The following is a 112,144-nucleotide window of genomic DNA, read 5'->3' on the forward strand; positions in this document are numbered from 1 at the left end:
CCCCCTGTGCCCCCCCCCCCCCCCCCACAACACACCGTTCCCGGGGGGCGTGGCCCCGCGAAAGGGCTGCATACCCATCAATGGTAGCCACGCTCCAGCTCGTCCAGCTGATGGTCAAAGCTGCGCAGGCGCGCCGACCAGGTGTACACCAGCACTTCCAAGTCGCGGTTGAGCACGGCCGTGTTGCCCCCCTCGCGCCCTTGCGAGTCACACAAGTCCAGCTGATAACGCTCGCGGGCCATGGCCGTGGCCACGCTGGAGAGGTCACGGGCGTTGGCCAGCCAGCGGTGCTGGTGGTCGTGGACTTCCCGGTCCAGCTCCCGGCATTGGCGCTTGAGCGCATCCAGGCTTTGCTCCAGCGGCGTGCCCTTGAGCTCGCCCATGACCTCCTCGAAGGTCCGCCCGGAATGCCAGTAGCTGCCCCAGAAATAGCGATCGAACACGGTTTCGACCCGCCGCAGGGCGACCTTGGTGTTCCAGATAGTCAACAGCGTATGCCCCTGGCTCACCTCGCGCTTGTTCAAGCGCAACTGTTGCCAGGCGATCCAGGCCAGCACGCAAAGCACCGCTGCCGCCGTGACCGCGGCAGCGGCATACATGAACTGTAGCGCGTGGCCCATGGAGTGGACATGGCGAATACCGTAGAAGTAACCGGCCGTCAGGATGCCCAGGATCGTCACGGAGCACCAGAAACCTGATGCGTAGGGATCTTTCATCACGCTATCCCCTGTTGTTTTACCTGAGCATAGCAACGGCCCTCTCACCCATCAGGTGCCACTCGGCGTTTTATTTCCTGGGTCGGCGCAAGGCCTCGTTGAGTTGATCGAACGGCACCGCCCAATCGGCGTCGTCTATCACGCTCTCTTTGAGAAAGGCCCGCTGGGCCTCGGTCCAGAACGGCGCATCCACCAGCTTGATCTCGTTCTTGAGCGGTGAATGGGTGGTGATGAACTTGTCGATGCTCTCGGCATCGTCCGCCAGCCCCAGTTGCTTGAACAGTTCGGCGAACGGATGGATCGGTGCTTCCATGATTCCTCCTGCGGCCGGGCGGGTCGTCCACGACGCCAGCCCGGCAATGGGTTGAGGGACATCAGCACAGTTCGCGCACTTCGGCATGCGGAACCAGCTTCAGGTACTGTTCCATGCTCATGTGGATCAAGTGATCGTGGTCACCCGCCTCCAGGTAGACATCGCCCTGGCGGGTAAGGCTCGGGTCGAGCAGCATTTTTATGTCATAGGCATCGCCAAGCGCTGGCACGGCGCCACGCTCGCAGTCGCCGAACAGGGTCGGCAGGCCGCTTTCGCGGGTCAGTTGCCAGGCGCCGGACATGCGGATCTTGCTCATGTCCAGATGCCGGTTGGCCGGTAGCACGGCCATGATGTAGTTGCCATGGCGGTCGTCGAGCATCACCGACTTGGCGACCCGCTCTGCGGGAACGCCGGCCGTGCGTGCCGACTCCAGGCTCGTGGCCGAGTGAGGATGGGGAATGATGTCGTAATCGCAGTTGGCCTTGTCCAGGCGCTGCTGCAGGGTCTTGGCCATACGCATGATGCACCTCCGGTTTACCCCCATCTGCAAGTTTAGGCCGTGGTCCGGCAGGCACGACTAAACTTCGGTAACAGGTCCGGACAAGGTGACGACAGGTGATCGCTCGCTGCTGGCGCTGGCTGCTGCTCGTGCTGTTGCTCGGCATCGTCCCGGGCGGCCAGGCGGTGCCCGGCGCCAGCGTCTGGGTGCTGAGCGTGGACGACGCCATCGGCCCGGCCAGTGCCGATTACCTGGTGCGCGGCCTGGAGCAGGCCCAGGAGCAAGGTGCGCAGCTGGTGGTGATCCGCCTGGACACGCCCGGCGGGCTGGACACCGCCATGCGCCAGATCATCAAGGCCATTCTCGCCAGCCCCGTGCCGGTGGCCAGCTTCGTCGCCCCCGGCGGCGCCCGCGCAGCCAGCGCCGGGACGTACATCCTGTACGCCAGCCACGTAGCGGCCATGGCCCCGGGCACCAACCTGGGCGCAGCCACGCCGGTGCAGGTAGGCGCGCCGTCGCCTGGCAAACCGGCGCCCGACGAGTCCCGTGAGGACGATGCCCTGGCCCGCAAGCAGGTCAACGACGCCGCGGCCTATATCCGCGGCCTGGCTCAACTGCGCGGGCGCAATGCCGACTGGGCGGAACAGGCGGTGCGCGAGGCGGTGAGCCTGTCGGCCAGCGAGGCGCTGCGCATCAAGGTCATCGACCAGGTGGCCCGCGACCTGCCCGAGCTGCTCGCACAACTGGACGGCAGGACCCTGGTCGCCGCCGACCAGCCCCGCCAGTTGCACACCGCAGGCGCGGCCATCGTCGAACACCTGCCCGACTGGCGCACTCGCCTGCTGGCGGTGATCACCAACCCGAGCGTGGCGCTGATCCTGATCATGATCGGCATCTACGGCCTGCTGTTCGAATTCATCAACCCAGGCTCCGGTGTCGGCGGCGTGGTAGGTGGGATCTGCCTGCTGCTGGCCTTGTACGCCCTGCAATTGTTGCCGGTGAGCTACGCCGGGGTGGCATTGGTGCTGCTCGGCGTGGCGTTCATGGTCGCCGAGGCGTTTTTGCCCAGCTTCGGCGTGGTCGGCTTCGGCGGCGTGGTCGCCTTCGTGGTGGGCGCGGTGATCCTGATCGACACCGACGCCCCTGGCTTCGGCATCCCGCTGGCGTTGATCGTCGCCCTGGCGGCGGTCTCGGCCCTGCTGCTCGGCGGTGTGCTGGGCATGGCCATCAAGGCACGGCAACGCGCCCTGGTCAGCGGCGATGCCGGCCTGGTCGGTAGCCTGGTCACGGTGACCCAGGTGATGGCGGACAACCCGTTCTGCGGCTCGGTGCAGGCCCAGGGCGAACAATGGCAAGCCCGGTGCGCGACCCCGTTGCAAGCTGGGCAACACGTGCGCGTGACAGCCCGCCGGGGCGTGATGCTGGAGGTCAGCGCCACCGCGCCCAGCGCGCAAGGAGAGTGACGATGTTCGTTCAATTCGGTTTCGGTGCGGTACTAGCGGTCCTGGGCCTGCTGTTGCTGTCGGCCCTGCGCATCCTGCGCGAGTACGAGCGAGGCGTAGTGTTCCAGCTGGGGCGCTTCTGGCAGGTCAAGGGGCCTGGCCTGATCCTGCTGATCCCGGGTATCCAGCAGATGGTGCGGGTCGACCTGCGTACGGTGGTGCTCGACGTGCCGACCCAGGACGTGATCACCCGCGACAACGTCTCGGTCAAGGTCAATGCCGTGGTGTATTTCCGTGTGCTCGACCCACAGAAGGCAATCATCCAGGTGGAGGATTTCTTCAGCGCCACCAGCCAGCTGGCCCAGACCACCCTGCGTGCGGTACTGGGCAAGCATGAGCTCGACGAGTTGTTGGCCGAGCGCGAGCAACTGAACTCAGACATCCGCCAGGTGCTGGACGCCCAGACCGACGCCTGGGGCATCAAGGTGGCCAATGTCGAGATCAAGCACGTCGACCTCAACGAGTCGATGGTGCGCGCCATCGCCCGCCAGGCTGAAGCCGAACGCGAGCGACGGGCCAAGGTGATCCACGCCGAAGGGGAATTGCAGGCCTCGGAGAAATTGATGCAGGCCGCGCAGATGCTCGGCAAGGAACCTGGGGCGATGCAGCTGCGCTACATGCAAACCCTGGGAACGATTGCCGGAGACAAGAGCTCGACCATCGTCTTTCCGCTGCCGGTGGACCTGCTCAAGGGGTTGGTCGACAAACAGCCGTGACATCGGGCCCGGCCCAATCGCGGGACAAGCCCGCTCCCACAGAGAGACCAGCGCTAGCCACCTGTTCTTTGGGCGACAGCCCAGCGGGTGATCTCCTAAGCAAGGCCGGTCAGACCGGTGCGCGACGCAAGGTGGCCAGGAAGGTCGCTGCACCGATGAACAGCCCGGCGAAGGTGCGGTTCAAGCGCTTCTGCTGCTTGGGCGTGCGCAGCAGCCGCAGCACGCGTGCGGCCAGCCCCGTATAGCCTGCCATCACCAGCATGTCGACGGTGATCATGGTCGCGGTGATGGCCAGGTACTGTGGCAGCAGCGGCTCATGGGGGTTGATGAACTGCGGCAGCACGGCCAGCATGAACACCAGGGCCTTGGGGTTGCTGACGTTGACCAGGAAACCTCGGAACACCAGGCTCAATGGCTTGCCGATCGGCCGCACGGCGGACGAATCGCTCATGTCCATGGGCAAGGCACGCCATTGCTTGTAGGCCAGGTACACCAGGTAGCCGACGCCGAACCATTTGATGAGCTGGAAGGCAGTCGCCGACGCCGCGAGGATGGCACCCACACCGGCGGCGATGACGGCGATCTGCACGATCAGGCCCAGTTGCAGGCCCAGGGCGTTCCAGTATCCACGCCAAAAGCCGTACTGCAGCCCGCTGGACATCGAGGCAATGGCCCCGGCACCCGGCGACAGGCTGATCACCCAGCATGCGGCAAAAAAGGCCAACCAGGTTTCCATCGACATCGCACACCTCGCTCGAACAAATGTTGCAAAACGTTAAGCTAAGGTTTTGGCGAAAAAATGACCAGAAGAATTTATAGCGTCGATGCAGATTGGGGGCGCTGCGAGCCCTTTTCCCGGGCACAAGGCCGCTTCTGTAGGCGCGGCCTTGTGCCGCGAGAGGGCTGCAAAGCAGCCCCAACACGTGAGCGCACCGCCGATACCAACAGGTAGCGCCTCAGTCGGCTCCCGTGGACTCCGGCTTGACGACGACCGGCACCTCGGTCCCACGCCAGCGGCGCACGGCCTTCTGGAAGAACTGGCTGTTCGGCACCTGCACCAGCGCCCCGCCCGCCTCGGGCGTTTCCATCAACGTGGTGTACAACAGGTTGATGGCGATCACCCGGCCCTTGACCCCGGGCTTGTCCAGGGTGTCGACCAGTTCCACCACATCGCCGATACGAAACGGGCCAACCGTGAAGATCAGCACCGCGCAGAGCAGGTTGGACAACACGCTCCAGATAGCGAAGAACGCCACCGCCGCCACGGCCACGAAGCCCGACAGCGCCGTCCACAGTACCGTTGCCGAAACGCCTAGGCGCTCCAGCACGAACAACAGCGCACTGCCCATGATCAGCCAGCGCAGGCCACCACGCACCGGCACCAGCAGTTCCGGCGGCAGCGGGTAGCGCTCGCCCAGGCTCTTCAGGCCCCGGGCGACCACCCGCTGCAGGATGAACGCGGCGATCAGGATCAGCAGGATCTGCAACCCCAGCCAGAACGCATCCATCCATTGCCCCGGCAGCAGCGAACGCAGTTCCTCCATCAGGACAGCGCCTCGAGTTCGGCCTGCATGCTCTCGAGCGTCTCCAGGGCTTCCATCCAGGCTTCCTCAAGCTCGCCTTCGCGCTGCTTGAGCTGGGTCTGGCGGGCCAGCAGGTCACGCAGTTCATCCTTGCGGGCCGCTTCGTAGAGGCTGGCCTCGCCCAGGGCGGCTTCGATCTCGGCCAGTTGCCCATGCACCTGGTTCAGCTCGGTTTCCAGCTTCTCGGCAGCGCGCTTGTGCGGCGCCAATTGCTGACGCAAGGCGGCGGCGGCCTGGCGCTGGGCCTTCTTGTCGGTCTTGTCCGGGTTGGCCGGGGCATTGCTGGCAGGGGCGCTGCGCTGGCGGTAGTCGATCAGCCAGCGGCTGTAGTCGTCCAGGTCGCCATCGAAGGCTTCGACCTTGCCATCGGCCACCAGCAGGAAGTCGTTGGTGGTGCTCTTGAGCAGGTGGCGGTCGTGGGAAACCACCACCACCGCGCCGCTGAATTCCTGCAGGGCCATGGTCAAGGCCAGGCGCATTTCCAGGTCCAGGTGGTTGGTCGGTTCGTCGAGCAGCAGCAGGTTGGGCCGCTCCCAGGCGATCAAGGCCAGGGCCAGGCGCGCCTTCTCGCCACCGGAGAAATTCACCACCGGCTCGTCGACCCGGTCACCGTGGAAGTCGAAGCCACCGAGGAAGTCACGCAGGGTCTGCTCGCGCTCGGCAGGCGCGATGCGTTGCAGGTGCAGCAACGGGCTGGCCTTGTCGTCCAGCGAGTCGAGCTGGTGCTGGGCGAAGTAGCCCACAGCCAGGTTCTCGCCACGCACCAGGCGCCCGGCGAGCGGTTGCAGTTCACCGGCCAGATTCTTGATCAGGGTCGACTTGCCGGCGCCGTTGGGGCCGAGCAGGCCAATGCGGGCCCCGGGCGCCAGCTGCAGCTTGACCTTCTCCAGGACGGCCTTGTCGCCATAGCCGAGCCGACCTTCGGAGAGGTCGAGCAAGGGGTTGGAGATCTTCTCCGACTCGCGGAACACGAAATCGAACGGCGAATCCACGTGGGCCGCCGACAGCTCTTCCATCCGCTCCAGCGCCTTGATCCGGCTCTGCGCCTGGCGGGCCTTGGTGGCCTGGGCGCGGAAGCGGGCGATGTACTTCTCCATGTGCGCACGGCGGGCCTGCTGCTTCTCGTAGGCCTGTTGCTGCTGCGCCAGGCGCTCGGCCCGGGTGCGCTCGAAGGCGGTGTAGCCACCCTTGTACAGGTTGAGCTTGCGCTGTTCGACATGCACCACATGGTCGACCACCGCATCGAGGAAGTCACGGTCGTGGGAGATCAGCAACAACGTGCCGGGGTAGCCCTTGAGCCAGTCTTCCAGCCAGAGGATGGCGTCCAGGTCCAGGTGGTTGGTGGGTTCGTCGAGCAGCAGCAGGTCGGACGGGCACATCAATGCCTGGGCCAGGTTCAGACGCATCCGCCAGCCACCGGAGAAGTCGCCGACGCGACGATCCATCTGTTCGGCAGTGAACCCGAGGCCCGCCAACAGCTTGCGCGCGCGAGCGTCGGCGGTATAGCCGTCGGCGCTGTCCAGCTCACTGTGCAGGCGTGCCAGGGCGGTGCCGTCATGGGCAGCCTCGGCGACGACCAGGTCGGCCTGGACCTTGCGCAGGCGCACGTCACCGTCGAGCACATAGTCCACCGCCAGGCGGTCGAGGGTATCGACTTCCTGGCGCATGTGGGCGATGCGCCAGTCGGCCGGCAAGTGGCAGTCGCCGCCATCGGGCGACAGCTCGCCGCGCAGCAAGGCGAACAGGCTGGATTTTCCGGCGCCGTTGGCGCCGATCAGGCCGGCCTTGTGACCGGCGTGCAGGGTCATCTCGGCGCCTTCTAGCAAGCGCTGTGGACCACGCTGTAAAGTGAGGTTGGATAGTCTGATCATGATGGTCGCGGAGTCTATCAGCTTCCCACTGGAGCACACAGGCCACCTTGACCACTGGCGAGCCCGAACATGCACAACGATTTGTGGAACCACGCTCTGGCCCTGTACGCCCGGCCAGGAGTTGAAAGCGCCTGCCTGACCTTGCAGGCACTGGGCGCTGATGTCTGCCTGCTGCTGTGCGGCACCTGGCTGCGAGCGCGCGGTGTGGCACCTGAGGCCGAGCGGGTGCGGGCATTGCAGAACCTTGCCGCGCCCTGGCAACGACAGGTCGTGGCGCCATTACGCGAGCTACGCCAACAGTGGCGTGCCGGCGCGCAGGACGACCCACAGTTGGCAATGCTGCGTGAACAGGTAAAAGGGCTGGAACTGGAAGCCGAGCGCACCTTGCTGGCACGCCTGGAGCAGCGGGCACAGGCGTGGCCCACGACGCAGGGCCACCCTGTAGAAGACTGGTTGCCCTGGCTCGCGCCGGAGCAAGCCCGCGACCACGACGCGCTGCATCAGCTGCGCGTCATGGCCGAAGGGCGTCAGGACGCCGACGAAGGCGACTGAACCGGGCTGCTGGCCGGTGCTGGCGAAGCGGCGGCCGGCGCTGCCGAGTTGGTCGCAGGCGCTGGGCTGCTGGCCGCCGGTACGGCTGGCTTGGCTTCGGCGGGCTTGCTGGCGGCCGGCTTGGCTGCAGCTGGCTTGGCCGGGGCTTTTGCCGCAGCGGGTTTGGCTGCTGGCTTGCTCGCAGTGGCCTTGGCGGCAGCAGGTTTGGCAGCCGGCTTGGCTGCGACCTTCTTGGCCGCGGTCGGTTTGGCGGCAGGCTTGGCAGCAGCAGCCTTGGTGGCGGCCGATTTGGCTGCAGGCTTCGCGGCGGCGGCCTTGGCGGCAGCTGGCTTGGCGGCCGTGGCTTTGGCAGCAGGTTTGGCAGCGGCAGCTTTAGCCGCAACTGGCTTGGCAGCAGCGGTACGCGCGGCAGGCTTGGCGGCAGCGGCCTTCGCAGCAGCAGGTTTGGCTGCAGGCTTCGCGGCGGCGCGGGTAGCCGGCTTGGCGGTAGCGGCTTTGGCGGCGGCCGGTTTTGCAGCAGGCTTGGCAGCGGCAGCGCGAGCGGTAGCCGGTTTAGCGGAAGCCTTGGCTGGGGCCTTGGCTGCAGCCGCTTTGGCGGCCGGCTTGGCCGCGGCTTTCACCGGAGTCTTGGCTGCAGGTTTGGCGACCACCCGGGCCGGGGCCTTGGCCGCGGCAGCACGTTGGTCAAGCGCCTTGCCGGCGGCTTCGCGTACTTTGCCGACACCCTGCGCCAGCTTCAGGCTTTCCTGGGCATCACGCTTGAGCTGTTGAATATAAGTGCGAGTTTGTGCCTGACGCTCTTTGAGCGAATCGAGCAACGCTTCAAGTTCGCCGGCTGCTTTCTGGGCCTTGCCCTGGGCCTTGGCTTTGCCGGCCTTGGCAGCGTCCTGCAACTTCAGGCGCGCATTGTGGAGTTTCTCCTGCGCCTTGCCACGTTGCTTTTCCAACTTGGCCAGCAGTTTCTCGGCGTCAGCCAGCGCTTGCGAGCAGGCATCTTCCAAATGTTCGAGCAGGCTGCCCGAAAGTTGTTGGAGCAGGTGCAACGGCGTACTGACTGGCTTCTTCTTGGCCGACATGGCTTACCTCCTGGCTGACGAGAGTGCGGCTCATACTATGCTTCTGCTGCTTACGCCGCTAGGGCATGTTGACAGTAATATTGATGCCGCGTTGCATGCCTGGGCTAAGTTGTTATCTTGCAGCTCGGTGCAAGTGTAGTTGGTCAATAAAGTGTTGCTGATATTTACATCTCTTTTGGCAACAAGGCTGGCATACTTTTCCTTCCTCCCAGCCGGAGTTGAACGTGCCTCGTTATCTTGTTCTGTGCCTGTGCCTGGCGGCACCTTTTGCCCTGGCCAATCCTGATACCCCTGCCAATGACCATGATCTGGCCTACAGCCTGGGCGCGAGCCTCGGTGAACGGTTGCGCGCCGAAGTCCCTGGCCTGCAGCTCGATGCGCTGGTCGAAGGGTTGCGCCAGGCCTATCAAGGCCAGCCATTGAAACTGGAAAAGCCGCGCATGCAGGCCATCCTCCAGCAACACGAAGAGCAGGCCAACACAGCGGCAGCGCAGGCGGAGGTCGAGCGGCTAGAGGCGGCCGAGAAACGCTTCATGGCCAGCGAGAGGGCCCGCGCCGGCGTGCATGAGCTGGCCGGGGGCATCCTCTATACCGAACTGGCGCGTGGCAATGGCAACACCCCCAGGGCCGGGGGCAAGGTGCAGGTACGCTACGTAGGGAAACTGCCGGATGGCTCGGTATTCGACCAGAACCTGCAACCGCAGTGGTTCAGCCTGGATTCGGTGATCGCGGGGTGGCAAGCAGCCTTGCCGCACATGAAAGCAGGGGCGAAATGGCGCCTGGTGATCCCATCGGCGCAGGCCTATGGCGCCGAAGGCGCGGGCGACCTGATCGCGCCCTACACGCCCCTGGTATTCGAGATCGAATTGCTGGCGGTCGCCGACTGACGCAGGCCGTCAGGCCTGCACCGCGCCCTCTTCCTTGTGCGCGTTGTGCAACACTTCGATCAGGCAGTCTTCCAATTCGAAACGCTCATGCAGCAAGCTGCCGAGCTTGCCCAGTTTTTCGGCGAAGCGCTCGGTGTCCTTGCACTCCCCCTTTTCGCAGTGGTCGTTGAAGGCCAGGGCGATCTGGGTGATGTCGTTGATTCGCGGGTTGATCTCTTCCGCCAGTTTCAGGGCCTTGTCGTCACCGAACGCCTTGGCTTCCGTGACCAGTTGTTCGCTGACTTCGAAATGCCAGGCCGACACGTAGTCGACCAGCACCGCACAGAAGTCGCGGTTCTTGTCCTTGTCGGCGAAGGCTGGCTTGGCATCGCGCAAGGTGCGGAAAGCCTGGACCAGCTCCTCCCGTTCCTTGAGCCAACGATCGATCAGCTTGTGAACCCCACCCCAGCGTTCCTGAGCGTTCTGACAACTATCGAGCATGGCTATCTCATCCCTTCTGGGTTGATGCCGCTGCACCTCGCGCATAAACACCGCAGCACAAAGGTGACATCAGCAGGACGGCATCGAGCAGTTGTGTTTTCGGTATGCGTGCTGGGAGATTATTCCCGCGCGTGCTGGCCTTCAAGGTACGCAGCGGACAAAGTTCATACAAGCGTTTAATCCCCTTCGAAGGCACCGCTGGTCGAACAATCCCGCCGCGCTTGCCCTGGGTCAACCTTTGCCGAGCACGTGCAACCGATACGCTACCAGCCACCCCAGGGGCAGCGCCGATAACAGCAGGAAAGCCAGCAGGCTCCATTCGGGCAGGGTCAGGTCGATGAAGCTCCAGGTCAGCGACGTGCAGTCCGGGCCGCCGAACACAAGCTGCCTGAAAGCCTCACGCCAGGACTGCTCCAACACCCGTCCAAACGGCATCTGGCAGGTCTCGACCACCACCCCCGCCCCCTGCAACCAGACATGCCGCGCCGCCAGCAGCGCGCCACCCAGCGAACTGGCCAATGCCAGCCCGGCATAGTTGCGCCTGCCACGCAGCTGAGGCCTGTGGATGATGGCGCACAGGCATACCAACGAATACACCCCCAACAACAGTCGCTGGCTGAAACACAGCGGACATGGCATCAAGTTCAACACATGCTCGAGATGGAAAGAGGCGATCAGGACCGCCATCGAGGCGAGCCAGCCTGGTAGGAAGAAAATGCGCAAACGGGCCGGCAGCATGGGCGAAGAAAGTCCCGGGTTGGATGAAGTACCCCGGAACGGTAGAGGAAAGACACGCTTTGTTTCAAGGCACTACTGGGGAGACAAGTCCCTGATTGGAAAAGGAAAGTATTCAATTTTCCGTAGGAAGTTTCTGAAGCAGGTTGTCGCAAACCCTGTCACTGGTACCGGAGAAGTTACTGGCATAAGTGCCCACGGGGTAGCGTGGGCACTTGGGTCAGGTCAGGCGCGCACGCCTTCGGGCAGAGGCAGGGCCAGCAGGCGTTCGTCCAGCAGGCCCAAGCCTTCCTGGAACAACTGGTTGCTGCGCTCGGTTTCTCCGAGCCCGGCCAGCAGGCGGGCCAATTCGGCACAGGTTTCCGGGTTGCGCTCCATGCGCAAGCTGCTCTCCAGGTAGTCGCGGGCCTTGCCCCACAGGCGGTTCTGCAGGCTCAGGCGCCCCAGGGTCAACAGCAGGCTCGGGTCTTGTGGATGCTCCTTGAGCCAGCCCTCGGCGGTTTGCAGCTGGCGTGCGGTATCGTCACCGCGCACCAGGCCATACAACCGCGCCAGGTGGCTTTCATATTGGCGCTTGAGCGCAGCCCGCAACACTTGCTCGGCCTCGCCCTGGGCACCGACGCGGCGCAATTGCTCGGCATAGGCCGACACCAGCTGCGGCTCCTGGCGCTGAGCGGCGGTAAGTTGCTGCCAGGCCCGTTCCAGCGCCTGACGGGCCGCCTGCGGGTCTTCGCCGCGGGTCGCGGCCAACCCCAGGTTCTGGCCCCAGGCACGCTGTTCCAATTCGGCCAGTTCCTTGGCTGGCAGCACCTTGCCCTTGCGCAACTCGGGCAGCAGGCGAATCAGGGCCGACCAGTCCCCGGTTTCCAGGTGCAGGCGATGCAGCAGGCGCAGCACCTGCGGGTTGTGCGGGTGGCGCTCCTGCATGGCCAGCAGGGTTTCGTGGGCACCGCCGATATCGCCACGGTCCATCTGCAATTGCGCGTGAGTCAGGGCAATGGCCAATTCGGCCTGTGGCTGGCGTTCGAGGGCACGCTCGAGCAGGTTGTCGCTTTCCTCGGCCCGGCCCAGCTCGTTGGCGGCACGCGCCGCACCAAGGTAATAGAGCAACGGCTGGCGCTCGGCCTCGGCCGCCCGGTGCAGATGGCGCTGGGCACTGGCCCAGCGGCCTTCGGCCAGATCCAGCTGGCCTTGCTCGATGGCGATACGGGTGCGCCGGCTGCGGTTGCGGCGCGACCAGGGGTTGACCACACCGGTAGAGGTCAGCACCAGGCCCACCAGGTAACGCACCAGCCAGAGCGCCACGACGATGGCAACCAGCGCCGCCAAGGCCGCCCACAGCCCGGATTGGTAACGGAACCCGCCATAGGCGATCAATACGTAGCCACTGTGCTTGGCGACCGCGATGCCCAATGCCGCGGCCAGCACGATCGCCAGCACCGCCAGCAGGTAGACACGCTTCATGGCTTGCCCCCTTCGGCTTCGGCCGGCAGGTGGCTGCGCTGGATATAGGCCTGCACCGCCGCCAGGCTCTCGCTCAGGTCAGGGGTGACCACCGAGACCGGTTGCTCGGCCAGCTCGTTGAGGCTGGCAAGCATGGCCTTGCTCTGCGGGTTGTCGGCGTTGAAGTTGGCCAGCAGCACGCTGCGCGCATCATCCAGAGCCTGCGTATAGACCTTGGCGTCGCCATTGAGCGCGGCCCACTGGGCCTGCTCGATGGTCAGGCTCAGGGCCAGGCGCAACTGGTTCAGCGACTGCCCGGACAGCAGCGGCCGCACGTTCTCCTCGGCATTGAACTCAATCTGGAAATACTTGGAGATCTCGGCCCACCACTGGGACAGGCGGCTGGCACCGTCGCCGTCGGCGGTCAGCGCACCCAGGGCGTCGGCCTTGGTATCGAATTCCGGCGACTGGGCGCTGAGCTGCTGAACCTGCTCGCGCTGGGCGGCAAGTTTGAGGAACAGCCCAGTGCGGTCCGGCTGCTCGGTGCTGTTGAGGGTCGCCAGGCTGCGGGCCAGTTGCTCGCGGGCAGCGAAGGCACCCGGGTCGCTCTGCTCGCGCAGGATCTCGTCGGCGCCTTCGACCAGTGCCTTGGCGCTGGTGATGTCCTGTAGGGCCGACAGGCGCAGGGTCGCCAGGCGCAGCAGGTGCTCGGCCTCGGCCAGGCGCCATTCCTTGCGGCTTTCACCGAGCACCGTTTCCAGGCGCTGGCTCAGGCGTTGCTGGTCGCCTTGCAACTGGGCCACCAGGCGCCGGCGATCTTCCAGCTCACTGGCCGCCGGCAGGCTGGCCAGCTGGGCGCTGATCTGCTGCTCGCGCTGCTGCAAGGAGGCCGTGCGCTCGTTGAGGGTTTGCAGGTGCTGGCCCTGGCCCTGCTCGCTGCCTTGCAGTTGGCGGACTTGCCAGACACCCCAGCCACCGACCGCGACCCCGGCTGCACCCAGCAGCAGGGCCAACAGGGCCAGGCCATTGCCAGAGCGCTTGGCAGGCGTGGCGGAGGTGGGTTCCGGCGCCTCGGACGCCGCAGGTTGTTCGTTGTTGGACAAGACAGTTTCGCTCACGTATCCATCCTTTGCATGGGGGCGCGTCGCATACAGCTTAGCGCCTTAGTCGGCAGGTGCAGCACTTCGCTGCACCGCAGCAATCAAGGCCGTGGCACTGGCGCCACGGCAATCCACAATCTGTTGGGCGCCCGCCGCCCTGGCCTGCTCGGCGACCCTGGGGCTCGGCACGAACAACGGCAGGGGCGCAAGACGCGGCCAATCGGCACCCGCCAGTTGCACCAGGTGCTCGAGCCCCTGCCCACTGCTGACCACCAGGCCATTGAGGCGTTCCGTCTCGACGCGGCGCAGCAGGGTACCGGCCGGGTACTCCGGCAGGTTGCGGCGATACAGTTCCAGATAATCGACACTAGCACCTTGCTCTCCAAGACGCCCGGCCAACAGTTCGCGACCTCCCACGCCACGGACGATCAAAACCCGCGGCCTGGCGACGTCGGCGATAGCCTCGCGCAGCTGGGGCAGCGCGAGCAAGGCCTCGCTGTCGTCGCCTTGTGCAGGGAAGCTGACATGCAGGCCATGGCCCTTGAGCACCTCGGCCGTGGCCGCGCCCACCGTGAACCAGCCCCGGCCTGGCGGCTGCAGGCCTGCCTTGGCCAGGTGTTCGAGCAGCAGGCGTGCCGCCGGCTTGCTGACCACGATGATCGCCTGGTACGCCTGCAGTTGCGCAAGCACCAAGGCCTGCGCCGTCTCGAGCACCACGGGTGCGATGGCCATCAAGGGCAGGCTGCTGCTGGCGATACCCACCTGCACGAGGCTTTGCGCCAGTGCCTGGCACTCCTCTTCAGGGCGGGTCAGCAACAGGCGCCAGGGGCTCACGGGTGGCCGGCCTCGCCATAGACTTCCTTGAGGATCGCTTCGGCGCCTTGTGCCAGCAGGTCTTCGGCAACCTGCACGCCTAGCGCCTCGGCCTCACCGCGCGGCGCCCGGGCATCGGCCACCAGCAAGGTGCCGCCGCTGGGCTGGCCGACCAGGCCACGCAGCCACAGCTGTTCGCCCTCGAGCACCGCATAGCAGGCGATCGGCACCTGGCAGCCGCCGTTCAGGCGCTTGTTCAGGGCCCGCTCGGCCACCACCCGGGCGGCCGTGTCGGCGTGGTGCAAGGGTGCCAGCAAGGCATGGATCGCCTGATCGGCGCTGCGGCACTCGATCCCCACCGCACCCTGCCCGCCCGCCGGCAGGCTGTCGTCGACACTGATGCTGGAGCGGATGCGGTCTTCGAAGCCCAGGCGGATCAGGCCGGCCGCGGCGAGGATGATGGCGTCGTATTCACCGGCATCGAGCTTGGCCAGGCGGGTGTTGACGTTGCCGCGCAGGAAGCGGATCTGCAGGTCTGGGCGGCGTGCCAGCAACTGTGCCTGGCGGCGCAGGCTGGACGTGCCGACGATGCTGCCGGCCGGCAATTCGTCGAGGCTGGCGAAACGGTTGGAAACGAAGGCATCGCGGGGGTCTTCACGCTCGCAGATGCAATAAAGGCCCAGGCCCTCGGGGAAGTCCATGGGCACGTCCTTCATCGAGTGCACGGCGATGTCGGCTTCATTGTCCAGCAGGGCAGTTTCCAGCTCCTTGACGAACAGGCCCTTGCCGCCGATCTTCGCCAGCGGCGCGTCGAGCAGCTTGTCGCCGCGGCTGACCATGGGCACCAAGGTCACGACCAGGCCGGGATGGGCCTGTTCCAGACGCGCCTTGACATATTCGGCCTGCCACAAGGCCAAGGCACTTTTACGGGTGGCAATGCGGATTTCGCGAGTGGACATGGAGCGCCCCGATCCAGAGAAATGCTGTCGATGATAACAGCATCGTCGGGGTCGCTTGCAGATAGTAGGGCTGGGTGCGCTGTTGCCTGCACCGAGCCAATCGCCGGCAAGCCGGCTCCCACAGGGATGGAGCAATAGTCGAGCCTGGCGGTAGCCTGTGGGAGCCGGCAAGCCGGCGATGGAGCCGCAACAGCCTCAGAGGGACTGCATCATCTTGCGCACGCCGGCCACATGGCGGCGGCTGACGGTCAGGGCATCGCCGTCCAGGCCTTTGAGGTACAGCTGGAAATGCCCCAGCGGCGTACGCTGCAGGCGTTCGATACGTTCACGGGCGACCAGCGCGTTGCGGTGGATGCGCACGAAGCGCTCGCCGAATTCGTCTTCCAGGGCCTTGAGCGGCTCGTCCAGCAGAACTTCGCCGGCTTCGTGGCGCAAAGTCACGTACTTGTGGTCGGCAATGAAATAGATGACCTGGGGCAACGGGATCAGCTCGATGCCTTTGCGCGTTCTTGCACTGATATGGCTGCGCGGCCCGCCGCCTTCATTGGCAGGCCGGGTGAGGGCGGCGAGCTGGGCACGGTTGGGTTTGTCGGCCTTGCGCAGGGCATCGCGCAGTGCCTGGGGCTGGATGGGTTTGGTCACATGGCTGAGGGTGCTGTCCTTGAAGGCCTGGCTCCCGTACTCATCATCACCGGTACAGAACACCACCGCTGGCGGGGCCTCGCGTTCGCACAGGCGGGCGGCGACCTGCAGGCCATCCACGCCGGGCATGCCGATGTCCAACAGGACCACATCGGGCTTGAGGCTTTCGATCAAGGCCAGGGCCTCCTCGCCGTTGGTGGCGCTGGGCTCCAGCACGGTGTAGCCCTCCAGCTCGCCAAGCAGTCTGCCAAGGCGTTCGCGGGCCAGAGGTTCGTCATCAACGATCAGGACATTCATGATTACGCTGGATTCCTGAGTGAGTCTCGCATGGGTATAGCGTAGACAGATGTAGGGTGACCGACAGCGCGGTCACGCTCTAGACCGATGCGATGGCCAAAGATTCACTGACCTGACAGATTCGCTGCCAGTCCTTTGTCCAACTGTAGACGTTCCGTGGAACACTGCCGTTCAATCGGTGAATATCCCTACCGCCCGCCCTGGCTCGTGTTTTCGGCGGATTCTCTCGACCAGCGCCCTGCGGCACACGTCCCAACCCTGCTATGATCGGCGCCACTTTTTTCGTTCACGCCTCCAACGAGTGAATCCATGAGCACCGACAAGACCAATCAGTCCTGGGGCGGCCGCTTCAGTGAGCCCGTCGACGCCTTCGTCGCCCGTTTCACCGCCTCGGTCGATTTCGACAAGCGCCTGTACCGTCACGACATCATGGGTTCGATCGCCCACGCCACGATGTTGGCGCAGGTCGGCGTGCTCACCGATGCCGAACGCGATGCCATCATCGATGGCCTGAAGACCATCCAGGGCGAGATCGAGGCCGGCAGCTTCGACTGGCGCGTGGACCTCGAAGACGTGCACATGAACATCGAGGCACGCCTGACCGACCGCATCGGCATCACCGGCAAGAAGCTGCACACCGGCCGCAGCCGCAACGACCAGGTGGCCACCGACATCCGCCTGTGGCTGCGCGACGAAATCGACCTGATCCTGGCCGAGATCACCCGCCTGCAGCAGGGCCTGCTGGAGCAGGCCGAGCGCGAAGCCGAAACCATCATGCCTGGCTTCACCCACCTGCAAACCGCCCAGCCGGTCACCTTCGGCCACCACCTGCTGGCCTGGTTCGAAATGCTCAGCCGTGACTACGAGCGCCTGGTCGACTGCCGCAAGCGCACCAACCGCATGCCCCTGGGCAGCGCCGCGCTGGCGGGCACCACCTACCCGATCGACCGCGAGCTGACCTGCAAGCTGCTGGGCTTCGAGGCCGTGGCCGGCAACTCGCTGGACGGCGTTTCGGACCGCGACTTCGCCATCGAATTCTGCGCCGCGGCAAGCCTGGCGATGATGCACCTGTCGCGCTTCTCCGAAGAGCTGGTGCTGTGGACCAGCGCCCAGTTCCAGTTCATCGACCTGCCCGACCGCTTCTGCACCGGCAGCTCGATCATGCCGCAGAAGAAGAACCCGGACGTTCCAGAACTGGTGCGCGGCAAGAGCGGCCGCGTGTTCGGCGCCCTGACCGGCCTGCTGACCCTGATGAAAGGCCAGCCGCTGGCCTACAACAAGGACAACCAGGAAGACAAGGAGCCGCTGTTCGACGCCGCCGACACTCTGCGTGATTCGCTGCGCGCCTTCGCCGACATGATCCCGGCGATCAAGCCCAAGCACGCAATCATGCGTGAAGCGGCCCTGCGCGGCTTCTCCACCGCCACCGACCTGGCCGACTACCTGGTACGCCGTGGCCTGCCGTTCCGCGATTGCCACGAGATCGTCGGCCATGCGGTTAAATACGGCGTGGATACCGGCAAGGACCTGGCCGAGATGAGCCTGGACGAGCTGCGCCAGTTCAGCGACCAGATCGAGCAGGATGTGTTCGCCGTGCTGACGCTGGAAGGCTCGGTCAATGCGCGCAACCATATCGGCGGCACCGCGCCGGCCCAGGTACGTGCAGCCGTGGCGCGCGGCAAGGCGCTGCTGGCCTCGCGCTAAGTCACCCTATGGGGCCGCCTGGCGGCCCAATCGCCGGCAAGCCGGCTCCCACAGGCCTCGCGCTGTTTTCAGAGACACCGCCATACCTGTGGGAGATCACCCATCCCTCCCGGGCTGCGCTGTCGCACAAAGAACAAGCGGCTAGCGCAGCCTACCCCTGTGGGAGCCGGCTTGCCGGCGATTGGGCTGCACAGCAGCCCCTTTCTCATCTCAACGCTTGCCGCGCACCATCTCCAGGAACGCCGGCATCGCCGCGTCCTTGTCCGCCACGATCCCCGCCATGTGCGGGTTCTGCGCCAATCTCTCCAACAACGCCTTGGCCTCGGGGAACTCCGCCAGGAAATCGATGTTCAGCACCTTCTTGCCCACCACGCAGGCCAGGTCCACCGAGAAGCAGAACATCAAATCGGCCAAAGTCATCTGCTCGCCTGCCACGTAGGGGGCGAAACGGCCATTGCGCTTGAGCGTGGCGAACCCTGCCAGCAGCTCGGTGCGGGCACGCTCCTTGACCACCGGTTCCACCGCCATGCCGAAGAAAGCTTCCGGGTAGCAGGTTCGCGCCGGCAGCTCGATGTACAACTCGATTTCCTTGACCAGCTCACGCACCTTGGCCTGGGCGAAGGCGTCTGCCGGCAGCAGCGGCTTGCCGCCTTGGGTCTGCTCGATGTAGTCGAGGATCACGCTGGTTTCGCTGAGAAAGCCATGCTCGGTCTCCAGCACCGGGATCTTGCCGCGCGGGCTGATGGCCAGGGACTGCGGGGTCTGGCCGGGGAAGAACAGGATTTCTTCGAAGGGCAGGCCTTTTTCCAGCAGCGCCAGCTTGACCATGTTGTAGTAGTTGCTGACCGCGAATCCATGAAGCTTGAGCATTGATTACAGCCTCCAGGCCGTGTGGGGTTGGCCCGGCTGTTATAGCCCCATCGTCTGCGCCTGACCAGCATCATCCGCCGGGTCGATGACCAGGCATCGCCAGCGCGGGCATGGCACACTAGGCGTCCCACTCTAGGAGAACAGCCATGAGCGAGCCCAGCGACATCGACAACAATGAAGAGGAAGCCTTCGTCGAGGCGACCCTGACCCAGGCCATCGAGAACCAGATCGAAAGCGGCGAGCCACCTGCAGCCAAGGCCACGTTCAACAAGCTGACCCTGGTTGGCTACGAGCGCGAAGATATCCTCAATCTGATGGCCCACGTGCTGGCCATCGAGATCGATGCCATGCTCGACGAAGACCGGCCGTTCAACGGCGAATGGTACGAGAACGCTCTACGCGCCCTGCCCGAGCTGCCACCTGAAGCAGATCAAGGCGACAACGACGAAGCCTGACTACACTCCAGGATCAGGCACCGAGCGCGGTGCCTCCGTCCTCGTCTGGAAGTCAGGAGTCGCCATGTCCTTCACCCCCGAACTGATCGCCGAACTGGAAGTCCTCGCCCTGTTCAACCTGGATTCGCACCAGGAAGGCATCAAGGTCCATAGCAATGCCTCCCCTGCCCTGGTGGCTGCCGCCCGGCGCCTGTACGAAAAGCAACTCACCGACCAGCCCGACGGCGGCTACCTGACCAGCCTGGGGCTCGATGCAGCCCAGAGCGTCCAGCAGGTGCTGACCATCCTCAAGGCAGCACAACCGGCCTGAGCCAGACCCGCTCCTCAGGAATACCGACACCCCCTGTAGGAGCGGGCTTGCCCCGCGATCAAGGGCGCAGCCCTTGCCACGCACAAGAAAATGACGTCAAAAAGCCACTTATCGCTTATCCGACTGCAATGCTCAGGCTAAACTCGGCGCAGCGCCTGGAAGCCCTGAGTACGCAATGAACCACCTCCACGAAATCCGCCCCGACCTCGACCAAGGCATCGACCGCAAGGAACTGGCGAAACTGCGTGCGCGCTTCCTGCAGGTCAATCAGGGGCGCCTGGAACGGGCGCGGGAAGGTCTTTCCACACGCCAGCAGTACGTATTGACCCTGCTGCCGTTGTTGTTCCACGTCAATCACCCGCTGCTGCCAGGCTACGTCTCGGGCAATACCCCCGCCGGCCTTTCTGGTTTCGAGCCCGACCCGCAGTTGCTGGCCGAGGCCCAGCGCATGGCACGTTCCTTCACCCACAAGGCCCGCCGGGGCAATACCGCGCAGCCCATCCACGGCCTGTTCCTGATGGGCAGCCTCGGCACCCTGGCCCAGGCCGAGCAAAGCGACATGGACGTATGGGTATGCCATGCCCCCGGGCTCGGCGAAGCTGAGCTGGCCGAGCTGCGGCGCAAATGCCAGCTGCTCGTGGCCTGGGCGGCCAGCCAGGGTGCCGAGGCGCACTTCTTTCTCATAGAGCCCAAGGGGTTCGTCGAAGGCGAGCGCAATGGCCAGCTCAGCTCAGACGACTGCGGCACCACCCAGCACTATCTGCTGCTGGACGAGTTCTACCGCACCGCCATCTGGCTGGGCGGGCGTACCCCGCTATGGTGGCTGGTGCCGGTGTATGAAGAACACAATTACCTGGCCTACACCCAGACGCTGCTGTCAAAGCGCTTCATCCGCGCGGAAGATGACGTTGACCTCGGCCACTTGGCGCACATACCGCCTGGCGAATTCGTCGGGGCCGGCCTATGGCAGCTGTTCAAGGGCATCGACTCACCCTACAAATCGTTGCTCAAGCTGTTGTTGACCGAAGCCTACGCCAACGAACACCCTGGCGTGCGCTGCCTGAGCCTGGACTACAAGCAGGCGGTATTCGCCAATCACCTGGACCTAGACGCCCTGGATCCGTACGTGATGGTCTACCGGCGCATCGAACAATATCTGCAGAGCCGCGGCGAAACCGCACGCCTCGAACTGGTGCGGCGCAGCCTGTATCTGAAGGTCAACAAGAAGCTCAGCGAACTCGGCCGCGCCCGTGCCGGTGGCTGGCAACGCCGCTTGCTGCAACGCCTGACAGAGGAGTGGGGCTGGGGCGAACGCCAACTGGCGATGCTCGACAGCCGCGCCCAGTGGAAGGTACGCCAGGTTGCCGCCGAACGCCGCGAGCTGGTGGCCGAGCTGAACCACAGCTACCGCTTCCTCACCCAGTTCGCCCGCGCCCAGAATGCCAGTTCCCGGGCTGACCAGCGCGACCTCAATGTCCTGGGTCGGCGCCTGTATGCGGCCTTCGAGCGCCGCGCGGGCAAGATCGAAGTGATCAACCCAGGCATCGCGCCGGACCTGGCCGAGGACACCCTGACCCTGGTGCAATCGCCCAATCGCAAGGAGCCCGGCACCTATCACTGGGGCTTGTACAACGGCAACCTGGGTGTGCACGAATGGGAGCATTTCAGCCCGATCAAGCGCTGCCGCGAGCTGCTCGAACTGCTCACCTGGGCCCATCGCAACGGCGTGATCGACAGCAGCACGCGCCTGGCGCTGCACCCAGGGAGCAGCGACCTGACCGAGTTCGAGCTGTTCAACCTGCTGGGCAGCCTGCAGCAGACGATCACACTGCCGCTGGAGACGGTCAGCGAGATCCGCCTGCTGCAACCGAGCGTGGCCGAAGAGATCCTGCTGCTGGTCAACGTCGGCATCGACCCATTGCGCCAGCATCGTGACCTGAACATCCTGATGACCACCGAGCGCACCGATTCACTGAGCTACGCAGGCGTGCGCGAGAACCTGGTGCTGACCCTGGACCAAGTCACCCTCAACAGCTGGAACGAAGTGCTGGTGCACCGCTACGACGGCGAACACGCCCTGGTGCGCTGCCTGCGCGACTACCTCAATAGCCTCGGCCAGCACCGCCATCGCCCACGCCTGCGAGTGCGCTGCTTCTGCCACAGCCGCGCCCAGGCCATCACCCAGCGGGTCGAGGAGGTCTTCGCGACCGTACAACAGCTTCTCGACCAGGGCCTGAACCACCGCTACCTGTTGCAGGTGGCGCAGCATACCCATGTGCTGGAACTCGAACCCGGCCAGGTCACCCTCGCCACGCTCCCCGACCACGACGCAGTGCTGGCGTGCCTGAGCGAAGAGCGTGGCGCGTACAGCCCCCTGCACCTGGACGCCAACGCGCTGCAGGACCATGACCTGCCACTGGTCCTGGAACAGGGGCGGCCCCATTGCATCCAGGTGTTCTACCGCCTGTTCGAGGGCTGGGCCGAGCTGTATGTGCTGGATGAATACAACGCCCTGTGGCAACAGCGCCTGCCCTTGCAGGACGAAACGCACCTGCTGCTGCCGTTGCAACGCTTCCTGCGCTCGGTAGTGGTGCGCCGCGATGCTCAGCTGCCGTTGGACAGCCTGCAGCAGGCATCGCTGGAGACCCTCTACTACCAGCTGCTGCCGTCGGGCAACGGCAAGGCGCGCAGCCTGGAGCCCCGGCCAGTACCGAGCGAAGGGGCCGACCGGGGTGGTTATGATGTGCAGGCGATCCTGCAGGCAGGCGCAGGAGGTGAGGTGCACGTCACGCTCTACTGCGACCAGCTGGAGTTCTCCGAGCTGGAACATGGAGACCAGCTCTATGCCGTGGTCGCTCGCCAGATCCTCGGCCGGCGCCGCAGTGCAGGCAGCTACAGGTGCTACATCACCGACCTGGATCTGTCCGAGCTGCTGGGTGAAGAATCGGGCTCGACCGCGCTGTACCTGCGCTACAAGACCGAGCTGGAGAAGGCGTTGAATGAAGGGCTGGAGCAGTTGCAGGCGATGCGGGAGCCTTGAGATCGGGCCGCAAAGCGGCCCCTACCCGAATGCCTGTCAGTTAAGCCTTATCGGCTGCATTTGGGGCTGCTTCGCAGCCCATCGCCGGCAGGCCGGCGCCCACAGGTTCCGCGGTGTCTACAACAGCAGCGCAAGATAGGTGAGAGCCGGCTTGCCGGCGATGGGGCCTTAACTGACAGGCATTACCCCATTCCCAGCGTTTTCAGAGATCGAAATCACCCGCCGCTTCCGGCTGGTACTCGACCTCCAGCAACGTCAGCTTGAGGGTCTTGCCGCCTGGGGCCGGCCAGTCGATCTGCTCGCCTACCGACAACCCCAGCAGCGCACAGCCGATCGGCGCGAGGATCGAAACCTTGCCTTCGCCGCCGGCATCCTTCGGGTATACCAGGGTCAGGTGGTAGTCCTTGCCGCTGGCTTCCTCGCGGCAGTGCACGCGCGAGTTCATGGTCACCACGCCGGCCGGGACCTCCTCGTGACCCACCACCTGTTCGGCGCGGTCCAGCTCGTCCTGCAGGGCGAGCACACCCGGCGTACTTTCGTCGAGGCTGTCGATCAGACGCTCCAGACGTTGTACGTCCAATCGGGTGAGGATGAGGGAAGGCTTGGTGCTCATGATCCAGTCAGACTCCTTTTTAACAGGCAGATAAAGCAAAACCCCGCCCAAGGGCGGGGTTTGTGAATGCTTTTGGCGTCATCGACGCAAACCCGACACTACCACAGCCGGGTAAATACTCAAGCCCAAGGCATCGCTAGGCGCTGTGCTGTTCCCGCAACGCCTGGGCTTCGCGGCAGATCTGGCGGCGCCGTTCGTCGTCGGCCGACCGCCACTCGCGGATATGCTCCACATGACGGAAACAGCCGGTGCAGACCCTACGCTCGTCGAGCCGGCAAACGCTGACACACGGCGAAGGTACCGCCGGGCTTACGTTGCTGTACAGCGGCTTGGGCGGTCGGGGTTGCTCGCTCATCTCAGATCTCGTCGAAGTCCAGCTTCTCGCCGGCCCGCTCCCAGACGATGCGCTCGAGCATCTCGCCCAGCAGCTCCTCGCTCTTCTCGCACACCCACTTGCCGCTCTCTTCGTCGTAGTCGAAGTGGAAGCCCCCCGAGCGGTCGGCCAGCCACAGCTGGCGCAGCGGCTCCTGGCGGCTAAAGATCAGCTGGCTGCCGCTGTCGAACTTGATGGTGAGCACCCCGGCGGAGTTCTCCATGTCCACATCCAGCCCGCTCTCATCGAACAGGTCTTCCAGGGCCTGTTGGGTCGCGTCGACCAGGTCGTGGAAACGCGCTTCGCTCAAACTCATTGCAGGAACCTCGAAATTGGCTGCTTACGGCAAGCCGGGCAAGATACGGGCGCTTGCCGGCGAATGCAAAGGTTAGCATCTGTGTCGGCGGCGCTCTGTTGCCGGGTAGCCCCGCCAACAGCATGCACGCTGTACGTCCGCCAGGCGGACCGGTCCTTGCATAGGCAAGCCCGCAGGCGCTCGGTATACTCGGGCGTAATACTGCATATTTCAAAGGATTCGCCAATGAAGCGCCTGATTTCCTCCCTCGCGGCGCTGGTCGCGGTTGCCTGCCTCGTTTCGGCCTGCGGTCAGAAGGGCCCTCTGTACCTGCCTGAAGAAGGCAAGGACGGCAAGGACAGCCACAAGTCGCACCAGCATCAAGCTGCCGAGCCGGCTGCGCCGGTCGATGCCGCCGAACCCGCCCAGCAAGAGCCGCAGCCCGCGCAGTAAGGAAATCCAATGGACGCTTTCAACTACCGCGACGGCGAGCTGTTCGCGGAAGGCGTGGCCCTGTCGGCCATTGCCGAACGTTTCGGTACCCCCACCTACGTCTACTCGCGCGCTCACATCGAAGCCCAGTACCGCAGCTACGCCGACGCCCTGCACGGCGTCGAGCACCTGGTGTGCTTCGCGGTCAAGGCCAACTCCAACCTGGGCGTGCTGAACGTCCTGGCACGCCTGGGCGCGGGCTTCGACATCGTCTCCGGCGGTGAGCTGGAGCGTGTACTGGCCGCTGGCGGGCGCGCCGATCGCGTGGTGTTCTCCGGCGTCGGCAAGACCCGCGATGACATGCGCCGTGCCCTGGAAGTGGGCGTGCACTGCTTCAACGTCGAATCCACCGACGAGCTCGAGCGCCTGCAGGTCGTGGCGGCCGAGATGGGCAAGGTCGCACCGGTGTCGCTGCGCGTGAACCCGGACGTCGATGCAGGTACCCACCCGTACATCTCCACCGGCCTCAAGGAAAACAAGTTCGGCATCGCCATCGCCGATGCCGAGGCCATCTACGTGCGCGCCGCGCAGTTGCCCAACCTGGAGGTGGTCGGTGTCGACTGCCATATCGGTTCGCAGCTGACCACCGTCGAACCCTTCCTCGATGCCCTCGACCGCCTGCTGGTGCTGGTCGACCGCCTGGCCGAATGCGGTATCCACCTGCGCCACCTGGATCTGGGTGGCGGCGTCGGCGTGCGCTACCGCGACGAACAGCCGCCGCAGGTGGCCGACTACATCAAGGCGATCCGCGAGCGCGTAGGCGAACGCGACCTGGCCCTGGTGTTCGAGCCTGGCCGCTACATCGTGGCCAATGCCGGCGTACTGCTGACCCAGGTCGAGTACCTCAAGCACACCGAGCACAAGGACTTCGCCATCATCGATGCGGCGATGAACGACCTGATCCGCCCGGCCCTTTACCAGGCCTGGATGGGCGTCAGCGCGGTCAAGCCACGCCAGGGCGAAGGCCGCAGCTACGACCTGGTCGGCCCGATCTGCGAGACCGGTGACTTCCTGGCCAAGGAGCGTGTGCTGGACCTGGCCGAAGGTGATTTGCTGGCCGTGCAGTCCGCGGGCGCCTATGGTTTTGTCATGAGCTCGAATTACAACACCCGTGGCCGCTGTGCCGAAGTGCTGGTCGACGGCGACCAGGCCTTCGAGGTCCGTCGCCGGGAAACCATCGCCGAACTGTTCGCCGGCGAAAGCCTGCTCCCGGAGTGACCCCATGCTGCTGCGTTTCACCAAGATGCATGGGCTGGGCAATGACTTCATGGTCCTGGACCTGGTCAGCCAGCACGCGCACATCCAGCCCAAGCACGCCAAGCAATGGGGCGACCGCCACACCGGCGTGGGCTTCGACCAGCTGCTGATCGTCGAGGCTCCCAGCAACCCGGACGTGGATTTCCGCTACCGGATCTTCAACGCCGATGGCTCCGAGGTCGAACAGTGCGGCAACGGCGCGCGCTGCTTCGCCCGTTTCGTGCTGGACAAGCGCCTGACCGCCAAGAAGCGCATCCGCGTGGAAACCAAGGGCGGCATCATCGAGCTGGACGTGCGCAACGATGGCCAGGTGTGCGTCGACATGGGCCCACCGCGCTTCGCCCCGGCCGAAATCCCCTTCGTCGCCGATGCACAGGCCCTGAGCTACCCCCTGGAAGTCGACGGCCAGGTCCATTCGATCGCCGCCGTTTCCATGGGCAACCCGCATTCGGTGTTACGCGTCGACGACGTGCGCACCGCGCCGGTGCATGAACTGGGGCCGAAGATCGAACACCACCCGCGCTTCCCGCAGCGGGTCAATGCCGGCTTCATCCAGGTCATCGATCGCCATCGCGCCAACCTGCGTGTATGGGAGCGTGGTGCCGGCGAGACCCAGGCCTGCGGTACCGGCGCCTGCGCCGCTGCCGTGGCAGCCATCAGCCAAGGCTGGATGGATTCGCCGGTGACCATCGACCTGCCGGGCGGGCGTCTGAACATCGAATGGGCCGGCCCCGGCAAGCCCGTACTGATGACCGGCCCCGCCGTGCGTGTCTACGAAGGACAGGTTCGTCTTTAAGCGAGTAACCGCCATGACCGATCAGCCCCAGGCTGCACCCAAGCAGGCCCAGGACCTCGATGCCGAGGCCGTGGTCGCCTACCTGCGCGCCCACCCGACCTTCTTCGCCGAACACGACGAGTTGCTGGTCGAACAGCGCATTCCGCACCAACGCGGCGACAGCGTGTCGCTGGTGGAGCGCCAGCTCAAGCTGCTGCGTGATCGCAACATCGAGATGCGCCACCGCCTGTCGCAACTGATGGACGTGGCCCGGGACAACGACCGGCTGTTCGACAAGACCCGCCGGCTGATTCTCGACCTGCTCGACGCCGGCAGCCTGGAAGAAGTGGTGATGGCGGTCGAGGACAGCCTGCGCCAGGAATTCCAGGTGCCCTTCGTCAGCCTGATCCTGTTCGGCGAAACGGCCGCGCCGGTCGGTCGCTGGGCCAGCAATGGCGAGGCCCAGCAGGCCATCGGCGCACTCCTGGGCAGTGGCAAGACGGTCAGCGGCAACCTGCGCGAGCACGAGCTGGCCTTCCTGTTCGGCGAGGAGCAGCGCAAGGAAGTCGGCTCCAGTGCCGTGGCCGCCCTGGAATACCAGGGTCTGCATGGCGTGCTGGCGATTGGCAGCCGCGACCCGCAACACTACAAGAGCAGCGTCGGTACCCTGTTCCTCGGCTACATCGCCGAAGTGCTCGGCCGCGTCGTCCCACGCTTCACCCAGACCCTGCGACCGGTGCGCTGATGGAACGCCAGCTGGAGGCTTATTGCGCACACCTGCGCAACGAGCGCCAGGTGTCCGACCACACCCTGCTGGCCTACCGTCGCGACCTGCAGAAGGTCATCGAATACTGCAACAGCCAAGGCATCGCCGGCTGGGAGGCGCTGCAGGTCCAGCAACTGCGCCAGTTGGTGGCGCGCCAACACCACCACGGCCAGTCGTCCCGCAGCCTGGCGCGCATGCTCTCGGCGGTGCGCGGCCTGTACCGCTACCTCAACCGCGAAGGCCTGTGCCAGCACGACCCGGCCAACGGCTTGTCGCCGCCCAAAGGCGAGCGGCGCCTGCCCAAGACCCTCGATACCGACCGCGCCCTGCAATTGCTCGATGGCGGCGTCGATGACGACTTCATCGCCCAGCGCGACCAGGCCATCCTCGAACTGTTCTATTCGTCGGGGCTGCGTCTGTCGGAACTGACCAACCTCGACATGGACCACCTCGACCTGGCTGGCGGGTTGGTCCAGGTCCTGGGCAAGGGCGGCAAGGCCCGTGTCCTGCCGGTCGGCCGCAAGGCCCGCGAGGCGTTGCAGGCGTGGTTCAGGCTGCGGGGTATCAGCGCACCGCGCGACAATGCCGTGTTCGTCACCCGCCAGGGCAAGCGCCTTGGGCCACGCGCCATCCAAATGCGGGTCAAGACGGCGGGCGAGCGCGAACTCGGCCAGCACCTGCACCCACACATGCTTCGACATTCCTTCGCCAGCCATCTGCTCGAATCGTCCCAGGACCTGCGCGCCGTGCAGGAGATGCTCGGCCATGCCGACATCAGCACCACGCAGATCTATACCCACCTGGACTTCCAGCACCTGGCCGCGGTGTACGACAGCGCCCACCCTCGGGCCAAACGCAGCAAAGGCACAGACTCATGAGCATCAAGCTGATCACCTTCGACCTGGACGATACCCTGTGGGACACCGCACCGGTGATCGCCAGTGCCGAGATCGTCCTGCGCGACTGGCTCGAGGCCAACGCCCCGAGCCTGGGGCCGATTCCGGTCGAACACCTGTTCGCCATCCGCGAACGCCTGGTACAAGCCGAACCTGGCCTCAAACACCGGATCAGCGCCCTGCGCCGCCGGGTACTGTTCCATGCCCTGGAGGAAGTCGGCTACAGCGAAAAACACGCGCAGGAACTGGCCAACGAAGGGTTCGAGGTATTCCTCCACGCTCGCCACCAGGTCGAGGTGTTCCCCGAGGTGCAACCGGTGCTGGAGATCCTGCGCCACCAGTACATCCTTGGCGTGGTCACCAATGGCAACGCCGATGTGCGTCGCCTGGGGCTGGCGGACTATTTCCGCTTTGCGCTGTGCGCCGAAGACCTGGGCATCGGCAAGCCGGACCCGGCACCCTTCCTGGAGGCCCTGCGCCGGGGCGACGTGCAGGCTGATGCCGCCGTGCACATCGGCGACCACCCCGGCGACGACATCGCCGGCGCCCAACGCGCCGGGCTGCGGGCGGTGTGGTTCAACCCCCAGGGCAAGGCCTGGACGGGCGAGCAGGCGCCGGATGCCGAGATCCAGCGGCTTTCCCAGTTGCCGGACGTCCTGACCCGCTGGCGTTGACTGGGGGCGCGTTGCGCCCCAATCGCGGGGCAAGCCCGCTCTCTCATAGAACAACGCATAACTATTTGATTTTGCGGGCCTTGTGGGAGCGGGCTTGTCCCGTGATTGAGACTGAACCGACTTTGCAAAAACGCCGCCCACAAAAAAGCCCGCAGCGACGGCGGGCTTTTTTGTATTCAGCCACTCAGATAGGGCGGCTGCCGTACTTGTTGTCCGGCTTCTTGGGCGGATCGGCGACCACGTTGGCTTCGACCTCTTGAACCTTGCCACCACGAGCAAGGAACTCTTCCATAGCCTTGGCCAGCGCATCGCGCTCCTTCTGCTTGGCTTCCATGCTCGGCATCTCGTCTACCGAGACCGCTGCCTTGGCTTTACCCTTGGCAACCGGTGCTGGGCTGTCGTCATCGCCGGCGTCTTCCGCGCCGTCGTCGGCCGCAGCTTCAAGGCCCTCATCGGCCTCGTCTTCGTCGCCTACTTCGAGGTCGTCATTTTCCAGATCGTCGTCGCTCATGTTCTACCTCATGACTTGCGAAAAGCAGGTTAGTTATAGACCAGTGGAGCCGTAGACCGGCGTCCACTAGTGAAAATTCAACTGGCCGTGGGTTGGCCACTGCCCGGGCATCCATCTCCTGATGGGAAACTGCCGCCCTACAGGCCCTGCTCCTGGCAGCGCCTGAGAAATCATCGAGCCATCAGCCGGGAAAAAGCGCCGGCAATTACCTGCTGGCCATGCGCTATTGCAAGCCTAGCAAAGGGTTTGGAAGTGTGTGGACAGCTCATCGAACACCCTTCGGCGCGCATTCTAGCGCGCTCGTGGAAAAAGCAAAGCTCCCTGAACGCCTGGCAACCTGTAAGTTTTTTACGAATGTCACGAACGTGCCCGGTAAACCGTTTGCCCTACGCCAAACAGCGAATTCCAGGCAAAAAAAAGCCCGGCGAACCGGGCGATTTCTACTGCGTCGCAGCTAGAGGTTGTAGCCGCGTTCGTTGTGCTGGGCCAGGTCGAGGCCGACCGATTCTTCTTCGTCATTGACCCGCAGCCCCATCAGGCCATCGAGCACCTTGAGGATCACGTAGGTTGCGATAGCGGTGTAGACCACGGTGAACAGCACACCCTTGGTCTGTACCCAGACCTGCGCGCCGATGTCCTCGACCGCACCAAACCCGCCCAGGGCCGGCGCTGCGAATACACCGGTGAGAATGGCTCCGACGATACCGCCGACACCATGCACGCCGAAGGCATCCAGGGAGTCGTCGTAGCCGAGCTTGCGCTTGAGGCTGGTGGCGCAGAAATAGCAGATCACGCCCGAGGCCAGGCCGATCACCAGCGCGCCCATCGGGCCGACGGTACCGGCAGCCGGAGTGATGGCCACAAGGCCCGCGACCACACCCGAGGCGATGCCCAGGGCGCTCGGTTTGCCGTGGCCGATCCACTCGGCGAACATCCAACCCAGTGCGGCAGCGGCGGTGGCGATCTGGGTGACCAGCATGGCCATGCCGGCCGTGCCATTGGCGGCGGCGGCGGAACCTGCGTTGAAGCCGAACCAGCCGATCCACAGCATCGCTGCGCCCATCAAGGTATAGCCCAGGTTGTGCGGGGCCATCGGCGTGGTCGGGTAGCCCTTGCGCTTGCCCAGGACCAGGCAGCAGACCAGGCCCGCGATACCGGCGTTGATGTGCACCACGGTACCGCCAGCGAAGTCCAGCACGCCCCAGTCCCACATCAGTGCGCCGTCACCGCTCCAGACCATATGGGCGATTGGCGCATACACCAGGGTGAACCACACACCCATGAACACCAGCATGGCGGAGAACTTCATGCGCTCGGCGAAGGCACCGACGATCAGGGCCGGGGTGATGATGGCGAAGGTCATCTGGAAGGTGATGAACACCGCTTCGGGGAACAGCGCGGCGGCGGAGGTCAGGCTCTGGGGCGTGACACCGCTGAGGAATGCCTTGGAAAAGCCGCCGACGAAGGAATTGAGGTTGACCACGCCCTTTTCCATACCGGTGGTATCGAATGCCAGGCTGTAGCCATAGATGACCCAGAGAATGCTCATCAGGCCGGTGATGGCGAAGCATTGCATCATCACCGACAGCACGTTCTTCGAGCGCACCATGCCACCGTAGAACAATGCCAGGCCCGGAATGGTCATGAACAGCACCAGCGCCGTGGCGGTGAGCATCCAGGCGGTGTCACCGGAGTTCAGCGCCGGGGCAGCTTCCTCTGCCAGGGCCAGGCCTGGCATTACGAGGGACAATAGGGCTCCTAGCCCTGCGATCTTACGCAGAGTCATGTTGTTTTCTCCTGGGGCGTTGGGTTTGGTGAGGCGGTGTTGCTTAGATCGCGTCGGTATCGGTTTCGCCGGTACGGATGCGGATGGCCTGCTCCAGATTGACCACGAAGATCTTGCCGTCACCGATCTTGCCGGTGTTGGCCGCCTTGGTGATGGCTTCGATTACCCGGTCAAGGTCCTTGTCGTCGATGGCGACGTCGATCTTCACCTTGGGCAGGAAATCGACCACGTACTCGGCACCGCGGTACAGCTCGGTATGGCCTTTCTGCCGACCGAAGCCTTTGACTTCGGTCACGGTGATGCCCTGCACGCCGATTTCCGACAGCGACTCGCGCACGTCGTCCAGCTTGAACGGCTTGATGATGGCAGTGACTAGCTTCATGAAACTTCTCCCGATTTGGTGGACTTGCCCCAGGAAAACAAACCCGTCTCAAGTCTAAGCGCAGCGCCTGGCTTTGTAACGCGTCGTCGGCGGCATCCAGCTGCGCATGCGCGCTGTCTGGTTTCAGGTACAGCATCAGTGCATGGCTCGCAGAGGTCTTAGCAGAAACCTTGCCAGTTCGTATAAATTCAATAAAAACAATGAGTTGTGTTAATCGCAGAAACTTGGCCAGTCGCCATCAAAGCCAAGGCGCACAATTACGGTGCATTCGGACGGGCCACATTGCGCAAAAAATGGGCAGCACGAGCCCCACCGAGGCGCGTGTTACACTGCCTTCCTTTCAATGATTCAGCGGACAGCCCAACATGCTCGCGCCAAAAGCCTTTCTCGACGCCCTGAGCGACCAGGCCTCTCGCCTGTTCAGCGGCGATACCGCCCAACCTCGCGCCGAACTGGAAAGCCAGTTCAAGGTCCTCATGCAAGGCGCCTTCAGCAAGCTGGACCTGGTCAGCCGGGACGAATTCGACAGCCAGATGGTGGTCCTGGCCCGTACCCGCGCCCGTCTGGAAGCCCTTGAGAAACAGCTGGCCGAGCTGGAAGCCCGGATCGCGCCGCCAGCCCAGCAATGACGACCGCTATTGCCCTTCTTCGCGGGTAAACCCGCGAAGGGCCTTGGCCCGGTTCGCTGTAAAACCCCGACGCACTCTTTCGCAACCGCCCCTTCCCTGGCGCTCTATGCTTGCCCAACCGCAGGAAGCGGTTCCCACAAGCGATCACGGAGTGTCCATGTCCCTCGCCCTCGTCCATAGCCGCGCCCAGGTCGGTGTGCTGGCGCCTGCTGTCAGTGTCGAAACCCACCTGGCCAACGGCCTGCCTACCTTGACCCTGGTCGGGCTGCCCGAAGCCACGGTCAAGGAAAGCAAGGACCGGGTGCGCAGTGCCATCGTCAACTCCGGCCTGGACTACCCAGCCCGGCGCATCACCCAGAACCTCGCCCCCGCCGACCTGCCCAAGGATGGCGGCCGTTATGACCTGGCCATCGCCCTGGGCATCCTGGCGGCCAACGGCCAGGTTCCGGTGGCGACGCTGGGTGAAATCGAATGCATCGGTGAACTGGCGTTGTCGGGCGGCCTACGGCCAGTGCAAGGCGTACTGCCTGCCGCGCTTGCCGCCCGAGAGGCCGGGCGGGCATTGGTAGTGCCCAAGGAAAATGCCGAGGAGGCCAGCCTGGCGAGCGGCCTGGCGGTGTATGCCGTGGGCCATCTTCTGGAGCTGGTCGCCCATCTCAATGGCCAGGTGCCGCTGGCGCCCTATGCCGCCAATGGTTTGTTGCTGCGCAGCCGGCCCTACCCTGACCTGAGCGAAGTGCAAGGCCAGGCGGCAGCCAAGCGTGCCCTGCTGGTGGCTGCCGCAGGTGCGCACAATTTGCTGTTCACCGGCCCGCCAGGTACAGGCAAGACGCTGCTGGCCAGCCGTTTGCCGGGGCTGCTCCCCCCGCTGGATGAACGCGAAGCCCTGGAAGTGGCGGCAATCCAGTCGGTCAGCGGCCACAAGCCACTGGACTGCTGGCCGCAGCGCCCGTTTCGCCATCCGCACCACTCGGCGTCCGGGCCGGCATTGGTCGGCGGAGGCAGCAGGCCGCAACCGGGGGAGATCACCCTGGCGCACCATGGCGTGCTGTTTCTGGATGAGCTGCCGGAATTCGAGCGGCGCGTGCTGGAGGTGCTTCGCGAACCCTTGGAGTCTGGCGAGATCGTGGTGGCGCGGGCCAGAGATCGAGTGCGTTTCCCGGCGCGCTTTCAGTTGGTGGCGGCAATGAACCCTTGCCCGTGTGGCTACCTGGGCGACCCTACCGGGCGCTGTCGCTGCAGCACCGAGCAGATCCAGCGCTATCGCAACAAGCTTTCCGGCCCCCTGCTCGACCGTATCGACCTGCACCTGACCGTGGCGCGGGAAAGCACGGTGCTGACCAACGAGCCCAGCGGCGATTCAAGCGCCAGCGTCGCCCGCCTGGTGGCAGAGGCGCGCGAGCTGCAGCAGCGCCGCCAAGGGTGCGCCAATGCCTTTCTCGACCTCAATGGCCTGCGCCGCCACTGCGTGCTGGCACCTGCCGACCAGGCCTGGCTGGAAAATGCCTGCGAGCGTTTGACCTTGTCGCTGCGGGCGGCCCATCGATTGCTCAAGGTGGCCCGCACGCTGGCCGATCTCGAACAGGTGGCGGACATTGGCCGGGCGCACCTGGCTGAAGCGCTGCAGTATCGGCCTGGCTCTTGATCGGCACGGTTCTGCGGTCAAGGACAAGCCACACCGCCCCAGCCCACAGAAGATCAGCACTGGCCGTTTGTGCTTTGCGCGACAGTGCAGCCCAAAGGGCTGGGTGACCTCCCGCAACAAGCGTACACAGGGCCTGTGGGAGCGGGCTTGCCCCGCGATTGGGCCGGGCCCGCTATCACCGCCGCCAAGCAAGGGCTTCGCCCTTGATCGCGGGACAAGCCCGCTCCCACAGGGTGTGGTTGGCGAAGTACCGGTGGGAGCCGGCTTGCCCACAACCATAGAATCTCCCACAGAGGTACATTGTTCTCTGCGCGACAGCGCAACCCGGAAGGGCTGGGTGATCTCCCACAGGGGTCGCAAAGGTATCGCCAACAGAACGATTCTTCCCGAAACAACCGGATTGTCCTGCCCACTCACCAAGACGAAAATGCTCGCCTCTGCTAACCCTTGCGTAACCCTTACGCAGCTCAAGGAGCCCGAGCAATGCCCCACGAAGGCAGCCTTCTACAAACCGCGGTGATCTTCCTGCTTGCCGCCGTACTTGCCGTCCCCCTGGCCAAGCGTCTGCAACTGGGTGCAGTGATCGGCTACCTGCTCGCTGGCGTGGCCATCGGCCCCCAGGCTCTGGGCCTGATTCGCGATACCGAAAGCGTCGCGCACATTTCCGAGTTGGGCGTGGTATTGCTGCTGTTCATCATCGGCCTGGAGCTGTCGCCAAAACGCCTGTGGCTGATGCGCAAATCGGTGTTCGGTGTCGGCACCGCCCAGGTGTTGCTGACCGGCACCGCCATCGGCGCCATCGCCCTGTTCGGCTTCGGCCAGTCGCTGCCGGCAGCGGTCGTGCTCGGCCTGGGCCTGGCGTTGTCGTCCACCGCCCTGGGCTTGCAGAGCCTGGCTGAAACCAAGCAGCTCAATGCCCCGCACGGTCGTCTGGCGTTCGCCATCCTGCTGATGCAGGACATCGCGGCGATCCCGCTCATCGCCCTCGTCCCCCTGCTGGCCGCCAGCGGCCCGGACACCAGCCAGGGCGATAGCCTGGAGCATGGCCTGAAGGTGTTCGCCAGCATCGCCATCGTCATCGTCGGTGGCCGTTACCTGCTACGCCCGGTGTTCCGCACCGTAGCCCGCACAGGCATCCCTGAGGTTTCCACCGCCACCGCCCTGCTGGTAGTGATCGGCACCGCCTGGCTGATGGAGCAGGCGGGCATTTCCATGGCCCTGGGCGCCTTCCTTGCCGGCCTGCTGCTGGCGGACTCCGAATACCGCCACGAGCTGGAGTCGCAGATCGAGCCTTTCAAAGGGCTGCTGTTGGGGCTGTTCTTCATCAGCGTAGGCATGGGCGCCAACCTGAGCTTGCTGCTGGAGATGCCCTTCGTGCTGCTGGGCCTGACCCTGCTCCTGATCGCAGTGAAGTTGGCGCTGCTGATCGGCGTCGGCCGCGTCGCCGGCCTGAGCAGCACCAGCGCCCTGCGCCTGGGCATGGTGCTGGCAGCGGGGGGCGAGTTCGCCTTCGTGGTCTTCAAGCTAGGCAAGGACCAGGGCCTGTTCGACACCCAGACCTACGACCTGCTGCTGATGACCATCACCCTGTCGATGGCCATAACGCCCTTGCTGATGCTCGGTTGCGCCCGCGCCCTCAAGCGCCCGCACGCCACGCGTGAGGTGCCCGAGCAGTACAAGCAGATCCAGACCGACACGCCACGGGTGGTGATCGTCGGCATGGGCCGCATGGGTCAGATCGTTTCGCGCATCCTGCGTGCCCAGAAAATCCCTTTTATCGCCCTGGAAACGTCAGTGGACGCCATCGAGATGACCCGCATGTTCGAGCAGGCCCCGGTGTTCTACGGCGACCCGCTGCGCCCTGAAGTGCTGCATGCGGCCAAGGTCGGCGAGGCGGAGTATTTCGTCATCACCACCGACGACCCTGAGGTCACCACCCGCACGGCAGAACGGGTCAAGCGCTTGTACCCACACCTGAAAGTGCTGGCCCGCGCGCGTAACCGCCAGCATGTGCACAAGCTCGTGGACGCGGGTGCCGAGCCGATCCGCGAGACGTTCTACTCCAGCCTGGAGATGAGCCGTCGGGCATTAGTGGGGCTGGGCTTGAGCGACGAGCAGGCGGCCGACCGGATCGAACGGTTTACCCAGCACGACGAAGAAGTGCTAGTGGCCCAAGGGCAGGTACGCGATGACCGAGCCAAGGTGATGCAGACGGCCAAGGAGGCGCGGGTGGAGTTGGAGCGGTTGTTTGAGTCGGATGCCGATTGAGGCCTTGTAGCGTATGCCTTGAGAGTTGTAGCGATTTCGAGGTCGAGCGCCGTGCGGGCGGCGCTCGATCTTATAAGCGCTACCTCCTTCAAGGTGGTCACCTGATTGCTGAACAAGCATCGCCACGGGGCGCTGCTCTACAAGCGATACACTTTTCTGCCGAGCAAAGAAAAGGGCCACTGTCACCAGTAGCCCTGTGTTCGTGCTTGATATTTCATATACACACCCTCAAGCCGGGGTGTGGAGGTCTCACCCGACGCTGATGATTCAGCCATCGACGGGGTTCCTACGCCAGCTAAAGCCGCTGAATGGCAACTGGTTTCGCGCTCGTGTGAAACGCTAGCAGCTGCCCTGCTCAAGTCGTCCATCAAGGTTACTTGATATGACTTACCCTGCAGTCAACGCGTTATAGCCGACCGCTCTGTTTATGACGGATTGTTTTGTACTATCTGTGCCGACCCTTTCGCGACCGCGAAGGGGCCAACCCAGGCAGCCAAGCATCCGGAGACCGATCATTGGAAGACCTCAATTCCCTCTACTACTTCACCCAGGTAGTCGAGCACGGCGGCTTCGCCCCGGCGGGCCGGGCGCTGGACATTCCCAAGTCCAAGCTCAGCCGGCGCATCGCCGACCTGGAAGAGCGTCTGGGCGTGCGGCTGCTGCATCGCACCAGCCGCCACTGCTCGCTCACCGAGATCGGCCAGGCCTACTACAACCGTTGCCTGGCCATGCGCGTGGAGGCCGAAGGGGCGGCGGAGATCATCGAGCGCAACCGCAGCGAACCGCGCGGGCTGGTGCGCATCAGTTGCCCGACCACCCTGCTCAATTCCTGGGTCGGGCCGATGCTGACCCGCTACATGATCAAGTATCCGCAGGTGGAACTGTTCATCGAGAGCACCAATCGCCGTGTCGACCTATTGCACGAGGGCTTCGACATCGCCTTGCGGGTGCGCTTCCCGCCGCTGGAAAACACCGACATGGTGATGAAGGTGCTGAGCAACAGCACCCAGTGCCTGGTCGGCCAACCGCAGTTCCTGGACGGGCTGCCCAAAGGCTTCGACCCACTGATGCTCGGCCAGCTGCCGAGCCTGCATTGGGGCAGCGCCCAGCGTGAATACCGCTGGGAGCTGTTCCACGGCGAGGACACTAGTCGCAGCCTCGTCATCCCCCATACGCCCCGCGTGGTCACCGACGACCTGTTCGCCCTGCGCCATTTCGTGGTGGCCGGGGTAGGTATCGCGCACTTGCCCCGGGTGGCGGTGCGCGACGATCTGGCCGCGGGCCGGTTGGTGGAGTTGGTCCCAGGTTGGCACCCGCGTTGCGGTATCGTGCATGCGATCTTCCCTTCGCGACGGGGGTTGCTGCCGTCGGTACGGGCGTTGATCGATCATTTGGCCGAGGAGTTCGCCATCAGCGACATGGCTTGATAGCGAGAGAGCGAAGCCGCCTCGGCCGGTGTGCGGTGTCGTCCTGGGGCTGCGTTGCAGCCCCTTCGCGGCGCCGCTCCTACGGAGGAGTGTGCGCACTCAGAACGCGAAGCATGAGCAACCCAGTGCGCCCCAGAAGCCTTGGAAGTCGTTCACCGGTACATTCGAATGACGCGCCTTCTCATGGCTGTGTGCATGCACCCCGCAAGGGCCGACGCACTGGTGGGCCACCGCCGCCAACGATGGCGTACCGACTCGCCAATGCCCCGGCACCTTGGTCACCGGCGACCACTCCGGCAACACCGGCACTTGTGGCGGGCCGAGCCTGTCGAATTCCGCCGCGCCATACACCACCTTGCCATCGACGATGGTCAGCACCGACTCGATCCCCTTGATCGCTTCTTCCTCGACGCTGAAGAAGTCCAGCGACAGCGCCGCCAGGTCGGCCAGCTGGCCCACTTTGATCTGGCCTTTCTTGCCCTGCTCGCTGGAGAACCAGGCACTGCCCTGGGTGAACAGCTGCAGCGCGGTATCGCGGCTCAGGCCTTGCGGGTATAGCGCCATGCCGCCGACCGTCTTGCCGCTGACCAGCCAGTACAGCGAGGTCCACGGGTTGTAGCTTGACACGCGGGTGGCGTCGGTACCGGCGCCCACCGGTACGCCCATGTCGAGCATGCGCTTGATCGGCGGAGTCTGTTCGGCGGCCTTCGCACCGTAGCGGTCGACGAAATACTCACCCTGGAAGGCCATGCGGTCCTGGATGGCGATACCTCCGCCGAGTGCCCGCACACGCTCGATATTCTGTGGGGTGATGGTCTCGGCGTGGTCGAAGAACCACGGCAGCCCATTGAACGGAATGTCGCGGTTGACCTTCTCGAAGACGTCGAGCATGCGCGAGATCGACTCGTTGTAGGTGGCATGCAGGCGGAACGGCCAGCGCTGCTCCACCAGATGGCGCACCACCGGTTCGAGCTCTTGTTCCATGGTTTGCGGCAGGTCAGGACGCGGCTCGAGGAAGTCTTCGAAGTCAGCAGCCGAGAACACCAACATTTCGCCGGCGCCGTTGTGGCGTAGGAAGTCGTTGCCGCCATGGAGCTTGACGCTTGAGGTCCAGCTCTTGAAGTCGGCCAGTTCCTGCTTGGGCTTCTGGGTAAACAGGTTGTAGGCGATGCGCACGGTCAGCTGGTCGTTGTCGGCCAGCTCCTGGATCACCTGGTAGTCGTCCGGGTAGTTCTGGTAGCCGCCGCCGGCATCGATGGCGCTGGTCAAGCCCAGGCGGTTGAGCTCGCGCATGAATTGGCGGGTGGAGTTGACCTGGTATTCCAGCGGCAGCTTCGGCCCCTTGGCCAGGGTGGCGTAGAGAATCATGGCGTTCGGGCGGGCGATGAGCATGCCGGTCGGGTTGCCGAACTTGTCGCGCTGGATCTCGCCACCCGGCGGATTGGGGGTGTCCTTGGTGTAGCCCACAGCCTTGAGGGCGGCACGGTTGAGTAGCGCGCGGTCGTAGAGGTGCAGCAGGAACACCGGAGTGTCGGGCGCAGCCTGGTTGATTTCGTCCAGGGTCGGCATGCGTTTTTCGGCGAACTGGAATTCGTTCCAGCCACCGACCACACGCACCCATTGTGGAGTGGGTGTGCGCGCGGCCTGGTCCTTGAGCATGCGCAGGGCATCGGCTACCGACGGCACGCCTTCCCAGCGCAGCTCCAGGTTGTAGTTCAGGCCACCGCGGATCAGGTGCAGGTGCGAGTCGTTCAAGCCAGGGATCACCGTGCGCTGCCTGAGGTCGATAAGCTGGGTGGTGGCGCCCTTGTGGGCCATGGCCTCGGCGTCGCTGCCCACGGCGATGAAACGGCCGTCCTTGATGGCGACGGCGGTCGCGGTCGGCTTCTCGCGGTCAACGGTATGCAGTTTGCCGTTGAACAGAACCAGGTCGGCCGTCATGGCGCCTCCTTGGGTAGATGCGTGAGCGGAACCGGCGGCGCCGGTGAAGGGCAATGCGGACCAGAGCGCGCCCGCGGCACCGAGTACGGTGCTGGCGGCGATGAACTGGCGACGGGTCGTGTCGTTGCGGTCCTTGGACATGGGCTTCTCCGTCTGGGTGGCAGGCACAACTGGGGCGCATGCCGGTTGGGGCTGATCAGGGCCTGGGTAGACGTGCGGTGGGCTGTGAAAGGTTAGCCCTGTTGGAGGTTCGTGCTGCCTGCCATGGCCTTCGCCCTTGATCGCGGGGCAAGCCCGCTCCCACAGATACGGCGGTGGTCGAAGGCCATGGCGCCGGTATCCGGCGCCATGGCGAGGAGGTTTACTTACCGGCAGTCAGGGTGCTGTAGCTGGTCATCAGGTTGCGGTAGTCCGGGATGTGGTTGGAGAACAGGGTACCCAGGCCTTCGATGTCGTTGCGCCAGTCGCGGTGCAGCTCACAGGCCACGCCGAACCAGGTCATCAGCTGCGCACCGGCCGCTTCCATCCGGCGCCAGGCGGCGTCGCGGGTCATTTCGTTGAAGGTGCCGGAGGCATCGGTGACCACGAACACTTCGAACTCCTCCTCCAGGGCCGACAACGCTGGGAAGGCCACGCACACTTCGGTCACGACACCGGCGATGATCAGCTGCTTCTTGCCGGTGGCTTTCACCGCCTTGACGAAATCTTCGTTATCCCAGGCGTTGATCTGGCCTGGGCGGGCGATGTAAGGGGCATCGGGGAACTGCGCCTTGAGCTCGGGCACCAGCGGGCCGTTGGGGCCTTGCTCGAAGCTGGTGGTGAGGATGGTCGGCAGGTTGAAGTACTTGGCCAGGTCAGCCAGGGCGAGCACGTTGTTCTTGAAGCGGTCCGGCTCGATGTCACGTACCAGCGAGAGCAGGCCAGCCTGGTGGTCGACCAGCAGAACGGCGGCGTTGTTCTTGTCCAGACGGTTGTAGGTGAATTTGCTCATGGTCTGTGTTCCTTCAAGTAGTGAGTAGGGGTGTTGCCTTGACTGCATGGACACAGATTAAAAGCACCACCTTTGCAGCACTAGATGGCGAAAATTGGCTCATGCGTTCTATTTTTAGAACGCTATCTCGGGGCGAGCCCGCTCCCACGGAGCTACCGCCTCCTACCCTCTAGATCCTGGTTGCCGGCGCCAGCGCCCTGCTCTTTACTACCTTTCGATCCTTTTCCTCACCGAGACCAAAATGCTGGCCTTCATCCAGTCCTCACCGTTGCTGCTCGGCGCCTGTCTTGTCTTTCTGGACCTGCTGCTGTGGCAGTTGATCCCGACCGAGCGCCGGGTCGGTCGTATCACCGTCCGGCTGATGATCTTCCTGCTGTTCAGTTGGGTTCTGCTGACGGCAGGCTTGAGTCCCTTGCAACCGCCGCCCTGGGCAGAGGACGTGCCTCGCAACCTGATAGCCACCGCGCTGGAGATCGCCTGGTGGCTGTTCTTCGCGCGCACGGTGGCGGTGGTGTTCGGCCTGCTGTTGATCGCCCGCGGCGGCCACGGCGGGCGCTTGCTGCAGGACGTGCTTGGGGCGCTGATCTTCGTGGCAGCGGTGATCGCAGCGGCGGCCTATGTGTTGCAACTGCCGGTCAAAGGCCTGCTGGCGACGTCAGGGGTCATGGCCATCGTCATCGGCCTGGCGTTGCAGAGCACCTTGGCGGACGTGTTCTCCGGCATCGTGCTCAACACAACGCGGCCCTATCAGATCGGTGATGCGATCTCCATCGATGGCACCGAGGGCAAGGTGCTGGACATCGACTGGCGAGCCACACGCCTGCTCACCGGCAACGGCAGCCTGGCCGTGGTGCCGAACTCGGTGGTGGCCAAGGCCAAGCTGCTCAACTTCAGTCGTCCAGCGGACGTGCATGGGGTATCGATCAGTGTGGTGGTGCCGGCCAAAGTGCGTCCCAAGCGGGTATTCGATGCCCTGGAGAAGGCCCTGCAAGGCACCAGTGCGTTGCTCAGCAGCCCCTCGCCCAAGGTGACGGTCAAGACCTCGACCCTGGAATCGGTGGAATACGAAGCCAGCGGCTTCGTCGCCAGCATGGCGCGCAAGACCGAGGTGCGTAACCAGCTGTTCGACCTGGCCCACCGCCACCTGGAGGCCAGCGGCGTGATGTGGAACGTCGACCTTGCCCTGCCACCGCGTAGCCGCCAGCGCGACCTGCTGGACGAGGTGCGAGTGTTCCGCTCGTTGACCAGTGATGAGCGCGATGCCCTGAGCCAGCGCATGACCGCCGTGGAATACCTGGCTGACCAGGTGATCCTCGGCGTGGGCGAGCAGTCCGACCATTTACTGGTGATTGGCAGCGGCGTGGTCTCGGCGTCGATCCGCGATGGCGAACGGCTGGTCGAAGCCGGGCGCATGGGGCCAGGCGAGGTGCTGGGGATCGAGGGGCTTATCGACGATGAGGACTCCTTCGCCGAGTTCCGCACGCTCACCGGTTGCCTGCTCTATCGCATCGACAAGGAACAGGTACGCAGCTGCCTGGTCCAGCGTGGCGAGGTGCAATCGGCGCTGACCAAGCTGCAGCGGTTCCGCCGCCAGAGCCGAGAGTCTCTGTTGCTGCAGAAGCCGCCGCAGGTCAAGAAAGGCGGGTTCCTCAGCTGGTTGCACAAGTAAGCCTCGACGCGCCCGTTGTAGGAGCGGCCTGCCTGCATCGGTAGTTAGAGGACTACCCGCAAGCACTGGCCTGCGTGGTACAGCGAGAACCCGGACTCATAGAACGCGGTACGCAACGAAGGCGCTTTTACCGGCTTCATGGGCGAGAACGGGATCGGCAGGCTGTCCGGGTCGTCCTTGAGCAGGAATTCGGCGAAGGCCCGGCCGATCACCGTGCCGGTGGTGTTGCCGCGACCGTTGTAGCCGGTCACCGCCACCAGCCCAGGGGCCGGCTCGAACAGGCGCATCAAATGGTCGGGGGTGAAGTCGATGCAACCGGTCCAATGCATCTCCCATTCGACCTTGCCCAGCTCCGGGTAGTAATGGCTTTGGATGCGGTCGGCCCAACTGCGCACGAACCAGGTTGGCTTGTTGTCGACCCGCCCCAGGCTGCCCAGCAACAGGCGGCCCTGGTCGTCGCGACGGATGCTGCTGAGTACGGTGCGGGTATCCCAGGAGCCCTGGCCGTGAGGCAGGACCTTGTCCGCCGCAGCGCCTTGCAAGGGCTTGGACGCGACCTGGTAGTAGTAGCCGCGGAAGAAGTGCTTCTGCAGGTTGCTCCACTCGCCTTCGGTGTATGCGCCGGTGGAAATCACCACCTTGTCGGCACGCACCGAGCCGCGGGCGGTGTTCACCCGCCAGTCATCACCGTCACGCTCCAGGCCCTGGACGGAGGACTGTTGGAACAATCGGCCGCCCAAGCGCACCACGGCGGCGGCCAGGCCTTGGGTGTACCCCATGGGGTTGATGGTGCCGGCGCGGCGGTCGAGCAGCGCGGCGGAAATTTTGTCGGTGCCGCAATATTCCTGGCAACGCGCGCCGGTCAACAGCTCGACGTCGGCGCCGCGCCGGCTCCACTGGGCATGGCGGGCCTCCAGGTCAGCGATGCCGGTGGCGTTGTGCGCCATGTGCAGGGTGCCCTTGTGCTGGGCCTGGCAGTCGATGCCCAGGCGCTCGATCATGGCGAACACCTCCGCCGGGGCCTCGCCGAGCACCTTGTTCAGGCGGCTGCCCTGTTGCAGGCCGAGGGTCGCCTCGACGTCGTCGGGGCGGATCCAGGTGCCGGCGTTGACCAGGCCGACGTTGCGCCCGGAGCCACCGTGGCCGATCTTCCAGGCCTCGAGCAGGATCACCGACTTGCCTTGCTCGAGCAGGTGGATCGCCGCCGACAGGCCCGTGATGCCACCGCCGATCACGCAGACATCGGCCTTGTGCTCACCGGCCAGGGCCTGGGTGGCGACGGTTGGTTTGGTGGCGAACTCCCACAGACATTCTTGACGCAGTTCGGACATGGCCCGGCTCCAGCAATGTTGTTCTTGTTGGGGCCGCGTTGCGACCCATCACGGCACAAGCCCGCTCCTACGTGGATCGCGCCGCCAATGGCCCGCAGCGCAATCCCTGTAGAAGCGGCCTTGTGCCGCGAACCGGGGGCAAAGCCCCCGCCTGCGATCGTCAGTCGAACACGATCCCCTGCGCCAGCGGCAGCTCGCGCGAGTAGTTCACGGTGTTGGTCTGGCGACGCATATAACCCTTCCAGGCATCGGAGCCGGACTCACGGCCACCGCCGGTTTCCTTCTCGCCGCCGAACGCACCGCCGATCTCCGCACCGCTGGTGCCGATGTTGACGTTGGCGATGCCGCAGTCGCTGCCCGAGGCGCTCTGGAAGCGTTCGGCCTCGCGAATGTCGGTGGTGAAAATGCACGAGGACAGGCCTTGCGGCACTTCGTTGTTCAGGCGCAGGGCCTCTTCGAAGTCGTCATAGGCCAGCACGTAGAGGATCGGGGCGAAGGTCTCGTGGCGCACCACGTCGCTCTGGCCCGGCATCTCGGCGATGGCCGGCGAAACGTAGTAGGCGTTCGGGTATTCGCTGGCCAGCTGGCGCTCGCCGCCGAACACCTGGCCGCCTTCGTCACGGGCCTTGGCCAGTGCGCCTTGCATGGCATCGAAGGACTGCTTGTCGATCAGCGGGCCGACCAGGTTGTCCTTGCGTGGGTCACCGATGCGAACCTTGCCGTACGCGGCTTTGACGCGAGCGACCACTTCGTCCTTGATGGAGCGGTGCACGATCAGGCGGCGCAGGGTGGTGCAGCGCTGGCCGGCGGTACCGACTGCCGAGAACAGGATGCCGCGCACGGCCAGGTCCAGGTCGGCGCTCGGGGCCAGGATCATGGCGTTGTTGCCACCCAGCTCGAGGATGCTGCGCCCGAAGCGGGCCGCGACGCGCGGGCCGACTTCACGACCCATGCGGGTGCTGCCTGTGGCGCTCACCAGCGGTACGCGCGGGTCGTCCACCAGGGCTTCGCCGGCTTCACGGCCGCCGATCACCAGCTGGCTCAGGCCTTGCGGTGCATCGCCGAAGGCGTTCAGGGCTTTTTCGAACAGTGCCTGGCAAGCCAGGGCGGTCAGCGGCGTCTTCTCGGACGGCTTCCATACCACGGCGTTGCCGCACACCAGCGCCAGCGCGGTGTTCCAGGCCCAAACGGCAACCGGGAAGTTGAAGGCGCTGATGACGCCCACCACACCCAGCGGGTGCCAGGATTCACGCATGTGGTGGCCCGGGCGCTCGGAGGCGATAGTCAGGCCGTACAGTTGGCGCGACAGGCCAACGGCGAAGTCGCAGATGTCGATCATTTCCTGGACTTCGCCCAGGCCTTCCTGGGTGATCTTGCCGGCCTCGATGGACACCAGCTCACCCAGCTCAGCTTTGTGCGCTCGCAGCACTTCGCCAAACAGGCGCACCAGCTCGCCGCGACGCGGGGCTGGCACGTTGCGCCAGGCCTCGAAGGCTTTTTGCGCCTGGTCGATGCGTGCGGTGGTCTCGGCCTTGCCGAGCAGCTTCACCGAGGCGATCTGGCTGCCATCGATCGGCGTGTGAACAGGGTAGTCACCCTGGGTATAAGCCTCGGCGGCAACGCCGAGGCGCTCGAGCAATCCAGCGACCATGTGCTTCTCCTACAGAAGGTGGAGGTTGAAAACCTGATGTGGATCAGTATTAATCCGATGACACTGGCGCAACAAACGACCTTTATTCCGCATATCATTCCGTCAGGTAATGACCAAACCGCCGTAGAGACCGCTATGTCCAAACGCCTGGTGCCATCGATGACTGCCCTGCAGTGCTTCGAGGCCGCTGCCCGTCACCTGAGCTTCACCCGTGCCGCCGAGGAACTGCACCTGACCCAGAGCGCAGTCAGCAAGCAGGTCGCGCAGCTCGAGGAAATGCTCCGCCACCACCTGTTCCTGCGCATTCGCCGGCGCCTGCAACTGACGCCCGCGGGCTCGCTGTACTTGGCCGAGGTCAACAAGATCCTCACCCAGGTGGACATGTCCAGCCGCTACGTCCTGACCTACGGCGAGCAGACCGAAGTCTTGAAGGTAGCCACCCAGCCGAGTTTCGGCGTGCGTTGGTTGATCCCGCACTTGAAGGGGTTCGGCAAGCGCCACCCTAACATCCACCTCGACATCCGCAATGAGATGGAGCCGTTCGCCCTGCTCCAGGGCTCGGCCGATGCGGTGTTCTTCTATGGCCAGGGAACCTGGCCGGGCGCCACCTGCGTGGAACTGTTCGGCGAGGAGGTGGTACCGGTATGCGCACCTGAGCTATTGCAAGGACGGGCCTTGCACGATGCTGGCGAAGTGGCCGAGCTGGTGCTGCTGCAAAGCACCTCGCGGCCAGAGGCCTGGCATGAATGGTTTCTGGAGCAGCGCCTGCACACCGACAACAGCTACCACGGGCCGCGCTTCGATACGTTCTACATGGCGCTGAGCGCAGCCCAGGCCGGTTGTGGCGTGGCCCTGGTGCCGCGCTACCTGGTGACCCGAGAATTGGCCGAGGGCAGCCTGGTGGTGGCCTGGGACCATGCGATGAAAAGCCCAGGTGCCCATTACCTGGCCTTTGCCGAGCATGCGGCGGAAGTGCCGAAGGTGCGGGCATTGGTGGAGTGGGTTCGGGAGCAATTGCAGGGCTGACTGTTATCGAGCCCGCTTTGCGGGCCGTCGCGGGGCAAGCCCGCGCCTACAGGCATGGCGCAACACTCGCGATCATCAATCGCAAAAGGAATGACACCTGCACTTTTTTTCGCTTGTGAGGAAAGTGCATTCCCCGCTTTCATGTACGGGTATCCACTCACCTCCAGGAAGCTAGCGATGCCCGCCCATGATTTCGTCAGCCCCGACAGCATCCGCGCGCAGTTCTCTGCCGCCATGTCGCTCATGTACAAACAGGAAGTGCCCCTGTATGGCACGCTGCTGGAGCTGGTGAGCGAAATCAACCAGCAGGTGATGACCCAGCAGCCCACGGTCGCCGAGGCCCTGCGCTGGACCGGCGAGATCGAGCGCCTCGACCAGGAGCGCCATGGCGCCATTCGCGTCGGTACCGCCGAGGAGCTGGCGACCATCGCCCGGCTGTTCGCGGTGATGGGCATGGAGCCAGTGGGTTATTACGACCTGAGCTCGGCCGGCGTACCGGTGCACTCCACCGCCTTCCGAGCCGTGCATGAGCAGTCGCTGCACATCAGCCCGTTCCGGGTGTTCACCTCCCTGCTGCGCCTGGAGCTTATCGACAACCCGCAACTGCGCGAGTTGGCCCAGGGCATCCTGGCCAAGCGCAAGATCTTCACCCCGCGCGCCTTGGAATTGATCGCCCAATGCGAGCGCGACGGTGGCCTGGGCGCTGCCGACGCCGAAGCCTTCGTCCAGGAAGCGCTGCACACCTTCCGCTGGCACCAGGACGCCACGGTGACCGCCGAGCAATACCAGCAGTTGCACGACCAGCATCGCCTGATCGCCGATGTGGTGGCCTTCAAAGGCCCACACATCAACCACTTGACCCCACGCACCCTGGACATCGACGCCATCCAGCTGGGCATGCCGGCCAAAGGCATCCCGCCCAAAGCAGTGGTCGAAGGCCCGCCCACCCGCCGCCATCCGATCCTGCTGCGCCAGACCAGCTTCAAGGCCCTGCAGGAAAAGGTCGCCTTCAGCGATGCGCAAGGCAGCCATACCGCGCGCTTCGGCGAGATCGAACAGCGTGGCGCGGCGTTGACACCCAAGGGCCGTCAGCTCTACGACCGCCTGCTCGATGCCACCCGCGCCGCCCTGGACGGCGTACCGGCCGAGGCCAATGCCGAGCGCTACCGAGCGCTGCTGGCCGAGCACTTCGCCGCGTTTCCGGATGACTTGGCGCAGATGCGCGAGCAAGGGCTTGCGTACTTCCGTTACTTCGCGACCGAGAAGGGCCTGGCGGCACGCGATCAGCAGGGGCGCCCAACCACCTTGCAGGGCTTGATCGATGCCGGCCATGTGCATTTCGAAGCGTTGGTGTACGAGGACTTCCTGCCCGTGAGCGCGGCGGGGATCTTCCAGTCCAACCTGGGCGACGAGGCACAGGCCGACTATGGCAGCAATGCCAACCGCGAGGCCTTCGAGGCGGCACTGCAGATGAAGGTGCAGGATGAACTGGCCTTGTATGCTCAGAGCGAGCAGCGGTCGCTGCAGGCCTGTGCACAGGCGCTGAACCTGGGCGCGTTGTAACGCTTCAGATCGCTATCGCGGGACAAGCCCGCTCCCACAGGCTCACCACTGTTCACGAGAACTGTGCGCTTGCTGTGGGAGCGGGCTTGTCCCGCGATTGGCCCTCGAGGATCCTGACATCCGGCAGGTTCATCGCCGCAGCCTCTTCCTGCAGGAATGCGCTCAACCGGCGCAACCGCTCTCCCCCAGGCCGCGTCCTTGGCCATACCAGGTAGTAGTCCATGCCACTGGGCACCGCCGTCGGCCAGGGCAGGCTCAACCGCCCCTGGGCGACATCCTCGGCGACCATCAGCAAGTCCCCCATGGAAATGCCATAGCCACGCGCCGCCGCGATCATGCCCAGCTCCAGGGTATCGAACACCTGCCCGCCCTTGAGCGAAACCTTGTCGGTAAGCCCCATGCGGGTTAGCCAGGCGCGCCAATCGCGTTTATCAGGTGTTGGGTGCAACAGCTCGATACCCGCTAACCGCCGTTCGTCCCAGGGCCCGTCCTTGAGCAGGTCGGGCGCGCCCACCGGGATCAACAGCTCCGAGAACAGCCGCCGCACTTCCCAGTCGGACGGGAACGCCCCGTCGCTGAGCAACACCGCACAATCGAAGGGCTCCTGGTTGAAGTCCACATGGTCCACATCCATCCAGGCACTGGTCAGCTGCACTTCGTTGCCCGGTTGCTGGTGGCGGAACTGGCTCAGGCGCGACAACAACCAACGCATGGTCAGGGTCGAAGGGGCCTTCATGCGCAGCATGTCGTCCTCGCCTCGCAAGGTATCGCAGGCCCGTTCCAGCGCGCTGAAGCCGTCGCGCACGCCAGGCAGCAACATCCGCGCCGCCTCGGTGAGCTGCAGGCTGCGCCCATTGCGCACGAACAGGCGGCAGGCGAAGTGCTCTTCCAGGGTGCGGATGTGCCGGCTGACTGCGCTCTGGGTGATGGAGAGTTCCTCGCCAGCCCGGGTGAACGAGCTCAGCCGGGCAGCGGCTTCGAATGCGCGCAACGCATACAGCGGGGGAAGCTGACGGGACATTTCGCACCTACCCTGCGGGAACACCAATGGTATGCAACGGATCATACATACATGAGTTCAACTCATGCCAACGATCGCTTTTATCCTTTTGTGCAAAGTTGACCGAAGCCTCAGAATCGACGCTTCGCTCAACAGCTCCCGGAAAAAGGACACCTCCATGCACGTCGCGCCCACTACCGAACTCAAGGCTCTGCTGCGCCTGGCCGGCCCGCTGATCGCCTCGCAGTTGGCGCACATGCTGATGGTGCTGACCGACACCCTGATGATGGCCCGCATCAGCCCCCAGGCCCTGGCCGGTGGCGGCCTGGGCGCGGCCAGCTATTCGTTCGTGTCGATTTTCTGCCTGGGCGTGATCGCTGCGGTCGGCACGCTGGTCGCCATTCGCCAGGGCGCAGGCGACGTGCCTGGCGCGACCCGGCTGGCGCAGAACGGGTTGTGGCTGGCCTGGGGCCTGGCCCTGGGGGCTGGGCTGGTGCTGTGGAACCTGGAACCGGCCCTGCTGCTGTTCGGCCAGAAACCCGAAAACGTCGCCTCGGCCATGGAATTCCTCACCCTGCTGCCACTGGCACTGCCCGGCTACCTGACGTTCATGGCCTTGCGCGGCTTCACCAGCGCCCTGGGCCGTTCGACGCCGGTGATGGTCATCAGCCTGGTGGGCACGGTGCTCAACTACCTGTTCAACCACGCCTTGATCGAAGGCATGTTCGGCTTGCCCAAGCTGGGGCTGATGGGCATCGGCCTGGTCACCGCCGTGGTATCCATGGGCATGGCCATCGCCTTGGCGCTGTACATCCGCTGGCACAAGGCCTATACCGACTACCCGCTGCGCAAGGGCCTGTCGCGGCCGTCGCTGCCGGCACTGCGCGAGCTGTGGCGCCTGGGCCTGCCGATCGGCGGCACCTACATGGTGGAAGTCGGCCTGTTCGCCTTCGCCGCTCTGTGCATGGGGGTGCTGGGCAGCACGGAGCTGGCGGCGCACCAGATCGCCCTGCAGATCGTCTCTACTGCATTCATGGTGCCGACGGGGCTTTCCTATGCCGTGACCATGCGCGTGGGCTTGTATTACGGCGCCGGCAACCTGTTGGCCGCGCGCAGCGCCGGGCGGGTGGGGATCGGCTTCGGGGCGATGATCATGTTCGCCTTCGCGGCGCTGTTCTGGCTGCTGCCTGAGGCGCTGGTAGCGTTGTTCATCGACCGGAACGACCCAGCCTTCGCGGCGATCTTCCAGCTGGCCGTCAGCCTGTTGATGGTGGCGGCCTGGTTCGAGCTGTTCGACGGCATGCAGACCATCGCCATGGGCTCGATCCGTGGCCTGAAGGACGCCAAGACCACCTTCCTCATCGGCCTGTGCTGCTACTGGCTGGTGGGCGCGCCCAGCGCCTGGCTGTTCACTTTCACCCTCGGCGGTGGTGCGGTGGGCGTGTGGTGGGGCCTGGCATTGGGCCTGGCCTGTGCGGCGGTGGCGCTGACCATTGGCTTCGAGTGGCGGACCAAGCGGATGCTGGGCAAGGCGAGCAAGGCCGACAGGGTGGTAGTGTCGGTTTGACTGCCGGGGCCGCGGTACGGCCCTTTCGCGGCACAAGGCCGCTCCTACATGGATCACCGCCGGTCCTGGTGGCCGGCGGCGCAGCCCTCCCCTTATACGCTCACGAGCTGCGGCTTGGCCGCTTGTTGCAGGTATTCCGTCAACTCGCCCACCGGCAACGGCTTGCTGACCAGATAACCCTGTACCTGGTCGCAGCCGAACCCGCGCAGCAATGCCATCTGCTCCTCGGTCTCGACCCCTTCGGCCACCACCTCCAGGTTGAGGTTGTGCGCCAGGTTGATCATGGCGTGCACCAGCTTGCGGTTTTCCTCGCGCAGCTCCATGCCGCCGACGAAGCTGCGATCGACCTTGAGCAAGGTGATCGGCAGGCTGTTCAGGTGCACGAACGATGAAAAGCCCGTGCCGAAGTCATCCAGCGAGAACCGCACCCCCAGGCGCCCGAGGGCGTCCATGGTCTGCTGCACCAGCTCGTTGCGGCGCATCACCGCGGTCTCGGTGAGTTCGAATTCCAGCCAACGGGCATCGACCCCATGCTCGATGATCAGGCGGCTCAAGGTGGCCAGCAGCTGGCTGTCCTGGAACTGCCGGAAACTCAGGTTCACCGCCATGTGCAACGGTGCCAGGCCGCTTTCGCCCAGGGCCTGCATATCGCGCAGGGCGCGGGAGATCACCCAGTAGCCCAAGGGCACGATCAGGCCGCTCTGCTCGGCCAGGGGCACGAATTCGCTCGGAGGCAACAGCCCGCGCTCGGCGTGGCGCCAGCGCACCAGGGCCTCGAGCCCGACGATCCGCCCGTCGGCAAGGCTCAGCCGCGGCTGGTAATGCAACTCCAGCTCATCGCGGCGCAGCGCCCGGCGCAGCTCGCCTTCGAGGTCGGCGAGGCTGCGGGCGTTGTGGTTGATCCGTTCATTGAACACATGGAAGGTGCAGCCTTGGCTGCCCTTGGCCTGGCGCATGGCGATGTGGGCATGCCACATCAGCGGGTCGGCGCCGGCCTGGGCGCGGGCATGGGCCAGGCCCAGGCTGCAGCCGAGCAGCAGGCTTTCGCCGTCGATCCAGTAGGGCTCGGCCAACGCCTCGACGATGCGTTCGGCCACCCATTCGGCGCGGTTGGCATCGCGCCGGGTGTCGATCAGCAGGGCGAACTCGTCGCTGCCCAGGCGGGCCAGCTGGTCACCGGCTTCCAACTGCTGCTTCAGGCGCGCCACCACCTGCAAGATCAGCCGGTCGCCGCCCTGGTGGCCAAGGGCGTCGTTGACGTGACGGAAGTTGTCCAGGTCCAGATGGCCAAGGGCTACGCCACGGCCGTCGTTCTGCGCCAGGCGCGCGGTCAGCAGGGCCTGGAAGCCCTGGCGGTTGGCGATGCCGGTCAATGGGTCCTGCTCGGCCAGGCGCTGCAGCGTAGCCACCAACACACCACGCTCGCGGACATGTCGCAGGGAGCGACGCAGGGCATCGCTGCTCAGCTGCTCGCGCACCAGCCAGTCGCTGACCGCCGCCGGCGGCGTTTCGGGCTCGTCGTCGAGCAGCAGGATGGTCGGCAGCTCGCAGCAGCCCGGTGCGGGCTGCAGGGCCGGCGTCGCCAGCACCACTGCCTGGTGGTCATGGGTGAACAGGCTGTCGACCGACTCCCAGTTCGGTGCGGTCAGCAATACCGCGCTGCCCGCCAACGGCTGCACGCACTCGCGCAGCAGGGCGGCCCATTCCGGCTCATCGGCCAACAGCAGCAAACGCAACGGTTCGACAGGCGTGGACAAGCGGGCTCCTTAGGCTTGAACGGTAGAATGGCGAGCGCAGACATCCCACCCCGTGGGCAGAAATGATTTTTACTCCAGGTGCCATTCCCTGGCCAGCACCCCGACACAATTTGTCGTGCATCCTGCGCGAAACCGACGAAAGCGGCAAATCTGATTCATGCCCTGCGTCACACTGTCAGACGGTCGCGCCACAACCGCCCCATGCCTGCTAGAATGCGCGGCTATTTTCTGGTGACCCCCGGTTTCTAGCATGTCCCGACTCAATCCCCGGCAACAAGAAGCCTGTGACTACGTCGGCGGCCCTCTATTGGTGCTCGCCGGTGCAGGCTCCGGCAAGACCAGCGTGATCACACGCAAGATCGCCCACCTCATCCAGAACTGCGGCATCCGTGCCCAGTACATCGTGGCCATGACCTTCACCAACAAGGCGGCGCGCGAGATGAAGGAGCGGGTCGGCACCCTGCTGCGCCCCGGCGAAGGCCGCGGCCTGACCGTGTGCACCTTCCACAATCTGGGCTTGAACATCATCCGCAAGGAGCATGAGCGCCTGGGCTACAAGCCTGGCTTCTCGATCTTCGACGAGACCGACATCAAGGCATTGCTGTCGGACATCATGCAGAAGGAATACTCCGGCGACGACGGCATCGACGAGATCAAGAACATGATCGGTGCCTGGAAGAACGACCTGATCCTGCCGGCCGAGGCCCTGGAAAAGGCGCGCAACCCGCGCGAGCAGACCGCCGCCATCGTCTACACCCACTACCAGCGTACGCTCAAGGCGTTCAACGCGGTGGACTTCGACGACCTCATCCTGCTGCCGGTGAAGCTGTTCGAGGAGCACAAGGACGTTCTGGAGCGCTGGCAGAACCGCGTGCGCTACCTGCTGGTGGACGAATACCAGGACACCAACGCCAGCCAGTACCTCTTGGTGAAGATGCTGATCGGCATGCGCAACCAGTTCACCGTGGTGGGCGACGACGACCAGTCGATCTATGCCTGGCGCGGCGCTCGCCCGGAAAACCTCATGCTGCTCAAGGAGGACTACCCCTCCCTGAAGGTGGTGATGCTGGAGCAGAACTACCGCTCCACCAGCCGCATCCTGCGCTGCGCCAACGTGCTGATCGCCAACAACCCCCACGCCTTCGAAAAGCAGCTGTGGAGCGAGATGGGCGTCGGTGACGAGATCCGTGTCATCCGCTGCAAGAACGAGGAAGCCGAGGCCGAGCGCGTGGCCATGGAAATCCTCACCCTGCACCTGCGCACCAACCGCCCCTATAGCGACTTCGCCATCCTCTACCGGGGCAACTACCAGGCCAAGCTGATCGAGCTCAAGCTCCAGCACCACCAGGTGCCCTACCGCCTTTCCGGCGGCAACAGCTTCTTCGGTCGCCAGGAGGTCAAGGACCTCATGGCCTACCTGCGCCTGCTGGTCAACCCGGACGACGACAACGCCTACCTGCGGGTGATCAACGTGCCACGCCGGGAGATCGGCTCCACGACCCTGGAAAAGCTCGGCAACTATGCCACCGAACGTGGCGTGTCGATGTACGCCGCCAGCGAGGAGCTGGGCCTGGGCGAACACCTCGATGCCCGCTATACCGAGCGTCTGCAGCGCTTCAAGCACTGGCTCGACGGGGTGCGCCAGCGCGTGGCCCTGGAGGACCCGATCGCCGCTCTGCACGACATGGTCCGCGATATCGACTACGAAAACTGGATCCGCCAGAACACCGCCAGCGACAAGGCGGCAGAGTTTCGCATCAGCAACGTCTGGTTCCTGATCGATGCCCTGAAGAACACCCTCGAGAAGGACGAAGAGGGTGACATGACCATCGAGGATGCCATCGGCAAGCTGGTGCTGCGCGACATGCTCGAGCGCCAGCAGGAAGAGGAAGAAAACGCCGAAGGTGTGCAGATGATGACCTTGCATGCCTCCAAGGGCCTGGAATTCCCTTACGTGTTCATCATGGGCATGGAGGAGGAAATCCTCCCGCACCGCTCCAGCATCGAGGCCGACACCATCGAGGAAGAGCGGCGCCTGGCCTACGTGGGCATCACCCGCGCGCGCCAGACCCTGGCTTTCACCTTCGCCGCCAAGCGCAAGCAATACGGCGAGATCATCGACTGCACGCCCAGCCGGTTCCTCGACGAACTGCCGCCGGACGACCTGGCCTGGGAAGGCCTGGACGATGCGCCGGTCGAAGTGAAGGCCGCTCGCGGCAATAACGCACTGGCCGACATCCGGGCAATGCTCAGACGCTGACCAACCCTTACTCTCTAACCTTTGTCGCGGCCTTGGCTGCGGCCACCTTTGCTACATCGAGGAATACCACAGTGGAAGCACTGCAGCAGAAGATTCGCGAAGAAGGCATCGTGCTTTCCGACCAGGTTCTCAAAGTCGACGCGTTTCTCAACCATCAGATCGACCCGGCGCTGATGCAGCTGATCGGCGACGAGTTCGCCCGCCTGTTCGCCGATTCGGGCGTGACCAAGATCGTCACCATCGAAGCGTCGGGCATCGCCCCGGCGGTGATGACCGGCCTGAAGCTGGGCGTGCCGGTGATCTTCGCCCGCAAGCACCAGTCGCTGACCCTGACCGAGAACCTGCTGACCGCCTCGGTGTACTCGTTCACCAAGCAGACCGAGAACACCGTGGCCATCTCGCCGCGTCATCTCAACAGCAGCGACCGTGTGCTGGTGATCGACGACTTCCTGGCCAACGGCAAGGCCTCCCAGGCGCTGATCTCGATCATCAAGCAGGCCGGTGCCACCGTTGCGGGCCTGGGCATCGTGATCGAGAAGTCGTTCCAAGGCGGCCGTGCCGAGCTGGATCGCCAGGGCTATCGCGTCGAGTCCCTGGCGCGGGTGAAGTCGCTGGAAGGTGGCGTGGTCACGTTCATCGAGTGATGGCCCTCGGGGCCCAAGGCCGCTCCTACAGAAGATCGCGTTCCCTGTAGGAGCAGCCTTGGGCCGCGAAAGGGCTGCACAGCAGCCCCGGCCATTCATCCGGTTGCCGCCAACCCCGCCAGCAACAGCCGCTGGTACAACTCTTCCTTGAGCCCCTGCGGCTGCTCCAGCCCCATGCGTGCCAATTGCGCCGCGTAGGCCTCGGGCGCGGGCGCATCCAGCGCTGCCTTGCCCAGCTCCAGCACCTCGCTCAGCTTGAACTTGCTCTTGAGCCAATTCAGCGCCCGCAGCAAATCCCGTTCTTCGGCCGTGAAATCGCACCCCAGCGGATATTCCGGGAACAGCCGCCCATGCTGCTCGCGAATCGCCTCCAGGCGCTCGGGCGTGTTGTCGGTGAAGCGCGCATCCAGCTGGAAATCTTTCGGCAGCTTGCCCGCTGCCTTGGCCTGTTCCATCAACTGCGGTTGGAAGCGTGAGTCGCTGATCGCCAGCAACCTGGCGATCACCTCGCTGTCGGTCTGCCCGCGCACGTCGGCGATGCCGTACTCGGTCACCACGATATCGCGCAGGTGCCGGGGGATGGTGCAGTGACCGTAGGTCCAGAACAGGTTGGAGGTCACCTCGCCGCCCGCCTCGCGCCAGCTGCGCAGCAACAAGATCGAGCGCCCGCCGTCCAAGGCATGGCCCTGGGCGACGAAGTTGTATTGCCCGCCTACGCCGCTGAGCACCCGGCCGTCCTCGAGCTGGTCGGCCACGCCCGCCCCTAGCAAGGTCATGCCGAACACCGTGTTGACGAAACGGGCGTCTCGGCGCTGGCGGCGCTTGAGCGTTTCCTGACCATACAACTCGTTGATGAAGCCGATGCCGGTCATGGCGAAACGCCCGCGCTGCTCGAGGGACATCTCCCGCAAGCGCTGGTAGAACGCCTGCGGGCCCAGGAAGAACCCGCCGTGCACCAGTGCCCCGCGCTCATCGGCCGGGCGCCGGATCACCCCTGCCTCGACCAGCGCCAGCAGGCCATTGACGAACATTTCGCTGCAACCGTAGAGCCCCTCGGCGAAAGCGTCCTGGCCCCCTTCCCGGTCGATCAAGGCCTGCCAAGGGGCAACGTCCAGCGCCTGGAGCACCGCACGGTAACCGGCGTTGTCGCCCTGTCGGGCCAGTAGCGCCGCAGCGACGGCATCGCCCATGGCACCGATGCCGATCTGCAAGGTGCCGCCATCGCGCACCAAGGCACTGGCATACAAGCCGATACAGTGGTCCTGGGTCGATACCGGCATGTTCGGCGTAGAGAACAACCGGCGCTGCTCGGGCGCGTCGATCAACAGGTCGAAGTCATCCTCGCCGAGCTCGGCATCGCCAGGCATGTAGGGCAGCTCGGTGTGCGCCTGGCCGAGCAGCAGGATGGTTTCGCCCGCGGCGCGGCGCCGGGCCAGCATCGGCAACAGGTCGAGGGTGATGTCCGGGTTGCAGGCCAGGCTGAGCTGGCCGGGGCGCTCGGGCGAGGCGGCCACCAGTTGGGCGACCAAGTTCAGGCCCTTGGCGTTGATGTCGCGCGCCGCATGGCTGTAGTTGCTGCTGACGTAGTCCTGCTGCGCCGCTTGGCTGTGCAGCAGGCTGCCCGGCTGCAGGAAGAACTGCTCGATGCGGATGTTCGCAGGCAGGGTGTCATTGCGCAGGTCGGCGAGGTAGTCGAGCTCTTCGTAGTCGGCGAAGACCCGCTCCACGAACGGCTCGAGGAAGCGCCGCTGCAGGCCATCGCCCAGCGACGGGCGGCCGAGGCTGAGGGCGGTGTAGATCGTCAGCTGGCGCTCGGGGCATTCGCGTATCCGGGCGTAGAGCGCATTGACGAAGGCATTGGGCTTGCCCAGGCCCAGCGGCAGGCCCATGTGGATGTGGTTGGGCAGGCGGGCGAGGACCTGTTCTACCGCCTGGTCGATGGAAACGCATTGCGCCATCTGGGCCTCCTGTGAACATCCGTGCATGCAGAGATTAGACATGGGCTTTGGACAGGCTGCTGAACATGCCGGCCCAATCGCGGGACAAGCCCGCTCCCACAGGTTTCGCGCCGCTCTGGAGGGTAGCATTGAACTTGTGGGAGCGGGCTTGTCCCGCGATTGGACCAAAAACAAAGCCCGCCATGGAAGGCGGGCTTGCGGGTATCAGGCTGGGTTCAGAGCCCCGACATCTTCTTGATGGCGCCCTTGAGCTCTTCGTCCGAGCAGTCGGCGCAGGTGCCTTTCGGCGGCATGGCGTTGATACCGGTGATGGCCTTGGCCAGGATGCCGTCGAGGCCGCCCTGGTGGTCCGCACGTTCTTTCCAGGCTGCGGTGTCGCCGATCTTCGGTGCGCCGAGCAGGCCGCTGCCATGGCAGGCATTGCAGTGCTTGGCGATGATCTGGTCCGGCGTCTTGGCGCCGCCACCACCCGCAGTGGCAGCCACGGCCATGCCTTTGCATTCCTGGCCCTGGACACACACCTGGCCGACCGGCTCGAGGCGCTTGGCAAGGTCGTCGTTGGTCGCAGCGGTTGCGCTCATTGCCCAAAGGGCGAATACGGCTGCTGGTACGGCCAGCATCTTCTTGATTTGGTTCACGCGAACACCCTCATGGTGGCTAATCACGCCCGCGGCCACGGATCTGCGAGCGTTTGAAAGTATAGCGGGAACCCAGGGACCGTGAAACGACCCTACAAGGGAAAGGGATATTGCCGGAACAATGCACTGCGCTGGATCAAAAGTTCGACGGTGTCGCTGCGCTGATCAGCCGGGCAGGCTCGTCGAAGGGGTTGCGAAAACGGTGCGGCCGGGTGCTTTCGAAGTAGTAGCTGTCGCCCGCTTCGAGGACGAAGGTCTCGGTGCCGACCACCAGCTCCAGGCGCCCTTCGAGCAAAATGCCGGTTTCCTCACCGTCATGGGTGAGCATTTCTTCACCAGTGTCGGCGCCAGGCGGATACACCTCGTTGAGAAAGGCGATGGCCCGGTTGGGGTGCGACTTGCCCACCAGCTTCATGGTCACCGCACCGTCGGAGATGTCGATCAGCTCGTGAGCCTTGTAGACGATCTGCGTAGGGCTTTCGGGAGCGAGCTCGACGGAGAAGAACTCCACCATCGACATGGGAATGCCACTGAGCACCTTGCGCAGGGAGCTGATCGACGGGCTCACGCTGTTTTTCTCGATCATCGAGATGGTGCTGTTGGTAACGCCCGCGCGCTTGGCGAGTTCACGCTGGGACAGGCCCTTGAGCTTGCGGATGGCTTGCAGTCGTTCACCGACGTCCAAAGCTGGAGCCTCCTGAAACGGTCGAGATGGGAGCAAAGTGTGAACGATATGATGGCGATGCCGTTCAGTATTTACAACACTTTGCCCCGCAACCTGTCCGCTTCAGCCGCTTATTCGCCGATATAGTCCAGCGGCACGCGCTTGAGGTTGCAGAAGATCTGGTACGGGATCATGCCCGCCTGGGCTGCCACCTCGCTGGCCAGCACCTGCTTGCCCCACAACTCCACCGGGCTGCCGATGGTGGCTTCGGGCACGTCGGTCAGGTCGATGCAGAGCATGTCCATGGACACCCGCCCGATCAGCTGGCTGCGCTTGCCGGCGACCATCACCGGGGTACCGGTGGGCGCCTGACGTGGGTAGCCATCGGCATAGCCCATGGCGACCACGCCGACCCGGGTCGGGCGCGGGGTGATGAACTTGGCGCCATAACCCACCGGCTCGCCGGCCGGCAGCTCACGCACGCCAATAACACGCGATTGCAGGGTCATCACCGGTTGCAGGCGCTCGGCCTGGGGTTGGGAGACTTCGAAGGGCGTGGCGCCGTAGAGCATGATGCCCGGGCGTACCCAGTCGCTCGGCACTTGGGGCCAGCCCAGCACCGCCGGGGAATTGCGCAGGCTGCATTCGGCAGCCAGGCCCTGGCGGGCGGCTTCGAACACCGCCACCTGCTGGGAAGTGGCATCCACGTCCAGTTCATCGGCGCGGGCGAAGTGGCTCATCAGCACGATACGCGCCACCTTGCCGCTGGCCAGCAGGCGCTGGTAGGCCTCCTGGTAGTCCTTCGGGTGCAGGCCCACGCGGTGCATGCCGGTGTCCATCTTCAGCCAGACGGTCAATGGCTTGTGGACAGTCGTGTTCTCGATCGCTTCCAACTGCCACAGTGACTGCACCACGCACCACAGGTCGTGCTCGGCGATCAGCGCCAGCTCGCTGGCCTCGAAGAAGCCTTCGAGCAGCAGCACCGGCGCCTTGATCCCGGCGGCGCGCAGCTCGAGCGCTTCCTCGATGCAGGCCACCGCAAAGCCGTCGGCTTCGGTTTCCAGGGCCAGGGCACAGCGTACCGCGCCATGCCCGTAGGCATCGGCCTTGATCACGGCCAGGGCCTTGGCACCGGACAGTTCACGGGCCAGGCGATAGTTGTGGCGGAGGGCTTGGAGGTCGATGAGGGCACGGGCGGGACGCATGGCGGCAGCCTTATGGTGGTTCAGGTTGAAATCGGTGTTGCCCTATCGCCGGCAAGGCGGCGATAGGGCTGGTGAAGCAGGCCAATCACTGATGCACAGGCGCGGCCTGGCCGTGCTTGGTCACTTCCCGGTTGTTGCCGTAACGGGAAATGTCGAGGCCTTCGGCACTGATCTGCGGCTTCTTGCGCGCGATCAAATCGGCCAGCAGGCGACCGGAGCCACAGGCCATGGTCCAGCCCAGGGTACCGTGACCGGTGTTCAGGAACAGGTTGCGGTACGGGGTGGCGCCCACGATCGGGGTGCCGTCCGGGGTGGCCGGGCGCAGGCCGGTCCAGAAGCTGGCCTGGCTCAGGTCGCCGCCGCGAGGATAGAGATCATTGACGATCATCTCCAGCGTTTCGCGGCGACGCGGGTTCAGCGAAAGGTCGAACCCGGCGATCTCGGCCATGCCGCCTACGCGGATACGGTTGTCGAACCGGGTGATGGCGACCTTGTAGGTTTCATCGAGAATGGTCGAGGTCGGCGCCATGTCGGCATTGGTGATCGGCACGGTCAGCGAGTAACCCTTGAGCGGGTACACCGGCGCCTTGATGCCCAGCGGCTTGAGCATCTGCGGCGAATAGCTGCCCAGGGCCAGCACGTAGCGGTCGGCGGTTTCCAGCTTGCCGTCGATCCACACGCCGTTGATACGGTCACCGGCGAAGTCCAGGCGCTGGATGTTCTGGTCGAAGCGGAATTCCACGCCCAGCTTGAGCGCCATTTCGGCGAGCTTGGTGGTGAACAGCTGGCAGTCGCCGGTCTGATCGTTGGGCAGGCGCAGGGCGCCGGCCAGGATGTTCTTCACGCCGGCCAGGGCAGGTTCGACACGAGCGATGCCGTCGCGGTCGAGCAGCTCGTAAGGCACGCCGGACTGCTCGAGCACGGCGATATCCTTGGCGGCGGCATCCACCTGCGCCTGGGTACGGAACAGCTGGGTGGTGCCCAGGGAGCGGTTTTCGTAGGCGATACCGGTTTCGGCGCGCAGCTCGTCGAGGCAGTCGCGGCTGTACTCGGACAGACGCACCATGCGCTCCTTGTTCACCGCGTAGCGGTTGGCGGTGCAGTTGCGCAGCATCTGCGCCATCCACAGGTACTGGTCGACGTCGCCGGTGAGCTTGATGGCCAGCGGGGCATGACGCTCGAGCAGCCACTTGATGGCCTTGAGCGGCACGCCAGGGGCAGCCCAGGGCGAGGCATAGCCGGGCGAGATCTGGCCGGCGTTGGCGAAGCTGGTTTCCATGGCCACCGCTGGTTGGCGGTCGACCACCGTCACTTCGAAACCTTGCCGGGCCAGATAATAGGCACTGGCGGTTCCGATCACACCGCTACCAAGTACCAGAACTCGCATTGTTTATCCCTCGCACGCGGTCAACCGCAGTCTTTTGTTGAAATGGCTGGATGGCCGCAGTATATGGAGGAATAGCCAGTGCATTTCACTATATAAAAGCCTATATTTGGCGAGAATTCTCGGCAAAATCGCCTTTCACGGAGGGGCATCCCCTATGAGAACCCAGCACCAGAGCAAGCGTGAACTGGACAAGATCGACCGCAATATCCTGCGCATCCTGCAGAACGACGGGCGCATCTCGTTCACCGAACTGGGCGAAAAGGTCGGCCTTTCCACCACACCTTGCACCGAGCGGGTTCGCCGGCTGGAACGTGAGGGGATCATCATGGGCTACAACGCCCGGCTCAATCCGCAGCACCTCAAGGGCAGCCTGCTGGTGTTCGTCGAGATCAGCCTGGACTACAAGTCCGGCGACACCTTCGAGGAGTTCCGCCGCGCCGTGCTCAAGCTGCCCCATGTGCTGGAATGCCACCTGGTGTCCGGCGACTTCGACTACCTGGTGAAGGCACGTATCTCGGAGATGGCCTCCTATCGCAAGCTGCTGGGCGACATCCTGCTCAAGCTGCCCCATGTGCGCGAGTCCAAGAGCTACATCGTCATGGAAGAGGTGAAGGAAAGCCTCTGCCTGCCGATTCCGGAGTAAGGTTCAGACCAGCACCTGGCGGGTGCTGGCGATGAACTGGTGCACCAGTTGCTCGGCCTCGGGTTCGATCATCTGGTCGGGCCCCCGGCCCCGCGGGCAGGCCAGGCGTGGCGTGGTGCCGAACAGGCGGCAGATCATCGGGCGCTCTTCGTAGACCGTGCAGCCGTTGGGGCCCAGGTGCACGCAGTCCAGGCGCTCCAGCGCGGCGTCCTGCTCGGCGCGGGGCTTGCGCGGCAGGCGGGCCATTTCTTCAGCCGAAGTGGTGACCGGGCCGCAGCAATCATGGCAGCCGGGTTCGCACTCGAAGGATGGGATCAGTTCGCGCAGGAAATGGATCTTGTGGCTGTTGCAGGACATGGTCGGGTACAAAGCAGGGAAATTGACCAGATTATATAGCGCCGCCCCACTGTAGGAGCGGCCATGTTCCGCGAACCGGCCCCAAAGCGGCCCCCGCACTATAACTGTGGGGGGCGCTGCGCCCCTTTCGCGGCACAAGGCCGCTCCTAGAGTTGATCGCGTCAAGCAGGGCTGGCCGGTTGCCCGCCCCAGAGCCCCGGCTTATCCTCCTCGCCTAGCCCACCAGCCCCAGGACCCAGCCCAATGATCCACAGCGCGCAGCACGCCGCCTCCTACTATGCCGCCAGCAGCGCACCCCACCCTGACCACGCCTTCCTGCAAGGCGACCACCGTGCCGACGTCTGCATCGTCGGCGGCGGTTATTCCGGCCTCAATACTGCCATCGAGCTGGCCGAGCGTGGGCTGTCGGTGATCCTGCTGGAAGCGCGCAAGATCGGCTGGGGCGCCAGCGGGCGCAATGGTGGGCAGTTGATCCGCGGCGTCGGCCACGGCCTGGAGCAGTTCCTGCCGGTGATCGGCGAGGAAGGTGTGCGCAGCATGAAGCTCATGGGCCTGGAAGCGGTGGACATCGTCCGCGAGCGCGTCGAGCGCCATGCCATCGCCTGCGACCTGACCTGGGGCTACTGCGACCTGGCCAACAAGCCGGGCGAGCTGCAAGGCTTCGCCGAGGATGCCGAAGAATTGCGCAGCCTGGGCTATCGCCACGAACTGCGCCTGGTGCAGAAGAAAGATATCCACAGCGTGGTCGGTTCCGACCGCTATGTAGGCGGGCTGATCGACATGGGCTCGGGGCACCTGCACCCGCTGAACCTGGCCTTGGGCGAAGCCGCCGTGGCCAACCGCCTGGGGGTGGGCCTGTATGAACAATCGGAAGTCGTTCGTATCGACTACGGCCCCGAAGTGACTGTGCATACCGCCCAGGGCCGCGTTCGCGCCACGACCCTGGTGCTGTGCTGCAATGCCTATCACAACGACCTGAACCGCGAACTCGGCGGCAAGGTTTTGCCCGCCGGCAGCTATATCATCGCCACCGAGCCGTTGGGCGAGGAGCGCGCCCGCCAGTTGCTGCCGCAGAACATGGCGGTGTGCGACCAGCGCGTGGCCCTGGACTACTATCGGCTCTCTGCCGACCACCGCCTGCTGTTCGGCGGCGCCTGCCATTATTCCGGGCGTGACCCCCAGGACATCGCCGCCTACATGCGGCCCAAGATGCTCAAGGTATTCCCGCAGTTGGCCGACGTACGCATCGACTATCAATGGGGCGGCATGATCGGCATCGGTGCCAACCGCCTGCCGCAAATCGGCCGCCTGGCCAGCCAGCCCAACGTCTATTACGCCCAGGCCTATTCCGGCCATGGCGTGAACGCCACCCACCTGGCCGGGCGCCTGCTGGGCGAGGCCATCAGCGGCCAGCAGGGCGGGCGCTTCGACCTGTTCGCCAAGGTGCCACACATTACCTTCCCCGGCGGCAAGCTGCTGCGCTCGCCGCTGCTGGCCTTGGGAATGCTCTGGCATCGCCTGAAAGAACTCGCCTGACACCCCCTTTGAGCGGGCTTGCCCCGCTCCTACAGGGGTCGTGTTCAACTTTTCCAGAAGGGTTTGCGCCCTTCCTCCCGCGCTTGCGCCCAGCTCAGCCCGATATCCCGCAGTTGTGCATCGTCGAGCTGCAACAGGTGCCTGCGGGTGCGCCAGCGATGCACCATCAACCCCCACCGGCTCAGACCCGCTGGCCCCTCGAAGACCTTGGCCCGTTCTCCAGCGTCCAGTTCCTTGGCCAATAGTTGCAAGCGCACATCGCTCATGCCGTCCATCGCTGCGTTCTCCCGATCAGTAGGTACTGTGGGAGAAAGCATGCACGTCGGCACCCGAGGCCATACAGATCCAATACCAGTTTATTATTTCCATACAGAATTGGCAGCCTGAGGCCTGAATGCTGTATTTTCAGCCGATCTGTAATGGTCTGCAGGCGCACTTAGGCGCAGGAGTATGCCGTGACGCTCTACCTCAACCTTGCCGAACTGCTGGGCGCCCGCATCGAACAAGGCCTGTACCGCCCCGGCCAGCGCCTGCCCTCGGTGCGCGCGCTGAGTTTGGAGCATGGGGTCAGCCTGAGCACGGTGCAGCAGGCCTATCGCCTGCTCGAGGACAACGGCCTGGTCTCGCCACGGCCCAAGTCCGGCTATTTCGTCGCCGAAGACCGCAGCCTCCCTGCCCTGCCCGCCGTCAGCCGCCCGGCCCAGCGCCCTGTGGATATCTCGCAATGGGAGCAGGTCCTGGAGCTGGTACGCAGCACGCCGCAGAAGGCGGTGATACAGCTTGGCCGCGGCATGCCCGACATCGACAGCCCGACCTTGAAACCTCTGTTACGCAGCCTCGCCCAGCTCAGCCGACGCCAGGACATGCCCGGGCTGTACTACGACAACATCCACGGCAACCTCGCCCTGCGTGAGCAGATCGCCCGGCTGCTGCTCGATTCCGGCTGCCGCCTGGACCCGGCCGACCTGGTGGTGACCACGGGCTGCCATGAGGCGCTGTCCACCAGCATCCGCGCCGTGTGCGAGCCGGGCGATATCGTCGCGGTGGAGTCGCCAAGCTTCCATGGCGCCATGCAGACCCTCAAAGGCCTGGGCATGAAGGCCCTGGAAATCCCCACCGACCCGCTCCAAGGCATCAGCCTGGAGGCCTTGGAGCTGGCGCTGGAACAATGGCCGATCAAGCTGATCCAGCTCACCCCCAGCTGCAACAACCCCCTGGGCTACATCATGCCCGAAGCGCGCAAGAAGGCCCTGCTGAACCTCGCCCAGCGCTATGACGTGGCGATCCTCGAGGATGATGTGTATGGCGACCTGGCCTACACCTACCCGCGCCCACGGACCATCAAGTCGTTCGACGAAGACGGCCGCGTGCTGTTGTGCAGTTCTTTCTCCAAGACCCTGGCACCGGGGCTGCGGGTTGGCTGGGTGGCACCCGGCCGCTATCTGGAGCGGGTGCTGCACATGAAGTACATCAGCACCGGCAGCACGGCCTGCCAGCCGCAGTTGGCCATCGCCGACTTCATCGAGGCCGGGCATTACCACCCGCACGTGCGACGCATGCGCAGCCAGTACCAGCGCGGCCGCGACCAAATGAGCGACTGGGTGACCCGCTATTTCCCTGCAGGCACCCGCGCCAGCCGGCCCCAGGGCGGTTTCATGCTATGGGTCGAATTACCAGAAAGTTTCGACACGCTGCGCCTGAACCGGGCTTTACTGGAGCAGGGGGTGCAGATTGCGGTTGGCAGCATCTTCTCGGCGTCGGGCAAGTACCGGCATTGCCTGCGCATGAACTTTGCCGCACGGCCCACGCCGCAGATCGAAGCCGCTGTGCGCAAGGTGGGCGAAACCGCCCTTCGTCTACTGGAAGCGGACGAAAGCCCGGCGTAACTTTGCGCCGCCTCCCACAGTCCAAACCATAGGCCTTTGCTGTACAGGACGTTCTACCCTTGAGACTCCAGCGAGCTCTGCCTCTCTTGCTGGCGCTGTTGCTTGGCCTGTCGGGCTGCGCCAGCGTCGGCACACCGCGCCAGGTCAGCCAGGCGCTGCCGGCCAGCGATTCGGCCTTCGGCCGCTCGGTGCAGCGCCAGGCCGCGCCTTACGAGGGGCGCTCGGGCTTTCGCCTGCTGCCCAACAGCAACGAGGCCTTTCGTGCCCGCGCAGAGCTGATCCGCAACGCCCAGGCCAGCATCGACCTGCAGTACTACATCGTCCATGACGGCCTCAGCACCCGCGCCCTGGTGCATGAACTGCTGCGTGCCGCCGACCGCGGCGTGCGGGTGCGCATCCTGCTCGACGACACCACCAGCGACGGCCTGGACACCCTGATGGGCACGCTGGCCGCCCACCCGAACATCCATATCCGCGTATTCAACCCCCTGCACCTGGGGCGCAGCACCGGCGTCACCCGTGCCGTGGGCCGGCTGTTCAACTTGTCGCGCCAGCACCGGCGCATGCACAACAAGCTGTTCCTGGTGGACAACAGCATGGCCATCGTCGGCGGGCGCAACATCGGCGACGAATATTTCGATGCCGAGCCCAACCTGAACTTCACCGACATCGACCTGCTCGGCGTGGGCCCGGTGGCCGAACAACTCGGGCACAGCTTCGACCAGTACTGGAATAGCGCCCTGAGCCGGCCGATCGGTGACTTCCTCTGGCGCCAGCCAGATGCCGCCGACCTGTGCGCCAGCCGCAAGCGCCTGGAAATTTCCCTGGCTCAGGCACGGGTCAAGCACAAGGCGCTGTACGACCGGCTGATGGCCTACCAATCCCGCCCACGCCTGGACACCTGGCGCAACGAGTTGATCTGGGCCCATAGCCAGGCCCTATGGGACTCGCCGAGCAAAGTGCTGGCCCAGGACGAGCCGGACCCGCACCTGCTGATGACCCAGCAACTGGCGCCGGAGTTGGCCAGGGTGCAGCACGAGCTGATCCTGGTGTCGGCTTACTTCGTGCCTGGGGAGTCCGGCCTGTTGTACCTCACCAGCCGCGCCGACGCAGGCACCTCGATCAAGCTGCTGACCAACTCCTTGGAAGCCACCGACGTACCGGCGGTGCATGGCGGCTACGCCCCCTACCGCCGCGCCCTGCTCGAACATGGCGTACAACTGTACGAACTGCGCCGCCAGCCGGGCGACCCCAGCGCCTATCGTAGCTTGAGCTTTCGCGGCAGTTCCGACTCCAGCCTGCACAGCAAGGCGATCGTCTTCGACCGGCGCAAGACCTTCATCGGCTCGTTCAACTTCGACCCACGCTCCGTGCTGTGGAACACCGAAGTCGGCGTATTGGTAGACAGCCCGGAACTGGCCGAATACACCCGCGAAATGGCTGTCGAAGGCATGGCACCGGCATTGAGCTACCAGGCGAAACTGGTAGGCGACCAGCTGGTGTGGGTGACCGAGGACAATGGCAAGCGGCGCTTGCTGACGTCGGAACCAGGCGGCCTGTGGCGGCGCTTCAATGCCTGGATCAGCAAGGCGGTGGGCCTGGAGAAGATGTTGTAGCGCAGGGCCAATCGCCGGCAAGCCGGCTCCCACTCTCCTGCGCAGCTTTCAAAGCCATTGCTATCCGTGGGAGATCACCCATCCCTCCCGGGCTGCGCTGTCGCACAAAGAACAAGCGGCTAGCGCAGCCTCCCTCTGTGGGAGCCGGCTTGCCGGCGATTGGGCTGCACAGCAGCCCTCATGTTGCGATCTACGCCGACGCCGGCTCGAAGGCATCCCGCCGCCGGGTCAACACCACCAACCCTGCGGCCCCTGCGGCCATCAACCAAGGCAACGCATGCCCGCTGATCCACTGGCTGCCAGCCCCGGCGATCAGCGGCCCGAGCAGGCAGCCAATCCCCCACAGCTGCGCCACATGCGCATTGGCCCGCACCAGTTCATCGTCCCGGTAACGCTCACCGATCAGCACCAGCGATAAGGTGAACAGGCCACCGGCACTGGCACCGAACAGCACCCACACCGGCCAGATCGCAGGGGTGTGCAAGGCCAGCGGAATCGCCAGGCTGGAAACGAGCAGGGTCAGGGCGCAGCCGCTGAACAGAGTACGGCGCGACATGTAGTCGGCCAGGGCACCGATCGGCAGTTGCAGCACCGCATCACCCACCACCACGGTACTGACCATGAACAGCGCCACCTCCGCGGTGAACCCTTGTTGCAGGCAGTACACCGGCAACAAAGTCAGGATCATCGCCTCGAACGCAGCGAACAGGGCAATGGCCCAGGCGATCACCGGCAGACGCCGGCAGAAAGCGAACAGGTCGCCGAAGGTGACGCTGCACGCGTCGGTGCTCGGCGCACCACCACGCCCCAACAGCAGCAACGGCGTACACAGCAGCAAGGCCGTCGCGGCCCAGAACCCGAAATCATCGTCCGAACCCAGGAACCCCAGCACCAGTGGCCCGGCCAGCTGGCTCAAGGCGTAGCTGCTGCCATACAGCGCCACCAGGCGGCCTCGCCACTGCTCGACCACCAGCTGGTTGATCCAACTTTCGCCGAGGATGAACACCACCGTCAGGGCCATGCCGATCAGCAGGCGCAGCGCCAGCCACAACGGGTAGCTGGGCAGCAGTGCTACCAGGCCGATCGACAGGGCGCCGCCCCATAGGCACAGACGCATGGCGGCCGGCACACCGACCCAGCCGGCCAGGCGGCTGGCCAGGCTGGCACCGAGCAGCACACCCAGAGCCGGCATCGCCGCCATCACGCCGATAGCGAACCCACCATAGCCCCAGCCCTCCAGGCGCAAGGACACCAGTGGCATGCTCACGCCGAGCGCGAGCCCGACACTGAGCACCGAGGCCAGTACGGCAAAGTAGGTTCCCCAACGCATGGCAGCCCTCCTAGGCAGATCTTGAAATACAAAGACGACAAAGCCGGGACGGCGTAGGGCCGGCCCGGCTGTCGTCAGGGCTGCCTTTGCAGCCCATCGCGGGGCAAGCCCGCTCCCACAGTGGCCGCGCCGGCCCTGAGGTTGGCGCTACCTTGCTGGAGCGGGCTTGCCCCGCGCTCAGGCCGCGAAGCGGCCCGCGCTGGATTACAGCTTGATCCAGGTCGCTTTCAGCTCGGTGTACTTCTCCAGTGCGTGCAGCGACTTGTCACGGCCGTTGCCCGACTGCTTGAAGCCCCCGAACGGTGCGGTCATGTCGCCGCCGTCGTACTGGTTGACCCACACGCTGCCAGCGCGCACGGCGCGGGCAGTCTGGTGGGCCTTGGAAATGTCCGAGGTCCAGATGCCGGCGGCCAGGCCGTAGGGCGTATCGTTGGCGATAGCCACGGCTTCTTCTGCGGTGTCGAAGGTGATCACCGACAGCACGGGGCCGAAGATCTCTTCCTTGGCGATCTTCATGGCGTTGGTCACGCCGTCGAAGATGGTCGGCTCGACATAGGTGCCACCGGTTTCTTCCAGGGTGCGCTTGCCGCCAGCCAGCAGCTTGGCGCCGTCCTGGTGGCCGGCCTCGATGTAGGACAGAACGGTGTTCATCTGCTGGGTATCGACCAACGCACCCACGGTGGTCTCAGGGTCCAGCGGGTTGCCCGGCTTCCAGGCCTTCAGGGCCTCGACCACCATCGGCAGGAACTGGTCCTTGATGGAGCGCTCGACCAGCAGGCGGGAGCCCGCGGTGCAGACTTCGCCCTGGTTGAAGGCGATGGCGCTGGCAGCAGCCTCGGCGGCGGCCTTCAGGTCAGGCGCGTCGGCGAACACGATGTTCGGGCTCTTGCCGCCGGCTTCCAGCCAGACGCGCTTCATGTTCGACTCGCCCGCGTAGACCATCAATTGCTTGGCGATCTTGGTCGAGCCGGTGAACACCAGGGTATCGACGTCCATGTGCAGGGCCAGGGCCTTGCCCACGGTGTGGCCGTAGCCCGGCAGCACGTTCAGCACGCCGGCCGGGATACCGGCCTCGATGGCCAGCTGGGCGATACGGATGGCGGTCAGCGGCGACTTCTCCGAAGGCTTGAGCACGATGGAGTTACCGGTGGCCAGGGCCGGGCCGAGTTTCCAGCAGGCCATCAGCAGCGGGAAGTTCCAAGGTACGATGGCACCCACCACGCCCACCGGCTCGCGGGTGACCAGGCCGAGCTGGTCGTGCGGGGTCGGGGCGACTTCGTCGTAGACCTTGTCGATGGCTTCGGCAGTCCAGTGGATGGCGTTGGCGGCACCCGGGATATCGATGGTGGAGGAGTCACCGATCGGCTTGCCCATGTCCAGGGTTTCCAGCAGTGCCAGCTCCTCGACGTGCTTGCGCAGCAAGTCGGCGAAGCGGATCAGCGTGGCCTTGCGCTTGGCCGGCGCCAGGCGCGACCAGACGCCGGATTCGAACACGGCGCGGGCGTTCTCGACGGCGCGGTTGGCGTCGGCCAGGTCGCAACTGGCGACCTTGGCCAGGAAGCGTCCGTCCACCGGGCTCAGGCAGTCGAAGGTTTCACCGGACGCGGCATCGGTGTATTCGCCGTTGATGAAGGCGCGACCTTCGATCTTCAGTTGTTGGGCACGCTGTTCCCAATCCGCACGAGTCAGGGTGGTCATACGAAACTCCTCCTCTTGTTAAGGTGCAACGCCGTACTGAGGACATCACGGCGATGTCGAAAATTCTGGCCGGGCGACAAGCGCACACTGGCACCCGCCACCCTAAACCAGCCGGGTGAAACTATCAATATATTTGACACGAAAGGCCTAAAAGCCTACTGATGTGCATTTTATTAAACAACAAGAGGGCTTCAGCATGACTATCAGCAGCATCATCGATTTCGCCCAGGTGCTCACCGAGGCCGAGCGTTATCGCCCGGCGGCGGAAAAAATCCTCAAGGGCGAACCCGACCAGGCCGTCTACAACCACTACTCCAGCCCCTGCGGCCAGTTCGCCGCGGGCGTATGGGAAGGTGCGGTCGGGCAGTGGACGGTGAACTACACCGAGCATGAGTACTGCGAGATCACCCAGGGCGTCTCGGTGCTGCGCGACCTGGACGGCAATGCCAAGACCTTGCGTGCCGGCGATCGCTTCGTGATCCCCGCAGGCTTCAAGGGCACCTGGGAAGTACTGGAGCCGTGCCGCAAGATCTATGTCATGTTCGAGCAGAAGTAATAGTTAACGCAGCGACAGGCCTCCTTGGCGCAAAGATGGCCCGGCCCGTTCGGGCTAACCCTCACAACCCAAGGAGTACCACCATGACCAATGAAGACGTCGTGCACGTGTTGCAACACCTGATCGGCCTGCCCTATGAAGGGTCGATCAAAACCGCCATTACCCAGGCCACCGGGCGTACACGCGTGGTCGGCCCCAATGAAATGTCCACGCGCGAATTCGACCCAGAACGGGTACATGTGCGCGTCGATGCCAGCGGCGCTGTCTCGGGCTTCGCGTTCAACTGACACCGAACGCCGGGCATAAAAAAGTTCTGGCGTCAAGTCCTTCGTGCAAATCACACAGGGCTTGAAACCGTATATGGGGCAGTAGGTTAGCTCTTTTCTCGACCACTTTGGCGAGGTGTGGCCTCGCGGGCTAGGAGCCACATAGGAGCGTTGGGAGAGAAAGCCGCATCGCACTGTGTCGTGCTGGATTGCTGAGGAGCGGAGGGACCGTCACATCATCATATTCCAAGCAGCTATTGATGGCGACCAGATGAAGAACGCGCGTCATTGCTTCGGAAGGTGTTGAGGTCACGGCATCAATATCTCCCACCAAATCTTGGCACGCTAGGTCATGCAATGCAGGGGAGCGCTTTCAGCCGCTGCTCAACATGATGAGCGCAATCTGTTGATAGTGGAGTCAAGGCCCTAAAAGAGCGCGATCGAGAGCGTAACAATCTGTCCGGGTACAGGCCGATGATTCCTTTTGATAATTTGACCAGCCGAGTGAAGGGCATAAGATCCATGCCAGCACCGATTACAACGTCTCACCTTAGCGTGGCATTACTGGTTCGAAGTTTCACGGCAATAGTGGTTCGGAGCCATCAGGCGCCGAAGCAAATGGAGGGTATTTTTCGGTTAATGCTTACGAAACCCTTCCGCCGTGGAGGTGCTACTCCAGAAAATTGCTGACATGCTCATGATCTTTTGAAAAAGCCAGGTTCATGGGGCACTTACCAAGAAACTGCCGTAAAGGTACGCAAAATTCAAGCGCATGGTGATTAGATATTCAGCATGAACCTATTTAATTTTCGTCAAACTACGATCAGGCTTCTGAGATGGGCAAGCGAAGAACCTTACTCAGTTGAGATAGTACTCCGACAGCAAGATCCAAGTCTCCTTTCTCGAAATTGAGTGCGAGAGCATTAACCCAAGAAATCTGGTGATTCGTGATCTCCGCCAACTTTGTTCGGCCTTGGTCAGTCAAAGACACCAACTTAGCTCTCCGATGGTCTGGATTGTGGATCAGCTCAACAAAGCCATGGTCGACAAGCTCCTGAACATTCCACAATGTCCCCTGCCTGGAGAGTCCTATTTCTCGACCGATCTGGGCTGCAGTCTTTGGGACAAGAGATACAGCAGTAAGCAGTTGCCAACGAACCGAAATAATTGTCACGTCGTGAGTTACTGCATTACCGGCCGCCAGAAGATCAGCGTTAACTTTAAATATCGTGAGTATAAGTTCTGTTAGTACACTTCCGCTCGGGCTTCGTACCAAAGTTTTTGTTTTTGAGGATTTACGTGCCATAGAACTTTCCAATATTGGCTTCGACAACATGTTCTTGTAGGCGAAATAGGGAGCTAAGTGCCAAACGAGAACCAAGCGGAAAATTTTATCGCAAAAAATTGCCGAGATCAATATTCTCCGAGTGATTAACTTGTTCCTGTCCTAAAGTAGACGGGTAGGAGGGCGAAGCCCTCCTACACGAATTAGTCCTTCAGCGCTACTGCAACGTCATTCCAGCGGAACAAGGACAGTTCGACCGGCGGGTGTACAACCCCACAATCCCCACATGTCCGGCGCTCTACCTCTTCGTTGAAGCGATTTGAGCCAAAACTATACCCTTCTTGGGGGAGCTTCGTTTCGTTGCTCCAAGTATGGCGATCAAGCTCAGCGCCGCAGCTCTCGCAATGCCAAACTATTGCCTCAAGCCCTGCCTCCTTTGCTTTATATCGGACGTGAATAGATTCCTCCTCACATACGATACGATGTTCTACGCCACCTGGCACGTAAATGAAATCTCCCGGAGTCAGGTCGTAATAAAGCACTGGCATAGATTTAAAGTGGACTTGAGCATTTCCTGACAATGCTGTAACAACACTATCTTTCTCGCAAATAAGATAGAAAGGCTGACTCAACGTATTCTTACTTACATGCAGCTGGGGGTCAACCTCGCTTCGAAGCATTGGGAATTCATCATAGTTCCCCATCTTGGAGGACTCACGAAACAAATTGAATGCGTTTTTACGTTTAAGTTCGATCGTGTTCATTGATTTGCGGCCTCAACCAGAGCAGCCCGAGCTTCTTCAACAATGCTGGTGTTGTAAACATAGCGCTGCCAGCCCCAGATGTGCGTAGGAAACGGCGGGTTGACATGCCCGCAACTTTTGCACGTTCTTGACGCTTCAGACTTGTTGAACAGCTCAGCAGAATCTGCAGAGCCTAAGATAGTTGGTAAAGGCGGATATTTCGTACCATCTTCGGAAACAGCCCCTTTGAACTCCAGTCGTGATACCTCTGCATTACATGACTCACACTGGAAAGCGACAATTTCAGGCTGGTCGCCAGCTTCTTTCTGGCGTTGAGTCACAGACAGCACAGCGAAAAACTCTGCTTTATCCCAGCCCCCCACCCCATGAGTACGCGGACCGACATGAACATCTCCAGTGCGAATTTGTCCGGTGGATCCAAAGGAGACCATAACTTCATCAACCGAGTTGGTATGGAGAAAATACCCGATTTTTACGCCGTTCCCTGTCGCCCTCATAGAAGTACAGGTAGGAATAATGTCACCAGGACCATCATGTGGAAACAACGGAAGCAAGCTGGTCGACGACTGCCGCGCATTCCAATAGATGTTGGATTTTTGAGGATACTTGCCAGCACGTGGCGGTGGCATAACCGGCTCATCAGTTATTGTTTTTGTCATATCGGTTCTCCTGTCGCGGTTCATATTCGTTTTCGTTACTACAGTTCCACTGCTATGTTGCGAACTTTGTCACATTAGATTTTCGCGTAAAAACTTCAGGGTCGCTGTATCCGCCTGAACAGCAGCTTTGGCAACATAGCTACTTGCGTTCCTTCGAGCGAAGGCATGACCAACTTCTGGATAGATATTAAGAGAGACATTGGCTTTCGACCCCAATGCTTCCAAAATTGCAGCTTGCGCTTCGGGAGGATTCAAGTGGTCCTCTTTTCCGAGGTGAACCATAAATGGACGATTCTGGTTCTTACAATCGGCCAACAGCGGAACTAGATTTACACCGTAGTAACTTACAACCGCATCAAGCTCTAGGTTCAGCCATGAAAGGAATGCCATCCTCCCCCCTAGGCAGTAGCCAATTAATCCTATCTTGCTATGCGTCTTCCGTAGCTGCGCAACTAGCGCGCGAATATCTTCAAGCCCAGAACCAGCATCATAGCCTTGGGAGAGTTGCATTGCTTTGTCACGAGACTCCGGATCATCCGGATTAAGATCAATGCCTGGGGCTGAACGCCAAAAGAGATCAGGGGCAACAGAATAAAAACCCTCACCAGCTAAATGCTCAACGGTGCTGCGAATATTGTCATTAACCCCAAATATTTCTTGCAGGACGATTACAGCCGGCACGTCAGATGACTTCGGGCCAGAGGTAAATAGTCCAATTTCTCCATGAGGCAAAGATAAGAATTCATTGAATGACATAAAGAACCTCCCATTAATTTTGCTTAGCAGTTGGCACTAGCCAGTAAAGATATCTTTAAAGCGAACACTGCCGTTGCGAGCCAGATCGACATCGACTTTTATTTCGCGCTGCAACATCCTTCGCCCAACGGCCATATTTGCACTATCATTAAGCGTAATAAGCCCAATGAGAACACCTTGGTGCAACTGTATGACTGTAAAGGAGTTATCTTTAAGTCCGGGGCGAATAATCTGTTCGTCGGCAAGTTCACCGTGTCCAGCGATCTGGAGGTTCCAGTCAAATTGATCGGACCATATCCACGGAGAGGTTATTTGCGAGTCAGGTTGGCCGAGCATGGCTCGAGCGCAGGATGCGCCCTGACTTAATGCCGGCTCCCAAGCTTCTAGGCGCTTCGTGTACCCAGGGTGACTAGACAGTTTCTGCTTGGTTCGAGCGACATCACCGGCGGCATAAATATGCGGATCCGATGTAAGACCGGTTGCGTCCGTTAGTACTCCATCGTTTTGCAACAGCCCGGCATCCAATGCCAACTTGGCGTCCGGAAAGTTTCCGATCCCTACAATTACCAAATCAGCGACAAGCTTTTCGCCTCCGGACAGCTCTACTGCAGAAACCCGTTGACTGCCGGATAATGAAACAACAGAGGTATTCAGGCGGACGTCGACCCCTTCTTGCAAGAATTTTTCGGTAAATCTACTAGACAAAAACTCGGGAAGGCAGCGTGCCAATAACCGGGTGCCAGCTTCTAATACTGTGACTTTGCTTCCAAGTTGCTGTGCTGTAGACGCAACCTCAAGACCAATAAATCCGCCGCCAATAATTACCAGCCGACTGTTAGGTCGAATCCAGGCTGCTATGTTCTTGGCGTCATCAAAGGTTCGAAGGTAGTGGACTCCATCTAGGTCCGCGCCTTTGACGTCGAGTCGCCGCGGCGAGCTACCTGTCGCCAGCAGCATTTTTCCATATGACAGGGCTCTACCCGACGCCAATGTGATGATTCTTTGATCCCGATTTATTGAGGTCGCCGCATCAGGAATAAAGGTGCTAATCCCATGAGAGTTGAGTCCCTCTATGCCTCCGAACATACCTACAGGTTGGGCCTCGGCAGCATGCTTTAACAGAGTCGATTTCGACAGTGGAGGCCGTTCATAAGGTGCGTATTGCTCCTTACCTACCAAGGCAATTTTGGAGTCAGGGGAAATATTTGCCAGCTCGACAGCAGCAGCCCCACCACAGGGGCCAGCCCCAATGACGACGAAGTCGAATTCCTCTGGATTTAAGATGCTAGGCATTCTTTGTCCTCCTGCACGAGTAACTCCAGCCACTGTGGCAGCCATTCGAGCGCAGCATCCTCTGGATATTCGCCAGACCTACGGTCGTGCTGCAGAACGTCGCCGACACGCTTAGCCCCCAGCGAAAGAAACAACTCATCGAAATGCTTTCCGCCAAAGCAAAAGGTGTTGTTGTAAACGCTATCCCCGAGGCCAATCACGCCGTAACGCACCGCTTTCAGATCGCTATTACTGGACTTGAGCCCGTCATAGAAGGCCTTGCCATTATCGGGAATCTCCCCAGTGCCGTACGTCGATGTGCAGATGAGATACACGCCAGCCTTCAAGTCAGCAGGAGAGAAGTCATCCATACGAACGACCTCGACTTCCCAGGTCAGCTTTTCGAGTTTGGATGCAACCTCATCTGCGACCATTTCGGCCGTACCACTCATGGAGGCTACAAGGATTTTGATGGCGCCTTTCATGCTTCGTCTCCGCAGAGAAACGAGCGCATTTGGGTATCGGCAGGACGGCGCGCAACCGCGCACCGGGTAGACACGAACCTATGCATTTGTCTCTCCTTTTATGATTTTCGACAAATTCCACACTCGACAGATACTGTCGAATTGACAAAGGCTTGTCAATATCAAAAAGAAGACGGTAGGATCCTCAACGCGACTTGTCAGCCAACCCGGCGGCCTTAGCACGTAGGCAAGCGCACCGCACCTACCCATGAGGAAAATAAAAATGTTTACGATTCCTGGCATCGACCATGGTCCCAAGCTCGGCAGAAAAGTCGACCTCACTTTCCAAGGCGATTGGGGGCAAGCCAACTTTCACCGCATCTGCAGCTGGCTCTGCCAAGAGGTAGTCGATCGCTGCACTCAAGACAGCAGGATCTCGATTGTTAACGGGATCGGGGGCGCTGACGCCGCGCTGGCGATTCACGAAGGCAAGGTGGATCTGGCAATTTCCACGCCCGTCGCGTTTGCCAATATGGCTGTCAAGGGCGTGGGCTTGTTTGAGGGAAACGCCATTCCCAAGCTTCGAGCTCTGGCTGCATTGCCACAAGACGATCGCATGACCTTTGCGCTGGACGCAAAATACGGCATCAACACTTTCGAGCAGTTGCGTGCGTCCAGACAGGCATTGCGTATCGGGATCGGTCAGCGGGATGGCTTAAACTTTATCGGGTATGCCGGCTACGAGCTCATGGCAGCGCATGGCATTACTGATGAATGGATGGCTGAACGAGGTGGGCGTTTCATCGAGAGGGAGCGTCCAGAACAAACCATCCATGACGCATTGCAAGGGGCAGTCGACGGGGTCGTGCAAGAGGCGATCATGACGCCGTGGTGGCAGGACTATGCCAAGTCTAGAAAGCTGAGCTTTATTTCTTTTGAGCCAGAGATTATCAGTCGCTTTGAAAAGAGCCACGGATGGAATGGCGGTACGTTGAAGGCTGGGTACTTCGATGGATTGGACGCAGATGTTGGGGTTCTAGACTTCTCGGACTTCGTACTGTTGGTATCCGAAGATATGCCTGATGACCTCGCTTATTTGCTCACTTGGTGTCTGTGCGAAACCAAGGGGGCGATTGAACGACAGTTCCAGCATCTTCCTCAAAACCGTACGCCGCTGAGCTATCCAATGGACCCTGTAAAAATGGCGCGAACCATCATCCCTCTTCACCCAGCAGCTGAACGGTGCTACCGCGATCTCGGGCACATCTAGCACCAAGTAAATCGGCACAGCAGGTAGCTTTGTAAGCATCGCTCCGATGCCACCAGACATGTGTGTCCGCTCCAGGCGGTTCAAGATCTTGAGGTTAAGAGAGCGTACCAATCCTGGATGCCGAACTATCTGACATTCACCAAATGATTTAAACCAAAACGACTATTACGACACCAACTATAGAAGTCGTTGACACCTTGATTGCCAACTGTTGGCTCGCCCCAGCGTCCGAAGTTCTCGGTACATCCTGGGGCACGTTTCCAATGCCTGAATTAGATTGCTCGTGATCAATACTTTTCTAATCACCCATCTTGCTGTTCTCGCTGGAGGCTGGGTTAAGCAAGCGTGAGGATTGTTGGCTCAACCGATCGGTGATCGCTTGACTATCTAACTTGCGCTTATCGATGAGCGGAGGTGGGCATTATTACAGATCAGGCCAGACCGGATCGGGAGCAGCCTGACGGGACTTGCATGGGTACATTCTATCGGTTCTGCAGGTGTCAACGACCTGCTCATGTCCATCCTATCGAAGCCTACGACCCCATAGAACTTGGCCACTAACGCTTTGTAATATTATACCCGCTTGCCATACTCGGTTTTGCCATATATTTGACTCTTGAATATCGGTCCGTTACTTTTATTCAGTCGCGATGGTCAGATGACAGCGGGACTTTCATCTTACAAGATTGCGCTCATAGGTCGACTTCTCCTCAGGGGGCCTACATGTAAGGTAAGTCGACCCGCCCAGTGCTTGAGCGGGTGCAGGTCATGGACATGATCGGCTATGCCCACGTGTCAAAGATACGAAGCGAGTCTCCCGCTGACAACTCAAGCTTTAACTCGTGCTGCTTGCGCAGCCATTTCCCATAACTGCCAGGGTCGTTCTACCTGACCGTCATTCGCCTTACTAGTGGCAGCCGCCTCCTCAGGAGTAAGATATTCTACATCTCCTAGGCGCAGCGAGCTCGCTAATAGCTGTGCAGATTTTTCCGCATAGACAGCGCGAAATACTGCCTGTTTAACTGATTCCCCAACTGCGGTAGAGCCATGTCCGCGCATCAAGACGACACTTTCGCTTCCTAGTGTCTCTGCCAAGGCGTCTCCAAGTTCAGAGTTGCGAATAAGCATGTCGCTACCGCATCCAGCAGAATGACGGATTTCGAAAATAGGGGCACCAGCGCCAAGAAAGCCGCCCATGTGACAAATAGGACGAAGCTTGGTTTTGGTGACACCAAAAGGAATCACCGAAGGGGAGTGGCTATGAACAATCGCCATAACGTCTTGACGAGCTCGATAAATAGCGCTGTGGATGAAACGCTCGAGATAAGGAGTACGAGAATCATCTCCGAGCGGCTGTCCATCTAAGTCAAATTGCATTATGTCCTCTGTTTGGACCAAGGCCGGCGCCATGCTTCGAGCCAATAGAAAACGACTTGGTTCACAGGGGTGACGAGCACTTACATGGCCGAATGCGTCAAGAACTCCTTCATTGAATAAAATATGGTTAGCAACGACCAGATCAAAGGTCACCTGTGACTCAGAGGAAACTAACTTCTCTAGCTTTGGACTCATTGCAGTTCCTATATCAGATCGCGAAGATATCAATAGCGAAAAGCGAGGTGAGCAAACAAACTGAAGCAGTCATTTGGAAAACGCTCCGTTGCACCTTACAAACCGTTCTGCCCCGCTAAGACGTGTGAGTGCATTCCACCATCAACAGGGATGTTACTACCCCGAATCCAACGGGACGCCTCGCTCAGCAAGAACATTACAACTGGGGCAATGTCTTCTGCCAGGCCAGGACGATCCATGGTGAGCATATCCTCCGCAGCTCGCGCGCCCAGAGTGTCTATGAAGTCTTGAAAAATCGGCGTCTGCACAGGTCCTGGGCTAACCGCATTAATGCGAATGCCCCGCTCGCGCCATGTCCATCGATTCTGAATGGTCCAAGCGATAACCGCTTCCTTCGAGAAGAAATAGCTGCGCGCTCCTTGTATCTGATAGCGCTCACAGAATGTATTGACAGTGTCGAAATCCAACGACTCACTCGCCTTGATTTCAGCAATCGAGCTAGCCCACCCCAATCCGGCAAGTGACGCCAGATTCACGATAGAGGCTCCGTCGCTCAGTTTCGGAATCAGCCCCAAGGTGAGGTATTTAAGGCCAACCAGATTGACTTTTATTACGCTTTCTACCGACTTCGTCGGAGGTAGCCCAGCGATATTCGCCAGACCATCAATATTGGACGGTAGAGCTGCCAACAGGCCGTCCAGCGACTCCTTACTAGCCAAGTCCACTTGATAAAAATAATCAACATCAATTTTTGGCGGATTAATGTCGACGGCAATAACATTGGCCCCAGCACTTTTCGCTTGTCGAGCAGTCTCTTCACCAATACCAGAGCTGGCTCCAGTTACCACGATAATCTTATTTTTTAACATTAACACTCTCCTCTTGATGAGATAGTCACAGATTAGACGATATGACTAGAATGGGTAGTCGTGGCCGCCAGCTTGCCATGTCACCCAATGAGAACGGGTAAATTCATCCATTGCATAGCGGTCATTAAATCGCCCTAACCCGGAATTCTTCTCACCACCGAATGGTGCGTTTGGCTGATCGTCAACGGTGATGTCGTTAATGTGCGTCATACCGGCAACGATACCGCGTGCAAAACGTAGGCCTCGTGCCATATCACGAGTAAAGACCGCACTAGAAAGGCCGTACTCACTAGAGTTAGCCATTTGCAGAGCCTGCTCCTCACCATCAGCAATGAGTAGCGGAAGTAACGGTCCGAAAGTTTCCTCTCGCGCTAGCTCATGTGTGACACCCACGTCGCCAAAAACATGCGGAGGCAACAGAAGGCCTTCGGTATTACCAACAAGCAAGGAAGTGCAGCCGGAGCTTTTTGCGTTTTCAATCTTGCGCAGCAAACCTTGCAACTGAGCCTGGTTAATAACCGGTCCAATCACCGTGTCGCCGTCGTTAGGATCACCGACCTTCAGGCCACGAACCCGCTCCACCACTTGCTCTACGAAAGCGGGATAAAGGGATCGGTCGATAATCACTCTGTTAACGCTCATGCAGATCTGCCCTTGATGCAAAAAGCGGCCAAACACTGCAGCATGAGCAGCAACTGATACATCAGCATCATCCAAAACCACCAGAGGACTATTTCCTCCCAGTTCCAATGCGACCCGTTTTAAAAACTTACCACCAGTAGCGATGGCTCCGACATTGCGGCCTACTTCAGTGGAGCCAGTGAACGAAATTAAGCTCGGCACCGGATGCTCAACAAAAGCATCGCCGATCTCGGAGCCCGCACCCACTACTACATTAAGTGTCCCAGGCGGAAAGCCAGCTTCTTCAAACAAATGAGCAATCAGTAGCCCCCCTGAAACTGCAGTGTCACTGGCTGGTTTCAATACGACCGTATTGCCAAGAGCAATAGCCGGCACCAGTGAGCGCATACTGAGATAAAGAGGAAAATTCCACGGACTGATGACACCTACAACACCCAGCGGCTCACGGAAAACAAAACTTTGCTCTCCTGGCTTGTAGCTAGTCAAAATTCGGCCCTCAACCTGCTGCGGCATGCTGACGCACGCACGAATCAGATTCAGTGTGCTTTGCCACTCTACATTTGCCTTGAGACGTGTGCTGCCCGACTCGCGGATCAGCCAGCTGATGATCTCTTCGCCACGCGCTTCAAGTATTCCCGCCAGCGTTTCTAACAAACTGATTCGGCTCGCTGCGGAAAGACCGGCCCATTCGGGCTGAGCAGCCTTTGCAGCCTCATATGCTTCGTCTACGTCAACGACAGAAGCGAGCCCCATCTCTAGCAATGTTTGGCCATTGAACGGATCAGTATCGGTCAGGCGACGTTGCGAACGGCCGTCCTGCCAACCACCACGAATAAACTGCTTTCCGGATATCAGGTAGGCCGGTTTGGATGCGATTGTCATTTTTTGTTCTCGAGCCAGAGGAAGGAAGCTATGTCTAACCGCTAAGTTAGGTTCTGATCCAGGCCCGGCCCCACGAGTTCAAGGTGTATTCGGATTGAGGCCAGGTGCCAGGAGCTTGTTCGGCCTGCATAGTTTCTAGCTCGGCAGAAAACTCCAGACGATTGCGATCAGCATCTACAACCATAAAGAACAAATTATTGCCTGGTCCATGTCGTCCTGGCCCAAAGAACAAGGTAATGCGCTCTTTTGCAAAACGATCACCCCAATCGCGAATATCGTTCCACTCGCGAGTTTCGTAGCAATGATGGTCCCACTCATTCTTTGACCCACGGAAAAAAGCCAAAGAGTGATGCTCATCATCAGAGCGAAGGAAGCACACCATCAACCGGCCAGAGTCTTCCTCCACTACATTGTCAGAAATACTGAAGCCGACGGTATTGACATAAAAGTCGATCATCGCTTCTAGCTCAGTGGTCTGGAACACAACGTGTTGCAGACGAGCAGGCATGCCTTCGAACGAAGATGAGCTCGGCCGAGCAACACCGAAGACAGTCTGCCGACCTTGCGGGTCCCGAATGGAAAAACTATCGTCTTCAAGCAGGGGAGAGGCTACTGTCTCAATGGCACATCCATTACCTTCTAAGCGGCGACGCAGCTCGGCCAGCTTATTAGAATCGCCCAGCGCATATGCTGCAGCTAGTAGTCCATCGGAGTCGGCAGGGCTTAAGATCGCCGCTCGATCAGGACCGCGGAGCACCCAGCTACCATCGGGCTCCTGTACTGCCTGCATGTCTAACATTCGCTCGTAAAAGCTCTTTTGCCGCTGAGTATCTCTGCTGCCCATGTGCAAATAAAAAAGGCGAGCGGGAGTTGTTGTTTGCAATGATTGCATAGACATTTCGTATACTCTCCTACGTTAAAATCTTTGCGGACTGGCCGTCGTGGAGTCGACGGAAGTTACGGACGGGGCGACACAACCGATAAGCCTAGAAAAGGATTCTGCAGTCTCGCGTTCGTGATCCAGAGAAAAAATGGCGGCGATGTACCTATCGGGGCGAAGCAAAACGACCTTTGGGCCGACGCTGACAACGTTCGCAAGGCTGCCGTCAGTATCACGCAATACAACACAGCCGGGAATTGGCTGAAACTCAACCTTGGCAGGAAGGATGAAGATGCGCTTCACCTCAAGCTGCTCCCAGAGAGGATGTTCAAGCTTCGCCAGTGACGCAACTTGCGGTTCGCCAAACTGGATGGCTGCAAAACCACTTCCAATAACATCATCCAACAGCACCTTTTTGCCATCGATCTTCTCTAGTCTTGGCTGCGGGAACATCTCTCCACATCGAACGGTGCCTATCACCCCATCGCCATGAACAAGACCTTTCACAAACCGAGGCTTGGGTTTAAATCGCATTTGAAGGAAGTAATCGCGGAGTGGAGGGATGAGTCCGATCACTCTAAAACACCAACTGATCAAGCCAGCCTTCAATACGCTTGACGGTGCCATCACAACGCCAAGATTGAGCGCAAGCTTGATCAGTGCCCAAGCATGATCACGTCGTTCAATCTCGTAACTAGCCAAAGCACTGGGGGCTATTTGCCCCTTGGTTACGCTGACTAACTTCCAGCCCAAATTGTGTGCATCTCGCACGCCACTATTCATGCCTTGGCCGGCATAAGGGGGCGTTAAATGCGCTGCGTCTCCCGCCAGGAATACGCGCCCGGTTTGCCAGCGCTCAGCCACGCGGGCGTGGAATGTGTAGACCGTTTTTCGAACGATCGACGTAGGGCGATCCCCTCGAAAAGGTCGTAGAAGCTCGCGTAAGCGGCCATCCGCCAATACATCCTCGTCGCGCTCATCGGCCTTAAGCATTAACTCGAATCGGCGAGTTTTATGAGGGCCTGGCACGTCCACTACTGGACGCCGTGCGTCGCAGTAAACTCGCGTCTGCCAAAATGGATCGTCATCTTGGTCGGTATCCACAACCAGCCAGCGAGCGTTGAAACTGGAACCTACGAGCCCCACACCAAGCTGTTTGCGGACGGTACTACGACCACCATCACATGCAACCAAGTACGATGCTTGAACCTCAACCTCGCTCCCATCAGTACGGCGAATACGCGCAACAACCGAACGATGGTCTTGGGTGAAACTTACGAGTTCGTGGCCGAACCATGCTTCTGCCTCAGGAAACCTTTGTAATCCATCGCGCAAGGTGGCTTCAAAAATCGGCTGACGAAATGCATTCCGCTTCGGATATCCATAAAGGGTGCTGCTGGGCTCAACCTTGCCGAAGCAATATCCATTTGGCGTTGTAAAGTAATGAACACCGTATCCGGCAACGACATTGCTCAGTACCTCGTCATCAAGGCCTATAGCCTGCATAGTCCGTAGCGACTCATCATCAATCGATACGGCACGTGGTTCAGCCACGGTGCTAGGGTTACGATCAATGATGATTGTCTTCACACCTGATGAGCCAAGGATATTCGCCAGAGTGAGCCCTGTAGGTCCCGCGCCAACGACTAGAACTTCAGTGTTAAAACGTAGCAGGGCTGTCATTGTTGTTCCTCATCAAAACAATTTTTATTAGTCGAGTCTCTGGGGACGCCCTGCCAGTGCACACATTAGCTGCGACAGGTTTTCGGCCAAGGCTAAGATCTGCTGGCCATGCTTATCATCGAGTGCAGGATCCCTCTCATCGCTTGAACGCACGCAACTGATGCTTCCGACGACTTTTCCTTCCCCATCGAAGATCGGTGCAGCCAGGCCATAAACACCCTCGTCGACTTCACCTGAACTGAACACGTAGCCCTGTCGGCGCAAACGCTGCAACGAACGGCGAAACTCCTCCCAGCTCGTGCCCAAATTACTGAGGCTAACTTCTTCAGGGTTTTCTAGAAAAAGTTGGCTGTACTGGCGCGTACCCAAATTTGCCAATATCGCTTTTGATGTCGCCCCTCGAAATAAAGGTCGAGGAGTTCCGCGGGAATAACTGACCGCATTGGACAGCCCGCCTTGTTTTTGGTGAACACATACAACTTGATCGTTGAAAAGGCGGCAAACCAGCCATACCGCTTTTTCGCCCCATTGCGGAAAACTGTCTTCCAGTTGGCACGCTGCACGTACAAGAGGGTCACTTGCTCGCAGCTGGCGATCCCAGGTAATGATTCTTGAACCCAAGGCGTAACGACCAACTTCTACTTGAAATAGCAATCCGGCATCTGCCAGCTCTCGCACATAGCGATAAATAGTCGAGCGGGTGTAGCCAAGTTCTACGCCCAACTCGTCAACTGACCAAAGTGGGTATGTCTCCGTAAAAGCATCAAGGACCTTGAGCATTCGCTCTAAACTGGATCCTTTGTTATCTTCGGTCGGAAGAGCTTTATCAGCCCCACCAGAAAGACCTTCCTTGCTGGATAGGCGTGCCATGGCCTACGCCTCATCCGCGATGGTGTTACGCAAAATACCGATCCCAGCAATTTCTACTTCGACGATGTCACCAGGCTTCATCCATACTGGCGGCTCGCGGAATGCACCAACTCCGCCGGTAGTGCCGCTCACGATCACGTCACCGGGTGCTAGCTCGGTAAATGTACTGCAGTATTCAATCAATTTCCGCACATCAAAAATCATGTCAGCAGTGCTGGTATGCTGCATCACCTCGCCGTTCAAGCGAGTGGTCAATTCAAGGTTCTGCGGATCACCGAGCTCATCAGGAGTAACAAGCCAAGGACCAAAGCTGCCCGTGGAGGGGAAGTTTTTTCCTGGAACAAACTGAATGGTGTGCTTCTGCCAATCGCGAACGCTGCCGTCGTTATAGCAAGCGTACCCAGCGACAAACTCCAGTGCGTCAGCCTGATTTACGTGGCGGGCGCGCTTTCCGATTACCACAGCCAGCTCGCCCTCGAAATCCAACTTGATCGACGCGCTGGGACGAACGATTGCCTGCAGATGAGAGGTCTGACTATCAGCAAATCGAGTGAAGATCATTGGATAGGCAGGCATTTCGCGACCAGTCTCACGAACGTGTGTCGCGTAATTGATACCGATACAAAGCACTTTGCCAGGATTTGGAATAACAGGAAGAAAAGTGACTTCTGTCAGGTCGATACGAGGCAGATCACTAAGCTGAGCGGGATTTAACTCAGCCAGACGGCCATTGATGATGGCTTCTTTAAGGTCAGCCCCGAGATCGTGCTGAAGGGGGGCAAGATCAATCACCTGGTTACCTTCGATCACCCCATACGAAGCACGACCATCATAGGTATAGCTAGCAATCTTCATCGTGTATTCCCCAATATTTTAGCGACAAGCTCGAACGCGCTGCTCGAGACGGATGAACAAACTATTTCAGGGGCAGCCCATCAAGCCCCCCCTTGGCAGCGCCTCTCTATAGAGGGCCCCACCAGATCAGTACGTGAAGTCTATCTTGCCTGACAAATCCTGTAAAGCGGGATTTTTAAAAAATCCCGCATATTAGGATTTATTGATTCTCATGCTTTTGCGGTTTTTTTTGACAGAGTCAAAAGGGGCAGTGGTGCACTGCAAAACAGGCCCACAGCAGCAAAGCAAGCTCTATGGAGTGTCTTGATATCTTCAGGGGCCTATCTAAAAACGAAATTTACCTACTCCGGCGCTCATGTTGTCTGATAAAGGCAGCAGCCCCCCAAGCGCATCACTGTGGTGTCGTGCGTCAATACTTGCCTGATGAGATATCGTCTGTATCGCCGACAGACTCTTATCCACCGCCTTGGCAACTTGAGACTGCTGTTCTGCCGCACTAGCAACCGCGATATTCCGTTCGTTCAGATGAAACACCCCTTCGAATATCAAGCCAATAGTTGCCCCGGCCCCCTCTATCGTTTCCCGGTTGCGCGTTGCCATTTGCTGACACAGTTGAACGCACTCAACAGCTGAGTCCGCGCTAGTCCGAGTCCGGGACATCATGTTTTCAATCGTCCTAGTCGACTGCTGAGTACGATGTGCAAGCGCCCTAACTTCATCTGCAACAACCGCAAACCCCCGTCCGGCTTCGCCTGCACGAGCAGCCTCAATCGCAGCATTCAAGGCCAAGAGATTAGTTTGCTCAGCAACCCCTTGAATCACTGCCAATACCTCCTCAATACCCGTCAACTCGCCTGCAAGGGCGCTGATCTGCTCAGCACTTTTTTGCGCTGAATTTGACGTTTCCGATGTAGCAGCAATACTGAGATCGAGTTGCTCTCTTCCTTTGATGACCAAGGCTTCAATACGTGAAGAGTGCTCCGCGCTCTTCACTATATTTAAAGCTACTTCCTCAATGGCCAAACTAAGCTGGGCAACCGACTCGCTGGCGATAGTCAGCTCTTCATTCTGACTTTCCATCCTTTCATAGTTTCCAGACTCTAGCCGTGTAAGTGACTTGACTGATTCTGAAACCTGGGCTGCACTGTTTCTTATATTCTGAATGATGTCCTTTAAACCTGACTGCATTCTGTAAATTGAAATAATCAGCTGCGCAAGTTGATCGCCCCCCCTCACCTCTCCGCAAGATTCAAGATCACCCTGTGCAATTTTTTCAGTTAGCGTTACGGCGCGAGCCAATGGTTGAGTGATAGCCCTAGTGGTCACTATCGCCAGAAAAACTCCAACTATAAAAGCAAAAATAAGTATGGCGACAGCCCAACCAATTGTTTTTTTCACCACATCTTGAATGTCAGCCTGGAGCTCTTCTCGTTTAATGATCTGTTCATCAGCTAATGAATTAGCGGCGTTGGAGATTCCTTGCGCTGTATTGATAAGAGCTTTTAGTACTTCACCTGCTTCCTCGCGTCGCCCTTCAGCTTGAAGCTTAGGAATTTTTTCTGCCAATCTAGGAACTTCAATAAAACCCCGCTGGATTTCTTGCAACTTCTGCAATTCGCCCTCATTAGTCATTAGTTTCGGCAGTTCTTCAAACAGTATTCCCCGAATTCTTTTTTCAATAATTACCATTCCATTGTGATAAAAATCAGACTGCTGCGGATCTTTTGCGTTTCTCAGCCCATAAGAGTAAGCATCCCCTGCAAGAACTAGTTTGGATAGCTCTACTGACAAATTCTCTTTCGAACTGGACACCCCAAGTTCCTGACTTGCGTCACGAACTTCAATGAATCGATATAGTGAAATTATTGCGCATAGAGCTCCGAGAAAGAAAACAACAGCAAAGCTCAGCAATAGACGCTTTCCAACGGACGCTTCGAAAACAGGCATCGAATGACTCCTGTGCTAGTTAAAATAAGGCCCGCTTTTGGCATGGCCTTAGATCATGTGTGCAACGCAGAAAGTTCGCAAGCCGGGGTTTGTGGCCAATGATTTGCGGCATACGGAAACATCGTATAAATAGCACATTTAAATGCGCATTCTTATTTTTTAAAAAGGCTTACGCACTTATATCCGTCAAATACATAGACGATTGAGAGGCACGATGCAAAACATTGAGAAGAATCAATAACAAGTCCATATGGATTTCCGAGTCCCATGCCATGCACTCCATATGGGCGAAATATTTCTGAAAACTCTTTATTGTATATAATTAGCTAGGCGATAGCAGGGGACTTCGAGTCACTATTAGTACTCTTGCTCCAATCAGGATATCCGCCCAAGAAGAGTACGAACACACACGCCAAGGAAACCGCTCCGGCATACAACCAGGGCAGAAATAGATATGAACCTTGCAGGTCGAACAGGTGTCCTATCAGGGCCGGACCAGCACCGGCCCCCAAGCTAAATGCAGAGAACATAATTCCGTAGATTACGCCATAATTTTTCAAACCAAAATAACGACTGACAAAGTACGCAATCAATTCAAACTCAGCACCTAACGCTAAGCCAATTGCGACGACCGCGGGCACAAGAAAGTGGTCAGCAACACCAGTTGAAATTTGGTAGACCCCAACCGCAGGTAAGATCCAAAAAACAATTGCTACGTAAGGTGCAAACAATCGATCAAGGCTGTATCCAGAGATAATTCGACCCACCATGAGCGAAATGCCTGTAATAGCCGCATAATGCGACGCCTGTTCAGGCGTGAAACCGCGATCAGTTAACATGGGTACCATATGGATTAATGTACCTGGAATAACAGCAGCTGTTAAAAAGAAGCTGATAGCCATTAGCCAAAACAGACGGGCTTTCAAAGCATCTCTGATGTTCATACCAAGTAATGGCGCTCGGGTAGCTTTAACACCAAGCACCGCGTCGCCGTCAAGATGCAGTCCGAGATCTTCTGGCTTATCTCGCAAAATAAATTTGCATACCGGCAGCGCAACGAACAGCACTACGACTGCTAGCACTACAAACGTCGTTTGCCAACCATAGCGATCTATCAGCGCTTGAGAAACTAGCGGCATAACTGTAGCCCCTAGCCCCATTCCGCAAAGGGCTACACCAAGAGCGATACCCCGGCGCCGATCAAACCATCTAACAATTACAGAGACCAGCGATACAGGGCCGATGCCCGCACCGAATGTGTTCATGCATCCGCAAATTATGTAAAAGATAACCAGATTGGTTACCCAGTACATAGATGCTAGGCAGGCGGCCAGAGCAAAAATTGAAGGAAGGAGAATCCTGATTGGCCCAAAACGATCAACAAGACGACCAATGATTGGTAGCGAAATAAGCCCCATCATCGTGGCGATGGTCATCCCAAATGTGACCTCCCCCCGCGAAACCGAAAGTGTTTCCGCTATCGGCTTGATAAAAACACCCATATTATAAATCAAAAAAACGCCAGTACTTACGCTAAAACTGAGAAAAACACCTAAAACGATCCACCAGCCATAATATACTTTTGGGCTATTCATTTTTATCTCCAATTCAGAAGTAAACTGTGCCTAAGTAACCCCTAGGCACGCTTGCATCTAAATGTTAGAAAGTGTAAGCGGCAATAAGACTTAGGATTTCACCTTGTGACCTATTCTCAGCGCCAAACTCCTTGAGATACTTAACACTTAATACTGGCATTTTGGGATTTTTATAATCTCGGAAACTTACTGCTGGGCCCACAGCGTACACGCGAGAGCGCTTGCCATTTTCTGGAGCCTGGCCACCATCAATTTTGTCGTCTGTAAGTTGCTCAAGCGCATATCCGGAAATCCCTACCGTAAATGGCCCTACGTGCTGCCCAGTTGCAAAATTCCAGGCAAATGTCGAGCCGTTCTTATATCTACCCTCAATGGCTCCATTCTCATAAAGTCCATCATTACGGTTGCGGAAGTTATAGCGCAGCGCGAAGCTAGAGGAGAACTCAAAGCCCGTAGGGGTCATATACGTAAATGCGTACATGGGCTCTATCGAATAGTTGTCACGACCTGAGTTCGCAAAACTTTTTTTATCATATGTACCAATTGGCACCTCTATGTTTACAGAAAAGTTCTGATTAAATGTTCTGCTCGGATCTCTCCATTGCAGCATCACAGGGGTAACTACAACATCAATTAAGTCACGATATACAATATCGCTTTTTACACTTCCGAATGGCGTATTTACATCGGCATCACCGGTAATATCCATGTAAGGGAACAAAACCCGAAACCCATAATCAGCACCCAATAATTTCTGGTCGGTCATGTGCAGAATGGCGAGCACTCCAGAGTTCACAGTGACATCGACCTTCTTTAGAGGCTGAATCATGTGACCATCATCGCCAGCGATTTTATCGTACTTGTACTGACCTACTGCCAAAGCTACGCTTGTGGATCCGGGAGGAGGCAAGAAACCGCCGCCGAATGAAAAAGATCCAAGCTGAGATAAGTCTGCGATACGTTCATTCGCTGATGCTGCTATTGGATGCATCGCTAAAGCCCCTGCCAACATCAGAGCAGTATAGTTAGAGGACTTTACAAATTCCAAAATACTTCTTACCTGCATACTAGACACTCCAATTTATTGTTTTTATCACTGGACGATGAATTAACCAGAAATCGATCAAACACCACAGCTCGGCTCTCGAGATTAAGAGTCGCATCTATTACGCCGCTTGCATCTCTAGACGTTGTGAGGAGCACGCGGCGAAATTCTAGTCAGCACTTTGCAACCAGCCTTCGAGCAGGTAAAGAGTTAAGCCTGCCCGGGCCCAATAGAGCAAAATCACTAAGAAACACGGATTGAAAACTTTATCTCAAATCTTAAGCGCCTTAACTTTCTCAAAAAAGGACGGCGCGACCATATATGCTCAGTTGATTTTTCTTTTAATAAGGCGAGGTCGGCTACAACCGAAAGGTAAGATCCAGGACTTCCCCCATCTAGGCTTATCGCTGGCATCTGTCGGAGAGGTTATTTTAGCCGGCGGAAAGATGTTTACGCTGCTATTACAACGTGCTTCGGGTACTCGCTGGGAGCAGGGCATGGCAGTGCCTCTAGTCTTGTTTTTAATCGCCCCCCTAGAGAGGGGCAGCCGTTGGATGTCAAGCTATACCATTCAAAAAATCCTGTAAAGAGAGATTTTTTAATTTTCCCGCATTTCGGGATTTTTGTTGGTTTTTCGCGCATCGCCCGCTAGCATACGTCCTGGGCCAGCTTTCAACTGCGTTAGCCGATCGCTACCAGGGGGGTGACCGTAGCCTGCTGAGCTCGCAACGAAATCGACTGGGTGGCAGTAAGTAACCTGCCGCCAACAACGAGAGGTCAGTGTTATGCGTTACGTATATTTCAACCACAAGGGCAGCGCCGTACTCGGCGTTCGTTGCGACGGAGGCGTGAAGGTGCTCGGTCCGGAAACGTTAGAGTCGTTGCTCGCCCGTGGCGTCGACCTGACCACCTATGGCAACCAGGCTAACGGTCCGGTGGTCGTAGTCGGCGAGCATGACTACCTTCCTCTGATGTGTAAGCCAGGCAAGATCATCTGCGTGGGGCTCAATTACGCCGATCACACCAAAGAGTCACCATACGCTCAGCCGGATTACCCGACCTTGTTTCCTCGCTTCAACAGCAGTCTGACCGCGCACAATAAGCCGCTGATCCGCCCAAGGATTTCCGACACCCTCGATTACGAGGGCGAGATGGCCGTGGTGTTGAAAGGTGGTGGGCGACACATCAACAAAGAACAAGCTCTAGAGCATGTAGCTGGTTACGCATTGTTCAACGAGGGTTCGGTGCGCGAGTACCAGTTCAAATCGCCACAGTGGACCGTGGGCAAGAATTTCGATGACACCGGAGCCTTCGGTCCCGACCTCGTCACCGCCGATGAACTGCCAGCTGGTGGCAAGGGTTTGCTGCTGCAGACAAAGGTCAATGGCAAGGTGGTGCAAGCTGCCAATACCAACGACATGCTTTTCGATGTGGCCACCATCATTTCCACACTCAGCCAGGCTGTGACTCTAGAAGCGGGTGATGTGATCGTCAGCGGCACTCCTGCTGGCGTTGGTTTTGGCATGGACCCCAAGGTCTACCTGAAAAGCGGTGATGTGGTGGAAGTATCTATCGAAGGTATCGGTTCGCTGGTAAATCCGGTGGTCGACGAGTCCTGAATCAGACCAAGCAGTTACAGGCTGCAAGAGAAAGAAGCGAAGCCCCCAACTCCGGGGCTTCGACTACAACAAAAGAGGAGGAAGGCGATTATGAGTGCCGTGCATTCAATCGATCACTACGCGCTGAATGTACCGTCGTTGCAGGAGGCGAAGCGTTTCTTCGAGCATTTCGGGCTAGAAGTTCGTGACCTGGGCGAGGAACTGCAACTGCTGGCACGCGACGGCCACATCTGGACACGTGTACTGCCAGCAGCTAGCAAATCGTTAGCCTATATCAGTTTTAATTGTTTTGCAGAAGACTTCACCAGCCTCCGCCAACAGGTGCTAAGCAGCGGTGCCCGACTACTTGATCGTGGTGGCAAGGGGTTCTGGTTTCACGACCTCGACGGCAATTTGCTGCAGGTGAGCGTTGGGGACAAACATATGCCAGACGTACCGGCGGCGCTGCCAGCCAAACCGAGGCAAGTACGTGGCACCGGCACCCGCGCCGATGTGCTTCAGGTCCGGCCGCGTCGTTTGTCGCATGTATTGTTGTTCAGTGCCGATGTCAACCGTGCAGTGGCGTTTTACAACCAAACGCTTGGGCTCAAACTCTCTGACCACTCGCAAGATATCATCGCTTTTACTCACGCTCCGCACGGTTGCGATCACCATCTGGTGGCGTTCTGTAAAAGCAGAGCGAAAGGATTCCACCATGCGGCCTGGGAAGTCGACAGTATTGACTGCGTGGGCAATGGGGCAGCGCAAATGGCGCAAGCCGGTTACACCGAAGGCTGGGGCACAGGTCGTCATTGCTTAGGTTCAAACTACTTTCACTACGTGCGCGATCCTTGGGGTTCGTTCTGCGAATATTCGGCGCATATGGACTATATCAGAGCAAACAGCGAATGGCCGGCCGGTGACTTTCCTTCAGAGAACTCGCTGTATCTCTGGGGGCCGGAAGTACCGGATTACTTCATTCTCAATACCGAGGCTGACGAAGCTTTCCCTGCACCATAACACGCACCGATGTTTGTCACGTTCAGACGTAACGGGCTCGGCTGGTCTAAGGAATCACGAGGTTCAGTATGAACAATAATAAAATTCTCGATGTTGCTATTGTGGGCTACGGCCCTGTCGGCCAGACCTTGGCTATTTTGCTTGGCCGTATGGGCTACAACGTCGCGGTTTATGAACGCTGGAAAACTCTCTATCCACTGCCACGTGCGGTCTTCTACGACCACGAGATACGTCGGATCTTTCGACTGATGGGGCTGGGTGACAAGCTGGACCAAATATCCCAACCCTCCTCCTGCTACCAATGGTTCAATGCCGATTGGAAAGTGCTGGTAGAAATCGACTGGTCCGCAGAATCCATTAGCGATGGGCCATTCGGCTACTTATTCAGCCAGCCTGCGCTGGAAGCAATACTTGATAGCTCGGCAAAAACCATTAATAACGTCGAGGTACATCAAGGCTATGAAGTACTTGGCATTAACCAAACCGCAGAGTTTGGTGAGTTACGCTTGCGTCAAACGGGTACGCAGGAAGAGGCGCCAGGGGACGAGCAATTGGTTCGTGCCCGATACGTAATTGGTGCGGACGGTGCAAATAGCGTTGTTCGGCGAGAGCTTGGAATCCAGTGGCACGACCTCGGTTTCCAAGAGGACTGGCTAGTCGTGGACGTAAAGCCTCACCCAGGAGTCGAGCTGGATGTGCCTGACATTGGTCAGTGGTGCAATCCCGCACGGCCAACAACCATGGTACCTGGTGGTCCAGGGTTCAGGCGTTGGGAGTTTATGCGACTTCCGCATGAGACGCTGGAGGAGCTGCAAGATACCGACAAGATTTGGAAGATGTTGTCCCAATGGGTTACCCCGGAAACCGCTACTCTCGTGCGCCATGCCGTGTACCAGTTTCGGTCTCGTATCGCCGAGTCTTGGCATCAGGGACGTCTGCTTATCGCCGGTGATGCTGCACACCTAATGCCCCCGTTCATGGGCCAAGGCATGTGCTCCGGAATTCGAGATGCATGGAACCTCTCCTGGCGTCTGGATTTAGTGCTCAAGGGTGCATGTCCAGTCAGCCTGCTCGAAGGGTATACGCTAGAACGCAAACCCCAAATACGTGCAGTGATTGATGCTTCTGTAGAGATGGGCAAAGTGGTGTGTGTAGCCGACCCCGTGCAGGCGGCCGAGCGCGACACCGCATTCCTCTCCGGTAATGTCCCACCGTTGCCCCCCTTTCCGGGCTTAATAGATGGACTTATAAAAAAAACAATCGATGACAAGCCGGCAGGTCCCGCTGGCACCCTTAGCGTGCACGGTGATATTGAGAGGGACGGCAGCACTGTGCGCTTCGATGAAGTATTCGGTCGTGGTTTTCAGTTACTCAGCATTGGTGAAGATCCGTTAGAAGCGTTGAGCAAAGAACAGCGAAATTTCCTTGATCGCCTCAGAGTGAAGAATATCCGCCTATCTACTAACGGTACCCCAGGAACCTATCGAGATGTCTCAGGAAAATATCATGATTTCCTCCGTGCTGAAGGTGTAGAGGTAGTCTTGGTACGCCCGGACTTCTACATATATGGCGGAGTTAGTCACGTCACCGAACTGCCGGAGTTAGTCAACGCACTGCGACATGGTCTAGAACTTGACAAAGACGGAGCTAGAGGAGCTTCGGTCGCAATAGCTGCTATGACTGGAAGCAACTGAGCCTCTCACATTGTAATAAAATGGACAGATGGAAAGGGCGTCATTCGGCGCTCTTCTCTGAGAATATAAAAACATTGAAGACAACTCCCTCGCATGAAGTCATTGTTAAAATTTCTTCGGCCTTGGCGCTCACTATAACTTTTCATTGGAATTCAGGTGCTCAACGATTATTACATATCCCCTATTAGATTTAGCAGCGCTCTCCAACTGGTTTCTTAAGTAGGTCAAAGCCGTCGCGAACGAACTCCTCTCCAAAGTCAAACTTTTGTACAACCTTAGCAGCCCACCCCATGAATCTCTCTGGATAGTGCGCCAAACCATCATGTCTGCGTCGGTGGCATGCTCCGCACAGCTCTGCCCTTCTTGAACCCTCGATCACCCGCCATGAACGATTCCAGCATGTGCGGGATCAATTTCTCGGCATCGACCGCCTCGCCGTAGGTCTGCGCATGCAGCGCAGCGTAGCGGTCGAGGTCGGTCTTCAAGCTAGCCGGGCAGGCAAAGGTCAGCTTGACGTTCTCGGTCTTGGGCAGCGGCCCGAGCCGCAGCTTCTTAGTCGTACTCATTGCGAGGCTCCACGATTAAAGAACAGCGGCTGGTACGGCCGCAGCACCAGATCCCGGTTGACGATGATGCGAACTGGCAGGCCCGGCCGCTCGGTCAAAGTCGGCTGGATGTTCATGTTGCGCCGTGTGATCTCCTGGCCGACCTGATTGATGCTGTCCTGGGCACTGTCGCGCCCGGCGATGACGATGCGGTTGCCGTCCTGGCGGTTCTCCGGCGCGGCCAGCTCGGCGCCCACGCCCAGCAGCGTGGTCAGCGCCGCCCCGGCGAAGATCCGGCCCCAGTGGTAATCCACGTCATCCTCCAGACCCGCATAGCCAGCCGGGTCGGTGCCGACGAGGTTGTCCAGCGTCAGCGAGGATGTGTCCGGCAGGATGATGCGGTTCCACACCACCTGCACACGGCTCTGCCCGTAGCTGACCTGGCTGTTGTAGCGACCAAGGATACGTGAGCCCTGCGGGACCAGCAGGTGCTTGCCGGTCGCCGTGTCGTAGACCGGCTCCGTCACCATCGCGATCACGTCGCCCGGCAAGTCCGACTTGATGCCCGTGACTAAGGCGCCTGCGATCACCGTGCCGGCCATCACCTGATAGGGCGACGTCGGCAGCACCAGGCTGCCGGAGTTGCGGGTTTCCGTAGAGCCGCCTTTCAGGAACGCCTCTTTCTGGTCTTGCCTGTTCTGCACGGCGGTCGGGTCGGCAGGCTGCGCAGCCACCGACGCCGGCCCGGCGGCGAGCGGGTCGAAGGACGCGAGCGCACTGGCAGTACCAGGCACACCCGGCGCTGCCTGCGCCATCGTGGCCGTGGCGGCGGCCTGGCCCTGGCCGCCTGAGCGGAAGAACACCGACGAAGCCGCTGCGGCTTCCGCCTCCTTACGCAAGGTATCGTTCGGATCGTGGCCGGGGGCCGCGTCGGTGGCCACAGCCGGCTGTTGCGAGTTCACGATAGCCGGGCCAAGATCGCCCGGCAGTGGCGGCCCTAGCTCGGGGACGTTGGGCGGCAAGGCCGGCAGCTTCGAGTAGTCGGATGGCAGCGCATCCAGCCCTTTCGACTTCGAGACGCGATCGACGTTGTAAAGCTCGGTCTGCTCGTTGGCACCACGCCGCTGTGGTTGCAGCGACCAGATCGTTGCTCCGAGCACGGCGACCGACAGGCCACCGATGAGGATGACCAACGTGCGCCGGTTCAGGCGCGTGACCGGGCGCGGCTGGGCGCGCAGCGCCACCGCTTCGGGCGCGACCTTGCCCGCCTGCGGCGTGGCGAGGTCAGGGGTGTCGTCCTGGCTCATGGTCAATTCCTCCGTGGCACGCCATCCGTGCGCTCAATCCGCACCACATCGCCCTTTTCGCCTCCCAGGCGCAGCTCGGCCGCGCCAAAGAGGCGATCCACGATGTAGTACGGCGAACGGAAGCGGTAGTTCACCAGTTGCCCATCCCCTTCCGGCCCGATCACGAACAGCGGCGGTAGTTCACCTTGCGCGATGCCGGCGGGGAGCTGGATGTAGACCTTCTGTCCGTCATCGAAGGCGCGCAGCGGCTTCCACGGCGGGTTGCTGCCGCTGATCGCGTAGCGGAAGCGTAGGTTCTCCAGCGATAGGCCGCTATCGACCGGAGCAGCGGCGCTTGCTGCGTGCGCCTGACGCTGCAAGGCCAGCATCCGGTCGCGCGGGTACTCCCAGGACACCGACGCCATCCACGTCTTTTCCGTGGAAGTCAGCTCCAGCAGGTACGTCCTGCGGCTGGTGGTGATGACCAGATTGGTTTTCAGGCCCGAGCGGATCGGCTTCACCAGCACGTTCACGCGCAGGTCGGCCCCGCTGCCGCTGGACGTGTCGCCCACGATCCAGCGCACGGTATCGCCGGCAGCCACCGTCACCAGTTCCTCGCCCGGCTGCAAGGCAACCATCGTCACCCGGCCCACGGCCGCATAGACCTGATACAGCGCGCCATCGGTGAAGGGCCACACCTGAATCGCGTTGACGTAGCCCTCGCGCGTGGGCGCGACGCGGGCCTCGGCATTGGCCCGCGAAACGCGCACCTTCTCGTCGGCAGGTTCAGGCGCGGGCTTGACGTGCTCGGCCTCGGGCACCGGCATCAACTGCGCGGGCATCGGCAGCACCTCGGGCACGGCCACGACTTCCACCGGCGCGGGCGGCTCGGGCAGCGGCTGGGCCTGCACCGGCTCATCGAGCGAGATGGTCGGCGGCGGCTTGCCCTGCGTGGCGCAGCCCGAGAACAAGGCAGTCGAGGCCAGCACGATCAACGGCAAGGCGGATTTACGGAAAACATCATTCATGGCTTTGCTCCTTCGGAAGAATCCAGTTCACGGCTCCACGACAGGCCGTTGACGTAGATGCCCAGCGGGTTCTTGCGCAGGCGTTCCTCGGTGCGCGGCGGCTGGAGCACGATGGACACCACCGCCGTCCACCGCTCCAGGCCCGCCGCGGCGCCGTTGACGTAGCGGCGCTCCGTCCAGCGCACGTTGAAAGACGTGTCGCTGGCGCGCACGACGCTGGTGATCTGCACCGTCACCGACTCCTTTCCGATGCGCGCGAACGGGTCGTTGACCCGCGCGTAATCGTTGAGCACGGCCGCGCCCTTGTCGGTCGTGTAGTCGTAGGCATCCAGCCAGTTTTGGCGGACGATGATGGGGTCGATGGACAGCGAGCGCACCAGCGTCACGAAGCGCGCGATGTGGTGCGCCGTCTGCGCATCGCCCGGCCGGTACGGCGTGGCGGCTTCACCCACGGCGCGCACCTGGCCCGTGTTGTCCACCTCCACGACGTAGGGTGTCACGAAGGACTGCGCCGAGCGCCACACCAGGCCGCCAGCCATCAGCAGCGCGAGCGTCAGGCACCCGAACGCCATCAAGCGCCAGTTCTTCGCCTGCACGCGCGGCGAGCCGAGACGGTCGTCCCACACCTGGCCGGCAGCTTGGTACGGCGTGGCAGGCTGCGGCGTGTCGGCGTAGCGCACCTGCGGTTTCTTGAATCGCATGGTCAGTTCTCCTTGTGAATCGCGTTAGTCGTCGGAGCCGCGCAGGCTCGGCCCCTGGCCGGAGCCGCCGCCATCGCCGCCGCGCAGCGTGTGGGCGGTGGTGGTCGCGGCATGGGTGAGTTGCTGGCGACGTTGCAGCCGCTTGGCCCAGGCGGGCTGCTCGGGCGTCTGTGCAGCGGCAGCGCCTGCGGGCGCTTCGCTGGTGGCGGCCTGGCCGGCTGATGCGCCAGCGCCGCCGTTCCAGCCCGCGCGGAACGGCGCGGCCATGCGCTGCCCGGCAGCGGAAGCGCGGGATGCGGCAGCGCGTCCGGCGGACTGTGCGCCGGTCTTGGCGACGTTGCCCAGGCCCGCCATTGCGCCCTTCGCGCCGCCGCCTGCTGCGGCGGAACCCGCCTGGAACGCCGACTTCGCACTGCCAGCCGCCGATGAGGCGGCACGCGCGCCACTGCCGGCCAGCTTGGCGGCAGCCGGAGCCATGCGGGCACCAGCGGCCACCGCGCCACCGACGCCAGTAGCCGCTGCACCGATAGCCACCGCCGTTCCGGCTGCGCCGACGGCGGCACCGGCCATCGCCCCCGCGCCGAGCTGGGGCGAACCGGACACGAGGCCCGTGGCGATGCCGGGGCCGAAGATCCCCAGCGCCAGCAAGGTGAGCGAGGCCAGCATGATGACCAGCGCGTGGTCGATGGACGGTTCGGCGGGATGGACTTGGAACTGTGCGAACAGGCCCGAGCCGATGCCGACGATCACGGCCAGCACCAACACCTTGACGCCGGCGGACACGACATTGCCCAGCACCTTCTCGGCCAGGAACGAGGTCTTGTTCCAGAGCGCGAACGGCACCAGCACGAACCCGGCGAGCGCGGTCAGCTTGAACTCGATCAGCGTGATGAAAAGCTGGATCGCCAGCACGAAAAAGCACAGCACCACGACCAGCCACGCAATGAACATCACCGTGATGGCGTCGAGGTTCACGAACACCTCGGGAAAACCGGCCATATCGCCGACCTGCTCCAGAATCGGCGCCGCAGCGTCGATGCCAGCCTTGGCGAGCCGGCCCGGCTGCAAGAAGTTCTCCATCGTGATGGCCGAGCCGGTGGCGGTGATGCCCAGCCCCGCGAACGAGCGGAACACGATGCTGGCCAGCCAGTTGAAGTTGTTGAGGATGTAGGCGAAGGCACCGACGTAGAGCACCTTGCGCAGCAGCTTGGCGATCACGTCATCGCCTTGGCCGGTGGCGTGGCTCATGGCCCAATACAGCCCAGCGATCGTCATGTCGATGACGATCAGCGTGGCCGTGAGGAACGCCACTTCGCCGCGCAGCAGCCCGAAACCCGAGTCGATGTAGGTGGCGAAGGTGATGAGGAACTGGTCGATGATGGTCACGTCATTCATGGCGTGCCCTCCGGTTCCTCGAAGCTGGGCGGGATCGACGGCAGGTCGGCCAGCGTCTGGTATTCATCTGGCCCGGCCTCGCCGGAAAAGAAGCGCCGCCGGAAGGCTTCGGCGGCGGCGCGGCAAGCGTCCTCGCCTGTGGCCTGCCGGTCGGCCGCGCATTGCGCGCGCAATGCCTTGAGCCGCACGGGATCGGCGGCCAGGGCATCGGCGAGGTTGTCGGCAGGCTGCTCGCCGCAGGCGGCCAGCAGCGCGACACCAAGGACGAGGACGCATCGCATGTCGGCCCCCGTCAGTCGCGGTAGAAGTTGACGGACTGCGGCGTGTACGGCGTGCCTTCCCCGAGGAAGCGCCGCCGCATTTCGCGGGCGCGTTCGGTGGCCGCCGCCTGCCGTGCCAACTCCAACGAGGCCGCGCGGTCTTGCGTGATCTGGAGCTGCTGCGACTGGATCGACTGCTTGGCCTGCAAAGCCAAAAGCTGATTGGTCGCCTGCATGGTTTGCAGCGCGCCCGTGGCCGACTGGCTCTGGCTCACAAGGTCGGCCAGTGCGCTCTCGTCCTGGCGCAAGTTCTGCGACACCTGCGCCTGCATCCGCATCGCGGTGTGCAGTCCATCGAGCGTGTTCTTCCAGCGTTCGCGGGCGTCGCGGTACATCTGGTCGCCGCTGATCGTGGCGGCGTACTGATCCGGGTACAGGCGCGCGAAATCACGGTCGAGGTTCTGCACGTCGTAGGCCAGCCCCTGGGCCTCGGCAATCAGGCGTTCGGTGGTGGCAAGCGTCGAGCGCAGCCGGTTGACGATGTTGAAGTCCAGGCTCGCCAGATTGCGGGCTTGGTTCATCAGCATCTGTGCTTCGTTTTGGAGCTGGTTGATCTGGTTGTTGATCTGCTCCAGCGTGCGGATGGCAGTCAGCGTGTTCTGCACGAAGTTGGAGGGGTCGAACACTGTCAGCGCCGATGCGGGCTGCACGGTCAGCAGCGACACCGACAGCGCGGCGGCGAGCGAAATGGAAAGCGCACGGATCTTCATGGCTGGTTCTCCAATGGGTGGTTGGCGGTACGGAGGGAATCCGGCGCGAGGCCGGGGAACGAGGGCAGCAGGTCAGCCGCCCAATCGAGGCCGCGATGGCGCAGCCAGGCGCCCGCGAAGCCGGGCGTGCCGGCGTCCAGCAGCACACGGTCTATGTCGCGCTGGTCTTGCGGCGTGGAAGCGCCCGCGAAGGCCAGCGTCGCCGGCCCCAGGTCGAGGTCGAACAGGCGGTTGCCGAGGCGGGATTGGTAGTAGTAGTCGCGCTTCGGAACGGCCGTGGCCACGATCTCGATTTGCCGCGAATTCAGGCCGAAGCCCTCGTAGATCGTGCGAATCTGCGGCTCGGTCGCCTGCGGGTTCGGCAGGAAGATACGGCTTGCGCAGCTTTCGATGATCGCGGGCGCGATGCTGGAATCCTTGATGTCGGCAAGGCTCTGCGTGGCGAAGATCACCGATACGTTTTTCTTGCGCAGCGTCTTGAGCCACTGGCGGATGCGCGCGGCAAACACCGGGTCATCCAAGAACAGCCATGCTTCATCGAGGATCAGCAGCGTGGGCGCACCGTCGAAGCGTTCGTCAAAGCGCGCAAAGAGGTAATGCAGCACGGCCATGACGGCGGCCTTGCTGTGCATCAGTTCCTCCATCTCGAAACCCTGCACGTCCGCCATGCCCAGCCGGTCGTGGTCGGCGTCCAGCAGCTTGCCGTGCGCGCCGCCCAGCACATAGGGCGCGAGCGCCTGACGCAGCGCGTTCGATTGCAGCAGCACCGACAAGCCCGTCATCGTGCGCTGCTCCACCGGCGCACCGGCAAGGCTTCCCAACGCCGACCAGATGGCCGCCTTCTCGTCGGGGCCGACTGCCACGCCTTCGTGCAGCAAGCGGCCTTCGATCCATTCGGCGGCCCAGGTGCGGTAGCCCTCGTGGTCGATGCGGGCAAGCGGCTGGAAGGCGATTTCGCCGTCCGTGCCCAGGTCGTAGTGCTCGCCACCCAGCCCGAGGATCGTGGCGCGCATCGAGCGCCCCATGTCGAACGCAAAGATGCGTGAGCCGCGATAACGGCGAAACTGCATCGCCAGCGTGGCGAGCAAGACCGACTTGCCCATGCCAGTCGGGCCGGCGACCAGCGTGTGGCCCACGTCGCCGATGTGCGTCACCAGCCGGAACGGCGTCGCGCCATCGGTGCGGGTGACGATCAGCGGCGGGCCGCCCAGGTGGTCGTTCTTCTCCGGCCCGGCCCATACCGCCGACACCGGCATCATGTGCGCCAGGTTCAGCGTCGAGACGATGGGCTGGCGCACGTTGGCGTAGGCGTTGCCGGGGAGCGAGGACAGCCAGGCATCCATGGCGTTGAGCGTTTCGGGGATGGTGACAAAGCCCCGGCCCTGGATGGCGCGCTCCACCATGCGCAGCTTCTCGTCGGCCACGGCGGCGTCTTCGTCCATGACGGTGACGGTCGCCGTCAGGTAGCCGAAGGCGACTTGATCGCTGCCCAGCTCCTGCAAGGCGGCATCAGCATCTGCGGCCTTGTTGTTGGCGTCGGTATCGACCAGCGGGCTTTCCTGCTGGAAGATCGTTTCGCGCAGCAGCGCGATGACGTTCTTGCGCTTGGCGAACCACTGGCGGCGCAGACGCCCCAATTCCCGTTCCGCCTCGGATTTGTCGAGGCACAGAAAGCGCGTACTCCAGCGATAGCCAAATCCCAGGCGGTTGAGATCGTCCAGAATCCCCGGCCAGGTCGAAGTCGGAAAGCCCCGCACCGATACCACGCGCAGGTGCTGGTCGCCCAACATGGGCGCCAGGCCACCGACCAGCGGCGAATCGGTCAGCAGCGCGTCGATGTGGAACGGCACTTCGGGCACGCCCACGCGGTAGCGCCGCGTTGAGATGGTTGCGTGCAGGTAGGTCAGCGTCTGGCTGTCGTCCAGCCAGGCAATTTCCGGCATGACGCCATCGAGCAGATCAAAGACGCGATCCGTCTCCGCAACGAAGGCTTGCAGCCGCTCGCGCCAGTCCACGCCATTCGTCGGCGTGTTCTCGTAGAGCATCTTGGCGGCACGGGCGCGCGATTCCTCGGGCGGCAGGTACACCAGCGTCAGGTGATAGCCGCTCTCGAAGTGATGGCCGGTATCCTCGAAGGCCGAGCGGCGTTCTTCGTCCACCAGCCACGAAAGCGGCTCGGGAAACTCGGAGTGCGGGTAATCGGCGGCAGCACGGCGCTCGGCCTCGATGAACAGCGCCCAGCCCGAACCCAGCCGGCGCAGCGCGTTGTTCAAGCGGGCCGACGTGGCGATCAGCTCGCCTTGCGTGGCACTGTCGAGGTCAGGCCCGCGAAACCGGGCCGTGCGCTGGAAACTGCCATCCTTGTTCAAGACGACACCCCGCGCGACCAGCCCGGCCCAGGGCAGCCAGTCGGCGAGCAAGGCCGGGCGCTGGCGGTATTCGGCAAGGTTCAGCATGTCGGCATCCCCTCACACGTCCAGCAACGGGCGGTGTTTGATGTGCCGGGCGAACACGGCCATGAACTGCGGATCGACGCGCGCACCCCATACCGCCAGCGAATGGCCGACGATCCAGAGCACGACGCCCGGAATCCACAGTTGCAGGCCCAGCCCGACGGCGGCGGCCAGCGTGCCGTTGGCAATCGCCACGGTGCGCGGTGCGCCGCCCAGCAAGATCGGCTCGGTCAGCGAGCGGTGCAAAGGCACCTCGAACCCGGCCGCGAAGCTATCCGGCGCGCTCATACAACAGCCCCGCCGGAGAAGCTGAAGAACGACAGGAAGAAACTCGAAGCCGCGAACGCGATGGACAAGCCGAACACGATCTGGATTAGCTTTCGGAAGCCGCCCGACGTGTCGCCGAAGGCCAGCGCGAGGCCCGTGGCGATGATGATGATGACGGCCACGATGCGCGCCACCGGCCCCTGGATGGATTCGAGGATGGATTGCAGCGGGCCTTCCCACGGCATCGAGGAACCGGCGGCCTGCGCGGTTCCGGCCAGGAACAGCAGCAGCGCGGCCAGCATCAGCCCTTGCGCCGCAGGGCGGGCCAGGCTGCGTAGCCGCGACCGCATGGGAAGGCGCAAAGCCGGATTTGCAGAAACACGGAAAGCAGGAACGATCATCTGCGTCATGGCAGTTCTCCAAGTTGGTCAGGGGACGGGGAAATCGCCGCAGCGGGTGCGGCCTCGGGAAATAGCGGCAGTTCGGGAAACGGCGTTTCCAGCGCGTCCGCCAGTTGGTAGCCCACGCCGTCGAAGCCGACGACGCGGGCGATGCTCTCGATGCGGCGCTTGCGCCCGCGACCGGCAATGTGGATCACCACGTTGACCGCCTCGGCGATCAACGCACGAGGCGGGTTCACCGCCACTTCGAGAATCAGTTGCTCCATGCGCAGCAGCGCGCCCAGCGCGGAACCGGCGTGGATCGTGGCGATGCCGCCGGGGTGGCCGGTACCCCACACCTTGATGAGATCCAGCGCCTCGGCGCCGCGCACCTCGCCGACCACCACGCGATCGGGCCGCAGGCGCATGGACGAGCGCACCAACTCGGTCATGGACACCACGCCCGCGCGCGTGCGCAGCGGAACGTGGTCGCGGGCCGCGCATTGCAGCTCCACCGTGTCTTCGAGCATCAGAACGCGGTCGCCCGTGGCGGCGATTTCGGCGAGCAAGGCATTGGCGAGCGTGGTCTTGCCGCTGCTGGTGGCCCCGGCGATCAGGACGTTCTGGCGCTCGCGCACGGCGCGCACCAGAAAGCCCGCCTGGGCGGCGGTCATCATTGCGTCCACGACATACCGCTCCAGCGGGATCACGCCGATGGCGCGCTTGCGCAGCGCGAAGGCCGGCCCCGGCGCGGCGGGCGGCAGGATGCCCTCGAAGCGTTCGCCCGTCTCGGGCAGCTCGGCGGACAGCAGCGGCTGGCCGCGATGGACTTCCGCGCCGACGTGGGCCGCGACCAGGCGGATGATTCGCTCGCCATCGGCCTCGGGCATTTCCACGCCCATCGGCGCGCGGCCCGACGACAGGCGATCCACCCAAAGGGTGCGATCCGGGTTGAGCATGATTTCCACCACGTCGGGGTCTTCGAGCGCGGTGGCGATAAGCGGCCCCATTGCCGTGCGCAGCATCTGGATGCGCCGGTCGAGCGAGGCCGCAGCGGATGAGCGTGGCTCGGGCGGGAGTTGCGGAACGGCGCTCATGAGGCACGCTCCCGAGCCTGGGCGGCTGCCGCCGCGTCCTCCATCCGCACCGGGTCGGGGTGCAGTTCCTCCACCACGTCGCGCACCAGGCTGCGTCCGCGCATCAGGTGGCGGCCAAGCTGCTCGGTGAACTGCTCGAATCGCGCCTTGCCCTGGGCGCGGGCCGCGTCTTGGTGCGCTTCGGGAACCGGCGTGCTGACGGTCAGGTAGTAGCGGATGAACAGCGCCAGCGTTTCGATGGCGATGTTCTGATCACGCTGCATGCGCTCGGCCTGGCGCGACAGCCGATCCAGTCGCTTGGCGATGGCTGCCTCGCGCTGGTCGGCCGCGTCCGGCGACAGCCAGGACGCCAAGGCGGCGGCGACGATGCTGGATTTGGACACGCCTTTCTTGGCGGCCAGTTCATCGAGCCGCTGGGCGTGTTCGGGCTGGATAAAGAGGTTCAGGCGGTACTGGCTCATAGCTCGATTCCGTCGTTGGGGTTCAGCGATGCCAGCCGGGCCGTGCGTTGCATGGCTGGATCAAGCTGGCGAGGAAGGGGAAGCGGCAGGTCGTCGTCGTCATCGAGCAGCGCGAGGTCGGCTGCGGGCGCGGCCAGTTCGGGGTCGTAGGCGACGGTTTCGGAGAGTTCAGGCTGACGGCGTGGGCCGCCGTCGTCGGCCAAAGCCCCGAAGCCTTCGGCTGCATCGGCCGCAGGCGCAGCGGGCACGGCAGGGATTGCCAAGCCGCTCCAGTCGTCGGGGCGCAGCGGCGGCGCGTCGGCGTACTGCCCATCTGCCAGTGCGGGCGGCGGCAGCACTCGCCGCTTGAAATTGGCGTCGGCGTAGTAACGCAGCTTCGTGGCTTTGATCGGTGCCACGCTGGACACCATCACCACCGCCTCGTCGGGCGGAAGCTGCATGACTTCGCCCGGCGTCAGCAGCGGGCGGGCCGTCTCCTGGCGCGACACCATGAGGTGGCCCAGCCACGGCGCGAGCCGGTGGCCCGCGTAGTTGCGCTGTGCGCGCAGCTCGGTCGCGGTGCCCAGCGTCTCGGAAATGCGCTTGGCGGTGCGCTCGTCGTTGGTGGCGAACGTCACGCGCACATGGCAGTTGTCCAGAATCGAATGGTTCTGACCGTAGGCTTTGTCGATCTGGTTGAGCGACTGCGCGATGAGGAAGCTGCGGATGCCGTAGCCCGCCATGAAGGCCAAGGCTGTCTCGAAGAAGTCGAGCCGGCCCAGGGCCGGGAACTCGTCGAGCATCAGCAGCAGCTTGTGTCTACGTTCGATGCCGTCGCTGCCGTCCAGCGATTCGGTGAGGCGTCGCCCGATCTGGTTGAGGATCAGGCGGATGAGCGGCTTGGTGCGCGATATGTCCGAAGGCGGCACCACCAGGTACAGTGATACGGGGTGCTTGGCGGATATGAAGTCGGCGATGCGCCAATCGCAGCGCGAAGTGACTTCGGCCACCGTGGGGTCGCGGTACAGGCCAAGGAAGCTCATGGCCGTGGAAAGCACGCCGGAGCGTTCGTTATCGCTCTTGTTGAGGACTTCACGCGCAGCGGACGCCACCACGGGATGCGGGCCATCAACGAGGTGCGGCGTGGTCATCATTCGATGCAAGGTCAGCTCGAACGGGCTGGCCGGGTCGCTGAGGAAGTTGGCGACGCCGCGCAGCGTCTTGTCTTCGCCCGCGTAGAGCACATGCAGGATCGCTCCGACCAGCAAGGCGTGACTGGTCTTCTCCCAATGGTTGCGCTTCTCCAGCACGCCTTCGGGATCGACAAGAATGTCCGCGATGTTCTGCACGTCGCGCACTTCATGCGCGCCGCGCCGCACCTCCAGCAGCGGGTTGTAGGCCGCCGACTTCGCATCGGTCGGGTTGAACAGCAGGCAGTGGCTGAAACGGCTGCGCCAGCCGGCGGTGATCTGCCAGTTCTCGCCCTTGATGTCGTGGATGACGGCAGAAGCCGGCCAGCTCAACAGGGTGGGCACCACCAGGCCGACGCCCTTACCGCTGCGCGTAGGCGCGAAGGTCAGGACGTGCTCTGGCCCTTCATGGCGCAGGTACTGGCGGTCGTGCTGGCCGAGGAACACGCCCTCTGGCTGCGTGAGGCCCGCCTTGCAAATGTCCTGCGCGTTCGCCCAGCGGGCCGATCCGTAGGTCGTGACAAGGCGTGCCTGCCGCGAGCGCCAGACCGACATGGCAATGGCGACAGCCACAGCGACCATGCCACTGCTGCCAGCGATGGCTCCGCCGGTGTCGAAGATTTCCGGGGTATAGGCGCCGTAAGAAAACCACCACTCAAACAGCTTCCACGGGTGATAGATCGGCGTGCCAAGAAGATCGAACCAGGGCGAGCCAAGGCGTACTTGATAGCCAAGAGCTGCTGCTGTCCATTGCGTGGCACCCCACACTCCGGCGATCACGATGCCGAACACCACGGCGATCTGACCGAACAGCACGTTCGTCCCTTGCATGACCTGACCCCCGATTTCTCCTGCGCTGATTCCTCATGGAAAGAGCGGCACAAAGACGTGCCGCAGGCGTCAGGATCGGTGCCGGGTCAGTGCCGGTCAAAGACCGTTTTAAGCAGAAAGATCGAGCAAAAAGAAAGAATTAGCGCGGTGGCGAGGCAAAGAAAAACGCCGCAAGCTCGGGCGCGTTGCGGCGTGTCGAGCAGAAAAATGAAAGAGATGCGGCGAACCGCCAACAATCAGAGTTTGGGTGCTTCTTTCGGCGGCGTGTACGGGGTTTCGCCATCGCCATAGAACCGCTTGCGCGTGGCCTCGGCGACCCGGTTGCACAACACATCCCCCAGCTTGGCACGGTCTGTCTTGCACTGCTGCCGCAGCTCCTTGAGCCGTTCGGGGTTGGCCGCAAGTTCTTCCACCGTGGGGATATTGGCTGCGGAATCGGCGGGTTTCTGTGGCGCTTCGGACGGGCCGCAGGCGGTCAAGAGGGACGCAAGAAAGAGTTTGATGATTTTCTTCATGGCGTAGGTTCCTCCGGCTGATCAGAGTTGCGGCCCCGCATGGGTCTAGAGGTTTCAGGTGAGTCGATGGCTTGCACTCGTTCGATAAACCGCCTCAGTTCATCAGATGGATTGCGATCAAGGCGCAACAAGTAGGTAGTTAGCGGCGGAACGCGCGATGCAAGCGGGCGGGCTACCACTCCCGATTCCCGGCTGGCGGCAATATGCGAAGCGCCTGCCAGGCCGAGTGCATACCCAGCCGACACCAACACCATCATGAGGTCGCAGGAAGCTACGCGCTCGGCGACCAATGGCTCCACATCCACGCGGCGTAAGACGCGCTCCACGTGTCTGGCGTGGCCCTCGCAGACTTGCGCGTCGCACAACACCAGGGGATAGCTCAGCAGTTCTTCCAGGGATATGCGCTTTTTGGAAAGCAACGTATGTCGCGCCGGCACCGCCACCATGAGCGGGTCGCTCCAAGCAGGCATGGCAACGATACCGTCCCCTACCTCGTCGGACAGAGCAAAGCCCACGTCGTACAGGTCATCGTGCAGCCCTTTTATCTGCTGCGTCAGTGGCACTTCGGAGAAGCGAATTTCGACCTCCGGCTCCTCCTGGCGGCAAAGCGCAAGCAAGGTCGGCAAGCGTGATGGTGTGATGCCGTCCGACAAGGCAACGCGCAACTGACCATGAAAGCCATTGGCCGCGGCCTTCACGCTGTCGCGTGCTTGTTGTAGAACTGCGAACACGCGGCGCACATGCTCCAAAAACAGCTTGCCCGCACGGGTCAGCCGCGTGCTGCGCGTCGTGCGATCGAACAGCACTACGCCGAGCTCTTCTTCCAACTCTTTGATAGCCCGTGAGAGCGGTGACTGCTCGATGTGAAGTTTCTCCGCTGCGCGGGCGAAATGGAGTTCTTCGGCAACCGCAAGGAAGCAACGAAGGTGTCGAATCTCCATAGTCCTGCTGTCCTTGCTTCTATTGAGGGAGGAAGTCTGTATTGGCTCGATGCCACCTGGATCAAACTATATTGACAACTAGTTTCCCATTAAGTAAACTAGTTGTCAATCGTGAGGTTTAGCATGAGTCCAAACAGAGCAAACAAGTTGACCGCCATCGCGTTGTCCGTTTTCAGGTTGAACGGCCAGCTCCTTGAGTGGGGCAATCACTTCTCCCAGCCACACGGATTGACCAGTGCGCGCTGGCAGGTGCTTGGCGCTATCTCTCTCGCGCCACACCCTCCAAACATCCCGCAGATCGCCGCAGCGATGGGTGTGACGCGGCAAGGCGTTCTCAAGCAGATCAACCTGCTAGTGGATGAGGGTCTTGTCGAGGCTCTACCCAATCCGACGCACAAGCGATCACCGTTGTATGCCCTGACTACCAAGGGGCAAACCGCCTACGACGCCTTGGTAGACCGCTGGCACAAGCATGTGCGGCAGATGGCATCCCAGTTCACCGTGTCCGATCTGGATGCAGCGATTAGGGTGCTTTCGGTGATGTCGCAGGTTCATGCCGGCGAACCATAAATATGGTCGCGTCCTAGTCCAATAACCGAAAGGAGTTTTGTATGTCTCTCTTGAAGCCCTTGGATGACAAGTTCCCTATCCAGCAGCAGCTTGATGTGGAGACCGGGCCTGTAGTTCTGGTCAACGTGTTCACAATGGATGCGGCCGATGAGACTGCGTTTCTGACTGCATGGAAGAACGATGCTGAGTTCATGAAGCGCCAACCGGGCTTCATTGCGGCCCAGCTTCATCGCGCCATCGGCGATAGCCCGACCTACATGAACTATGCGGTGTGGGAGTCCACAGCGGCATTCCGCGCGGCGTTCACTCATCCCGAGTTCATTGCCAAGCTCTCGACCTATCCCTCGTCCGCCGTCGCCACGCCGCACCTATTCCAAAAGGTCGCCGTGACTGGCATCTGCACCGCCTGAAGGGAAATTACGATGCCAAGGAGCTACTTTGCCGGAGTGACTGACGCCGTCGCACAAAGAAAGTCCTTATGACTGAACCAGAATTCCATCGCATCGCCATCATCGGTGCCGGCCTGGGAGGGCTCACGCTTGCACGCATCCTACAAAAGCACGGCCTGGAAGCCGTCATCTTCGAGCGTGATGCTTCGCGCGATGCTTGCAGCCAGGGCGGTACGCTCGACATGCATGCCGAATCTGGACAGCGTGCGCTCAGGGACGCCGGGCTAGAAGCCGAGTTTCAGGCCGTTGCGCGGCCAGAAGGCCAAGGACTTCGCATTGTCGATAAGGTAGGACATTTCCATTGGGACGAGACCGGCGACTCGGCCAACTTCGACCGGCCGGAGGTTGATCGTGGCGCGTTGCGCGACCTGCTGATCGACTCGCTCGAACCTGGCTGCATCCTTTGGGGTCACGAGCTGATCAACATCGAACCCGTTGAGCGGGGATGCCATGTGCTGCACTTTGAGAACGGTGCATGCATCAAGGCCGGCGTGCTGGTTGGCGCTGACGGTGCTTGGTCGCGCGTGCGTCCGCTAATATCAGACGCCAAGCCGTTTTATACAGGCGTCAGCTTTATCGAAATCAGCATTCCTGATGCCAAACAGAACCATCGCGGCATCGCCAATATCGTTGGCAAAGGCAGCCTATTGGCGCTTTCCGACAACAAGGGACTGTTGGCGCAAGCTAATGGGGATGGGCGAATTCGCGTCTACGCCGCCTTCCGCGTACCCGAAGATTGGCTTTCGACGTGCGGTATCCCATTCGATCGTCCGGCGGAAGCACGGGAAGCTCTGCTTGACCTGTTTTCCGACTGGGAACCGGAATTCACTGAAATGATATGCGCATGCGATGACAGCTTTATTCCACGACCGATCAATATGCTACCTATTGGGTTGACGTGGGACGACCAGCCAAGTGTGACGCTGCTTGGCGACGCAGCGCATCTCATGTCACCGTTCGCCAGCGAAGGCGCCAACCTCGCCATGCTGGACGCGGCCGAGTTTGCTGAGGAACTGTTGGCTACCCGCGAACCATCTTTAGCAATCAAAAAGTACAACGCAAAACTGTTTGTTCGTGCAAAGGCTGCCGCCGGGGAAAGTTCGCGCAATCTCGATATCTGTATCGCACCGGATGGCGCGGCTCGATTGGCAAAGCAGTTGTTGATCTACAAGTCGGCCGCCAAACTAGGGCTCGATGCACGACAGATTTTTGAGCTGGTCGGCTAGTCAAGAGTGATGCCAAGAGAACAAATGAATTTTCCGTTAGTGTTTGCGATGCAGTACCACAGTATGTGTCGAGGTATCTCAGCGACTAGCAACCGTTGCAATGAACTGGAAAGCGCATATAGCGAGCGCACTATAGGCCGAGTGTTTTGCCGGGCTCCCATGACACTCCACCGCCGCGCACCGTCGCGGCGAGCTGCCGTCCTAGTCGCTGCTCGATCACCGGCTTCCACGGCACCAGACTGAACCCCATGCCGTCGTCCAGCATCGCGTAGCGCCCGCTGGCGAGCATGACGCTGCGCCGGTAGATACCGGTCACGCGCTGCCCATCGGCCACAGGCCGATGCTCCAGGCCGGTATCGGCGGCAATGTCCTTCGCGGCCTGGGTCAGTTCCCGGTTGCGCAGCGTGCCCAGCAGGTTGCGCGCCAGGATCACGCGCTGCCCGCGTCGCTCGGCCAGCCCCTGTTCGGCCAGAAAGTCGGCACGCTGCTGCATCGCCTGCTTGGCCTCGCCACCAAAGCCCAGGTCGCCCAAGCCCGAGCCGCCGCCGATCAACTGCTGGTCGAGCCAGGTTGCCCCGATGACGCGGGCTTGCCGCTCTATGGGCAAGTGCGATTTCAGTTCCACCGTCACGCCGCCCAGGCGCTGCGCGTCGTAGCGGCGGCCCTGCTCGGGCAGGTCGTCAGGCACCTTCCATAGCCCTTCGGCCACGCGCTCCACGATGTCAGCCCGGCGCAGGGCTTCCAGCCTGCGGACGTGGGCGGCCACGACCTCCTGCGGGTCGCGGCCCGGCACGGCCTGGCCCTGCGCCACGGCAAAGTGATGATCGGTGCGGTACAGGCCATCGCTCGCCAGCGCGGCGATGTTCCTGTCGGCCGCGCGCACGTCGGCTGATCCCTTCACCTCCACCACGGCCCCGGTCGGATAGTTCGCCAGTTCGTCGCGGGCGTTGAGCGCGACGTAGTGTGCCTTGCCGTCCACGCCGTCGATGACCAGATAGCCCCGGTCGCGCAGCTCGTCGGCCAGTCCCTTCGCGGCAACGCGCCCGAGGATGGTTCGGCCATCGTCTCCCGGCTCGAACACCGCCAGCTCGCGCGACTTCCCACTCATTGCCCGCTGCATGGTGCGGATGATGTCGCCGCGCTCGCCTAGGGCGCGCAGGGTCTTCTCCGCATCGGCATGGACGGCCCAGGTGCCGGGCTGCGTCTCGTCGGCCAGGCCCAGGCGCTGCAAGCGTTGCAGGCGGCCGATCAGCAGCAGGCGTTGGCGCTGCAAGCGGGGTTCGTTGAACCGTCCGACATGCACCAGGCCGTCGTCGCCGGCCTCGCGCTTCAAGGTGCGATCCAGGTTCGTCCACCGCTCTTGCTCCACCTCGCGCTGCAAGGTCTGCTGGATCTCCAGCTCGGTGCGTGGCCCCAGCCATTCGGTCGCCAGCTCGGCGGCGCGGTGGCGGAAGCCATCGGCGATGTAGTCGCCCGCGATGATGAGGTCTTTGCCGGTGTCGTCGCGCCCGCGCACGACGATGTGCGTGTGCGGGTTGTCTGTGTTCCAGTGGTTCACGGCCACCCAATCGAGGCCCGTGCCCAGGTCGGCTTCCATGCGGCCCATGAGGTGTCGCGTGTAGGTGCGCAGGTCTTCCAGCTCCGCGCCATCCTCGGGCGAGAGGATGAAGCGGAAATGGTGCCGGT

General features: G+C 61.7%; 104 protein-coding genes and 2 pseudogenes (1 of these 106 cut by a window edge). 37 read left to right on the plus strand and 69 right to left on the minus strand.

Going from position 1 to position 112,144, the window contains the following annotated elements:
- Positions 1 to 77: 77 nt before the first annotated feature.
- The 3 genes from IRZ56_RS08800 to IRZ56_RS08810 form a co-directional block, all read right to left on the minus strand.
- Entirely contained in the window at positions 78 to 716 is a 639-nt protein-coding gene (locus IRZ56_RS08800; protein WP_196144608.1) for an NADH:ubiquinone oxidoreductase subunit N, read from the minus strand.
- Between the two features lie 70 nt (positions 717 to 786).
- The gene (locus IRZ56_RS08805; RefSeq protein WP_196144609.1) at positions 787 to 1,029 is read right to left on the minus strand and encodes a DUF2789 domain-containing protein; all 243 of its coding nucleotides are present in this window, start codon (positions 1,027 to 1,029) and stop codon (positions 787 to 789) included.
- 61 nt (positions 1,030 to 1,090) lie between these two features.
- Positions 1,091 to 1,549: an aminoacyl-tRNA deacylase gene (locus IRZ56_RS08810; RefSeq protein ID WP_084855408.1), complete on the minus strand. Its 459-nt coding sequence runs from the start codon at positions 1,547 to 1,549 to the stop codon at positions 1,091 to 1,093.
- 95 nt (positions 1,550 to 1,644) lie between these two features.
- Between IRZ56_RS08810 and IRZ56_RS08815 the strand changes: the two genes are divergently transcribed.
- Together IRZ56_RS08815 and IRZ56_RS08820 are read left to right on the plus strand one after the other, a co-directional pair.
- The gene (locus tag IRZ56_RS08815; RefSeq protein ID WP_196144610.1) at positions 1,645 to 2,991 is read left to right on the plus strand and encodes an NfeD family protein; all 1,347 of its coding nucleotides are present in this window, start codon (positions 1,645 to 1,647) and stop codon (positions 2,989 to 2,991) included.
- 2 nt (positions 2,992 to 2,993) lie between these two features.
- On the plus strand, positions 2,994 to 3,746 hold the full coding sequence (locus IRZ56_RS08820; RefSeq protein ID WP_196144611.1) for a slipin family protein: 753 nt from the start codon (positions 2,994 to 2,996) through the stop codon (positions 3,744 to 3,746).
- 109 nt (positions 3,747 to 3,855) lie between these two features.
- On the opposite strand, the gene IRZ56_RS08825 is transcribed toward IRZ56_RS08820, so the two are convergent.
- From IRZ56_RS08825 to IRZ56_RS08835, 3 genes are all read right to left on the minus strand, one after another.
- On the minus strand, positions 3,856 to 4,488 hold the full coding sequence (locus tag IRZ56_RS08825; RefSeq protein WP_196144612.1) for a LysE family transporter: 633 nt from the start codon (positions 4,486 to 4,488) through the stop codon (positions 3,856 to 3,858).
- Between the two features lie 214 nt (positions 4,489 to 4,702).
- On the minus strand, positions 4,703 to 5,290 hold the full coding sequence (locus tag IRZ56_RS08830; RefSeq protein WP_196144613.1) for a mechanosensitive ion channel family protein: 588 nt from the start codon (positions 5,288 to 5,290) through the stop codon (positions 4,703 to 4,705).
- Positions 5,290 to 7,200, minus strand: a complete 1,911-nt coding sequence (locus IRZ56_RS08835; RefSeq protein WP_196144614.1) for an ATP-binding cassette domain-containing protein — start codon at positions 7,198 to 7,200, stop codon at positions 5,290 to 5,292. Before IRZ56_RS08835 ends, IRZ56_RS08830 begins: the two co-directional genes overlap by 1 nt.
- Positions 7,201 to 7,269: 69 nt before the next feature.
- On the opposite strand from IRZ56_RS08835, the gene IRZ56_RS08840 reads away from it, so the two are divergent.
- A complete protein-coding gene (locus tag IRZ56_RS08840) occupies positions 7,270 to 7,752 on the plus strand; it encodes a TIGR02444 family protein (protein WP_196144615.1) in 483 nt (160 codons plus the stop codon).
- On the opposite strand, the gene IRZ56_RS08845 is transcribed toward IRZ56_RS08840, so the two are convergent.
- Positions 7,728 to 8,828, minus strand: a complete 1,101-nt coding sequence (locus IRZ56_RS08845) for an AlgP family protein (RefSeq protein ID WP_196144616.1) — start codon at positions 8,826 to 8,828, stop codon at positions 7,728 to 7,730. The two genes, IRZ56_RS08840 and IRZ56_RS08845, sit on opposite strands and share 25 nt — an antisense overlap.
- A 224-nt stretch (positions 8,829 to 9,052) precedes the next feature.
- Between IRZ56_RS08845 and IRZ56_RS08850 the strand changes: the two genes are divergently transcribed.
- Positions 9,053 to 9,715 (plus strand): FKBP-type peptidyl-prolyl cis-trans isomerase, encoded by a 663-nt coding sequence (locus IRZ56_RS08850; RefSeq protein WP_196144617.1) that lies wholly within the window; start codon positions 9,053 to 9,055, stop codon positions 9,713 to 9,715.
- Positions 9,716 to 9,724: 9 nt separating this feature from the next.
- Here the strand turns inward: IRZ56_RS08850 and rsd are convergent, their stop codons facing one another.
- From rsd to IRZ56_RS08880, 7 genes are all read right to left on the minus strand, one after another.
- Positions 9,725 to 10,195 carry a sigma D regulator gene (gene rsd, locus IRZ56_RS08855; protein WP_196144618.1) on the minus strand — a complete coding sequence of 157 codons (471 nt, stop codon included), beginning with the start codon at positions 10,193 to 10,195 and terminating at the stop codon, positions 9,725 to 9,727.
- A gap of 231 nt (positions 10,196 to 10,426) precedes the next feature.
- Entirely contained in the window at positions 10,427 to 10,933 is a 507-nt protein-coding gene (locus tag IRZ56_RS08860; protein WP_196144619.1) for a disulfide bond formation protein B, read from the minus strand.
- A gap of 222 nt (positions 10,934 to 11,155) precedes the next feature.
- The gene (locus tag IRZ56_RS08865; protein ID WP_196144620.1) at positions 11,156 to 12,394 is read right to left on the minus strand and encodes a heme biosynthesis HemY N-terminal domain-containing protein; all 1,239 of its coding nucleotides are present in this window, start codon (positions 12,392 to 12,394) and stop codon (positions 11,156 to 11,158) included.
- Positions 12,391 to 13,491, minus strand: a complete 1,101-nt coding sequence (locus tag IRZ56_RS23140) for a uroporphyrinogen-III C-methyltransferase (protein WP_196166407.1) — start codon at positions 13,489 to 13,491, stop codon at positions 12,391 to 12,393. The genes IRZ56_RS08865 and IRZ56_RS23140 overlap by 4 nt, the downstream gene beginning before the upstream one ends.
- Before the next feature lie 45 nt (positions 13,492 to 13,536).
- The gene (locus tag IRZ56_RS23145) at positions 13,537 to 14,307 is read right to left on the minus strand and encodes a uroporphyrinogen-III synthase (RefSeq protein WP_196166406.1); all 771 of its coding nucleotides are present in this window, start codon (positions 14,305 to 14,307) and stop codon (positions 13,537 to 13,539) included.
- Entirely contained in the window at positions 14,304 to 15,245 is a 942-nt protein-coding gene (gene hemC / locus IRZ56_RS08875; RefSeq protein WP_196144621.1) for a hydroxymethylbilane synthase, read from the minus strand. Before hemC ends, IRZ56_RS23145 begins: the two co-directional genes overlap by 4 nt.
- Positions 15,246 to 15,440: 195 nt before the next feature.
- Positions 15,441 to 16,184: a LytR/AlgR family response regulator transcription factor gene (locus tag IRZ56_RS08880; protein ID WP_196144622.1), complete on the minus strand. Its 744-nt coding sequence runs from the start codon at positions 16,182 to 16,184 to the stop codon at positions 15,441 to 15,443.
- 309 nt (positions 16,185 to 16,493) lie between these two features.
- On the opposite strand from IRZ56_RS08880, the gene argH reads away from it, so the two are divergent.
- Entirely contained in the window at positions 16,494 to 17,888 is a 1,395-nt protein-coding gene (gene argH, locus IRZ56_RS08885; protein WP_070572082.1) for an argininosuccinate lyase, read from the plus strand.
- Positions 17,889 to 18,098: 210 nt separating this feature from the next.
- On the opposite strand, the gene IRZ56_RS08890 is transcribed toward argH, so the two are convergent.
- Complete coding sequence (locus IRZ56_RS08890) at positions 18,099 to 18,758, minus strand: glutathione S-transferase (RefSeq protein ID WP_196144623.1); 660 nt, start codon at positions 18,756 to 18,758, stop codon at positions 18,099 to 18,101.
- Positions 18,759 to 18,904: 146 nt separating this feature from the next.
- Here IRZ56_RS08890 and IRZ56_RS08895 point away from each other — a divergent pair, with 146 nt between their 5' ends.
- The 3 genes from IRZ56_RS08895 to IRZ56_RS08905 all read left to right on the plus strand — a co-directional run bounded on the left by IRZ56_RS08895 (position 18,905) and on the right by IRZ56_RS08905 (position 22,563).
- Entirely contained in the window at positions 18,905 to 19,213 is a 309-nt protein-coding gene (locus IRZ56_RS08895) for a hypothetical protein (RefSeq protein WP_084855390.1), read from the plus strand.
- A gap of 64 nt (positions 19,214 to 19,277) precedes the next feature.
- Complete coding sequence (locus IRZ56_RS08900) at positions 19,278 to 19,523, plus strand: TIGR02647 family protein (protein ID WP_084855389.1); 246 nt, start codon at positions 19,278 to 19,280, stop codon at positions 19,521 to 19,523.
- 175 nt (positions 19,524 to 19,698) lie between these two features.
- The gene (locus tag IRZ56_RS08905; RefSeq protein WP_196144624.1) at positions 19,699 to 22,563 is read left to right on the plus strand and encodes a class I adenylate cyclase; all 2,865 of its coding nucleotides are present in this window, start codon (positions 19,699 to 19,701) and stop codon (positions 22,561 to 22,563) included.
- Between the two features lie 202 nt (positions 22,564 to 22,765).
- On the opposite strand, the gene rnk is transcribed toward IRZ56_RS08905, so the two are convergent.
- The 3 genes from rnk to cyaY form a co-directional block, all read right to left on the minus strand.
- Positions 22,766 to 23,176, minus strand: coding sequence for a nucleoside diphosphate kinase regulator (gene rnk, locus IRZ56_RS08910; protein ID WP_084855387.1), 411 nt, complete (start codon positions 23,174 to 23,176; stop codon positions 22,766 to 22,768).
- 136 nt (positions 23,177 to 23,312) lie between these two features.
- Complete coding sequence (locus IRZ56_RS08915; protein WP_196144625.1) at positions 23,313 to 23,531, minus strand: DUF1289 domain-containing protein; 219 nt, start codon at positions 23,529 to 23,531, stop codon at positions 23,313 to 23,315.
- 1 nt (position 23,532) lies between these two features.
- Complete coding sequence (gene cyaY, locus IRZ56_RS08920; protein WP_043213409.1) at positions 23,533 to 23,865, minus strand: iron donor protein CyaY; 333 nt, start codon at positions 23,863 to 23,865, stop codon at positions 23,533 to 23,535.
- A 225-nt stretch (positions 23,866 to 24,090) separates the two neighbouring features.
- Here cyaY and lptM point away from each other — a divergent pair, with 225 nt between their 5' ends.
- From lptM to IRZ56_RS08950, 6 genes are read left to right on the plus strand one after another with little or no spacing between them, the layout of a single operon-like run.
- Positions 24,091 to 24,297, plus strand: a complete 207-nt coding sequence (gene lptM, locus IRZ56_RS08925; protein ID WP_196144626.1) for an LPS translocon maturation chaperone LptM — start codon at positions 24,091 to 24,093, stop codon at positions 24,295 to 24,297.
- Positions 24,298 to 24,306: 9 nt separating this feature from the next.
- A complete protein-coding gene (lysA, locus tag IRZ56_RS08930) occupies positions 24,307 to 25,554 on the plus strand; it encodes a diaminopimelate decarboxylase (protein WP_196144627.1) in 1,248 nt (415 codons plus the stop codon).
- A 4-nt stretch (positions 25,555 to 25,558) separates the two neighbouring features.
- Positions 25,559 to 26,389: a diaminopimelate epimerase gene (gene dapF, locus IRZ56_RS08935; protein WP_196144628.1), complete on the plus strand. Its 831-nt coding sequence runs from the start codon at positions 25,559 to 25,561 to the stop codon at positions 26,387 to 26,389.
- A 13-nt stretch (positions 26,390 to 26,402) separates the two neighbouring features.
- The gene (locus IRZ56_RS08940; RefSeq protein WP_196144629.1) at positions 26,403 to 27,113 is read left to right on the plus strand and encodes a DUF484 family protein; all 711 of its coding nucleotides are present in this window, start codon (positions 26,403 to 26,405) and stop codon (positions 27,111 to 27,113) included.
- Positions 27,113 to 28,012, plus strand: a complete 900-nt coding sequence (gene xerC / locus IRZ56_RS08945; protein ID WP_196144630.1) for a tyrosine recombinase XerC — start codon at positions 27,113 to 27,115, stop codon at positions 28,010 to 28,012. Before IRZ56_RS08940 ends, xerC begins: the two co-directional genes overlap by 1 nt.
- On the plus strand, positions 28,009 to 28,704 hold the full coding sequence (locus IRZ56_RS08950; protein WP_196144631.1) for an HAD family hydrolase: 696 nt from the start codon (positions 28,009 to 28,011) through the stop codon (positions 28,702 to 28,704). The genes xerC and IRZ56_RS08950 overlap by 4 nt, the downstream gene beginning before the upstream one ends.
- Before the next feature lie 184 nt (positions 28,705 to 28,888).
- On the opposite strand, the gene sutA is transcribed toward IRZ56_RS08950, so the two are convergent.
- From sutA to glnK, 3 genes are all read right to left on the minus strand, one after another.
- Positions 28,889 to 29,215, minus strand: coding sequence for a transcriptional regulator SutA (gene sutA, locus IRZ56_RS08955; RefSeq protein WP_196144632.1), 327 nt, complete (start codon positions 29,213 to 29,215; stop codon positions 28,889 to 28,891).
- A 454-nt stretch (positions 29,216 to 29,669) separates the two neighbouring features.
- Entirely contained in the window at positions 29,670 to 31,001 is a 1,332-nt protein-coding gene (locus tag IRZ56_RS08960) for an ammonium transporter (protein ID WP_196144633.1), read from the minus strand.
- Between the two features lie 43 nt (positions 31,002 to 31,044).
- Positions 31,045 to 31,383, minus strand: a complete 339-nt coding sequence (glnK, locus tag IRZ56_RS08965; RefSeq protein WP_002555808.1) for a P-II family nitrogen regulator — start codon at positions 31,381 to 31,383, stop codon at positions 31,045 to 31,047.
- 365 nt (positions 31,384 to 31,748) lie between these two features.
- Here glnK and IRZ56_RS08970 point away from each other — a divergent pair, with 365 nt between their 5' ends.
- From IRZ56_RS08970 to IRZ56_RS08985, 4 genes are all read left to right on the plus strand, one after another.
- Positions 31,749 to 32,012 (plus strand): accessory factor UbiK family protein, encoded by a 264-nt coding sequence (locus tag IRZ56_RS08970; protein WP_196144634.1) that lies wholly within the window; start codon positions 31,749 to 31,751, stop codon positions 32,010 to 32,012.
- 157 nt (positions 32,013 to 32,169) lie between these two features.
- Positions 32,170 to 33,657 carry a YifB family Mg chelatase-like AAA ATPase gene (locus tag IRZ56_RS08975; RefSeq protein WP_196144635.1) on the plus strand — a complete coding sequence of 496 codons (1,488 nt, stop codon included), beginning with the start codon at positions 32,170 to 32,172 and terminating at the stop codon, positions 33,655 to 33,657.
- 483 nt (positions 33,658 to 34,140) lie between these two features.
- Positions 34,141 to 35,925, plus strand: coding sequence for a monovalent cation:proton antiporter-2 (CPA2) family protein (locus IRZ56_RS08980; protein ID WP_196144636.1), 1,785 nt, complete (start codon positions 34,141 to 34,143; stop codon positions 35,923 to 35,925).
- A gap of 515 nt (positions 35,926 to 36,440) precedes the next feature.
- A complete protein-coding gene (locus IRZ56_RS08985) occupies positions 36,441 to 37,352 on the plus strand; it encodes a LysR substrate-binding domain-containing protein (protein ID WP_196144637.1) in 912 nt (303 codons plus the stop codon).
- A gap of 99 nt (positions 37,353 to 37,451) precedes the next feature.
- Here the strand turns inward: IRZ56_RS08985 and IRZ56_RS08990 are convergent, their stop codons facing one another.
- Both IRZ56_RS08990 and ycaC read right to left on the minus strand, forming a co-directional pair.
- Positions 37,452 to 39,293: an amidohydrolase gene (locus IRZ56_RS08990; protein WP_196144725.1), complete on the minus strand. Its 1,842-nt coding sequence runs from the start codon at positions 39,291 to 39,293 to the stop codon at positions 37,452 to 37,454.
- 361 nt (positions 39,294 to 39,654) lie between these two features.
- Positions 39,655 to 40,284, minus strand: a complete 630-nt coding sequence (gene ycaC, locus IRZ56_RS08995) for an isochorismate family cysteine hydrolase YcaC (RefSeq protein ID WP_043213448.1) — start codon at positions 40,282 to 40,284, stop codon at positions 39,655 to 39,657.
- Between the two features lie 241 nt (positions 40,285 to 40,525).
- On the opposite strand from ycaC, the gene IRZ56_RS09000 reads away from it, so the two are divergent.
- Positions 40,526 to 41,953 carry a mechanosensitive ion channel family protein gene (locus tag IRZ56_RS09000; protein ID WP_196144638.1) on the plus strand — a complete coding sequence of 476 codons (1,428 nt, stop codon included), beginning with the start codon at positions 40,526 to 40,528 and terminating at the stop codon, positions 41,951 to 41,953.
- Between the two features lie 44 nt (positions 41,954 to 41,997).
- On the opposite strand, the gene IRZ56_RS09005 is transcribed toward IRZ56_RS09000, so the two are convergent.
- Both IRZ56_RS09005 and IRZ56_RS09010 read right to left on the minus strand, forming a co-directional pair.
- Positions 41,998 to 43,284: an NAD(P)/FAD-dependent oxidoreductase gene (locus IRZ56_RS09005; protein ID WP_196144639.1), complete on the minus strand. Its 1,287-nt coding sequence runs from the start codon at positions 43,282 to 43,284 to the stop codon at positions 41,998 to 42,000.
- 160 nt (positions 43,285 to 43,444) lie between these two features.
- Positions 43,445 to 44,935: an aldehyde dehydrogenase family protein gene (locus tag IRZ56_RS09010; RefSeq protein WP_196144640.1), complete on the minus strand. Its 1,491-nt coding sequence runs from the start codon at positions 44,933 to 44,935 to the stop codon at positions 43,445 to 43,447.
- 135 nt (positions 44,936 to 45,070) lie between these two features.
- Here IRZ56_RS09010 and IRZ56_RS09015 point away from each other — a divergent pair, with 135 nt between their 5' ends.
- Together IRZ56_RS09015 and IRZ56_RS09020 are read left to right on the plus strand one after the other, a co-directional pair.
- Complete coding sequence (locus IRZ56_RS09015) at positions 45,071 to 45,961, plus strand: LysR family transcriptional regulator (protein WP_196144641.1); 891 nt, start codon at positions 45,071 to 45,073, stop codon at positions 45,959 to 45,961.
- 177 nt (positions 45,962 to 46,138) lie between these two features.
- A complete protein-coding gene (locus IRZ56_RS09020) occupies positions 46,139 to 47,524 on the plus strand; it encodes a VOC family protein (protein ID WP_196144642.1) in 1,386 nt (461 codons plus the stop codon).
- 52 nt (positions 47,525 to 47,576) lie between these two features.
- Here the strand turns inward: IRZ56_RS09020 and IRZ56_RS09025 are convergent, their stop codons facing one another.
- Positions 47,577 to 48,545, minus strand: a complete 969-nt coding sequence (locus tag IRZ56_RS09025; protein WP_196144643.1) for a LysR substrate-binding domain-containing protein — start codon at positions 48,543 to 48,545, stop codon at positions 47,577 to 47,579.
- A 157-nt stretch (positions 48,546 to 48,702) separates the two neighbouring features.
- Here IRZ56_RS09025 and IRZ56_RS09030 point away from each other — a divergent pair, with 157 nt between their 5' ends.
- Positions 48,703 to 50,091: a NorM family multidrug efflux MATE transporter gene (locus IRZ56_RS09030; RefSeq protein WP_196144644.1), complete on the plus strand. Its 1,389-nt coding sequence runs from the start codon at positions 48,703 to 48,705 to the stop codon at positions 50,089 to 50,091.
- Between the two features lie 92 nt (positions 50,092 to 50,183).
- On the opposite strand, the gene IRZ56_RS09035 is transcribed toward IRZ56_RS09030, so the two are convergent.
- Positions 50,184 to 51,848 (minus strand): putative bifunctional diguanylate cyclase/phosphodiesterase, encoded by a 1,665-nt coding sequence (locus tag IRZ56_RS09035; RefSeq protein WP_196144645.1) that lies wholly within the window; start codon positions 51,846 to 51,848, stop codon positions 50,184 to 50,186.
- A gap of 250 nt (positions 51,849 to 52,098) precedes the next feature.
- On the opposite strand from IRZ56_RS09035, the gene rep reads away from it, so the two are divergent.
- Entirely contained in the window at positions 52,099 to 54,108 is a 2,010-nt protein-coding gene (gene rep / locus IRZ56_RS09040; RefSeq protein ID WP_070572124.1) for a DNA helicase Rep, read from the plus strand.
- Between the two features lie 71 nt (positions 54,109 to 54,179).
- The gene (xpt, locus tag IRZ56_RS09045) at positions 54,180 to 54,752 is read left to right on the plus strand and encodes a xanthine phosphoribosyltransferase (protein WP_084855360.1); all 573 of its coding nucleotides are present in this window, start codon (positions 54,180 to 54,182) and stop codon (positions 54,750 to 54,752) included.
- 95 nt (positions 54,753 to 54,847) lie between these two features.
- On the opposite strand, the gene IRZ56_RS09050 is transcribed toward xpt, so the two are convergent.
- The 5 genes from IRZ56_RS09050 to dadA form a co-directional block, all read right to left on the minus strand.
- Complete coding sequence (locus IRZ56_RS09050) at positions 54,848 to 56,710, minus strand: acetyl-CoA hydrolase/transferase family protein (protein ID WP_196144646.1); 1,863 nt, start codon at positions 56,708 to 56,710, stop codon at positions 54,848 to 54,850.
- A gap of 215 nt (positions 56,711 to 56,925) precedes the next feature.
- Complete coding sequence (locus IRZ56_RS09055) at positions 56,926 to 57,330, minus strand: c-type cytochrome (RefSeq protein WP_196144726.1); 405 nt, start codon at positions 57,328 to 57,330, stop codon at positions 56,926 to 56,928.
- A gap of 154 nt (positions 57,331 to 57,484) precedes the next feature.
- On the minus strand, positions 57,485 to 58,033 hold the full coding sequence (locus tag IRZ56_RS09060; protein WP_084855358.1) for a cupin domain-containing protein: 549 nt from the start codon (positions 58,031 to 58,033) through the stop codon (positions 57,485 to 57,487).
- Between the two features lie 110 nt (positions 58,034 to 58,143).
- Positions 58,144 to 59,217, minus strand: a complete 1,074-nt coding sequence (alr, locus tag IRZ56_RS09065; RefSeq protein WP_196144647.1) for an alanine racemase — start codon at positions 59,215 to 59,217, stop codon at positions 58,144 to 58,146.
- A gap of 85 nt (positions 59,218 to 59,302) precedes the next feature.
- Positions 59,303 to 60,604, minus strand: a complete 1,302-nt coding sequence (dadA, locus tag IRZ56_RS09070; protein WP_196144648.1) for a D-amino acid dehydrogenase — start codon at positions 60,602 to 60,604, stop codon at positions 59,303 to 59,305.
- A 154-nt stretch (positions 60,605 to 60,758) separates the two neighbouring features.
- Between dadA and IRZ56_RS09075 the strand changes: the two genes are divergently transcribed.
- Positions 60,759 to 61,247, plus strand: coding sequence for an Lrp/AsnC ligand binding domain-containing protein (locus IRZ56_RS09075; protein ID WP_084855355.1), 489 nt, complete (start codon positions 60,759 to 60,761; stop codon positions 61,245 to 61,247).
- A 3-nt stretch (positions 61,248 to 61,250) separates the two neighbouring features.
- Here the strand turns inward: IRZ56_RS09075 and IRZ56_RS09080 are convergent, their stop codons facing one another.
- Positions 61,251 to 61,604, minus strand: a complete 354-nt coding sequence (locus IRZ56_RS09080; RefSeq protein WP_196144649.1) for a YkgJ family cysteine cluster protein — start codon at positions 61,602 to 61,604, stop codon at positions 61,251 to 61,253.
- Positions 61,605 to 61,847: 243 nt separating this feature from the next.
- On the opposite strand from IRZ56_RS09080, the gene IRZ56_RS09085 reads away from it, so the two are divergent.
- Positions 61,848 to 63,140 (plus strand): NAD(P)/FAD-dependent oxidoreductase, encoded by a 1,293-nt coding sequence (locus IRZ56_RS09085; RefSeq protein ID WP_196144650.1) that lies wholly within the window; start codon positions 61,848 to 61,850, stop codon positions 63,138 to 63,140.
- A 44-nt stretch (positions 63,141 to 63,184) separates the two neighbouring features.
- Here IRZ56_RS09085 and IRZ56_RS09090 read toward each other — a convergent pair whose 3' ends face one another.
- The gene (locus IRZ56_RS09090; RefSeq protein ID WP_196144651.1) at positions 63,185 to 63,415 is read right to left on the minus strand and encodes a DUF1127 domain-containing protein; all 231 of its coding nucleotides are present in this window, start codon (positions 63,413 to 63,415) and stop codon (positions 63,185 to 63,187) included.
- Positions 63,416 to 63,595: 180 nt separating this feature from the next.
- Here IRZ56_RS09090 and IRZ56_RS09095 point away from each other — a divergent pair, with 180 nt between their 5' ends.
- Positions 63,596 to 65,026 carry a PLP-dependent aminotransferase family protein gene (locus IRZ56_RS09095; protein WP_196144652.1) on the plus strand — a complete coding sequence of 477 codons (1,431 nt, stop codon included), beginning with the start codon at positions 63,596 to 63,598 and terminating at the stop codon, positions 65,024 to 65,026.
- A gap of 59 nt (positions 65,027 to 65,085) precedes the next feature.
- Positions 65,086 to 66,642: a phospholipase D family protein gene (locus IRZ56_RS09100; RefSeq protein WP_196144653.1), complete on the plus strand. Its 1,557-nt coding sequence runs from the start codon at positions 65,086 to 65,088 to the stop codon at positions 66,640 to 66,642.
- Positions 66,643 to 66,832: 190 nt separating this feature from the next.
- Here the strand turns inward: IRZ56_RS09100 and IRZ56_RS09105 are convergent, their stop codons facing one another.
- Complete coding sequence (locus IRZ56_RS09105) at positions 66,833 to 67,972, minus strand: MFS transporter (protein ID WP_196144654.1); 1,140 nt, start codon at positions 67,970 to 67,972, stop codon at positions 66,833 to 66,835.
- Between the two features lie 204 nt (positions 67,973 to 68,176).
- Positions 68,177 to 69,670, minus strand: a complete 1,494-nt coding sequence (locus IRZ56_RS09110) for an aldehyde dehydrogenase (RefSeq protein ID WP_196144655.1) — start codon at positions 69,668 to 69,670, stop codon at positions 68,177 to 68,179.
- Positions 69,671 to 69,866: 196 nt separating this feature from the next.
- On the opposite strand from IRZ56_RS09110, the gene IRZ56_RS09115 reads away from it, so the two are divergent.
- The gene (locus IRZ56_RS09115) at positions 69,867 to 70,226 is read left to right on the plus strand and encodes a cupin domain-containing protein (protein WP_196144656.1); all 360 of its coding nucleotides are present in this window, start codon (positions 69,867 to 69,869) and stop codon (positions 70,224 to 70,226) included.
- An 83-nt stretch (positions 70,227 to 70,309) separates the two neighbouring features.
- On the plus strand, positions 70,310 to 70,513 hold the full coding sequence (locus IRZ56_RS09120) for an I78 family peptidase inhibitor (RefSeq protein ID WP_196144657.1): 204 nt from the start codon (positions 70,310 to 70,312) through the stop codon (positions 70,511 to 70,513).
- 802 nt (positions 70,514 to 71,315) lie between these two features.
- On the opposite strand, the gene IRZ56_RS09125 is transcribed toward IRZ56_RS09120, so the two are convergent.
- The 6 genes from IRZ56_RS09125 to IRZ56_RS09150 all read right to left on the minus strand — a co-directional run bounded on the left by IRZ56_RS09125 (position 71,316) and on the right by IRZ56_RS09150 (position 75,713).
- Positions 71,316 to 71,798 carry a MarR family winged helix-turn-helix transcriptional regulator gene (locus IRZ56_RS09125; RefSeq protein ID WP_196144658.1) on the minus strand — a complete coding sequence of 161 codons (483 nt, stop codon included), beginning with the start codon at positions 71,796 to 71,798 and terminating at the stop codon, positions 71,316 to 71,318.
- 182 nt (positions 71,799 to 71,980) lie between these two features.
- Positions 71,981 to 72,541, minus strand: coding sequence for a hypothetical protein (locus IRZ56_RS09130; protein ID WP_196144659.1), 561 nt, complete (start codon positions 72,539 to 72,541; stop codon positions 71,981 to 71,983).
- Positions 72,538 to 73,224, minus strand: a complete 687-nt coding sequence (locus IRZ56_RS09135) for a hypothetical protein (RefSeq protein ID WP_196144660.1) — start codon at positions 73,222 to 73,224, stop codon at positions 72,538 to 72,540. The genes IRZ56_RS09130 and IRZ56_RS09135 overlap by 4 nt, the downstream gene beginning before the upstream one ends.
- A 45-nt stretch (positions 73,225 to 73,269) precedes the next feature.
- Positions 73,270 to 73,956: a dienelactone hydrolase family protein gene (locus tag IRZ56_RS09140; protein ID WP_196144661.1), complete on the minus strand. Its 687-nt coding sequence runs from the start codon at positions 73,954 to 73,956 to the stop codon at positions 73,270 to 73,272.
- Positions 73,957 to 73,992: 36 nt separating this feature from the next.
- The gene (locus IRZ56_RS09145) at positions 73,993 to 75,249 is read right to left on the minus strand and encodes an NAD(P)/FAD-dependent oxidoreductase (protein WP_196144662.1); all 1,257 of its coding nucleotides are present in this window, start codon (positions 75,247 to 75,249) and stop codon (positions 73,993 to 73,995) included.
- The gene (locus IRZ56_RS09150; protein WP_196144663.1) at positions 75,234 to 75,713 is read right to left on the minus strand and encodes a flavodoxin domain-containing protein; all 480 of its coding nucleotides are present in this window, start codon (positions 75,711 to 75,713) and stop codon (positions 75,234 to 75,236) included. The genes IRZ56_RS09145 and IRZ56_RS09150 overlap by 16 nt, the downstream gene beginning before the upstream one ends.
- A gap of 262 nt (positions 75,714 to 75,975) precedes the next feature.
- Between IRZ56_RS09150 and IRZ56_RS09155 the strand changes: the two genes are divergently transcribed.
- Positions 75,976 to 76,962 (plus strand): TAXI family TRAP transporter solute-binding subunit, encoded by a 987-nt coding sequence (locus IRZ56_RS09155; protein ID WP_196144664.1) that lies wholly within the window; start codon positions 75,976 to 75,978, stop codon positions 76,960 to 76,962.
- Positions 76,963 to 77,790: 828 nt separating this feature from the next.
- On the opposite strand, the gene IRZ56_RS09160 is transcribed toward IRZ56_RS09155, so the two are convergent.
- From IRZ56_RS09160 to IRZ56_RS09205, 11 genes and pseudogenes are all read right to left on the minus strand, one after another.
- Positions 77,791 to 78,534 carry a class II aldolase/adducin family protein gene (locus IRZ56_RS09160; RefSeq protein WP_196144665.1) on the minus strand — a complete coding sequence of 248 codons (744 nt, stop codon included), beginning with the start codon at positions 78,532 to 78,534 and terminating at the stop codon, positions 77,791 to 77,793.
- Positions 78,535 to 78,629: 95 nt separating this feature from the next.
- Positions 78,630 to 79,403, minus strand: coding sequence for a coniferyl-alcohol dehydrogenase (locus IRZ56_RS09165; protein WP_196144666.1), 774 nt, complete (start codon positions 79,401 to 79,403; stop codon positions 78,630 to 78,632).
- Between the two features lie 45 nt (positions 79,404 to 79,448).
- A complete protein-coding gene (locus IRZ56_RS09170) occupies positions 79,449 to 80,927 on the minus strand; it encodes an aldehyde dehydrogenase family protein (RefSeq protein WP_196144667.1) in 1,479 nt (492 codons plus the stop codon).
- A gap of 46 nt (positions 80,928 to 80,973) precedes the next feature.
- Positions 80,974 to 81,819 carry a VOC family protein gene (locus tag IRZ56_RS09175; protein WP_196144668.1) on the minus strand — a complete coding sequence of 282 codons (846 nt, stop codon included), beginning with the start codon at positions 81,817 to 81,819 and terminating at the stop codon, positions 80,974 to 80,976.
- Between the two features lie 24 nt (positions 81,820 to 81,843).
- Positions 81,844 to 83,490, minus strand: a complete 1,647-nt coding sequence (locus IRZ56_RS09180; protein WP_196144669.1) for a bifunctional 3-(3-hydroxy-phenyl)propionate/3-hydroxycinnamic acid hydroxylase — start codon at positions 83,488 to 83,490, stop codon at positions 81,844 to 81,846.
- 27 nt (positions 83,491 to 83,517) lie between these two features.
- Positions 83,518 to 84,360, minus strand: coding sequence for an IclR family transcriptional regulator (locus IRZ56_RS09185; protein WP_196144670.1), 843 nt, complete (start codon positions 84,358 to 84,360; stop codon positions 83,518 to 83,520).
- 3 nt (positions 84,361 to 84,363) lie between these two features.
- On the minus strand, positions 84,364 to 85,215 hold the full coding sequence (locus tag IRZ56_RS09190; RefSeq protein ID WP_196144671.1) for a fumarylacetoacetate hydrolase family protein: 852 nt from the start codon (positions 85,213 to 85,215) through the stop codon (positions 84,364 to 84,366).
- A 324-nt stretch (positions 85,216 to 85,539) separates the two neighbouring features.
- Positions 85,540 to 86,055: pseudogene (locus IRZ56_RS23470) on the minus strand (methyl-accepting chemotaxis protein); the annotation flags it as partial.
- Between the two features lie 342 nt (positions 86,056 to 86,397).
- Positions 86,398 to 87,162, minus strand: a pseudogene (locus IRZ56_RS23475) (HAMP domain-containing protein); the annotation flags it as partial.
- Between the two features lie 326 nt (positions 87,163 to 87,488).
- Positions 87,489 to 88,757, minus strand: coding sequence for an MFS transporter (locus IRZ56_RS09200; RefSeq protein ID WP_196144673.1), 1,269 nt, complete (start codon positions 88,755 to 88,757; stop codon positions 87,489 to 87,491).
- A gap of 64 nt (positions 88,758 to 88,821) precedes the next feature.
- Entirely contained in the window at positions 88,822 to 89,823 is a 1,002-nt protein-coding gene (locus IRZ56_RS09205) for a SphA family protein (protein ID WP_196144674.1), read from the minus strand.
- Between the two features lie 764 nt (positions 89,824 to 90,587).
- On the opposite strand from IRZ56_RS09205, the gene IRZ56_RS09210 reads away from it, so the two are divergent.
- The 3 genes from IRZ56_RS09210 (at position 90,588) to IRZ56_RS09220 (ending at position 94,114) form a co-directional block, all read left to right on the plus strand.
- The gene (locus tag IRZ56_RS09210) at positions 90,588 to 91,421 is read left to right on the plus strand and encodes a fumarylacetoacetate hydrolase family protein (RefSeq protein ID WP_196144675.1); all 834 of its coding nucleotides are present in this window, start codon (positions 90,588 to 90,590) and stop codon (positions 91,419 to 91,421) included.
- Between the two features lie 90 nt (positions 91,422 to 91,511).
- Positions 91,512 to 92,420, plus strand: a complete 909-nt coding sequence (locus IRZ56_RS09215; protein ID WP_196144676.1) for a VOC family protein — start codon at positions 91,512 to 91,514, stop codon at positions 92,418 to 92,420.
- 68 nt (positions 92,421 to 92,488) lie between these two features.
- The gene (locus IRZ56_RS09220) at positions 92,489 to 94,114 is read left to right on the plus strand and encodes a bifunctional 3-(3-hydroxy-phenyl)propionate/3-hydroxycinnamic acid hydroxylase (RefSeq protein ID WP_196144677.1); all 1,626 of its coding nucleotides are present in this window, start codon (positions 92,489 to 92,491) and stop codon (positions 94,112 to 94,114) included.
- 320 nt (positions 94,115 to 94,434) lie between these two features.
- On the opposite strand, the gene IRZ56_RS09225 is transcribed toward IRZ56_RS09220, so the two are convergent.
- From IRZ56_RS09225 to IRZ56_RS09295, 15 genes are all read right to left on the minus strand, one after another.
- Positions 94,435 to 94,680 carry a DUF2274 domain-containing protein gene (locus IRZ56_RS09225; RefSeq protein WP_196144678.1) on the minus strand — a complete coding sequence of 82 codons (246 nt, stop codon included), beginning with the start codon at positions 94,678 to 94,680 and terminating at the stop codon, positions 94,435 to 94,437.
- Positions 94,677 to 95,966, minus strand: coding sequence for a TrbI/VirB10 family protein (locus IRZ56_RS09230; RefSeq protein WP_196144679.1), 1,290 nt, complete (start codon positions 95,964 to 95,966; stop codon positions 94,677 to 94,679). Before IRZ56_RS09230 ends, IRZ56_RS09225 begins: the two co-directional genes overlap by 4 nt.
- Positions 95,967 to 95,968: 2 nt before the next feature.
- On the minus strand, positions 95,969 to 96,973 hold the full coding sequence (gene trbG / locus IRZ56_RS09235) for a P-type conjugative transfer protein TrbG (protein ID WP_196144680.1): 1,005 nt from the start codon (positions 96,971 to 96,973) through the stop codon (positions 95,969 to 95,971).
- Positions 96,970 to 97,674 carry a conjugal transfer protein TrbF gene (gene trbF, locus IRZ56_RS09240; RefSeq protein WP_196144681.1) on the minus strand — a complete coding sequence of 235 codons (705 nt, stop codon included), beginning with the start codon at positions 97,672 to 97,674 and terminating at the stop codon, positions 96,970 to 96,972. Before trbF ends, trbG begins: the two co-directional genes overlap by 4 nt.
- A gap of 24 nt (positions 97,675 to 97,698) precedes the next feature.
- A complete protein-coding gene (trbL, locus tag IRZ56_RS09245; RefSeq protein WP_196144682.1) occupies positions 97,699 to 99,069 on the minus strand; it encodes a P-type conjugative transfer protein TrbL in 1,371 nt (456 codons plus the stop codon).
- Positions 99,066 to 99,350 carry a hypothetical protein gene (locus tag IRZ56_RS09250; RefSeq protein WP_196144683.1) on the minus strand — a complete coding sequence of 95 codons (285 nt, stop codon included), beginning with the start codon at positions 99,348 to 99,350 and terminating at the stop codon, positions 99,066 to 99,068. Before IRZ56_RS09250 ends, trbL begins: the two co-directional genes overlap by 4 nt.
- A gap of 11 nt (positions 99,351 to 99,361) precedes the next feature.
- Positions 99,362 to 100,099, minus strand: coding sequence for a P-type conjugative transfer protein TrbJ (gene trbJ / locus IRZ56_RS09255; RefSeq protein ID WP_196144684.1), 738 nt, complete (start codon positions 100,097 to 100,099; stop codon positions 99,362 to 99,364).
- Positions 100,096 to 102,555, minus strand: a complete 2,460-nt coding sequence (gene trbE, locus IRZ56_RS09260; RefSeq protein WP_196144685.1) for a conjugal transfer protein TrbE — start codon at positions 102,553 to 102,555, stop codon at positions 100,096 to 100,098. The genes trbJ and trbE overlap by 4 nt, the downstream gene beginning before the upstream one ends.
- A 12-nt stretch (positions 102,556 to 102,567) precedes the next feature.
- A complete protein-coding gene (locus tag IRZ56_RS09265) occupies positions 102,568 to 102,840 on the minus strand; it encodes a VirB3 family type IV secretion system protein (protein ID WP_023121625.1) in 273 nt (90 codons plus the stop codon).
- Entirely contained in the window at positions 102,837 to 103,229 is a 393-nt protein-coding gene (locus tag IRZ56_RS09270; RefSeq protein ID WP_033995939.1) for a TrbC/VirB2 family protein, read from the minus strand. Before IRZ56_RS09270 ends, IRZ56_RS09265 begins: the two co-directional genes overlap by 4 nt.
- On the minus strand, positions 103,226 to 104,296 hold the full coding sequence (trbB, locus tag IRZ56_RS09275) for a P-type conjugative transfer ATPase TrbB (RefSeq protein ID WP_196144686.1): 1,071 nt from the start codon (positions 104,294 to 104,296) through the stop codon (positions 103,226 to 103,228). Before trbB ends, IRZ56_RS09270 begins: the two co-directional genes overlap by 4 nt.
- Positions 104,293 to 104,757, minus strand: a complete 465-nt coding sequence (locus IRZ56_RS09280) for a CopG family transcriptional regulator (RefSeq protein WP_196144687.1) — start codon at positions 104,755 to 104,757, stop codon at positions 104,293 to 104,295. Before IRZ56_RS09280 ends, trbB begins: the two co-directional genes overlap by 4 nt.
- Positions 104,754 to 106,757, minus strand: a complete 2,004-nt coding sequence (locus tag IRZ56_RS09285) for a conjugal transfer protein TraG (protein WP_196144688.1) — start codon at positions 106,755 to 106,757, stop codon at positions 104,754 to 104,756. Before IRZ56_RS09285 ends, IRZ56_RS09280 begins: the two co-directional genes overlap by 4 nt.
- A gap of 236 nt (positions 106,758 to 106,993) precedes the next feature.
- Positions 106,994 to 107,272 (minus strand): EexN family lipoprotein, encoded by a 279-nt coding sequence (locus IRZ56_RS09290; RefSeq protein ID WP_196144689.1) that lies wholly within the window; start codon positions 107,270 to 107,272, stop codon positions 106,994 to 106,996.
- The gene (locus tag IRZ56_RS09295; RefSeq protein WP_196144690.1) at positions 107,269 to 108,213 is read right to left on the minus strand and encodes a LysR family transcriptional regulator; all 945 of its coding nucleotides are present in this window, start codon (positions 108,211 to 108,213) and stop codon (positions 107,269 to 107,271) included. The genes IRZ56_RS09290 and IRZ56_RS09295 overlap by 4 nt, the downstream gene beginning before the upstream one ends.
- A gap of 123 nt (positions 108,214 to 108,336) precedes the next feature.
- Here IRZ56_RS09295 and IRZ56_RS09300 point away from each other — a divergent pair, with 123 nt between their 5' ends.
- The 3 genes from IRZ56_RS09300 (at position 108,337) to IRZ56_RS09310 (ending at position 110,458) form a co-directional block, all read left to right on the plus strand.
- A complete protein-coding gene (locus IRZ56_RS09300; RefSeq protein ID WP_196144691.1) occupies positions 108,337 to 108,783 on the plus strand; it encodes a MarR family winged helix-turn-helix transcriptional regulator in 447 nt (148 codons plus the stop codon).
- Between the two features lie 41 nt (positions 108,784 to 108,824).
- Positions 108,825 to 109,193, plus strand: a complete 369-nt coding sequence (locus IRZ56_RS09305) for an antibiotic biosynthesis monooxygenase family protein (RefSeq protein WP_196144692.1) — start codon at positions 108,825 to 108,827, stop codon at positions 109,191 to 109,193.
- 68 nt (positions 109,194 to 109,261) lie between these two features.
- A complete protein-coding gene (locus IRZ56_RS09310) occupies positions 109,262 to 110,458 on the plus strand; it encodes an FAD-dependent oxidoreductase (RefSeq protein WP_196144693.1) in 1,197 nt (398 codons plus the stop codon).
- Between the two features lie 130 nt (positions 110,459 to 110,588).
- Here IRZ56_RS09310 and IRZ56_RS09315 read toward each other — a convergent pair whose 3' ends face one another.
- A protein-coding gene (locus IRZ56_RS09315) for a relaxase/mobilization nuclease domain-containing protein (RefSeq protein ID WP_196144694.1) crosses the window boundary here: on the minus strand, positions 110,589 to 112,144 show its 3' portion. The gene runs 421 nt beyond the window's last position; only the last 1,556 of its 1,977 coding nucleotides appear in the window; its start codon lies off the right edge, out of view — the gene reads right to left on this strand; its stop codon occupies positions 110,589 to 110,591.

The organism is Pseudomonas guariconensis, assembly GCF_015680235.1.
Taxonomy (GTDB): domain Bacteria; phylum Pseudomonadota; class Gammaproteobacteria; order Pseudomonadales; family Pseudomonadaceae; genus Aquipseudomonas; species Aquipseudomonas guariconensis_A.

What these genes read in the sequence shown, in the direction of transcription:
- IRZ56_RS08800 (WP_196144608.1), bottom strand. Translation starts at nt 716, where the DNA reads ATGAAAGATCCCTACGCATCAGGTTTCTGGTGCTCCGTGACGATCCTG.
- IRZ56_RS08805 (WP_196144609.1), bottom strand. Translation starts at nt 1,029, where the DNA reads ATGGAAGCACCGATCCATCCGTTCGCCGAACTGTTCAAGCAACTGGGG.
- IRZ56_RS08810 (WP_084855408.1), bottom strand. Translation starts at nt 1,549, where the DNA reads ATGCGTATGGCCAAGACCCTGCAGCAGCGCCTGGACAAGGCCAACTGC.
- IRZ56_RS08820 (WP_196144611.1), top strand. Translation starts at nt 2,994, where the DNA reads ATGTTCGTTCAATTCGGTTTCGGTGCGGTACTAGCGGTCCTGGGCCTG.
- IRZ56_RS08825 (WP_196144612.1), bottom strand. Translation starts at nt 4,488, where the DNA reads ATGTCGATGGAAACCTGGTTGGCCTTTTTTGCCGCATGCTGGGTGATC.
- IRZ56_RS08830 (WP_196144613.1), bottom strand. Translation starts at nt 5,290, where the DNA reads ATGGAGGAACTGCGTTCGCTGCTGCCGGGGCAATGGATGGATGCGTTC.
- IRZ56_RS08835 (WP_196144614.1), bottom strand. Translation starts at nt 7,200, where the DNA reads ATGATCAGACTATCCAACCTCACTTTACAGCGTGGTCCACAGCGCTTG.
- IRZ56_RS08840 (WP_196144615.1), top strand. Translation starts at nt 7,270, where the DNA reads ATGCACAACGATTTGTGGAACCACGCTCTGGCCCTGTACGCCCGGCCA.
- IRZ56_RS08845 (WP_196144616.1), bottom strand. Translation starts at nt 8,828, where the DNA reads ATGTCGGCCAAGAAGAAGCCAGTCAGTACGCCGTTGCACCTGCTCCAA.
- rsd (WP_196144618.1), bottom strand. Translation starts at nt 10,195, where the DNA reads ATGCTCGATAGTTGTCAGAACGCTCAGGAACGCTGGGGTGGGGTTCAC.
- IRZ56_RS08860 (WP_196144619.1), bottom strand. Translation starts at nt 10,933, where the DNA reads ATGCTGCCGGCCCGTTTGCGCATTTTCTTCCTACCAGGCTGGCTCGCC.
- IRZ56_RS08865 (WP_196144620.1), bottom strand. Translation starts at nt 12,394, where the DNA reads ATGAAGCGTGTCTACCTGCTGGCGGTGCTGGCGATCGTGCTGGCCGCG.
- hemC (WP_196144621.1), bottom strand. Translation starts at nt 15,245, where the DNA reads ATGTCCACTCGCGAAATCCGCATTGCCACCCGTAAAAGTGCCTTGGCC.
- IRZ56_RS08880 (WP_196144622.1), bottom strand. Translation starts at nt 16,184, where the DNA reads ATGAATGTCCTGATCGTTGATGACGAACCTCTGGCCCGCGAACGCCTT.
- argH (WP_070572082.1), top strand. Translation starts at nt 16,494, where the DNA reads ATGAGCACCGACAAGACCAATCAGTCCTGGGGCGGCCGCTTCAGTGAG.
- IRZ56_RS08890 (WP_196144623.1), bottom strand. Translation starts at nt 18,758, where the DNA reads ATGCTCAAGCTTCATGGATTCGCGGTCAGCAACTACTACAACATGGTC.
- IRZ56_RS08895 (WP_084855390.1), top strand. Translation starts at nt 18,905, where the DNA reads ATGAGCGAGCCCAGCGACATCGACAACAATGAAGAGGAAGCCTTCGTC.
- IRZ56_RS08900 (WP_084855389.1), top strand. Translation starts at nt 19,278, where the DNA reads ATGTCCTTCACCCCCGAACTGATCGCCGAACTGGAAGTCCTCGCCCTG.
- IRZ56_RS08905 (WP_196144624.1), top strand. Translation starts at nt 19,699, where the DNA reads ATGAACCACCTCCACGAAATCCGCCCCGACCTCGACCAAGGCATCGAC.
- rnk (WP_084855387.1), bottom strand. Translation starts at nt 23,176, where the DNA reads ATGAGCACCAAGCCTTCCCTCATCCTCACCCGATTGGACGTACAACGT.
- IRZ56_RS08915 (WP_196144625.1), bottom strand. Translation starts at nt 23,531, where the DNA reads ATGAGCGAGCAACCCCGACCGCCCAAGCCGCTGTACAGCAACGTAAGC.
- cyaY (WP_043213409.1), bottom strand. Translation starts at nt 23,865, where the DNA reads ATGAGTTTGAGCGAAGCGCGTTTCCACGACCTGGTCGACGCGACCCAA.
- lptM (WP_196144626.1), top strand. Translation starts at nt 24,091, where the DNA reads ATGAAGCGCCTGATTTCCTCCCTCGCGGCGCTGGTCGCGGTTGCCTGC.
- lysA (WP_196144627.1), top strand. Translation starts at nt 24,307, where the DNA reads ATGGACGCTTTCAACTACCGCGACGGCGAGCTGTTCGCGGAAGGCGTG.
- dapF (WP_196144628.1), top strand. Translation starts at nt 25,559, where the DNA reads ATGCTGCTGCGTTTCACCAAGATGCATGGGCTGGGCAATGACTTCATG.
- IRZ56_RS08940 (WP_196144629.1), top strand. Translation starts at nt 26,403, where the DNA reads ATGACCGATCAGCCCCAGGCTGCACCCAAGCAGGCCCAGGACCTCGAT.
- xerC (WP_196144630.1), top strand. Translation starts at nt 27,113, where the DNA reads ATGGAACGCCAGCTGGAGGCTTATTGCGCACACCTGCGCAACGAGCGC.
- IRZ56_RS08950 (WP_196144631.1), top strand. Translation starts at nt 28,009, where the DNA reads ATGAGCATCAAGCTGATCACCTTCGACCTGGACGATACCCTGTGGGAC.
- sutA (WP_196144632.1), bottom strand. Translation starts at nt 29,215, where the DNA reads ATGAGCGACGACGATCTGGAAAATGACGACCTCGAAGTAGGCGACGAA.
- IRZ56_RS08960 (WP_196144633.1), bottom strand. Translation starts at nt 31,001, where the DNA reads ATGACTCTGCGTAAGATCGCAGGGCTAGGAGCCCTATTGTCCCTCGTA.
- glnK (WP_002555808.1), bottom strand. Translation starts at nt 31,383, where the DNA reads ATGAAGCTAGTCACTGCCATCATCAAGCCGTTCAAGCTGGACGACGTG.
- IRZ56_RS08970 (WP_196144634.1), top strand. Translation starts at nt 31,749, where the DNA reads ATGCTCGCGCCAAAAGCCTTTCTCGACGCCCTGAGCGACCAGGCCTCT.
- IRZ56_RS08975 (WP_196144635.1), top strand. Translation starts at nt 32,170, where the DNA reads ATGTCCCTCGCCCTCGTCCATAGCCGCGCCCAGGTCGGTGTGCTGGCG.
- IRZ56_RS08980 (WP_196144636.1), top strand. Translation starts at nt 34,141, where the DNA reads ATGCCCCACGAAGGCAGCCTTCTACAAACCGCGGTGATCTTCCTGCTT.
- IRZ56_RS08990 (WP_196144725.1), bottom strand. Translation starts at nt 39,293, where the DNA reads ATGACGGCCGACCTGGTTCTGTTCAACGGCAAACTGCATACCGTTGAC.
- ycaC (WP_043213448.1), bottom strand. Translation starts at nt 40,284, where the DNA reads ATGAGCAAATTCACCTACAACCGTCTGGACAAGAACAACGCCGCCGTT.
- IRZ56_RS09000 (WP_196144638.1), top strand. Translation starts at nt 40,526, where the DNA reads ATGCTGGCCTTCATCCAGTCCTCACCGTTGCTGCTCGGCGCCTGTCTT.
- IRZ56_RS09005 (WP_196144639.1), bottom strand. Translation starts at nt 43,284, where the DNA reads ATGTCCGAACTGCGTCAAGAATGTCTGTGGGAGTTCGCCACCAAACCA.
- IRZ56_RS09010 (WP_196144640.1), bottom strand. Translation starts at nt 44,935, where the DNA reads ATGGTCGCTGGATTGCTCGAGCGCCTCGGCGTTGCCGCCGAGGCTTAT.
- IRZ56_RS09015 (WP_196144641.1), top strand. Translation starts at nt 45,071, where the DNA reads ATGTCCAAACGCCTGGTGCCATCGATGACTGCCCTGCAGTGCTTCGAG.
- IRZ56_RS09020 (WP_196144642.1), top strand. Translation starts at nt 46,139, where the DNA reads ATGCCCGCCCATGATTTCGTCAGCCCCGACAGCATCCGCGCGCAGTTC.
- IRZ56_RS09025 (WP_196144643.1), bottom strand. Translation starts at nt 48,545, where the DNA reads ATGTCCCGTCAGCTTCCCCCGCTGTATGCGTTGCGCGCATTCGAAGCC.
- IRZ56_RS09030 (WP_196144644.1), top strand. Translation starts at nt 48,703, where the DNA reads ATGCACGTCGCGCCCACTACCGAACTCAAGGCTCTGCTGCGCCTGGCC.
- rep (WP_070572124.1), top strand. Translation starts at nt 52,099, where the DNA reads ATGTCCCGACTCAATCCCCGGCAACAAGAAGCCTGTGACTACGTCGGC.
- IRZ56_RS09050 (WP_196144646.1), bottom strand. Translation starts at nt 56,710, where the DNA reads ATGGCGCAATGCGTTTCCATCGACCAGGCGGTAGAACAGGTCCTCGCC.
- IRZ56_RS09055 (WP_196144726.1), bottom strand. Translation starts at nt 57,330, where the DNA reads ATGCTGGCCGTACCAGCAGCCGTATTCGCCCTTTGGGCAATGAGCGCA.
- alr (WP_196144647.1), bottom strand. Translation starts at nt 59,217, where the DNA reads ATGCGTCCCGCCCGTGCCCTCATCGACCTCCAAGCCCTCCGCCACAAC.
- dadA (WP_196144648.1), bottom strand. Translation starts at nt 60,604, where the DNA reads ATGCGAGTTCTGGTACTTGGTAGCGGTGTGATCGGAACCGCCAGTGCC.
- IRZ56_RS09075 (WP_084855355.1), top strand. Translation starts at nt 60,759, where the DNA reads ATGAGAACCCAGCACCAGAGCAAGCGTGAACTGGACAAGATCGACCGC.
- IRZ56_RS09080 (WP_196144649.1), bottom strand. Translation starts at nt 61,604, where the DNA reads ATGTCCTGCAACAGCCACAAGATCCATTTCCTGCGCGAACTGATCCCA.
- IRZ56_RS09085 (WP_196144650.1), top strand. Translation starts at nt 61,848, where the DNA reads ATGATCCACAGCGCGCAGCACGCCGCCTCCTACTATGCCGCCAGCAGC.
- IRZ56_RS09090 (WP_196144651.1), bottom strand. Translation starts at nt 63,415, where the DNA reads ATGGACGGCATGAGCGATGTGCGCTTGCAACTATTGGCCAAGGAACTG.
- IRZ56_RS09105 (WP_196144654.1), bottom strand. Translation starts at nt 67,972, where the DNA reads ATGCGTTGGGGAACCTACTTTGCCGTACTGGCCTCGGTGCTCAGTGTC.
- IRZ56_RS09110 (WP_196144655.1), bottom strand. Translation starts at nt 69,670, where the DNA reads ATGACCACCCTGACTCGTGCGGATTGGGAACAGCGTGCCCAACAACTG.
- IRZ56_RS09115 (WP_196144656.1), top strand. Translation starts at nt 69,867, where the DNA reads ATGACTATCAGCAGCATCATCGATTTCGCCCAGGTGCTCACCGAGGCC.
- IRZ56_RS09120 (WP_196144657.1), top strand. Translation starts at nt 70,310, where the DNA reads ATGACCAATGAAGACGTCGTGCACGTGTTGCAACACCTGATCGGCCTG.
- IRZ56_RS09125 (WP_196144658.1), bottom strand. Translation starts at nt 71,798, where the DNA reads ATGGCACGTAAATCCTCAAAAACAAAAACTTTGGTACGAAGCCCGAGC.
- IRZ56_RS09130 (WP_196144659.1), bottom strand. Translation starts at nt 72,541, where the DNA reads ATGAACACGATCGAACTTAAACGTAAAAACGCATTCAATTTGTTTCGT.
- IRZ56_RS09135 (WP_196144660.1), bottom strand. Translation starts at nt 73,224, where the DNA reads ATGAACCGCGACAGGAGAACCGATATGACAAAAACAATAACTGATGAG.
- IRZ56_RS09140 (WP_196144661.1), bottom strand. Translation starts at nt 73,956, where the DNA reads ATGTCATTCAATGAATTCTTATCTTTGCCTCATGGAGAAATTGGACTA.
- IRZ56_RS09145 (WP_196144662.1), bottom strand. Translation starts at nt 75,249, where the DNA reads ATGCCTAGCATCTTAAATCCAGAGGAATTCGACTTCGTCGTCATTGGG.
- IRZ56_RS09150 (WP_196144663.1), bottom strand. Translation starts at nt 75,713, where the DNA reads ATGAAAGGCGCCATCAAAATCCTTGTAGCCTCCATGAGTGGTACGGCC.
- IRZ56_RS09155 (WP_196144664.1), top strand. Translation starts at nt 75,976, where the DNA reads ATGTTTACGATTCCTGGCATCGACCATGGTCCCAAGCTCGGCAGAAAA.
- IRZ56_RS09160 (WP_196144665.1), bottom strand. Translation starts at nt 78,534, where the DNA reads ATGAGTCCAAAGCTAGAGAAGTTAGTTTCCTCTGAGTCACAGGTGACC.
- IRZ56_RS09165 (WP_196144666.1), bottom strand. Translation starts at nt 79,403, where the DNA reads ATGTTAAAAAATAAGATTATCGTGGTAACTGGAGCCAGCTCTGGTATT.
- IRZ56_RS09170 (WP_196144667.1), bottom strand. Translation starts at nt 80,927, where the DNA reads ATGACAATCGCATCCAAACCGGCCTACCTGATATCCGGAAAGCAGTTT.
- IRZ56_RS09175 (WP_196144668.1), bottom strand. Translation starts at nt 81,819, where the DNA reads ATGCAATCATTGCAAACAACAACTCCCGCTCGCCTTTTTTATTTGCAC.
- IRZ56_RS09180 (WP_196144669.1), bottom strand. Translation starts at nt 83,490, where the DNA reads ATGACAGCCCTGCTACGTTTTAACACTGAAGTTCTAGTCGTTGGCGCG.
- IRZ56_RS09185 (WP_196144670.1), bottom strand. Translation starts at nt 84,360, where the DNA reads ATGGCACGCCTATCCAGCAAGGAAGGTCTTTCTGGTGGGGCTGATAAA.
- IRZ56_RS09190 (WP_196144671.1), bottom strand. Translation starts at nt 85,215, where the DNA reads ATGAAGATTGCTAGCTATACCTATGATGGTCGTGCTTCGTATGGGGTG.
- IRZ56_RS09200 (WP_196144673.1), bottom strand. Translation starts at nt 88,757, where the DNA reads ATGAATAGCCCAAAAGTATATTATGGCTGGTGGATCGTTTTAGGTGTT.
- IRZ56_RS09205 (WP_196144674.1), bottom strand. Translation starts at nt 89,823, where the DNA reads ATGCAGGTAAGAAGTATTTTGGAATTTGTAAAGTCCTCTAACTATACT.
- IRZ56_RS09210 (WP_196144675.1), top strand. Translation starts at nt 90,588, where the DNA reads ATGCGTTACGTATATTTCAACCACAAGGGCAGCGCCGTACTCGGCGTT.
- IRZ56_RS09215 (WP_196144676.1), top strand. Translation starts at nt 91,512, where the DNA reads ATGAGTGCCGTGCATTCAATCGATCACTACGCGCTGAATGTACCGTCG.
- IRZ56_RS09220 (WP_196144677.1), top strand. Translation starts at nt 92,489, where the DNA reads ATGAACAATAATAAAATTCTCGATGTTGCTATTGTGGGCTACGGCCCT.
- IRZ56_RS09225 (WP_196144678.1), bottom strand. Translation starts at nt 94,680, where the DNA reads ATGAGTACGACTAAGAAGCTGCGGCTCGGGCCGCTGCCCAAGACCGAG.
- IRZ56_RS09230 (WP_196144679.1), bottom strand. Translation starts at nt 95,966, where the DNA reads ATGAGCCAGGACGACACCCCTGACCTCGCCACGCCGCAGGCGGGCAAG.
- trbG (WP_196144680.1), bottom strand. Translation starts at nt 96,973, where the DNA reads ATGAATGATGTTTTCCGTAAATCCGCCTTGCCGTTGATCGTGCTGGCC.
- trbF (WP_196144681.1), bottom strand. Translation starts at nt 97,674, where the DNA reads ATGCGATTCAAGAAACCGCAGGTGCGCTACGCCGACACGCCGCAGCCT.
- trbL (WP_196144682.1), bottom strand. Translation starts at nt 99,069, where the DNA reads ATGAATGACGTGACCATCATCGACCAGTTCCTCATCACCTTCGCCACC.
- IRZ56_RS09250 (WP_196144683.1), bottom strand. Translation starts at nt 99,350, where the DNA reads ATGCGATGCGTCCTCGTCCTTGGTGTCGCGCTGCTGGCCGCCTGCGGC.
- trbJ (WP_196144684.1), bottom strand. Translation starts at nt 100,099, where the DNA reads ATGAAGATCCGTGCGCTTTCCATTTCGCTCGCCGCCGCGCTGTCGGTG.
- trbE (WP_196144685.1), bottom strand. Translation starts at nt 102,555, where the DNA reads ATGCTGAACCTTGCCGAATACCGCCAGCGCCCGGCCTTGCTCGCCGAC.
- IRZ56_RS09265 (WP_023121625.1), bottom strand. Translation starts at nt 102,840, where the DNA reads ATGAGCGCGCCGGATAGCTTCGCGGCCGGGTTCGAGGTGCCTTTGCAC.
- IRZ56_RS09270 (WP_033995939.1), bottom strand. Translation starts at nt 103,229, where the DNA reads ATGACGCAGATGATCGTTCCTGCTTTCCGTGTTTCTGCAAATCCGGCT.
- trbB (WP_196144686.1), bottom strand. Translation starts at nt 104,296, where the DNA reads ATGAGCGCCGTTCCGCAACTCCCGCCCGAGCCACGCTCATCCGCTGCG.
- IRZ56_RS09280 (WP_196144687.1), bottom strand. Translation starts at nt 104,757, where the DNA reads ATGAGCCAGTACCGCCTGAACCTCTTTATCCAGCCCGAACACGCCCAG.
- IRZ56_RS09285 (WP_196144688.1), bottom strand. Translation starts at nt 106,757, where the DNA reads ATGCAAGGGACGAACGTGCTGTTCGGTCAGATCGCCGTGGTGTTCGGC.
- IRZ56_RS09290 (WP_196144689.1), bottom strand. Translation starts at nt 107,272, where the DNA reads ATGAAGAAAATCATCAAACTCTTTCTTGCGTCCCTCTTGACCGCCTGC.
- IRZ56_RS09295 (WP_196144690.1), bottom strand. Translation starts at nt 108,213, where the DNA reads ATGGAGATTCGACACCTTCGTTGCTTCCTTGCGGTTGCCGAAGAACTC.
- IRZ56_RS09300 (WP_196144691.1), top strand. Translation starts at nt 108,337, where the DNA reads ATGAGTCCAAACAGAGCAAACAAGTTGACCGCCATCGCGTTGTCCGTT.
- IRZ56_RS09305 (WP_196144692.1), top strand. Translation starts at nt 108,825, where the DNA reads ATGTCTCTCTTGAAGCCCTTGGATGACAAGTTCCCTATCCAGCAGCAG.
- IRZ56_RS09310 (WP_196144693.1), top strand. Translation starts at nt 109,262, where the DNA reads ATGACTGAACCAGAATTCCATCGCATCGCCATCATCGGTGCCGGCCTG.